We start from the raw sequence: 109,742 nt of genomic DNA, 5'->3' as shown, positions 1-109,742 counted from the left end.
CACCATCACCGAAGCCGATCGCGCCACCTACGCCGCCCCCGACTGGCTGCACGAAAACCCGCGCCGCTACCGCACCGGCGCAGAAAACACAGAAACCCTGCCCGCTCCCGCACGCTGGGAAAACGGCGCAACCCCGGCAGACCTCAAAAGCCTTGCCACCATCGGCTCGGCGGAAACCCTGCGCGAACTGCACACCCTGACCCGCTTCATGGCGGCGAACGGCCTGAACCACCGCCAGGAAAGCCTCAAATACTGGCAACGCCTGCTCACCCCGCTGACCACAGCGGCAATGGTGCTCCTGGCGCTGCCCTTTGCCTTCGGCAGCAACCGCAGCGGCCAGCAGGGCACCCGCCTCGTCACCGGCATCCTGCTCGGCGTTGCGTACTACGTCACAAGCGGCGTCATCGCCAACCTTGCCCTGCTGCTCCACTGGCCGCCGCTGCTCGGCGCCACCCTGCCCATCCTCCTCTTCACCGTGCCCGCGCTTATCGTGCTGACCCGGCAATAACACGCCCCATCCCGACCGCCTATGAAATCTCTCGCCCTCACCGCCCTCACGCTCAGTCTTGCCGCCCATGCCGACCACGTCTGGCTGCACGACGGCGAAGCCATCATCCGCGCCGAAATCGCCGCCGATGACGCCAGCCGCATGCGCGGTCTGATGTACCGTCCCTGGCTGGCGCCGGGAACAGGGATGCTTTTCCTCTTCGACCCGCCGCAGCCTGTTTCCTTCTGGATGAAAAACACCCTGATCCCGCTGGATATCCGCTACTACGATGTGGCGGGCCGCCTCGTCGCTTACCACCTCGCTACGCCTTGCTTAAGCGAACCCTGTACGCACTACCCAGGACGTGGCCGGGTCGCCTACGTCCTTGAAACCCGCGCCCGTTACCGCCTCATCCCGCCGACGCAACCGTTGCGATTGCTCGCCGTCCCACCCGCACGGCGGTAATCCATCCCAAGAACGTTGGCGCGTCTCGCCTACTACCGTGTACGGTCTTCACTGCGCCGCTTTCTCCGCTTGATGCCTAGGATTGGGATAAGCGAGCGGGCTCGTCGCTTTGGTGCATAAAAAATCCCTTCCCCGCTTGCGAGGGAAGGGATTGTTCTTTGTACCCATTGCCCAATCAGAGCAAGCGGCGGCGGAAGTAGGTGATGACGATTTCGGCGATGACGACGACGGCGAAGATGGTCAGCAGGATGACGGCAACGCGGTCCCACTCGAAGAGGTCAATGGCCGAGTTCATGATCATGCCGATACCGCCCGCGCCGACCAGGCCAAGCACCGAGGATTCGCGCACGTTGATGTCCCAGCGCAGCAGCATGATGGACCAGAAGGCGGGTTTGACGGCGGGCCAGTAGCCGTAAAGGATTTGGCTGCTTTGGGTCGCGCCCGCTGCTTTCAGCGCTTCGATAGCACCGCGTGGCACTTCTTCCAGCGCTTCACCGAGCAGTTTGCCGACGAAGCCGACGGAGCGGCAGGCAATGGCGGCGGTACCCGCCAGCGGGCCGGGGCCGAAGACGGCGATGAAGAGCAGCGCCCAGACGAGTGAGTTTACGGAACGGCTGGCGACGAGCATCGTTTTGGCAAGGAAGTTCAGTCCCCGGTTGGGCGTGAGGTTGTGCGCGGCCAGGATGGAGAGCGGCAGGGCGGCGATCAGGGCGAAGATGGTGCCCAGTGTGGCGATGTGGAAGGTTTCCATCAGCGCCGTATGCACTGCGACGCGGTAGTAGGCGTAATCGGGCGGGAACATGCGCCGCACCATGTCGAGCATTTGTTCCGGCGCGTCCCAGAGGAATTCCCAGATGACGTTGATGTTACGCAAAGACAGCAGCACGGCGATGCCGATGCCCAGCCAGAAGGCGGTGCGGGCGAGTTTTTGCCCGAGGGTGTGCCGCTGCCACAGGCGTTCGGCAAGCGCGAGGTTGGGGGTGTTCATTTCAGACATTGAAGATCCGTTTTACCGCGTTGGCGGCCAGTTCGCCGAGGAGGACGACCGCGATGATGGTAAGCAATATGGCGAGGACAAAATCGTATTCGAAGCGCTGGAAGGCGGCGAAGAGGGTGCCGCCGATACCGCCGGCACCGACGATGCCGACCATCGTCGAGTTGCGCAGGTTCGCGTCGAGCTGGTAGGTACAGAAGCCGACGAGGCGCGCCATCACTTGCGGCAGCACGCCGTAGGTGACGACGGAGATGAAGGGTGCACCGGTTGCGCGCACGGCTTCAATCTGCTTCATCGAAATCTCTTCGATGGTTTCCATGAACAGTTTGCCGACAAAGCCAACAGAGGCAACGATCAGCGCAAGGATACCGGCGAGCGGGCCGAAGCCAACCGCCTTGATGAAGATGATGGCGACGATGACCGGGTTGAAGGCGCGGCAGAAGGTAACGACGAAACGCGCCGGCCAAGTCGCCCAGGCGGGCATCAGGTTGCGCGCGCCGAGGATGGCGATAGGCAGGGAGAGCAGCACGCCGAAGAAGGTCGCCAGCACCGCGATTTGCAGGCTTTCCACCAGACCGGTGAGCAGTTGCTGCCAGTCTTTGAAGTTGGGCGGGAACATGCGCGCGAGGAAGCGGCCACCGTTGTCGATACCCTTAATAAAGCGTTCGGCAGAGAAATCGAGCTGTCCCAGCGCGTAGAAGGCGTAAATGGCAAGTGCCAGCGCGAGCAGGCGCGCGCCCCAGGAGGTATGGAAGGGGCGAACGCCGGCAGGCGGCGGTGCGTATGTGGGTTTGGCTGGCGCGTTCATTGCAACCAGTCCTTGCCGCCGTAAATCGTGTTCAGGTCGGCATCGGTCAGGTCGGCGGGAGGGCCGTCGAAGACAACTTTACCGCCCGTCATGCCGACGATGCGGTCGGCGTAGCGGCGCGCCAAATTGACATCGTGAATGTTGACCAGCACCGGAATCTGGTTATCCATGCCCTGCGATTTCAGCAATTCCATGATTTCCACCGAAGTTTTCGGGTCAAGCGAGGAAGTCGGCTCGTCGGCGAGCAGGATTTCCGGACGCTGCATCAGGGCGCGGGCGATGCCGACGCGCTGCCGTTGCCCGCCGGAGAGACTGTCGGCGCGCTGGTTGGCAAAAGCCGCCAGCCCGACAATGTCGAGCAGGCGGTAAGCGTAGGCAATATCTTCAGCGGGGAAGCGGCGCAGCCAGGCGTTGAGCGGCGATACATAGCCCAAGCGGCCGGTGAGCAGGTTTTCCATGACGGACAGGCGTTCAACGAGGTTATATTCCTGAAAGACCATGCCGATGCGCCGCCGTGCTTCGCGCAGCGCGCGCCCTCTTATATGGGAAAGCTCTTCCCCTTTAAAGAGAATCGAGCCGTCGCTGGGTTCGATCAGGCGGTTGATGATGCGGATCAGCGTCGATTTTCCCGTCCCGGAAGGGCCGATAATCGCCGTCAGGCCGCTGCCCGCAAACGTCAGGTCGATGCCTTTCAGTACCGGCGCACCGGGCTTGTAGGCCTTGGTCAGGCCGCTGATTTGCAACACGGTGCTCATAGTTCTACCCGTTTATTCATAATCCCGTCCGTTTAAGGCTTATTTCTTCTTGGCGTTTTCGGCTTCATAGCCACTGCGGTTCAGGCTCTGCCCGGCGGCAATGGCAACCTTGCGCACCAGTTCCCAGTCTTTCTGATAATTGGCGGGGAGGAAGCGGTCGCCACCCAAGCCTTTCGCCATTTCCGGCGGAATGCGGTACTCAAAGAAACACTCTTTGATCTTTTCCACCAGTTTCGGATCCAGATCGTGCGCATAAGCATAGGCATCGGTCGGGAAGAGCTCGCTGGTGTAGAGGACATTGAAATCATCGGCACTGACCACGCCGCGTTCCGTCATGTGTTGCAGCACGTCGCTCGCGACCGGGGCAGCGTCATAGTCGCCTGACTTCACGCCGAGAATGGACTGGTCGTGTTTGCCGGAATAGACCACCTTGTAATCCTTGTCCGGCGTGAGGCCGAGTTCTGAAAACAGGGCGCGCGGCGCAAGATTGCCGGTGTTGGAAGACGGTGAAGTGTGCGCGATGCGCTTGCCTTTCAGGTCGGCCAGCTCTTTGTAAGGGCTGTCTTTGCGCACAATCATCTTGATGGCAGCGCCTTCCGGGCCGTTTTCCGTACCACGGATGGCAAACGGCACGGCACCCGCGATATTGACCGCGAAATTGGTCGGGCCCGTTGAAAATGCAGCGATGTGCAGACGGCCGGAACGCATCGCCTCAATTTCTGCCGAATTTGACTGCACGGCGAAGAACACCGTCTTGCGTCCCACGCATTGCGACAAATGACCCATGAACGGCTGGAAGAGCTTTTCATAAACAGTCGGATCCTCCACCGGCGTGAAAGCAAAAATCAGCGTCTTCGGATCGCGGAATTTCTTCGGATCAGACGGCGGGTCGGCGACCATATCCTTGTCGGCATCGCAATAAATCGCATCGAGATCGCCACGGTGCGGACAGGCGTCTTCTTCTGCCAGCGCGGCGCTGGAAAAAGCCAGCCCTGCGGTCGCTAACAGGCTGAGACGAAACATGGGCAGCACATTTTGCTTGGCATGGAATTGCATCATTAGCTCCAAAAAAGTTGTGGGGATAACCCAAACTTTCAGGATTGCCCGGACAAAAAGTGGCGGCAGGCCCACTTCATGCAAGGCATCTGAAAGGAAGGGGGATGACCGCCTGCAAGACAAACGGTAGCGGTGAAAAGTGTGGATACGATTGGTTGTTATCAACACATTGCAACACTATATGCACATTATAGCCACAAAGAATTGCAGAAAGGAAGGGGAGAATCCACAGAAAAAGCGCGCCAACCTAACGTCTTGCCACAGCCACACGGCAAACACCGCATCAGCCCCGCTTGACCGACATCAAAACCGCCGCGTTATCCCGCTTGGCGAGGCCAGTAATGACGTCGCTTGACGAGGCCAGTAATGACGCCGCTTGACGGCTGATGCCTATCCATACCGATGGCTCGATACAAATGCCCCACCGCCAAACAAAAAAGACACAGCTTACGCTGTGTCTGAATTATCCCTTTGCATCAGGGTCTGTTTTTAAATGGAGATGAAAAATGACTACCGGCGAATGGTTCGTCTTAATCCCTTTGAATCAGGGTCTGTTTTTAAATGCGAAAACGGAGAGTGACATGAAGCAAGTTCTAGAGTCTTAATCCCTTTGAATCAGGGTCTGTTTTTAAACTTAATTATTATCCAATTCATGACTGGAAATACAGTCTTAATCCCTTTGAATCAGGGTCTGTTTTTAAACACCTTTACCCCCTACAACCCGGCGGACATCGATAGTCTTAATCCCTTTGAATCAGGGTCTGTTTTTAAACTCGTAAAACTGTCGCCGTAATGACCGCTTAATCGGTCTTAATCCCTTTGAATCAGGGTCTGTTTTTAAACCGGTGAAATTATGATATTAGAAAACCTTTTTGTCGTCTTAATCCCTTTGAATCAGGGTCTGTTTTTAAACCCATTGAGCAGCTTATAGAGCGTGCCGGCGGGCGTCTTAATCCCTTTGAATCAGGGTCTGTTTTTAAACAGCGGGGTGCTGGATTTTCTTTTCTTATCAATTCTCTGCAAAGCAGCTTTCCAATTTTTTTCTTGTCGCCAAAGCTGTCTCATTTTTTCACCCCTGCCGTATTTTTTATCTTCTGCCGACGCGCCTATGCTACGCCTCTTGTCGGCGGCGTCAATGCGCCATGTCCCGCCCGACGGTCTTGTTGTTGTCGCTGCGGGGGTTACAGACTGGTGATGCAGGTGATGAGCCCCAATACTACGCCCGGCGAGTTGGCAATGGCGATCGGCCAGTCGCGTTGTTTTTTGCAAAGGCCGTACACCACCCACAGGGTGCAGTTAATGGCGGCGCAGAGCGGCTGGATTGGGTTGCCCTTGTGTCCGGCCAGGTTGGCTTGAATTTGAAAGATATAGGAAGTGTACATACAGATGGAAGCGATGGTGGCGACGGTAGCCAAGATACGGATCTGTTTTTCGTTCATATAAGTAGTCCTCAGGTAGTCCTCTAATAGATAGGTGGTAATTTTGGGATGCTCAGTGTAACACTGTGCCCACCCCGTGCAGGCCGCGCCCCGGACGCGTATCATGCCGGCCTTCATTTTCCGATGGCGACGGTCGCCAAGCGGGATAACTTCGCGCTTTGTTGCCGTCCACAATCCAGTTAAAGAACCCATCATGTTTACAGACATCATCAACGGCCTGTTTGCCGACTATGACGAAAGCTTCCACAGTGCACAGGCGGTGACCCCCGAAAGGGTCGCGCAGGTGGAAGCGGCACTCGGCTATCGTCTGCCTGCCAGCTACATCGCCCTCATGACACTGCACAACGGTGGCAGTTTGAACCGCTATATCTACCGCTACCCCGAAGAAGACGGCGGCGAGAGTGAGCTGCTGGTGCGTGGCATCAGCGGTATCGGTTTCGACGGCGATTCCACCCTGTGTGGCGCCTGCGGCAGCCGCTTTTGGGAAGATCCGGACAACTGGGGTTATCCCCCTATCGGCATTTACTTCGCCGAAGAAGACAGCGGACATGGACTGTTCGCGCTGGATTACCGCAACCTCCCTGCGGATGTTGAACCGCCCGTGGTGAACATCTATCACGACAGCATGACCATCACCCGGATCGCCGCCAATTTTGCCGAATTCGTGCGCTGCCTGAGCGGCGATGACGATAACTGACACCTGCTAACCGAGACTCCGCCACCATGACCTACACCGCCCTGCACAACCACAGCGAATATTCCCTCACCGACAGCATCCTGCGCATCGAAGACATCGTCGCTTTCGCCAAAGCGCAGGGGGCGGAGGCCGTCGCGCTCACCGACCGCAACAACCTCTACGGCGCGCTCAAACTCTACAAAAAAGCGCGGGCGGCGGGCATCAAGCCCGTCATCGGCTGCGACCTCACCATTCGGGATGCCGACGGCAGCGACAACCAGCTCGTCCTTCTCGCACAGGATCACGCGGGCTTCATCCACCTTTGCGAACTCGTCAGCGCCGCCTACCAATACGACCAGGACGCGCAGGGCATCGCCGTGCACATCGACCGCCTCACCGCCGGACAATGCAGCGGCCTCATCGCGCTTTCCGGCGGCCTTTCCGGCGACCTCGCCCGCTTCCTGCGCCGCAACGATCTCGCCGCTGCCGAAGCCCGCGCCGCACACTGGCAGCACATCTTCCCTGGCCGTTACTACCTGCAAATCGCCCGCCATGGCGAAGCGGGCGAGGCGGAATACGAAGAACTCTGTCAGACGCTGGCGGGCAAACTCGGCCTCGCAGCGGTTGCGACCAACCTCGCCTGCTTCATGAATGCGGACGACTACGACAACCACGACATCCGCGTCTGCATCAGCGGTGGCTGGCAACGCAGCGACGCCAAACGCCCGCACGACTACAACCGCCGCAACCACCTCAGTACCAACGAAGAAATGGCGGAACGCTTTCATGATGCCCCGGAACTGCTCGCCAACAGCAACGCCATCGCCACCAGATGCAACCTCGAACTTACCCTCGGCAAAAACTACCTGCCCGACTTCCCGCTGCCGCAAGGGGTGGCCATTGAAACCCACCTCATCGAACAGGCAAAAAGCGGCCTTGAAGCGCGGCTCGCAACCCTCTTTCCCGACCCCGCCACGCGCGCGGAAAAACGCCCGCCCTACGACGCCCGCCTTGACATCGAACTCGGCGTCATCAACCAGATGGGCTTCCCCGGCTACTTCCTTATCGTCGCCGACTTCATCCAGTGGGCGAAAGACCAGCATATCCCCGTCGGCCCCGGACGCGGCTCCGGTGCCGGCTCCCTCGTCGCCTACGCCCTGAAAATCACCGACCTCGACCCGCTCGCCTACGACCTCTTCTTCGAACGCTTCCTGAACCCCGAACGCGTCTCCATGCCCGACTTCGACGTGGACTTCTGCATGGAACGCCGCGACGAAGTCATCGAATACGTTTCAAAAAAATACGGCGGAGAGCGCGTCTCGCAAATCGCCACCCACGGCACCATGGCCGCCAAAGCCGTGCTGCGCGACGTGGGGCGCGTCCTCGGCATCCCCTATCCCACCGTGGACCGCCTCGTCGCCACCGTCCCGCCCGTCCTCGGCGTCACCCTGCCTGATGCCCTCGGCCAGAGCGCGAAAAGCAAAGACAAACCCGAACTGCGCTCAGACGCCATGCAGGACATCTACAACACAGACGAAGACATGCGCGAAATCATCGACATCAGCCTCGCCCTCGAAGGCCTGACGCGCAACGTCGGCAAACACGCGGGCGGCGTCGTCATCGCCCCGACCAAACTCACTGACTTCTCGGCGCTCTACAGCGAAAGCGCGGGCGCGGCGATAGCCACCCAATTCGACAAAGATGACATCGAAGCCGTCGGCCTCGTCAAATTCGACTTCCTCGGCCTGCGCACCCTCACCGTCATCGACTGGGCGCTCGATCACATCAACCGCCGCCGCGCCCGCGAAGGCGAGCCACCGCTGGACATCAGCACCCTGCCGCTGGACGACCCCGCCACCTACAAACTGCTGCAATCGACCCACACCACCGCCGTCTTCCAGCTCGAATCCAGCGGCATGAAAGAACTCATCCGCAAACTCAAGCCCGACACCTTCGAAGACATCATCGCCCTCGTCGCCCTCTTCCGCCCCGGCCCGCTCGGCTCCGGCATGGTGGACGACTTCATCAACCGCAAACACGGCCTCGCCGAAGTCGAATACCCGCACCCCGACCTCGAAAGCATCCTGAAAACCACCTACGGCGTGATGGTTTACCAAGAACAAGTCATGCAAGTCGCGCAAAAACTCGCCAACTACAGCCTCGGCGAAGCGGACAACCTGCGCCGCGCGATGGGCAAAAAGAAAGCCGAAGAAATGGCGCGCAACAAAAACATCTTCGTCAGCCGCGCCGTCGAACGCGGCGTGCCGGAAAAACAGGCGACCGACATCTTCGACCTCATGGCCAAATTCGCCGAATACGGCTTCAACAAATCACACAGCGCTGCCTACGCCCTGCTTTCCTACCAGACCGCCTGGCTCAAGACGCACTACCCCGCCGAACTCATGGCAGCCGTGCTCACCTCCGAAATCGAAAAAATCGACAAAATCGTGCGCTTCACCAACGAAGCGCGCGACATGGGCCTCACCGTCATCCCGCCCTGCATCAACCGCTCCCAATACGCCTTCACCGTCAGCGACAAAGGCGAAATCATCTATGGCCTCGGCGGCGTCAAAGGCGTGGGCGAAGCCGCCATCCACATCCTCCTCGAAGAACGCGAAAAACACGGCGACTACACCTCGCTCGAAGACCTCTGCCGCCGCCTCGACCTCAAAAAACTCAACCGCAAAACCCTGGAAACCCTCATCTGCGCCGGCGCCTTCGACAACATCGAACCCAACCGGGGCGCACTCTTTGCCGCCGTCGAACAAGCCATCCGCCTCGCCGAACAGCACCACCGCAACCGTGATCAAGGCCAGGGCGACATGTTCGGCCTCTTCGGCAGCGACGACACCCCGCCCGGCCTCATCCTCAACCCCGCCGAACGCTGGGAACTGCGCGACACCCTCACCGCCGAAAAACAAACCCTCGGCCTCTACCTCAGCGCCCACCCCATTGATGAAGCGCGCGAAACCCTGCTGCAAATCAGCCGGGGCAAAACCATCGCCGCCTTGCAAGAAAACATGGAAAACTGGCAACGCCCGACACGACGCGGCGACGCCATCGAAGTCCTGCTCACCGGCGTCGTCATCGAAGCACGACACATGACCAGCAAAAAAAACGGCAGCCCAATGGCGTTCATCACCCTGGACGACCGCAGCGCCCGCCAGGAAATCGGCGTCTTCGGCGAAGCAGCGGAAAAATACCGCGAGCTCTGCAAAGCGGACAACATCCTCATCATCCGGGGCAAAGCCGACTACAACCCCTACAAAGAAGAATGGCGCATCAACGCCGACGCCATCTACGACTACTACGAAGCGCGCTACAGCCTGCTGCAAAAACTCGACATCCACCTCAACGCCGCCGACGTCAACCGCGACATCTGGCAACAACTCAAAACCGCGCTCGACCCGCTCGCCGGCAAACAGGGCGTGCGCATCAGCATCACCCTGCACGCGGACGACATCCATGCCAAAGGCAGCCTGCACCTGCCCGCGCACTACCGCATCGGCCACGAACAAATGCAGCACCTGAACACCCTGTTGAACCACCCGCCGATGCAGCGGCATTACTGAAACAAGCGCAGGACGAACGCAGGGCGGGCCCAGTGTTTACGCCGCTTGACGCGCGCCCAATCTTGAAATTTGCACGAAAAAGCCCCTCCCCCATTGGGGGAGGGGTTGGGGAGAGGGTTAAAAAAATCCGCGCAGCGACAAAAACCAGTACCTACGCCGCCTGGCGGCCACCCAAACCGCAGGGCGAACCTCAGCCCGCCAAAAGCCCGCGTTTTACCTCACCAACCGGATTAACAAACTACCATGCCTACATTCCACATCCACGCGCAAAACCCTGCTTTTTATATCGCCCTATTGGCTTTGGGCTTATTGACTGCCATAAAATCAGGTACCGTTGCACCGGAAGCGGGCATTTGGACACTGAGGATGCCTAAAAATTATGATGAAATATTGCCTTACTGCCCACCCGAATTACAAAGCATCATTGAGTGTTTTGACGAACTAGATGCCTTATATACACTCGACCCTGTCGCATACGCCAAAACCATAGATCAATTTATTCACGATTTACATCACATCTTGGCGGAATATTCCGAACAATACGGTGTGAACTTAACCATTAGCAGGCAGATATAAATATCAGGATTCAAGCTGTTTTTATATCCAGATAGTCTTTTTAATTATAGGAACGATCATGTTTTCAGATTTGGAATTAGCTGGCCGCGCTCGCAGCCGATATTATCGGCAATAAAAGAACTTTCGCCGGAATTATGGGCAGACCCGTTTCGGGAGAAAGAAACTCTGGGTAAATAAACCGTCTTGTCCTTATTGCCGGAAATCTATCAAAACCATATTTTGAGTATCGCCACCGCACCGACTTTATAAAATTGACTGTCGTCCTCCTGAAATCGTTTGAGCCCAGCAACCACGCCGCTTGACGAGCCCGGCAACCACGTCGCTTGGCGGTCTTTCTTCCGTGCCACTATCAAGAATGCAAAAAGCAGGCTGCGCCTGCTCAATGGGCTAAAGCCCATCCTACGCGAGCCCAATAATGGCGCCGCTTGGCAGGCCCGGTAACCACCCCGCTTGACGCGGGTCCAGTATTGACGCCGCTTGGCGGCGATACAATCCCCCTCCTTTTTCCATCACCACGGAGCCACCATGACCGAAACCTTCCCCGCCTTCTTCGCTGCCGCCCCGACCCTGCGCGTGCATGACCCGCTGGCTGCCTTCCTCGGCGCCTCCCAGGACGGCATCCTCGAATACCACTACGCCGATGCAGTGCGTCTTGCCGGGCATTCCTGCCCCACCGTTGCCGGTGCCTATCTGCTCACCCGGCGCGGCCTGCGCGCCCTCTATGGCGACACATTGCCCGAACGCGGCGGCATTGCTGTGCAGATGCGCGACAGCCGTGATAGCGGCACAACGGGCGTTATCGCTGCCGTCGCTACCCTGCTCACCGGCGCGGCAGCGGAAACCGGCTTTGGCGGCATCGGCCCCGCCGCCCGCTTTACCCGCCGCGACCTGCTGGATTACGACGCGCCCATCCGTGGCCTGATGGCCCTGCGCCGCCTTGATAACGGCGCCAGCGTCGAACTCGAACTCAACGCCGCCGTCGTGCCCTTCCCGGCGGAAATGCAAAGCCTGATGCCGAAAGCCGTCAGCGGGCAGGCAACGCCGGACGAACTCGCCCGCTTCGGCGAACTGTGGCAGGCACGCGTGCGTGTCATGCTGCTTGAGCACGCCGATGATCCCGAACTCCTGCACATCCTCTGAACCTTCGCGCCATCTGCCGTCAGCGCATAAAAAAACGTGCCGGAAATCCGGCACGTTTTTTAGCAAGCATCCGTTCTCAAAACGGCTTCAAACTGGCAAGCAGCACGATGCCAATCAGCGCCAGGCTCGGCACCTCGTTGAACAAGCGGTAGAACGCATGACTGCGGCGGTTTTGTCCGGCGGCAAACGCGCGGTTCATCCGCCCGCAGACGATTTGATAGACAACCAACCCGGCGACCAGCAGCAGCTTCGCGTGCAGCCAGCCCTGTCCTTTCAGAAAGGCCCAGCCGCCCGCCCACAAGAGCAGGCCGCCGAAAACCAGCGTCATCCCCATGCCGATGTGCCCCATGATGTAGAGCTTGCGCTCCATCACGCAGAAGCGCCGCATGGATGCCGCATCCCCCTCGCTCTGCGCCATCGCGTGATACACATAAAGACGCGGCAGATAAAACAACTCCGCGAACCAGCACACCGCGCCGATGATATGCAGCGCTTTCCAGGTCAAATACGCCATAAAAACCTCATGAATGATGATAGTAAAGGCACGCAGTGTAGCGCTGTGCATCGCCATAAAGAAGCCGCGCTACAATACCGCCCATCCCCATAACCACAGCGATCATGCACAACTACCTCCCCCCGAAAACCGCCAAAATCGCCGTCGGCATCTCCGGCGGCGTGGATTCCTCCGTCACTGCCTGCCTGCTCAAAGAAGCGGGCTACGACATCTTCGGCATCATCATGAAAAACTGGGAAGAGACATACAGCAGCGGCTACTGCACCCTCGAAGAAGACCTGGAAGACGCCCACGACATCTGCGAAACCATCGGCATCCCGCTTTACACCGTGAACTTCGTCGCCGAATACCACGAGCGCGTTTTCAAACACTTCCTCGCCGAATACCAGGCGGGGCGCACACCGAACCCGGACGTCCTCTGCAACCGCGAAATCAAATTTGCCGAACTCGCCCATTATGCCGCCACCCACGGCGCTGACTACCTCGCGACAGGGCACTACGCGCGGCGTGGCGAACATGCGGGCGCCCCCGCGCTCTACAAAGGCGTGGACGGCAGCAAAGACCAAAGCTACTTCCTGAGCCAAATCACCCCCGACCAACTCGCACGCGCCATTTTCCCGCTCGGCGGCCTCGCCAAAAGCGAAGTGCGCCGCATCGCCGAACAGGCCGGACTCGTCACCTACGACAAAAAAGACTCCACCGGCATCTGCTTCATCGGTGAACGCCCCTTCCGCGACTTTCTCAGCACCTACCTGCCGACCAAACCCGGCAAAATCATCACCGCGCAAGGTGCATGGATTGGTGAACACATCGGCCTGATGTACTACACCATCGGCCAGCGGCAGGGGCTGGGCATCGGCGGCGTCGCCGGCGCCAGCGAAGAACCGTGGTACGTCCTCGACAAAAACCTTGCCGACAACACCCTCATCGTCGGCCAGGGCGAACACCCGCTGCTCTACCACCAGGCGCTGACCGCCCGCCAACTTTCCTGGCTGAACGAAGCGCCGCAAGAAAACCACATCTACACCGCCAAAACCCGCTACCGCCAGGAAGACCAGCCCTGCCGCATCCAGTGGCGCGGCGGCGACGAAATCCGCGTTGCCTTCGCCCAGCCACAGCGCGCCGTCACCCCCGGCCAATACCTCGTCCTCTACGATGGCGACCGCTGCCTCGGCGGCGGCGTCATCGAAGCCCGCCACCACACCGCAGAAACCCCATGAAGCACACCGACGCCGAAGCCCAGGCCTGGGCACTTGCCGCCCTCTTCCTCGCCATTGACCGCCTGCGCGCCGCTGCCGAACGCGGTGAAGTTGATGACGCTGCCGAACTCACCCTCATCCCCAGCCTGCTGCGCACGAACGCCGCCGACATCGCCGACTACTACGGCGAACCGCATGACCCGCTCACGCGAGGCCGTGACGCCTTCCTGCGCGTCTTTAACGGCAAAAACGACCAACAGGGCCTGCGCTACAGCGCGCAAATCCTGCACGTCGAAAAACGCCTCGCCAAAAATCCCGCCCTGATGGCACTGCTGCAAACCCGCCTGCAAGACGCGCGCCGCCAGGCCGAACACTTCCCGTCGAACCATCCCAACCTCCTAGCCGGTCTCGCTACCACCTATCAGGACACCGCGAGCCAGGCAGCGGGGAAAATCATGGTCATCGGCCGCCCCGAATACCTCCAGCAAACAGAAACCATCAACCGCGTCCGCACCCTGCTCCTCTGCGGCGTCCGCGCCGCCAGCCTGTGGCGCGCCTACGGCGGCAACCGCTGGAACCTCCTCTTCGCGCGGCGCAAACTGGAAGATGCTCTGCGCGGGCTGGCATTCTGACGGCCTGCACACAGCAAAAGCCCCTCCCCATTGGGGAGGGGCTTTTTTTATCCCGTCTGGCGGTTTAATCCAGCCCTTTTTCGTGCAGCCAGTGCGCGATGTGGTCGGCGACTTGTGCGTTATTCAGGTCGCTGAACAGGAAGTGGGTGTTGCCCTTGATGCCGACTTTCGGCAGGTGGACGAGTTCGGCCTTGCCGCCGTGTTTGTTGACCGTATCGACGAACTGCTGCGCCATTTTCATGCGGATATGCCATTGTTCGCCGCCCTGCGTGCCGTCGAGGTGGTCGGGAATGAAGTCGCCAAAGTAGATGACGATGGGGATGCGGGTCAGTTTGGCGAATTGTTCCGGTGGCACGGCGAGCGGGGAAACGTCGCCGAATTTGCTGGTCAGTTTCGGTGGTGCTTCGCCTTCAGGGAAGTAGAAGGCGCCCGGCTCGATGGCGATGATGCCTTGTACCTTGTCGCTTGCCATTGCCGTCGTCCAGCCGATGATGCCGCCTGCCGAATGGGTCACGAACACGCCGCCACCGGTTTTGGCGAAGAGTTGGCTCATGCTGTCTGTAATCACGCCAACGTCGAAGCTGCCGGTGTCCGGCGTCATCATGCGGAAGAATTGTGCTTGCGCCGCCGGGTCTTTGGGGAAGGCGACGCCGTCGTTCATTTTGGGGTAGACGCCGATGCGGAATTGCGCGTACCAGAACTGGTCATCCGGTGTCGCGCTCAGTTCGACGGCGACGGTGCTTTGTCCCGCCTGCCCGCGTCGTGGCTGATCAACGAGATAGACGGGGTAGTGTTTGCGCAGAAAGAGTTCGTTGAAGCCCGCTCTGCCATCCGGCGTGGTCATCCAGCCGCGCGCCGACTGGCCGTAGCCGTGCAGGAAGACAAGCGGCGTTTTTTTGGCGTCGACCGGGATTTGGTAGAAGACGCTGGCGTGGTCGCCGTGCAGGGTCATGCCGCCGGCGGCCACAGCGGCTTTATGCGCGTCCCAGAATGCCCCGCCGCTGCGCTTGGCAATGCTTTCGGGAATCGGGGTGTAGCTGCCCGGCGAGGTTTTGACGGTGCCGCCAATGGCAAAGCTGCCTTGTTCGGCAAGGGTGAGCGGCGCGGCGGTGGCTTGGGTAGCGAAGCCGATAGCGGCAATGGCGGTGAGGAGGGCGGTTTTGGGCTTCATGGTTTTTCCTTGCTTAGAAATTCAGGTTCGGGGCGAGTAAACGCTGCAATTTCTGGTCGTGATGGGCTTTGACTTCCGGCTGGTTGTCGAAAATCATCGTTTTGCCGTTTTCGGGTGTGTAGGCGTCCCATTGCGGCAGGCCTTCACCGTTGGGGTTGCCGGTTTTGGCAAAGTTCGTCCACGCACGGCTCATTTTGTCGGCAAGCGCCTGCGCTGCTTGGCCGCCACCGGTGGCTTGTGCCATTTTTTGGATGTTGTTGAACACAAACGCGATTTCAGAGGTGTGGTAACTCATCGGCACGCCATTGAACACCGGGGTATCCCACGCAAACAGGTAGTTGTATACCGGGGCGCCGCGCTGTTCGGCTTTGATGCGGGCGGTTTTTAATGCAGGGGCACGCAGGAAGCTATCCACATAGAGGGCGTCCGCCTTCAAGCGGTTGGGGTAAGCCGCTTGAAAGGCATTTACGACGGCTTCGGTCTGCTTGCCATATTTGCTTTGCAAACGCTTGTTGACTTCGGCCTCACTCCAGGTGAAGCGGTTGCTTTTTTGTGCGTTTGCCAGATCCAGTTGCAGCGGGAAGCTTTCCCATTCGGCAAAGTTGGAGCCGATGAGCAGCGGTATGTCTTTGGCGATATCGGGATATTTTTCGCCTACCGGTTCTTGCGGAATCAAGCGCCCGTCCAGGCTCGGCGCCCAGGAAAGTCCGTAGCCCCCCGTGCCGCGTACCGGCGTGATTTTTTGTTCTTCGGCGGTTTGTTTCAGGGCTTTGTTGGCCGCATCGTTGATTTGATTCGGGGTAAAGCCGTTCAGTTTGGCGAGACTGTTTTTGTCCACGCCCAGGTTTTTCAGCGTCAGCTCGGTTACGCGCTGCGACGTTTTTTGCGGGGTCAGGGTCATCCCTATTTTTTCCACCGCACCGCTTTGCACCACCGCTTTATGGAACAGACCCTTGGCACTTGGCATGGCCATCAGGGTCAAGACTTTCGCCCCGCCGCCCGATTCGCCGAAGATGGTGACGTTATTCGGGTCGCCGCCGAATTGGTCGATATTGGCTTTTACCCATTCCAGCGCCGCCACCAGGTCTTGCATGCCCACGTTGGTGGAATCTTTGTATGGCCCGCCGTATGCGGATAAATCCAGATAGCCCATCGCGTTCAGGCGGTGATTGACCGATACCACGACCACATCGCCTGTGCGCGCCAGGTTTTCGCCGTCATAGCTGTGCAAGTCGTTGGATGCGCCTGATTGGAAACCGCCGCCGTGAATCCACACCATGACCGCCCGTTTGTCGCCGTCGTTTTTCTTCGGCGCCCAAATGTTCAGGTTCAGGCATTGTTCGCTTTCCGGCATTTCGGGGCCGGCAAAGAAGAAGGAGCGCCCGCCCATCGGCACCTGCGGGCAAACGTCGCCATAGGTCAGGGCCAGTTTTTCGCCCTGCCAGTTCGCCACTTTTTGCGGCGGCATGAAGCGGGCAGCAGTGGCATACGGAATGCCCTTGTAGGTCAGGATGTCGCGGTGGATATAGCCTTGCACCGTGCCGCTTTGGGTTTGCACGACGGCGATGCCGTTGCCGGCCTGTATGGCGTCGGCGTGGGCAAAAGCAGGCAGGGCCAGGGTGATGGCGAGGGTAAGTAGGTGCTTTCTCATAAGCGCTCCTGTCATGGGTAAAGGGTGGAAGCGGCGGGTAGTGCGTGGCAACAGTGGCGGGCCAAGCGCTTTTTCCAGCACGTCGCTGTTTCAGGCAGCCTGGTGAACGTGTCAGGGGGCGGCGAGCCCTGTTTCCATCAGCCATTTTTGCAAGACGCCCTCCAACTGCCCCGGGGCATGGACGACATTCATGGTCAGCGGCAAACCGCTTGTGAAATGGCCGTTGCGGATTTGCTGCGCCAAGGCGTCGCGCATTTTTTCGTCGTGGTCGTAAAAGGTCCAGAACACATAGACGTTTTTGCCTTGGAAATCCAACTGCGACAGCAGGGTCTGCATCGGGTTGGCGATGGTGCGCCCCCACACCGGAATGCCCAGAATCACCTGCTGGTAACGGTCGATATTCGGTATTTTCGTGATAAGTGGCGGCAGGATGCCTTGTTCCTGCTCGGCTTTCGCCACGTCCCACGCTGCCCACATATCGCGGTCGTAGATGGTTTTCGGCTTGATTTCGTAGGTGTCGGCGCCGGTCATTTTGGCCAGCCGTTGGGCGATGCTGTGCACCGTGCCGGTGTGGGAGTAGTAAACAATCAAAGTTTTGCTCATGGTTTTGTGTCCTGTCGGGGCGGGGCGGTCTGCCGCAGCGGCGTTGATGCCGAATGCTGCTGACAACGCTGCAATGCCGCCCGCTGTTATGAGGTTTCTGCGTAATTTGTTCATGTGTGTTCCTTTCCTGTCGTCCGCCAAGAGCGACAGGTTTGTTTACAGGTTCTTGCCGAAAAAGTCCTTCAGCTTGGCGCTGATTTCTTTGACGTATTCCGGTTGCCAGTAGGTCTGGATGTGGCTTGCGCCTTTGACGAGGAAGAGTTCTTTGTTGGCTGTGCCGCTGGCGTTTTTGAAGACTTCTTCGCTCATGTAGAGGCTGTCGGCCTTGTCGCCGGCAATCATCAAGAGCGGCTGGTTAATCAAATCCACATTGGTGTTGACGTCGAAGGTCATCAGGTCTTGCAGGCTGCTCAAGGTGTAGTTGGTCTGCGAGTTCGGGTGGGCGTGCGTCTGCGCGTAATACTCGTAGCCCTCGCGGTACATTTCATAGGGCAGTGCGGCGACTTTTTCCTTGCTCATGCCTGCCGCAAAGGCCGGGGAATACTGCACTTCGCCGCCCGCCACTTCCTGAGCGCGGGCGGCAGCGGCCTGTGCCAGGCGCTCCTGAATGGTGTCGGTTTGTGAGCGCATGAAGCCGTTGCGCCGTGCATCGCCGCTGTTGAACATCGACACGGTCGCCACCGCCTTGAAGCGCTTGTCGCTTTGCGCCGCCTTGATGGTGTAGCCCCCGCCGCCGCAGATGCCGAGCACGCCGAGGCGCTTTGCGTCCACACCCTGGTACTGACTGATGTAGTCGGCAGCGGCGCGGATGTCTTCGATGCGGAACTGTGGTTTGTCGATATAGCGCGGCTTGCCGCCACTCGCGCCCTGATAGGCGGCGTCAAAAGCGATGGTGACGTAGCCTGCCTCCGCCAGTTTTTGTGCGTATAGCCCCGCGACCTGCTCTTTCACGCCGCCGTTGGGGTGGGCAACAACGATGGCGGGGTAGCTTTTTGCCGGGTCGAAGTTGGCGGGCGTATAGACGTTCGCCGCCGCTTCGATGCCGTTGGCTGGGTAATGCACGGTGTGCAGGTTGACCTGGCCCTTGACGTTTTCGCGGATGGCGCCGTCGTAGGTGAGGGTGAAGGGGTTGGCTTTGTAATTAGCGGCCATGGCAGCTCCTGTGGTGGTGAGTAAAACAAGGGAAAGCAGGATGGTGCGTAACTGCACGGGGCAATCCTCAGTAAATGATGCGGGTGTAGGCCATCGCCGCCAGTCGCCAAGCGGTGTCCTGTTGCCCCCAGGTTTCGGTAACAACAAAGGGGTTGGTCACGGTTTCGCCGTTCACCACGGCGGTGAGGCGGATTTTGTTGAGCAGGATGGCGGTCGTGCCGATAAGGCGCACGCTCTGCTCTTCCACGTCCAGCTTTTTGAGCCGAATCAGGCTGCCGATGGCGCCGAGTTCCTGCGTTTTGTCGAGGGTCGCGCCCATGTGGACGAACACGGCGGCATCGTCAATCAGCGGCGCGGCGGCGGCTTTGTCGGCTTGCAACAGGGCGTGCCAGAGGCGGGCGGAGAGGTTGGGGATATCCGGTGGCATAAAGATTCTCCTGAAGGGCGTGGATTAGCGCATCTGTTTTTGCCAAAACGCCAACGCGTCTTTCTCCCAGCCAGCGGCGGATGTGCCGCTGCCGAGGGCGAAACCGTGGCCGAGGCGGGGGTACTCGTGAAATTCGGTGGGCACGCCCATCGCTTTGAGCTGTTCGATACGGCGGCGCATGACGTGTGGTGCGGCAATGCCGTCGTTTGCGCCCACGGCGGCAAAAGTGGCGGGTTCGCCAGCGCGGTTGATATCGCTGTGCCCCGTGTACAGCATGATGACGCTCACGGGTTTGGACGGTTCGCGTTCGCCGAAAGCCTGCGTGCCATAAGAGCCAATGGCTGCCGCCATTCGCGCACCGGCGGACGCCCCCCAGACGGAATAGCCGTTTGGATTGACCTTGAGCGCGGCGGCGTTTTCGCGCACAAACGCTACCGCCCGCGCCATATCCTGCGTGGCCGCCTGCCCGCCCGCGCCGGCACGGTATTTCACTACGAAGGCGTTATAGCCCTGTGCCGCCACGCGCTTGGCGATGGGGAAGCCCTCGTGCAGCGAGCCGACGTAGGCAAAACCGCCGCCCGGCGCAATCATGGCAAAGGGGGCGTTGTCTCTTCCCTTAAACATGAAGATGCCGGTGTGACGTTTGCCCGGGTCGCGGCGTTTGTCGGCTTCGGCATAAATCTCGTAAAACACCGTCTTGCCCCGCGCCCGCTGCGCCGCCATATGGTTGAGCGTTTCGACGATCTCTGCGGGATGAATGTGGCTGTGATACGGCATCAGCTCCGCCACGCGGTTAAGCGGCAGATCGGGCGGCTCGCGGCCGTCGTCCCACGGCAGCAGGCGCTCGGCAAAACCCTGAAAAGCGGGCTGGGCGAGGACATCGCGGATGGTGCTGTCCGTGCTCAGCGGCTGGGCATGGAGCGGCGCCATGACCGCACTGCCGCACAGCAGGGTGGCGAGCAGCATTGAACGATTTTGTTGCATATAACCTCGTAAAAACCGCCGGCAAACGATGTAGGAAAATAGATTCGGCAAGGATAACCACCGCGTTTGTGCGGGTAAACCGCCTATTCGTGCATGAAGCGTTAAGCAGCAGCGGACAATCGTTGGGTAAAAATGTCAGGCGGATGAATACTGGCGGTCGAACTTATACGCCAAACACCCATTCCTTGAACTGGCGCACCATCGCCGGGTCGGTGTGGCTGATGATTTGGCTTTTGCCCACATCCAGCGTGGCGATTTGCGCTTTGTCGTCATCGTCCAAGGTGAAGTCGAAGACGGCAAGGTTTTCCGCCATGCGTGCCGGTTTGGTGGATTTGGCGAGCACGACGATGCCGCGCTCGATCAGCCAGCGGGTGATGACCTGGGCGATGCTTTTGCCGTGTTTCTTGGCGATGGCAGCGAGCACCGGGTTCTCAAAGATGCCGAATTTGCCTTCGGCGAACGGCCCCCACGCTTCGGGGACGATGCCTTCGGCGCGTAGCGTGTCCACTTGTGCTGCCTGCTGGTGGAAGGGGTTGATTTCAATCTGGTCGGCGGCAGGCATGACTTTGTTGAAGATGCCAAGGTCGATGACACGGTCGGCGGTGAAGTTGCTCACGCCGATAGCGCGGATTTTGCCTGCCGCCTGGTATTCTTCCAGCGCGCGCCAGGCGCCGTAGATGTCGTTGAAGGGCTGGTGCAGCAGCATCAGGTTGATGTAGCCGCAGTCAAGGCGCGAGAGCGTGCGGTCAAGCGAGCCTTTGGCGGCTTCATAGCCGTAGTTTTCTACCCAGACTTTGCTGGTGATGAAGATTTCTTCACGCGCCACGCCGCTTTGTTTGACGCCCTGTCCGACTTCGGCCTCGTTCATGTAGGCCTGAGCGGTGTCGATGTGGCGGTAGCCTGCTTTGATCGCCTCCGCCACTGCCTGCGCGGTTTCTGCGGGCGGAATCTGGAAGACGCCGAAACCGAGGACGGGGATTTGTACGCCGTTGTTCAAGGTAAAGGTTTGCATGGTGGTGTTCCCTATAAATGGTCAATTAACGATTCACCATCCGCTGCGAGGCGGCGGTGTAGCGGTGGCCGACGATTTCAATACGGCGCAGGGCATCGTCCAGTTCGCCCAAATCGGCGGCAGTCAGAGCAATGTTTGCGGCGGTAAGGTTTTCTTCCAGGCGGTGCTGCTTGGTCGTGCCGGGAATCGGCACAATCCACGGCTGCTGCGCCAACACCCAGGCCAGCGCAATTTGCGCCTTGGTCGCCCCGTGGCGGCGGGCGACGGCATCCATTACTTCAAGCAGCGCAGCGTTGTGTCGCATGGCATCTTTCTGAAAACGCGGGAGGTTCTTGCGGAAATCATCGTCGGCAAGCGGTGTGTCTGTGGTCATCGCTCCGGTCAGGAAACCCTTGCCGAGCGGGCTGAACGGCACAAAGCCGATGCCCAGTTCACGCAATACGGGGAAAACCGCCGCTTCCGGCTCGCGCCACCACAGCGAATACTCACTTTGCAGGGCGGAAACGGGCTGCACCGCGTGGGCACGGCGGATGGCGTCCGCGCCCGCTTCGGACAGGCCGAAATAGCGCACCTTGCCGGCGGCAATCAGGTCTTTCACCGCACCTGCCACCTCTTCCATCGGCACGGCGGGATCGACGCGGTGTTGGTACAACAGGTCGATGTAGTCGGTATTCATGCGGGCAAGCGACTGCTCAACCACGGCACGGATGCGTTCGGGGCGGCTGTCCAGGCCGTCGGCGACGATGCCGTTTTTGAAACCGAATTTGGTGGCGATGACGACTTCCTCGCGAAACGGCGCCACCGCCTTGCCGAGCAGGCGCTCGTTCGCTTCGCCGTAGGCTTCGGCGGTATCGAAAAACTGTACGCCCAACTCAAAAGCGCGGCGGATCAGGGCGATGCCGTCCGCTTCGGGGATGGCCTTGCCATAGCCGTAAGTCATGTTCATGCAGCCGAGGCCGAGGGCGGAAACAGAGAGGCCTTGCGTGCCGAGGGTTCTGGATTGCATAAGAAATTCCCGGTGGTTAAAAGATAGCGCTAGGATAACGGCCACGTTTGTGCAGATAAACTACCTAAACGCGCACGAACCGTTAAGCAAACGCGGACAATCGCCAGCCGTATCATCACTACGAGAACCCCCATGCGCCACTTCAACGACATCTATCTCTTTCTGCACGTCGCCCGCTGCGGCAGCTTCACCGCAGCCGCGCAACAACTGGGCCTGTCCAAATCCGCCCTCAGCCAAAGCATCGGCAGCCTCGAACAGGCGCTCGGCATCCGCCTCTTTAACCGCAGCACCCGCAGCATTGCCCTCACCGCCGCGGGGGAACGGCTGCTCGCAGCCAGCGCCGCGCCCTTCGCCGCCATCGAAGCGGGGCTGGACCGTCTGCGCGAAGACAGCGATGGCGGCTTGGTGCGCATCAACGCCCCACAACTCGCCTGCGACTGGATACTGCTGCCGAAACTGCAACCGCTACTCGCTGCCACCCCGCACATCCGCGTGGAAATCACGGTGGATAACCGCTTCGTGGATATCGTCGGCGAAGGCTACGACCTCGGCGTGCGCCTTGGCGACGACGTGGCAAAAGACATGGTGGCACTGCGCATCTCGCCACCGCTCACCATGACGCTGGTCGCTTCGCCGCAATATTTGCGGGACAACCCGCCGCCGCAGACGGTGGACGATTTGCAGCATCACCGCCTGATCGGCCTGCGCCTGCGCCACGACGACGGCACGCTGCTGCCGTGGGAACTGACGGTGGACGGCGAGCGGCGGGAATACCGCCCGGCGGCGCAAGTCGTGGTCAACCAGGGCAGAAAGCAGGCGGCGCTGGCGCACCTAGGCATCACCCAGGTCTCGCTGCCGCTGGTCGCGGACGAACTGGCGCATGGCGCACTGGTGGAAGTGCTGCCTGCCTGCGCCGTGCAGTACCCGCCGCTCTACGCCTACTACCCCAACCGCAAAGGCCACGCGTCAGCGCTCTTACAAGTGCTGGCGGCGATCAGGGAAGGATGAACTGGCGAAGCCAAAGCAAAATTTGGCGTAATGGACAAATTTCATGTTCTCCCCTCTATTTCTTGCTGAAATAATCTTTTATAAACCGAAACTTATTCTCCTTTTTCAAGCCCCGGTGACACCGCAAAAGCGGCTTCATTTCGCTGAATTTTTCTTCCAGCAAATTGGTCGTATTCGGGATACCCAAGTTGGGAAAACGCTCGCAGGTAAACAACCATGGCAGATGCCCTTTCAGGCTGTTGTACGCAGCGCGCAGGCGCTTATGCGTGTAGTGTGTGTGGCCTGTTTTCCCGTTCACACTGCGTTCGTTCAGGAAAGCTGCGTACTGCTCCTACCAGCCCTTGAGAGCCTCCCCGAACGCCGCCTGAGTGGTATCCGTCAGGGTCAGCGATAGGGCCCGCAGCGCCTGCGCCGCTGGGCTTTTGGGCTTTCTGCTCAGGTGGCGCACGATGATCTTGATCTGGTGAAACTGGCATATTTGCGCCGGAATGCCCAGGAAGGCTTGCAGCAGTCCGCTTCGTCCATCACAGATAATGCTTTGTATCACGACACCTTTTTCTCGTGATGCAGCGACCGCCTGCATGTAAAGCGCATTGGTTTCCCGCTCGGTTGCTGTCACTGTCAAGGCGCGCTTGCTACAGGCGTCATAGAGGACCATAACGCCCCACTTACGGCCGAAACAGGTGGTGTCCATGACGAGGTTAACAGGCACTTGTGGCAGCACGTCATTGGCTTGCGTGGCTGCTTAGCGAGGTAACGACGGATGGTTTTGATGCTGCATCCGTACCGCCCGGCAAGCTGTGCGGCGGTTTGCTTGCCTTCGCTGTAGCATTGGCTTTTGCCCGCCGCTGAAACGCTTGTGACAGGACACGCATCTGTAGCGTTGTTTGCCATTTTGGTTGCCATCTTTCCTGACCTGTTTTGAGCCGTAAAAAAGGCATTTTTTGTGTTCAAAGGTTTTGACCTCGCGTAAAGCCTTGCAGCGTAAGGGCTACAGCGATTTGTAACACCTTTTTTGTCCATTACACCAACATGAAGACGTTGCAGGCGATGTTTCCAAGTCTGCGGTGGTAATGAGGAACTGCGCAGTTATCCCGCTTGGCGGGGTTTTGTAGCGGTGCCTGTTTTTGGTTGCCTCCATTCCAGGCTTTATCCACGGGGCAGGGTGAGGCTTTGTCGCTGCCGGTTGCACGGGGCTAGGGAGTTGATGACGATGGTGGACGGCGATGATTTTTTCGTCTCTCGCGATAAGCGGTTCTTGGCGGCATGATAGTGTCGGCGGACGAAAAAAATGGCGGGCCGTGCCCGCCATTTTTGTTCAGGTTCAGCCGTGTACCCAGATAAGGCGGAAGAGCAGGATGGCGGCGAGGGTAAGGACGCCGATATTGAGTTCGCGATAGCGGCCGCAGACGAGTTTGATGATGGCGTAGCTGATGAAGCCGAGGGTGATGCCGTCGGCGATGGAGTAGGTCAGCGGGATGGTGAGGAAGGTGATGGCGACGGGCGCGGCTTCGGTGAGGTCGTGCCAGTCAATCTCGCCCACGGTGTACATCATCAGTACGGAGACGTAGAGGATGGCGCCGGCGGTGGCGTAGCTCGGTACCATTTGTGCGAGCGGCGAGAGGAAGGTGGCAAGGAGAAAGAGGATGCCGACGACAACTGCCATCAATCCGGTGCGGCCGCCGGCAGCGACACCTGAGGCGCTTTCGATGAAGCTGGTGGTGTTGGAGGTGCCGAGGATGGCGCCGACGATGGTCGCGCCACTGTCGGCCAGCATCGCTTTTTTCAAGTTCGGGATTTTGCCGTCGCGGGCAAGGCCGCCACGTTCGGTAACGGCAATGAGGGTACCGGCGGTATCGAAGAGGTCCACGAAGAAGAAGGCAAAGATGATGCTGTACATCGCCGGATCCAGCGCGCTACGGAAGTCCATCTGCATGAAGGTCGGCGCAAGCGAGGGCGGGGTGGCGATAAGGCTCGGCGGTAGGGGCTGGTTGTGGAAGAGGACACCGAGGGCGGAGACAATAAGGATGGCGAGCATGACGCTGCCCGGCACGCGGTAATGGACGAAGGCGATGATCAGCAGGAGGCAGAGCGCGGTCATGAGCGGCGCGAAGCTGATGATGCTGCCCATTTTGACGAGGACACCGTCAGCATCAACGATGATGCCCGCACTTTGCAGGGCGATGAAGGTGAGGAATCCGCCGATGCCTGCCGCGATGGCTTTTTTCAATGAATTGGGGATGGCGTTGATGAGCCATTCGCGGATGCGGAACAGGCTGATGAGGATGAAGAGGACGCCGGAGAGGAAGACGCAGGCCAGCGCTGTCTGCCAGCTATGGCCAAGTTGCAGGACAACAGTGTAGGTGAAGAAGGCGTTGAGCCCCATGCCCGGCGCGAGAGCAACGGGCAGGTTGGCAAGAAAGCCCATGATGAAGCAGCCAATGGCGGCGGCGATGCAGGTGGCGACGAAGACAGCGCCGTGATCCATGCCGGTTTTGGCGAGAACATTTGGGTTGACGAAGATGATGTAGGCCATCGTCAGAAAGGTGGTAATGCCGGCGATGGTTTCAGTGCGGGCGGTAGTGCCGTGTGCTTTGAGCTGGAAGAGTTTGTCGAGCATGGGGGTTCCGGTTGTGTGTTTTGGAGACGCGAAGGCGGAAACCGTGTGGTTATCCTGTCTGGCGCCTGGTATGAAAGGGCGGGTATTTTATCGCTGCCGCTCTTGCAGGGTTATGGTTTGTTTGGGTGGCGCGGTTGCGGTGTTTCCGCTGGTTGCCAGGCGGGTCAACCACTCGGTTTGCTGTAGCGGCAGGGGAGGGCAGTACTGCCACCCGTGCGTTCAAGGCGCAGGCAACGGGTGATAATGCGGTGGCGCAGCGGGCGGGTAAGGATGGGGGTGACGAGGACGGCGGTAATGGCCGCGAGCAGCTGCCGGCTTTCGTGCCAGGTCTGTGTGCAGGCAAGTGCCACGAGAAAGACGAGCAGCGGCAAGCCGTAGGTGAGCGCAGCGCTGAGGTTGAGGCCGGTCGAACTCAGGTGCAATTCGGCGCTGTCGCCGCTATGCCAGTTGGCGGTGTTCGCCAGGGTGATCGCCTGTCCGCGTTTGAAACCGCGAAACCACGGGCGACCGCCGCAGCCGTTGCCTTCGGCGCAGCGTTTGCAGTCACGGATGTCGTCCACGGGGACGATTTGTACGGTGGCGGCGTTGACGGCGAGAATGCGGACGCGGATGATGTTGTCGGTCATAGGCGGCGGGTACGGTTATAAAGAATGCCTGCCCACAGCCACAGGCCGAGTTCGAGCAGGAAGGTCCAGTGCAGGATGAAATTCAGCCACCACGGCTGGAAGCGTGCAGTGACGGTGAAAAACGAGTAAGCGCTGTCGTGCCACGGTAGTAGCCAGTAGATGTCGCCGACGATGCTGTCAAGGCAGATATGGACGCAGCCGTTCACGGCGGTGAGCAGCAGGATAGCGGCAGCGGCATTGCGGCGATAGTGGTAGTAACAGAAGGTTATGAGGAGCAGGGTTAGCCAGAGTACGGGCCAGTGCGTCAGGTAGCGGTGGTGATGCACGTGGCCGTGGTCAATGAAATAAAACCAGAGCATATCCACGTCGGGCAGCAGACCGCCGGTGATGCCGATAAGCGACCATTGCCAGGTGGGCATATGTGGCGGTTTGAGGCGGATAAGCAGACGGGCGGTGATGTAACCGGCAGGGGCGTGAGCGGTGAGCATGAACGGGCGAAAGACAGGCAGGATGCGGATTATAATCGCTTGTGCCATAATTCGCCGCTTTGTGTTGTTTGGGGAAAGGGGTATGCCGCGACAAAAAACAGGGCTTTGCCTGACGCTGGCGTCGCTTGTGGCGCTGATTGGGATTTATGCGGCGGCACTGCTGCTTTTCCGCACCGCGAACATATTGCAGATGTTCCTCGGCCTGTTGCTGACGTTGCTACCACTCGTGTACTGGCTGCCGTTTGTCTGGCGGCGGCAGGGCAAGGCCTTTGCAGTGCTGGCGCTCTTCGCCCCGCTGCACCTCTTTTTTGGCGGGGTGATTTGGCTGTGGGGGCAGCCGCTGTGGGGCGCGGTCATTTGCTTTTGCGCGATTTCCCTGCAAGCCGGCACGATTATGCACAACTACGATGGCAGCCGTCGCAAAGTGCGCAAAGTGGTGCAGCAGGCGGGAAAAGTCCGTTGATTTTTAGGAAGACACTACTATAATGCGCGCCTTTCTTATGTAAATTTTTTCATCTAAATCGAGGAAACTAATGCCAAGTGTAAAAGTACGCGACAATGAACCGTTCGATATTGCCCTGCGTCGTTTCAAACGTTCCGTAGAAAAAGCCGGTGTGCTTGCCGAAGTTCGCAGCCGTGAGTTCTATGAAAAACCGACTCAGGAACGCAAACGCAAACTCGCCGCTGCTGTCAAACGCAACGCCCGTCGTCTGAGAAAAGAACGCGGTCGCTTCGAACGCCTCTACTAAGCGTACCCCAGCACCATGAGCATCCGGGAAAACATCAACGCCGCCATCAAGACGGCGATGGTCAACAAGGACAAAGTTACCCTGCAAACGCTGCGCCTGATGAGCGCGGCGTTTAAGCAAATTGAAGTTGATCAGCGCGTTGAGATTACTGATGACATCGCCCTGCGCGAGCTGGTGCGTCAAGTCAAACAGCGTCAGGATGCGGCGAAACAATACCGTGACGCCGCGCGCCTTGATCTTGCTGAGCATGAAGAGGCGGAAATCGTCATCATCCAGCAGTTTCTGCCGCAGGCACTTGGTGAAGATGAAATCCGCGCCACTGTGGACGAAGCACTTGCCGCATCCGGATTGCCGCGCACAATGGCGTCCATGAAACCGCTGATGGCAGAGCTGAAATCCAAACTGGAAGGTCGCGCAGACATGGCTTTTGTCAGCCAGTATTTACGCACATTATTACAATCCTGAGCCGGAGGCCGCCCGGCGGCAGCCGATGGCAAAACGCATCCCCAAACCCTTTATTGACGAACTGGTAGCGCGTACGGATTTACTCGCGCTACTGTCCACGCGGATCACCTTTACCCGCAAATCGGGCAGCAACCATTGGGCTTGCTGCCCGTTTCATCAAGAAAAAACCCCCTCATTCAGCGTCAACCTGCAAAAAGGTTTCTACCACTGCTTTGGTTGCGGCGTGAGCGGCGATGCCATCCGCTTCCTGATGGATTACGACAACCTGCCTTTCCCCGAGGCAGTCGAACAACTGGCTGCATTCAACGGGCTGGATGTCCCTTATCAAGATGATGGGCGCCACCATGATGCGCAGGAAAAAGATCGCTACGATCTCGGTTTGGAATGCCTTGCCGATGCGGCAGCTTTCTTCCACGAAGCCTTTTACAGCGATACTGGCAAAGCGGCACGTGATTACCTGCGCCAGCGGCATCTGAAAAAGCAGACCGTTGATGCCTTCATGCTCGGCTATGCTCCGGCCAACAATGCCCTCTTGACCCACCTTGGCAGCAAATACCCGCAGCAGCTGTTGCAGGATGTCGGCCTGATCGGCAAAAAAGATGACCACTATTACGACTGGTTCCGTGAGCGTGTCATCTTCCCCATCCACAACAGCAAAGGAAAAATCATTGCCTTTGGTGCCCGTGCGATGGGCGATGCCCAGCCGAAATACCTCAACTCGCCGGAAACTACCTGGTTTAACAAACGCTTTGAACTCTACGGGCTGTACCAGGCGATGCAGGCGCGCGAACGCACCCTGCTTGTCACCGAAGGCTATATGGACGTCATCAAACTGTGGCAGCATGGAGTCACCAATGCCGTCGCTGCCCTTGGCACCGCTATTGGCGACAGTCACATTAGCCAGCTGAAAAAACGCGCTGACAAAACCTACTTTTCCTTCGACGGCGACACTGCCGGACAAAAGGCCGCACGTAAAGCGCTGGAAGCCGTCTTCGCCCAGCACGACAAACAGCACGAATGGCGCTTCATGTTCATGCCGGCAGGCGAGGACCCCGATTCGCTGGTGGAAAAATCGGGTGTGCAGGCCTTCCGCCAGCTGATGGATGCCAGCCTGCCCGCTTCCACCTACCTGATGCAAGTGCTGGACGACGGCGCAGGCGTGCAACGCAGCGCCGAAGCACAAGCCGAACTGGCAGGTGAAGCGCAACGCTGGCTCAACCTGTTACCTGCCGGCGACTATCGCGAAATTCTGCGCGACCAGGTGAAGAAACGCTTTGACCTGCCGGTACTTACCCTTGGTAGCACGGTCAAGAGCCCCGCTTACAGCGCACAGCGCGCTATACCCGCCTACCGTGCTACCCGCGAAACCGTCATCACCAAACCCAAAGACAAAGGTATTCGCCTGATGGCGCATCTACTGCTACAACCACAGAGTGCCCTGCCGCTGCGTCGTTGGGAATACCCACCGCAAGACGGCGAACTACAACTCTTCTGGCTGCTGTGCTACACCCTGCAAAGCGATGGTGCAAGCGAGGTGCGCGTCGCTACCTTCCTGCGCGCACACGGTGTCTATGACAGCGTCGCCTCCGCCGCGCAACTGCTTGGCCGTCTCAGCAGCGAACAGCAGCGTGACGAATTTGCCGCCATGCTGGCGAGCATTCGCGACAATCACGCCCGTCAGCAAACGCGCCTTGAAAAATTCACCGTTGCCCACATAAAACAGGGCTGATTTCTACTTCCACAACAACGGGATAAACCATGAGCGAATTTGAGCAAGAACAAGAACACGAAGAATATGACGTCCAGGACGAAGTCAAAGAACTGCTTGCCCGTGGACGCGAACAAGGCTTCCTGACCTACGAAGAAATCCACGAAGCTCTGCCGGAACACGCGCTCGAAGGCGACAAATACGACGAAATGATTGCGCTCATCGTCGAAATGGGTATTGACGTTGTCGAAAGCGCTCAGGAAGACGACAACGTCATTGCCAGTAACGACGAAGAAGAAGTTCCCAGCGCCGCCTCACTCAACGAAGCAGAAATTGGCCGCACCACCGATCCGGTGCGTATGTACATGCGCGAAATGGGTGCCGTTGACCTGCTCACCCGCGAAGGTGAAATCGCTATTGCCAAACGTATCGAAGCGGGGCTTAACACCGTGCAGCAAACCCTGGCCGAATTTCCGCTGGCGATCACTGCCCTGCTCGAAGAATTTGCCAAAACCGAAGCGGGCGAAAGTCGCCTGGGCGACCTCGTCAATGGCTACGGCGATCCCTATGCTGACAAAACCGAAGAAATCCTCGCCGCAGGTACCAGCAACGAAGACAGCGAAGACGATGGCATCAGTAGCGGCAACGATGACGACGAAGACGTGGATGACGACGGCAACCCGCCGGAAGAGGCTACTGGCAACCAGGACACCCTCAATGAAGCGCGGGAAAAACTCGTCGAACTCACCGCCATCCACAAAAAGCTCATGACCGCGCTCAGCAAGGGCAAATCCCTGGATGACAAAAAAATCCAGAAACTGCACGGCGAAATCAAAGAACACATCGCGGCCTTCTCCTTCCCGCAAAAAACCATCGACCTGATGGAAGCGCAGCTCAATATCCCGAACGAAGAAATCCGCGCCGTCGAACGCCGCTTGATGCGCCTCATCATCGAACGCGCCGGCATGCCGCGCAAAACCTTCGTGCAAGAATTCCCGGGCAACGAAACCAACCCCGACTGGATCGTCGCGCAAAGCAAACAGCGGCGCAAATACGCGGAAAAACTCAAACCGCTTATCACCGAAATCCAGGTTGAACAAGAAAAATACCTCGATATTGAAAAGCGCTACCGCATGAGCATCATCCAGCTCAAAGATATCCACAAGCGCCTCTCCATTGGTAAAGCGCAGGCCAAGCGCGCCAAAGAAGAAATGGTCGAAGCGAACCTGCGTCTCGTCATCTCCATTGCGAAAAAATACACCAATCGTGGCCTGCAATTCCTTGACCTCATCCAGGAAGGCAATATCGGCCTGATGAAAGCGGTGGACAAATTCGAATACCGGCGCGGCTTCAAATTCTCGACCTATGCCACCTGGTGGATCCGTCAGGCCATCACCCGTTCCATTGCTGACCAAGCACGCACCATCCGCATCCCGGTGCACATGATCGAAACCATCAATAAATTGAACCGCATCTCGCGTACCTTGGTGCAAAAAAACGGCCGCGACCCCACCCCGGAAGAACTGGCCGAAGCGATGGACATGCCGGAAGAAAAAATCCGCAAAGTGCTGAAAATCGCCAAAGAGCCGATCTCGATGGAAACCCCGATTGGCGACGATGAAGACTCACATCTTGGCGACTTCATCGAAGACTCGAACGTCATGTCGCCGCTCGAAGCCGCAACCACGCGCGGTCTGAGTGAGGCGACCAACGAAGTGCTGGCTTCGCTTACCCCGCGCGAAGAACGCGTACTGCGTATGCGTTTCGGCATTGACATGAACACCGACCATACCCTGGAAGAAGTTGGCCGTCAGTTCGATGTTACTCGCGAACGCATCCGGCAGATCGAAGCCAAAGCACTGCGTAAACTGCGCCACCCGAACCGCTCGGAATTGCTGAAAAGCTTCCTTAATGACTAACCCGAATCCCCGCTCCGGCGGGGATTTTTATGGTTGAATGCTGTGACACCACCTGCTTTAGCCAGAAGCAGGACGTTGCGGCGCTTTAGGAGAAAAAGGGCGTAATGGACAAAACGAGTGCTTTTGAGACTATTTTTTCGCAAAATAATCCTTTATAAACAGAATTTTATTCTCCTTTTTTAGCCCATGATGGCACTTCGAAAGCCGCTTCATATCGCCGAATTTCTCTTCCAGCAAATTGGTCGTGTTCGGGATGCCCGGCTCGGGGAAACACTCGTAGGTAAATAACCATGGCAGATACCGTCTCAGGCTGCTGTACGCGGCGCGCAGGCGCTTATGCGTGTAGCGTGAGTGCCCTGTTTTCTCGTTCACGCTGCGTTCGTTCAAGAAGGCGACGTGCTGCTCGTACCAGCCCTCGAGTGCCGCCGTAAACGCCGCCCGAGTGGTATCCGTTAGGGTTAGTGACAAGGCCCGTAAAGCCTGTGCTGCCGGGCTTTACGGGCTTTCTGGTCAGGTGGCGAACGATGATTTTGATTTGGTGAAATTGGCACATCTGTACGGGTATATCCGGGGAAGCGCCCGGCAAGTCGCTTTTACCGTCACAGATAATGCTTTGTATCACAACACCTTTTCCTCGTAATGTAGCGACTGTCTGCATGTAAAGCGCATTGGTTTCCCGCTCAATTGTCGTCACTGCCAAGGCGCGTTTGCTACGGACGTCGTAGAGGACCATAACGCCCCACTTGCGGCCAAAATAGGTGATATCCACATGAGGTTAGCCGCTGCCACCTGCAGGGTCGCGCAGGTCGCTTGCGTGGCTGCTTTGGCGAGATGACGGCGGATGGTTTTGATGCTGCATCCGTACTGCCCGGCAAGCTGTGTGTCGGTTTGCTTGCCAACGCTGTAAGGCTGCCAGAGGGTGTCGGGGTCAAGCTTGCTGCCGCCGCTGAAACGCTTGTTGCAGGCGGTGCATTTGTAGCGTTGTTTGCCATCACGGGTAGCGTTCTTCTTGATCTGTATTTGAGCCGCAAAAAAGCATTTTTTTGTGTTCAAAGGCTTTCAACTCCTGAAAGCCTTACAGCGTAAGGGCTGCAGCGCTTTTTAGCACCCGTTTTGTCCATTACGCTGATTTTATCCATTATGGTTAAACATCTAAAAAATCGTAACGGCGTTGCGCCGACTTTCCGTACTACCTGTACTGTCTGCGGCGGCGCGCCTTGCTACGCTTTTTTATCTATTCAACTATACCCCATTTGCCATCTGTTTACGCGCGAAAGATTCTGTGCCTATAGTCGTTTCAATAGGCAAGGTGGTGAGGCAAAGACGGTCCGGATAGGTATGGCACGGGTTTTTCTAAAAATCGTGCAGCGATTTTTAGGGGGCCCGGCGAAGCTCGCTGACACCATATCGATTCTACTCGGGACATCTGTAAAAAATCCGCTACCTCGCGGTAGCGGATTTTGGATTGCCGTTCTGGTGACACAGAGATTTCAGTTTACAGGCGGTGCGGCAGTCGGCGCTGTTTCAGCGATGGGTTGCGCATCAGTTCCGGCGGTTGCGGGTTCGGTCATTGCTGGAGTTTCAGTCGCCGGGGTGATTCCTGTGGCTGGTGCAGGTTCGGCGGTAGCTTCTGCTGCCGGGGTTACTTCGGTCACAGGTGCTTTGTTTTCCGCAGTTACTTCTGCTTCGTCTGTGTCATGGCTGAGGGAATAGACGTAGGCGGCGACGACCTTGATTTTGGCGTCTCCCAGCGTGTCTTTCCAAGCGGGCATCACGTTATTGCGCGGATGCAGGATTTGCTGCTCGATGAAGGTTTTGAGAGAGGCGGGGTCGTCGTCTTCGGCGTAGAGCCAGATTTGGTCGGATAGTTTCGGGGCACCAAGGATGGGGTTGCCTTCACCCTGGCCGCCGTGACAGGCAACGCAGCTGGTGTCATACAGGGCTTTGCCTTTTTCGGCGGCAGCACTGTCGTGCGCGTAACCACCCAGGGCGAGAACGTAGTTGGCGACTTCATCCAGTTTGCTTTGGTCTTCGCTGCTCGGTGCCCAGGCGGGGTTGTTCGGATCAATCGCGACCAGTGCACCACCGGGCGGCATGGCACCAGCATGGCCGTTGGTAATGGTGTTGATGATGGCTTCCGGTGTGCCACCCCAGATCCAGTCGTTATCGGTAAGGTTGGGGTAGCTGCCGGCGATGCCGCCGGCGTCACCGGCGTGGCAGACGGCACAGTTCTGCGCAAAGATGCGGCGGCCTGTTGCGAGAGCTTCCGGGTCTTTCGCCAGTTCTTCGGTGCTTTTGCCGGCATAGTGGCGGAAGTAGTCGGCGGATTGGGCGTCAATACTGCGGCTTTCTTGCTGGTATTGACTGATTTGTGTCCAGTTTTTGACGCCTTTGAAGACGCCCGGGTAAAGGATGAGGTAGAGGATGGCGAAGGCGATCATCAAGTAGAAGAGCGACAGCCACCAGCCCGGTAGCGGGTTATTCATTTCTTTAAGGTCACCGTCCCAGGTGTGATCTATGATTTCACCCTCTTTGGCATCACCGCCTGCCTTGATGCGGGTTGTCCAGTAGATAAAGGCGATATAGCCCAGGATGTGCAGGATTGTGACTGCCGCGATGAAGATGCTGACTGTTGTCATGGTTTTTGCCTCTTGTGTTCTTCTTGTTCCGGGTAGCGTGGGGTGATGGGCGCGTCGCCGTCATCTTTCAGTGCCAGTTTTTCTGCGTCCTGGTAAGGCTTATGGCGCTGTGGCAGGTAGAGCAGGATGACCATCAGGATGAAGGAAATGAAGAGGATGACGGTCGTAAGTTTGACCCACGCGATGCTGCCGGCTGTCATGTGCTGTTACCGGTTGTGTTCTTTGAAGGCGACACCGAGTCCTTGCAGGTAGGCCACGAGTGCGTCCATTTCGGTTTTGTCTTTGAGCGCCGCGTCCACACTGTCAACGTCCGCCTGGGTGTAGGGTTCGCCCAGTTTGATTTTGGTGCGGATACTCGCTTTGGTGAGCTCAACGTCTGCCGGACGTTTGTTCAGCCACGGGTAGGCGGGCATATTGGATTCAAGCACGACGCTGCGCGGATCAGTGAGGTGTTTGTGGTGCCAATCATCACCATATCTGCCGCCCACGCGAGCAAGGTCCGGACCGGTGCGCTTGCTGCCCCACATGAAGGGGCGGTCATAGCGGCTTTCTTCAGCAACGGAATAATGACCGTAGCGTTCGGTTTCCCAGCGGAAAGGACGAATCATCTGCGAGTGGCAGCCGTAGCAGCCTTCGCGGACGTAGATATTGAAACCGGCAAGGCGCAGCGGCTCGTAAGGTTTGACGTAGCCTTCTTCGGGATGGAGTTCGTCGTCGAAGAAGAGCGGCACGATTTGCACCAGCCCGCCCCAGATGACGGCGAAGAAGGTAAGGATGCCGAGGATGACGACACTTTTTTCGACGTGTTCATGGCTCATGATGTTCATGTGGTATTCCTTCCTTACGCGGGTTGGGCTTCGAGGGTGGGGACAGGCTGGGTTTTTGCACCGAAGGCAGTTTTCCAGCAGTTGTAGGCCATCAGGCAGACGCCGCTGAGGAAGAAACAGCCACCGAGGAAGCGGACGAAGTAGAAAATGTATTTTTTGCTGAGGATTTCCACGAAAAAGGGATAGGTGAGCGTGCCATCAGGTTGGGTCTCGCGCCACAGGAGGCCCTCCATGATGCCCGCAACCCACAGGGAAGTGACGTAGAGGACGATGCCGATGGTCGCCAGCCAGAAGTGGATGAAGATGAGGCGGGTAGAGTGCATTTCAGTCTTGCCGTAGAGGCGCGGCAGCATGTGGTAGATGGAGCCGATGGTGATCATCGCCACCCAGCCGAGCGCGCCGGAGTGGACGTGGCCGACGGTCCATTCGGTGTAGTGCGACAGCGCATTCACTTCCTTGATGGCCATCATCGGACCTTCAAAGGTGCTCATGCCATAGAAGGACAGGGCAACAAAGAGGAAGCGGATGATCGGGTCGGTAACGAGTTTGTTCCAGGCGCCGGAAAGGGTCATGATGCCGTTAATCATGCCGCCCCAGGAAGGTACCCAGAGGATAACGGAAAAGGCCATGCCCAGCGATTGCGTCCAGTCCGGCAGGGCGGTGTAATGCAGATGGTGTGGGCCGGCCCACATATAAATGGAGATAAGAGCCCAGAAGTGGACGATGGAGAGACGGTAGGAGTAAATCGGGCGTCCCGCCTGTTTCGGCACGAAATAGTACATCATGCCGAGGAAAGCGGCGGTGAGGAAGAAACCGACAGCGTTATGGCCGTACCACCACTGCGCCATGGCATCAACCGCACCGGCATAGACGGGGTAAGAATGCAGCCAGTCAATCGGCAAGGCGAGATTGTTGAAGATGTGCAGCACGGCGACGGCGATGATATAGGAACCGTAGAACCACAGGCCGACGTAGATGTGTTTTTCCTTGCGCTTGCCGATGGTGCAGAAGAAGACGTAGCCGTAGGCAACCCACACAATGGCAAGGAGAATGTCAAGCAGCCAGGGCAGTTCGGCGTATTCCTTGCTTTGCGAGTAGCCGAACATGTAGCTGAGGACGCCAAGTACCAGCACCGCCTGGTAGCCATAGAAGGTGAAAGCGGCAATTTTGTCGGAAATGAGGCGTACGCCGCAGGTGCGCTGCACGATGTAGTAGGAGGTGGCAAAAAGCGCGTTACCACCGAAGGCGAAGATAACGCCGCTGGTGTGCACCGGGCGTAGTCGGCCGTAGGACAGGATGTCGATGCCGCCGAAGAGTGTCGGCCAGCGTAATTGTGCAGCAATGATTACACCTACCAGCATACCGATGATGGCAAAGAGGATTGCCGCCCAGGTAAATTGCCGTACCACACGGTAGTTATAGGTTGTATCCGTAGTCATCAGGATTACCTCATCTCGATTATTCAATTACCAATAATTAGAAATCCGGCAGGCCGGATATTCGATATTAGAATAGCATTCCGGCGCAATATTAACAATCATCCAGACGGATTTTTCTACGCTAACCTGCGGTTATTTAAAGAATAAAGACAGAGGAAGTTCTATTTAGGATTTCTTTTTTATATATGCTGAAATCAAGAATAATGATGATAAATTTAGCATCATTCAATATGCGCTTTTATTGCATATATGGATTCTTTATGCCATTTCGGATAATTCCGTCTTCCTTTCTAGAAGAGTCTTACGCCACCTTTCCGGCAGCAACACCTTGTTACTGGCACCGCCGTCTGCCGGAAGACGTAAAAAAAAGCAGACACCCGGTCTGCCTTTTAAATTAGATCGATACCACCCGGTGGTTCAGTAGCCCCGCTCATGCAGCCAGACGGCAATATCGGCGATTTGCGGCGGGCAGACCTGGTGCTGCATCGGGTAGTCGTGCCACTGCGGCGCGTAGCCTTTGTGTTTCAGTTGTTCGTGCGCGAGTCTGCCGAGGCGGTAGGGGACGACGGGGTCCTGCGTACCGTGCATTTGCAGGATGGGCGGGCAGTGGCCGCAGTCGGCGGCAGGGGTGTTGGCAGCGTCGGCAAGGTAGGTGGAAAGCGCGAGGATGCCACCGCAAGGGTGGCGCAGGCCGTAGTAGAGCGCGATGACACCGCCCTGTGAGAAGCCCGCGTAGAGGATGTGGTCGGCGGGGATGTCTTGCGCCTGTTCTTCAGCAGCAATCGCGGCAATGGCGGCGGTGCTGTCTTTGATGGCGGCGAGGTCTTCGTCGGCGGGGTTGAGGTCGAAATTTTTGATGTCGTACCAGCCGCGCATGTTCATGCCGTTATTGACGGTGATGGGGCGCACGGGGGCATGTGGCAGGATGACGCGCGTGGTCGGGCGCAGTTCGAGCAGCGGGATGACGGGGGCGAAGTCGTTGCCGTCCGCGCCGAGGCCATGCAGCCAGATGATGCTGTGCGTGGCGGTTTTTGCGGCGAGCAGCGTGATTCGGTCCGGGGCCTGTGTCATAATTTTTTTCCTTTTTTCTGGATGTTTAGTGATGCGCAGAGTGTGCTTTTTGGTCATTGTAGCGATTTTGTTTGCGGGCTGCGGGCAGAAGGGCCCGCTTTATTTGCCTGAACAGCAGGAGGCGTCTGATGCGCGCTGAGTTTTTCTCCGGGGTGGACGAGCACGGCTGTGTGGACGGCGTGTCGCTCGCGTCTTTGGCAGACGCCTTCGGCACGCCGCTGTATGTGTACCGCGCGGCGGCGATGCGTGCGGCGTTGCACGCCTATCATGCGCACGGTCTTGAGCGGCAGGTGGCGCTGTATTATGCGGTGAAGGCCAATAGCAATCTGGTCTTGCTGCGGCTGTTTGCTGAAGCGGGCACGGGTTTTGATATTGTCTCCGGCGGCGAGTTGGAACGCGTCCTGCGCGCCGGTGGTGCGCCGTCCAGCGTGGTCTTTTCCGGCGTCGCCAAGTCGGATGCGGAAATCGCGTGCGCGCTCGCGGTCGATATCGGCTGTTTTAATGTGGAATCGCCCGCCGAGTTGCGGCGTCTGGCGGAGCTTGCCGCGTCTGCGGGCGTGGTCGCGCCGGTGGCGCTGCGGGTGAATCCCGATGTGGATGCCGGGACGCATCCGTATATTTCGACCGGACTGCGCGGCAACAAGTTTGGCGTGGCGATTGCGGATGCGCCCGCGCTGTACCGCGAGGCCTTGCAACTGCCGTCGCTGAAAGTGGTCGGTGTCGGCTGTCATATCGGCTCGCAGATTCGCGCGATTGCGCCGTTCCTGGCGGCGATGGATTCGCTGCTGCCGCTGGTGGACGCGCTGCTTGCCGAGGGGGCGCCGCTTGAGCATCTCGATATGGGCGGCGGTCTGGGCATTGCCACGGAGGATGCGCCGGAGGTGCCGTCAGCGGCGGATTTGTCGCGCGCGTTGTTGTCTCGCTTGGGCGATCGGCCGCTGCGGCTGTGTTTGCAGCCGGGGCGCTCACTGGTCGGCAATGCGGGGCTGCTGCTGTCGCGGGTGGTGTTCACCAAAGCGCAGTCGGAGCGGCGCTTTTTGATGCTGGACGCGGCGATGAATGACTATATCCGTCCGGCGCTGTACCAGGTGCGGCCGACGATGCTGAATGTCAGCCGCCCCTACGACGGCGCGGGGCGGATGGATGTGGTCGGGCCGGTGTGCGAGACGGGCGACACTTTCGCACGCGATTTTCCGATGAGCGGCGAACGCGGCGATTTGGTGGCAATTTGCGGCACGGGTGCCTACGGGTTTTCGATGGCGAGTTCTTATAATTCTCGCCCACGTCCGGCAGAGGTGCTGATTGAGGACGGCAAGGCGCGCCTGATTCGCCATCGTGAGTCGCTTGAGGATTTGTGGGCGCAGGAGGTGTTATGACGGTCGCCAAGCGGGGTAAATACTGGGCTCGCCAAGCGGGGTAAATACTGGGTCCGCCAAGCGGGATAAATGCTGGCCCCACCAAGCGGGATAAATACTGGGCTCGCTAAGCAGGATAAATACTGACCCCGCCAAGCGGCGTAAACACTGGGTTCGCCAAGGTAGATACTGGGCTCGTCAAGCGGGATAAATACTGAACCCTTCCCATTAGATAACAGGTTAAGAAGGCTTTTTCATGTCAGGGCAAACGTTATACGACAAGATTTGGCAGGCGCATGTGGTGCGCGAGGACGCGGGGCAGGTGCTGCTGTATATCGACCGGCATCTGGTGCACGAGGTGACCTCGCCGCAGCCGTTCGACGGTCTGCGCAAGGCAAAACGCGCGCCGTGGCGTACCGCGTCGATTCAGGCGGTGCCGGATCATAATGTGCCGACGCTGCACCCGGAACGCGGTATTGCCGACCCTGTCGCCCGCGCGCAGGTGGAAGCGCTGGAAAGGAATTGTGCCGAGTTCGGGGTGCGTCTCTTTGACCGCCTCGACAAGCGGCAGGGGATCGTCCATGTGGTCGGGCCGGAGCAGGGCCTGACCTTGCCTGGTATGACGTTGGTCTGCGGCGATTCGCATACGTCCACGCATGGCGCGTTCGCCGCGCTGGCCTTCGGCATCGGCACGAGCGAGGTGGAACACGTCCTCGCCACGCAATGTCTGCCGCAGAAAAAGACGAAGGCGATGCGTATCCGCATCGAAGGCGAAATGCCCGCCGGCGTGTTCGCCAAAGATTTGATGCTGGCGGTCATCCGCACCATCGGCGTGGCAGGCGGCACGGGCTACACGCTGGAATTTGCCGGCAGTACGGTACGGGCGCTGTCGATGGAAGGGCGGATGACGATGTGCAACATGTCGATTGAGGCGGGTGCGCGCGCCGGGCTGGTTGCGGTCGATAACACGACGGTGGACTTTCTGCGCGGGCGGCCGTTTGCGCCGCAGGGCGCGTTGTGGGATCAGGCGGAAGCGTACTGGCGTACGCTGGTCAGCGACGCCGATGCCGTGTTCGACCGCGAAGTGCTGCTGGATGCGACGGCGATCGCGCCGCAGGTGAGCTGGGGCACGTCGCCGGAAATGGTCATTGATGTCGGCGGTCGTGTGCCGCATCTTGATGACGCGCGCGACGCCAAACAGCGCGATGCCTACGCACGCGCACTGGCCTATATGGGGCTGCGCGAGGGGCAGGCGATTGACGACGTACCGCTGGATGCCGTCTTCATCGGCTCCTGCACCAATGCCCGCATTGAAGATTTGCGCGTTGCGGCGCAGATCGTCGCCGGTAAACGCGTGGCCAGCGGCATTGAAACGGCGCTGGTCGTGCCGGGATCGGGGTTGGTGAAAGCACAAGCGGAAGCGGAAGGGTTAGACCGTATATTCATGGAAGCGGGCTTTGAATGGCGATCGCCCGGCTGCTCAATGTGTCTCGCGATGAACGCCGACCGCCTCAGTGCGGGCAAACGTTGCGCCTCCACCTCGAACCGCAACTTTGAAGGACGGCAGGGACAGGGTGCGCGCACGCATCTGGTCAGCCCGGCGATGGCGGTAGCAGCAGCCGTGACGGGGCATTTTGTTGATGTCAGGGAACTACTATGAAAGCATTCACCACCGAAAACGGCATACTCGCCCCGCTCTACCGCAGCAATATCGACACCGACGCGATCTTGCCGAAGCAATACCTGAAACTCATCACAAAAAGCGGCTTCGGTCAGTACCTCTTTGACGACTGGCGCTACCTGCCTGACCGCGCACCCAACCCCGCCTTCGTGCTGAACGAAACGCGCTACCAGGGCGCAAAATTCCTGCTTGCCGGGGCGAATTTCGGCTGCGGCTCCTCGCGCGAACACGCGGTGTGGGCGCTGGACGAATACGGCTTCCGCGCGGTGATTGCGCCATCATTCGGCGACATCTTTTACAGCAACTGCTTCAAAAACGGCGTCCTACCCGCGCAAGTGGATGAAGTCACCGCCGAAGCGCTGTTTGCCGCAACGCAGGCAGCGGAAACGGTAAGCATCACCGTCGATCTGGAAGCACAGCAGATACACTGCGCCGCGGACAGCTACCCGTTCACCGTGGACAATTTCCGCAAACACGCGCTCTACTACGGGTTAGATGACATCGGCCAGACCCTGCAACACGCCGCCGACATCCGTGCTTTCGAAGAGCGGCACAAACAGCGGTTTCCGTGGTTATACGCGGGGCATTCTGAGGAGAATTGAGGATATATATTATGAAGAACATCTTGTTACTCCCCGGTGACGGCATCGGCCCGGAAATCATAACAGAAGCGGAAAAAGTGCTGCGCCTCCTGCAAGAACGCGCCGGACTAGCCGTGACTCTCGACACCGCCCTGCTCGGCGGCTGCGCGGTGGATGCCACCGGCGAACCGTATCCGCCGGAAACCCGCGCCAAAGCGCGCGCAGCCGATGCCGTGCTGCTCGCCTGCGTCGGCGGGCCGAAATGGGACAACCTGCCGCGTTCGCAGCGGCCGGAAACCGGACTGCTCGCCATCCGTGCCGACCTCGGCCTGTTTGCCAACCTGCGTCCGGCACGGGTACTGGACGCCCTCGTCGAACGTTCCTCGCTCAAAGCCGAGCTCGTGCGCGGGCTGGACATCCTCATCGTGCGCGAACTCACCGGCGGCATCTACTTCGGCCAGCCGCGCGGCCTGGGGCAAAACGACGCCGGCGAACGCGAGGGTTACAACACCCTGCGTTACAGCGAAAGCGAAGTGCGCCGTATCGCCCGCGTCGCCTTCACCGCCGCCCAGGGACGGCAAAAACGCCTCTGTTCCATCGACAAAATGAACGTGCTGGAAAGCTCGCAACTGTGGCGCGACATCGTTACCGAAACCGCCGCCGACTTCCCTGATGTGACCCTCACGCACCTGCTCGTGGATAACGCCGCCATGCAGCTGGTGCGCAACCCGCAACAATTCGACGTCATCGTCACCGGCAACCTTTTCGGCGACATCCTTTCTGACGAAGCCTCGCAACTGACCGGCTCTATCGGCCTCCTGCCCTCCGCCTCCCTGCGCGAAGACGGCGTCGGCCTGTTTGAGCCCGTGCACGGTTCCGCGCCCGATATTGCTGGGAAAGGCATTGCTAACCCGTATGCCATGCTGCTTTCGCTCGCCATGCTCTTGCGCCACAGTCTGTACGACGAAAAACATGCCCGCCTGATTGAGGCAGCTGTAGAAAACAGCATCGCTGCCGGTGTGCGCAGCGCCGATCTTGTTGCAATCGGGCAACAATCTTCCGGCACCGCCGCTATCGGTGATGCCGTGTGTCGCTGTCTTGTGACAGAATTGCCATAGACTGTAGAAAAGATTACTTGCTTGTAAAACTACGGCTGCATATAATCCCAGTGTTGTTTTTATGATACCGCCGTAGTACCCATACGGCCGAAGGAGCACAGTATGAACAGGAAACAAACGCCTGCACGTTTGCGCCATGCCGTTGCATTGGCAGTTGGGTTGGGATGCAGCAGCGTTGCTGCATCCATCGGATTAGGGCCTATCCAAGTCAATTCCAGCATCGGCCAGCCGATGAGCGCCACTATCCGCGTGGACGGCCTGGATGCTGCCACCGCCAAAGGCGCCACCGTACAACTCGCCAGTGCGGCAGCGTACCGCGCGCGCGGCATCGAACTCTTGCCCATCCACCAGAAACTGCGCTTCAGTCTGGTACCATCGGGCAAAGGCTACGTTATCCGCGTCACCAGCACCACAGGCATCCGTGAACCCTTCCTCAACTTCCTGCTGACTATCAACAGCAATGGCAGCACTATCACCCGTGAATACGCTGCCTTCTTCAATCAGGACCCGCTCAATCCGGGCTTGGGTAGCGCCCCAACTTTGGCAGAAGTACCGGAAAGCAAAGGAACGGCGTTGCCTGCAACAAAAACCAAGTGCAAAAAAGGCAAAAGGTGCAAAGAGACTGCACAAGAACCGGAACAAATTGCCGCCGTACAGCCCGTAAAATCCAAACTTGATTTCAGCGCGTCCAACCTGAACAACCGGGAAGTTGCGTCCGTTGAAGACGAAGCTGTCCGTAACGACCGTATTGCTGCGGAAAAAGAAGCTGCTAAAGCCAGGGCGAAAGAACTTGCTGCTCGCAAAGCAAAAGAAAAAGAGCGCCTCGCTCAAAACAGAAAACCGACCCCGCTGCGTGCTGCCAATCCGAACAGCGAAGGTTGGGGCGGGCATGACGTCCTTGCCGGGGGGGCAAAGCAAACCCCGCCGCCAAGCAAGCGAAGCGAAGATGGTCGTTATTCCTACTACTCGGCCGATGTCAAGCCGGGCAGCATCGCGGTTGGCAGCACCTACGGCCCGGTGCGCGATAACGAAACCCTCTTTTCCATTGCCAACGCCGCACGCCCGTCCGAGGACGTATCCATCCAGCAGATGATGCGTGCTATCTACACGCCAACCGGGGTTCCTTTGCCCATAACAACATGGGTAACCTGATGGTTGGCAGTACCTTGGTTATCCCTGATCCAGGTGCGGCAACCGTGCCGGCTCCGGCCAAAGCGGCGCAAAATACCGATATCGCGGCGAACGATAAACCGGCGAAAAAAGAGAAAAAAGCCGGCAGCGCGCCTGGTAAAACAGAAATTGCCAAAGCAGATATTCCGGCCAAGGCGGAAGAGGCCATCGCTGCTGCGACACCTGGCGCAGAAAACAACATTGCCGCGAACGATGTACAAAACCCACCCGTCGCCCTCGTACAGAACGACGCCCCGGCTGAAAGCACGACGCCGCCGGAAAACAACGTACAAATGGATGGCAACCAGCTCACCTTGGATAACAGCGAAACCTTAGTCGCCGACAACAGCAAAGCTGCCGAAAGCCCGGCAGCACCAGCCGCAGAACAAAATCCGGAAGAACAAAGCGCTGCCTTGCCCGTGCTGGCAGAAAAAACTGTCGAAGTGGCTGCTGCCGACGAACCGGCTGCGCCGCCTACTATCCCGGCAATGGAATCTAAACCCGTGGTTGCCGTCGTTGAAGAACAGCCGACCGACAAAGTCTCAACCGGTATGCCGCTGCCGCTCCTGGCCGCCGCCGGTGTGGGTGTGCTTGGCTTGGGAGGCGCTGCCGCCTACTTCATCACCCATCGCCGCCGCCGCGACGACGACAGTATGGAAGAATTCTCGCAAGATGAAATTGACCGCATGGTGTCGGAAATGGAAGCGCGCGAAGGCATCAAGGCTGGACACGATATGGAAGCGGGCGATCCCAAACCGCGTCGCAAAGTCGAACCCGTGGCAGGACATGACCCGGTCGCTGACTTGGAAGGTTTGCAACAGCTGAACAGCCAGCTATCCGAACTGGAAAAGCTAAACGAGCAAATCGGCATTCCGAGATTCGTGGATGATGGCGAACCGCATTCTGCCGAAGAACTACCGGATGACTTCTTCAAAGATCTCCAACTGCCGGGCAACGAAGAAACCGTCTCTGTTGCGGCTGCACCACAACCTGCGGCTGCTGAAGAAGAACACGACTTCTTCAGCGACCTCGAAGCCTTTGCTGCTGAAGAACCGGCACCGGCTCCCACAAGTCACACCGCAACCACAGACGATACCGACTTTGACCTGCCTGATTTTGGCCTGGATGAAGCCCCGGCTGCTGCAACACCCGCTGTCAAACCCAGTTTGGCCAAAGCTGAGCCCGCAGCACGACCAGCCGCCGCTGAAGCAGACGACTTTGATTTCCTCAACTTTGCCGTCGACGAACCGGCTGCCAAGGCAGAATCAGCATCACAACCTGCCGCTGCCACAGATGATGACCTTGACTTCCTCAGCTTCGCTGCTGACGAACCGATAGCCAAAGAAGAACCAGTGTCACAGAACGCTGCCACCAATGATAATGATAGCGACGATTTCGACTTCATCAGCTTTGCCGCTGAAGAACCCGCAGCCAGCGAACCGGTAGCGGCTATCGCTGCACAAGCGGCAGCCGATGATGGCGACGATTTTGATTTCATCAGCTTCGCCGCAGAAGAACCGGCAGCTCCCACCGCAGAAGAAACGACTGCCACGGTCAGCGCCAGCACAGGCGATGATGATCTCGACTTTTTCAACAGCCTCAACCTGGCCGATGATAGCAGCGCGAGCACACCTGCCGCCGCAGCCGAGCCGGAGATTGTCGATGAAGATCACAACGTCCTTGATTTCTTCGGTAGTGACGAAGAACCTGCGCCTGTCGTCGCAGAAGAAGCCCCGGTTGCTGCTGAAAAACCAGCTGTCGTACACACCCACAGCGTCGTCAGCGATGCCGTGGTTGTCACCGCCCCGGTCACTACCGAAAAGGCCGAGAGCGAAGCCCTTGACTTCTTCTCTTTGCAAGACGAACCGGCTGCCCAACCTGCTGCCGCCCAACCGGCATCTGCCACCGCACCGCAAGCAGCACCGGTGCGTCCCGTCGCCGCAACCATCGCTCCGGCTTCATCCGACATTGACATTGAAGCGATGGAAATCAACCTTGACATGGCTACCTCCTTCATCGTTATGGGCAAAGCCGAAAAAGCCCGCTCCTGGCTTGATGAAGTGCTGGTATCCGGCAGCGAAGCGCAAAAAATCCGCGCGCGCAGCATGCTGGAGCAACTCGAAAAAGCTTGAGGGGTACGATGACCACACGCTACGCCGTCGGCGTCGAATACGACGGCACCCATTACGCGGGCTGGCAACGCCAGCCCTTTTTTGCGTCCACCATTCAGGAACATATCGAACGTGCCCTGAGCCAGGTCGCCGCCGAAACCATCACCACTACCTGCGCCGGGCGCACCGACGCCGGTGTGCATGCTACCGCACAAGTGCTGCATTTTGACACCCGAGCCGAACGCAGCCCCTTCGCCTGGCTGGCCGGTACGAACCGCTACCTGCCTACCGACATCCGCCTGCAGTGGATTACCTCTGTTGCTGACGACTTCCATGCGCGTTACAGCGCCACCGCCCGCCATTACCGCTACCTCATCCGTCACCGTGCTCAGCCTAGCGCGCTCTGGGCGCAGCGCTGCCACTGGCACAAAAAGCCACTCGACTCCCTGCTCATGCACCAGGCCGCGCAGCCGCTCGTTGGCGAACACGATTTCAGCGCCTTCCGCGCCGCTGAATGCCAGTCCAAGACCCCGTGGCGCTGCATCCACCGCATTGACATCCGCGAAGCGCACGGCTGGATCGCGGTCGATATCAGCGGCAACGCCTTCCTGCACCACATGGTGCGCAATATCGTCGGCACCCTGCTTGCCGTCGGCGACGGACGGCAAAGTGGCGGCTGGCCCGCCGCCGTTCTCGCTGCCCGTGACCGCAAACAGGCCGGCATCACTGCCCCGGCACAAGGTCTCTACCTCAGCGGCGTCACCTACCCGCCTGCCTATCACTTGCCGCCCACCCCGCACGCCTGGATACCCGATGACTTCCCTTGATCTCATCCCATTGGCCGATGCCGACGCTATCCGCCACCTTGACCGCCTTACCTGCGAGCGCCAGCACATCAGCTCACTGCAACTCATGGAACGCGCCGCCAGCCGCTGCACCGCGCACCTGCTTGCCCACTACCCCGATAACCGCTACTGGACCATCGTCGCTGGCGCGGGAAACAACGGTGGCGACGGCCTCGCCATTGCCCGTCAACTGCACCTGCGTGGCCATTACATCACTGCATACCATCCGCAACACTGCCCGACCAGCCCCGATCACGCCGCAAATGCAGCCCGCCTTGCGCGCCTCATCCCCACATATGACCTCGCCGCTTACACCCCGCCCACACGCGGCATCCAGATTGATTCCCTCTATGGTGTCGGCCTGAACCGCCCGCTTGCTGCGGCCGATGCCGGCCTCATCCGCGCCATGAACCGCGCGGCGGTACCGACCATCGCCATTGACCTGCCTTCCGGTCTGCGCGCCGACAGCAGTAGTCCCGAACCCATCATCCGCGCCGTGCGCACCCTCTGTCTCGGTTGCCCCAAAGCCGCACTGCTCTGGCAAGAAAACGAAGAATACGTCGGCACCCTGGAACTCGTCCCCATTGACCTTGACCGCAATGCCCTCGCCGACACCCCCGTCGCCGCGCGTTGGCTCACTCCCGCCTGGCTGCGTGACCAATACCGCCCCCGCCGTCGCTTTGCGCACAAAGGCGACGCCGGACGCCTGCTTATCGTTGCCGCTAGCCGGGGCATGACCGGCGCCGCCATCATGGCCGCACAAGCCGCACTGCGTGGTGGCTGCGGCCTGCTCACCGCCCATTTGCCCGCCACATGCTGCAGCGCCTACCATGCCGCCGTCCCCGAATCCATGACCGACGCCGACGCGCATCCCGACCACAATACCCGCCTGGAGCGTGACATCCCTGCCGATGCCGTGCTCATCGGCTGCGGCCTCGGCACTCACTCCGACACCGCCGGCTTCATCGCCGACCTCAGCACGCGTTATCACGACCACGCCATCCTCTGGGATGCTGACGCCCTCAACCTTATTGCCCGTGATTCTGTCCTGCAACAACACCTGCCGCCGCGCAGCATCCTTACCCCGCACCCCGGCGAGTTTGCCCGCCTGTACGGCAAAGCGCTCGCCCACGACTGCGAACGCATCCCCGCCGCACAAACCCTCGCTGCCCGCCTCAACGCCGTCATCATCCTCAAAGGCAAATACAGCATCATCAGCGCGCCGGACGGCACCACCGTCATCAACCCGACTGGCAACGCCGGCATGGCCAAAGGCGGTAGCGGCGACGTCCTTGCCGGCCTCACCGCCGCCCTGCTCGCCCAAGGCTATGCGCCTTTTCCCGCTGCCTGCCTGGGCACCTACCTGCACGGCCTCGCCGCCGATCTCGCCCTGGAAACAAGCGCCATCAACAGCCTGACCGCCAGCGACATCATCGCCGCTATTCCCGCCGCCTGGCGCAGTATTGCCGTCGCGTCCGCTTGAGAGCGCCCTACATTTCTGCGAAATCAGGATAAAAACGAATAAACGCCTCGCGGTCGGCGTAGGACATCTGCGTACCGAGGTGGGTAACGGAATCGGTGGCGTAGTGGTTAGCGGCGGTAATGGCTCGTGCCACGTCGCCGGTTTTGACGTACACGGTGGCGAAGTAGCCGATAAAGGCATCGCCGGCGCCGGTCGTGTCTTTGGCGGTGACGTTGACCGGCGGGAAGTGTTGCCCATACTGTCTGCGACCAGCCACAAGGTACCGCGTTTGCCGAGGGTGACGATGACGTTCTCCACCCCCGTATCGCGCAGTGCCGCTGCCGCGTTGCGGATGTCGTCTGCTCTGTCCACCGGCATTCCGGTCAGCAGCGACAGCTCCGTTTCGTTTGGCACCCGGCAGCCGCCTGCACCACGGCGGCAATATCGGCCTGTACCGCCGCCCAGTCACCGTCTTTTGCAAGCCCGATGTTCATCACCATGTTCAGCTCATTGGCGTCGTTCTCCACTGCATCTGCTGCCGCAAAAGCCTTTGCGGCGGATGTGTCTGCTCCCAGCGGGAAGCCGATGATCGTGCAGACCTTGACCGCAGCACCCGCCAGCGCCGTTGTTGCCTGTGGTGCGAGCAGGGTGTGGTCAATATAGTGGGACAGCTTCATGTCCACCTCCATTGTGGACTGATAATGGCGCCACCATAGCACCAAAGACACCGCCAGGCGGCGCACAGGCAAAAACCCGCACGATAAAAATAAAAAAAGTTTACTATCACGGCCCGACATCAATCCAACAACAGGAGAAAACATCATCATGATGCCGACCGCCCCCAACGCTGACCAGCTCCGCGCCAGAATCCGCCTGCTTGCCAACCTGCTTGGCAAAACCATCGAGCGTCAGGCAGGCAGCGACACCCTGCAAACCATCGAATACCTGCGCCAGGGCTACATCGAAGAACGGCAAAACCCCAACCCGGAACGTCGTGCCGCCCTGAAACGCACCATCGCCGCGCTCGATGACGATCGCCTGAAAAACGTCATCCGTGGCTTCAGTCTCTACTTTGCCCTTGCCAACCTCGCCGAAGAAGACCTCCTGCGCCAGGAACGCGCCGTCGCACGAGAAACCGGCAGCCTGTGGGAAGGCTCCTTCCACCACACCCTGCAACAATGCCGCGATAACGACCTCTCCCCGGAACAAGTCGCCGAACTCATCACCCAGCTGCGCTTCATCCCCGTCTTCACCGCGCACCCCACCGAAGCACGGCGGCGCACCACCATGAGTATCCTGCAAAACCTTTACCGCCTCTGTGACCGCCTTGACCACACCGCTGAAAACAGTGCCGCGCGCGAACGCATCCTCAAAGAAGCGGCGGATCTCATCGACCTGCTTTGGGCGTCTGACGAAATCCGCACCCGTAAAACCCTCGTCTATGACGAAATCAACAACGGCCTGCACTACTTCAACGCCAGCCTCTTTCAGGCCATCCCGCAGACCTACCGCAACCTGCGCGAAGCACTGAACCGCATCTACCCCGAACTCAAAAACACCGTGCTGCCGCCGCTCCTGCGCTTTGGCTCATGGATTGGCGGCGACCGCGACGGCAACCCCTTCGTCACCTTTGAAACCACCGAACAGGCCGTGCTGATGCACGCCGACAACGTCCTGCGCTACTACAGCAAACAACTCAAACACTTGCGCAACCGCCTCTTGCACTGCGCCAGCATCACCGCCATAGACCCCGCCGTAAACGCGCGCAACGAACACTACGCCCGCCTTGGCGTTACCGTCTTCGAATACAACCCCGAAGACTACAGCAACGAACCCTACCGCCGCCTGCTCGTGCTGATGCGCGCCAAAATCCAGCACACCAACCGCTACATCCAGAGCATGGGCGCGGATAAAGCCGCCGCCGAGCACGCCTACCACAGCCCGAAAGACTTCCTCGACGACCTCATCCTCATCCGCGACGCGCTCAAACAGCACGATCCCGAACAGGCTGATGGCGACATTCAGGACCTCATCCGCCTCGTGCGCAGCTGCGGCTTCCACATGGCCTCGCTCGACATCCGCCAAGAATCCGTCTATCACACCAACGTCGTCGCCGACATCTTCGCGCATGCGCCCAACCTGCCGGACTACCACAGCCTCGACGAAGCCGCGCGCCTCGACATCCTGAACCGGCTGCTCGCCACCCCCGGCGCGCCGCTCATCTTCGAGAACAACCTCAGCGCCGAGACCCGTGAACAACTCGCGCTGATGCGCACCATCGCCCGCCTGCGCGACCTGGTCGGCCCGCACACCTTCGGCAGCTACATCATCTCCATGACCCACCACGCGAGCCACATCCTCGAAGTCCTCTTCCTGATGCGCTTCGCCGGCCTCTCCGGCCAAGACAGCGAAGGCCGGCCCTACGCCGCACTGCCCATCGCGCCGCTCTTCGAAACCATCGAAGACCTCAAGGCCATTGACAACATCCTGCCCGTCCTCCTTGACAACCCCGGCTACCGCGCCCTGCTCGCCACCCAGGGTGACACCCAGGAAATCATGCTCGGCTACTCCGACAGCAGCAAAGACGGCGGCATCCTCACCAGCGCCTGGCAACTCTACCGCGCCCAGCAAAACATCCTCGCCATCGCGCGCAAATACCACATCAAAACCCGCCTCTTCCATGGACGCGGCGGCTCCGTCAGCCGGGGTGGCGGCTCCACCCACCACGCCATCGCCGCCCAGCCGCCCGGCACCCTGCAAGGTGAAATCAAATTCACTGAACAGGGCGAAGTCCTCTACGCCAAATACGCCAACCCTGAAACCGCCGTGTACGAACTCACCATGGGCATCACCGGCGCACTCAAAGCGAGCAGTACCCGCTTCGCCAAAACCCCGCCCAGACTCGCAGAGTACGAAACCATCATCGAACGCATGGCGGATGCCAGCGAAAAAAGCTACCGCGACCTCACCGACCGCACCGACGGCATCTACCAATTCTTCGTGGACGCCACCCCGGTACGCGAACTGAGCCTGCTCAACATCGGCTCACGCCCGGCCCACCGCCGCAAAGGCACGCCGACCAAAGAAACCATCCGTGCCATCCCGTGGGTCTTTGGCTGGTCGCTGGCGCGCTTCATGCTGCCTGCCTGGTACGGCGTTGGCAGCGCGCTCTCTGCCATCCGCACCGAAGACCGCCCACTGATGGACGAAATGCGCGAACAATGGCCGTTCATTGACGCCTTCATCAGCAACATCGAAATGGCCTTCGCTAAAACCGAACTGGCAACCGCCGAAAACTACAGCCAGCTCTGCCCGGACGACACCTTGCGCGCCACCGTGATGCAGGCCGTCAAAGACGAATACCAAAAAACCCTGGACGGCCTGAACGGTGTGCTCAAGCAGCAGCACCTGCTCGAACACCAGCCGCGCCTTGCCGCCTCCCTGCGCTGGCGTGACCCCTACCTCGACCCGATTAACCACATCCAGATCGAGCTCTTGCGCCGCAGCCGTGCGAAAAACGGCGAAGACGCGGACGTGAACGACCCGCTCATCCGCTCCATCAACGCACTGGCCGCAGGCTTGCGCAACACGGGTTGAAATACTCCACACTCACCAAGAAAAAAGCAGGCGCAAGCCTGCTTTTTCATGCGCCGGACAGAGGGAGCCCAGATTTATGCAGTGCATAGTGATCGTTCTGCTATGGATTGAGAAAGCTCAGCAAGAGCAACAGGGCCCGAATGGCAGGCACGGGGGAGTAGCTGCTCCATGAAGCTGCTCGTTGGCTCGCGTTCGAGGTCGCAGCAGTAATCCGATACGACGGTTGGAACAGGCAAGGCAGGTAATGTGATACGGCGTAGTTGGTCTTGCACAGCAACGGTGATAACGCGGGGTAGGTACGTACCTTCGCGTTCAAGGCAGTTGTCGCGGTAACCAAGCAGTACACCGCTTTCTTACCTTAATTTCTGGGATTAGTATTATCTGCGCTTGAGGGTATTCCCTGATGGTCCGTGAGGGGAAATATTTTGATAAGTACCGGTTTTTACAGATAAAAAAAGCCCCTGATAGGGGCTGATAAGTGGGTGTGGAGGCTGGGGTCGGAATCGAATTTATCAAAAAACACCATAAATCTCATTAGATACGAATTTATATATCCTAGACGGTACTACATAAATTACTACACTTAATCATACGACGTATCGCGCGCGCACGCGCACGTATGGCAATGCACTCCCAAAAGTCTTGGGGGGTGTCGGGAAAAGTGTAATAACTGTAAAAAGTCGAAAAATCGCTTGCAACCATATAAAAACAAAAGGAAATCCCAGAACGTCAAAGTGTAAAAAAAGCGTAATTAAAGTGTAAGCAGATTACACTTTTTTTTGTAATTTGAGCGTCTATTAAAAACAATTACTTACGTCAGATTACACTTTTGATTACAAAAAATTACACTTTTTTGTAATCTCAAATATTCATTGATAACAAAAGGATAACCCCTCATAAAATGGGGCTTTACGGATATTACACTTTTCCCGCAACCCCCCTGCTTCGTTGGAGAAAAATCCAAAAAAAAAAGAGCCATATCGGCTCATTTTCGTCGCATCGTTGCTACTGCGATGCGCGTCGCTTTTCGGTGTGTTTGTTCGCCGCACGCCCCCGCTACGGGCGGCGGCTGACCGGGAAATCGCAAAAATGTGATACCCCCCACGAAGAGGCGGCGGGCGAGGGGCGGAGTTGAGCGCGCAGCGGCGGGTGTAGGTGCTGCTCATGATGGTGGTCGCCGGTAGGTGTGATGCGGTTTTTTAGATGAGAAATCTAACCTAAATGATAATCAAATTTTATGGATGGCTTATTTTTGCGCGCGCGGGAATGCACCTGCGACCGGACGAAAAATAAGAGCGCAAAAGATCCCCACAAATGCGGAATGTGGAAACGAACATACTGACTACACGCGCGGAGCGGCGTAAAGTGACAGGCCTGTCGCCCCCAGTGCGCTGGGCTGTTTTGCTGCCGTCTAATACGGCAAAGGCGCACGCGGGGCGGCAACCAAAGAGAAGACGGCGACGCCGCAGTGGTGGAACACCTCGCCGGATACCAGACCATCAGCGTCAAGACCACTCTCAACCAGACGGCGCGATACGAGGACAACCTCGTTTACAAATTCTGAACAAAAACAACGCCGGGCATCCCCGGCGTTTCCTGTTTTTCGTCCTCATTTGAGGCGACGCAAATCATGATGGTTCGGTTGGGTCGAGCGCCCCGATCTCATAGGCCTCGAAGGCGATGACCGCCTCGCCGAGCCAATCGTTGATTTGCAAAAACCGGTCCTGTAATGGCCTGACCTCATTGCGGGCAAACACCTTTGCCGCGTCTGAAATGCTGCCGAACCCACTACTGTTGGTCGGTACGATGCCAATCAGGTTCGGTGGCACACGGCAGGCGGCGAGTTGGTCGTCGCGCGACACCGCCTTGATGTTGAAAAATTCGTCTTTGGCGGCAACTTCGGAAATCGGCAGCAACTTGATGCCGTCCGGTTTGCCATTGGGCGCGTACAACAGCAAATTGCGGAAATTCCCCGGTCCTTTCGACAATTTCAATTGCTCCTGCAAGGTGTCAATATCCGCCTCATTGATATTTGCATCTGTCAAATACATGATATAGCCTGCGTGCGAGCCATTGCGGTAATAGCGCAGACGGAATTTGGTTGCAGCCTCATTGAGTAATGCCGACTGGATGGCGGGCAACCATTCCGGCACACCGTAAATTTCCTGATTCACATCCGGCTCGAATAAATGAAAAATTGAGCCTTTGGGGAAATCGTGAATGGCGTAGCCGCTGAAAAAATTAAGGTCGCGGATGATAAATCGGTAACGGTTATCGCGGCTGCGGCGAGTAAACTTTGCCGGGGAATGGCGCAAAGCCAATAATTTGCCGCTGCGCGCATACGAGCGCTCAAGATAGGCATTGCCAAACCACAAATAATCCATGATGAGTTTTGAAAATTCCTGTCGTGGCAATAATTCGTGTGGCTGGTAGCAACTGGTGAGGATGTTGGCCTTTGCCTGCAAGGCGCTGCGGATATAGAGCAGTGAATAATAATATTTGGCGTGCGCATCTATAGAATACGGCAATTCGTAATATTCACCATTAAAGGCACATTCAAGATACTGTAACAGCATCGCGCCGGTTACTTCGATTTCCTCGCCCGCCCATTGAAACGAAAACATCCGCTGCTTATCCGTAGACGCGGCTATTTTTTTACCTTTGAACATCAAATACTCCGAAAATTAAAAAATACGGGCAAAACCACGTTTGCCGGAAAAACCCGCCGTCGCAATCTCGCCGAGCGGGTCATTGATAAGCGCGTGCATCGTTGCCCATGCCAAATCCGCATGACCGGTGGTCGCGGTGCGGCTTGCCTTGTAAGTAACCTGCCGCCCGCTGCCTGTCTGCGCTTGGTGGATGGTCAAAAAGGCATGGGCAATATCTGTCCACCCCGCGTCCCATTGCAGACGACCGTGGTGGATGAGCTGCTTCGCTTTCAGCACCATTTCGTTTTTGGCCTCAACGGTGTAAATGATTTTCTTGGCGCGCGGATAAAACTGGCGCACCAAGTCATAAACTGCCTGCCCAATACCGGTGGCATCAATAGCAATATTGGCCACGTTATAAATGCTGCAAAATTCGCGAATCTTTTGCGCTTGCCCGTCAAAATCCAGACCGTTGAAACTCTGCTTATCCACAATGCGGAAAACCCCGCCCTCAACCCGTGGCGGTGCGATAACCACCAAAGAGGCATCATCCTGCGAGCGGCTGGGGTCGTAACCAATCCACACCGGCGCGTCATCGAGCGGGCGCGCGGCGAGCGGGGTGTAGTCCTTCCACAGCGTCCACGCATCAACCATGCAGCGCTGCAATTCCGCCATTTTGAAAATACTGTCCGTGTCATTGACGAATTGGCACATGAGCAAGTTTTCAAACTGCCCCGGCGGGAATTTAATCCGCAGTTTTTCCATCGTTACCCGATCGAAGCCGCTGTTAATGGCGTCCTCAATGGTAATTACTTGGCGGAAATAGCCATCCTCGCATAACCGCCCATCCTTGAGTGTCTTATGCGACACGTCCAAATCAATGTGTTCGGCTTTGGGGCGGCCTTTGTTGAATTCTGCTCCCGTCCATAACGGATAGGCCTCATGAGTAACGGTCGAGGGTGTAGAAAAATAAGTAATACGGCGGTCATCATGAACCGTCATCCCGGAAGCGACGTGTTGGATTTTCTTGAATTGTGGAATCCAGAAATATTCGTCAATGTACAAATCGCCGGAATACGATTGCGCTGTATTGGAGTTGGTACCGAGAAAATACAGGGTGGTGCTGGGCGATAACTTGATATGCTCACCCTTGAGCTGCACCCCTAATACCTCATCAACAAATGCAATAATATTGCTGCGGAAAATATGCGCCTGACTCTTGGACGCAGAAATAAAAATTTGATTTTTGCCCGTTTCCAGCGCGGTCAATAACGCTTCCTGCGCGAAATAATACGTTGCGCCAATTTGGCGGCTTTTGACGTATTGCCGCATCTCATACTGTTTCGAGTGCTCGTACCACGCCATTTGATGCGGATACATCCGCTCCCGAAACGCTCGCTTTAATTCAGCAACCATATCGGCATCAATCTTGCCAGAATTGCCACGCTCCTTCGCCTTTCGCCGTTTCCCCTCATTGCGGTTGCGCACATTGGGATTCAGGTCTGCCTCATTGCCGCCGTCCTGATAACGACCAATCCGTGCCGTCCGTTCGAGGATTTTGGCGAGTTTGTCCATTTCGTTGTAGTCCTTGTCGGATTTGTCATCTTTGGCGACGAGGACGGCGAGGCGCACGTCGATTTGCTCCTCAATACGGCGAGCGATGGGCGCCCTGTCCCACCCTTCGCGGGTTTTCCACGAGCGCACGGTGGTATCGGGGATACCCATTAGACGGGCGATTTCCGCACAAGTAAAACCCCGCCAGAATAAAAGGCGGGCATTTTTTTCAGGGGATAAATCAGGATGAAGCAAAGTAGTCATGCCGCGCATGATGGACAGGCGCGCACGCGGGCAAAAGAGCATTATTTCCACAATCCCGCATTGTGGAAACGCGCCGATTGAGTGCAGGAGCAAAGGCGACAACAATCGTGCCACCGAATCACCTGACCCGGAGAAAAAGTGAAATACCACATTGTCGCCACCGAAGGCGCAACCATTGACGGCCGCCACATCAACGGCGAACAGCTCGAACAAATGGCGAAGAATTACGACCCCGCCAAATACGGCGCGCGCATTTGGCTGGAGCATATCCGTGGCCTGTATGCCGACAGCGCTTTCCCGGCATTGGGCGACGTTACCGCCCTCAAAACCGAAAAAAACAGGGACGGCAAAACCGTCCTGCTCGCCGCGATTAACCCGACCCCCGAACTGGTGAAAATCAATCAGGCGGGGCAAAAGGTTTACACCTCGATTGAAATCAATCCGAGATTTGCCGATACCGGCGAAGCATATCTTGTCGGATTGGCTGTAACCGACAGTCCGGCCAGCACCGGCACCAGCCGCCTTTCCTTCAGCGCCATCCAAAAAGAGCCGGAACATTTGTTTTCCGATTATGTTCAGGCCGATTTGAGCGACGAGGAAAAACCGTCGCCCAGCATCATGGACAAAATCAGGGCGATATTTTCCAAACAGGAAGACGCGGAGAAAGACAACGGCAAACGGTTCGCCGGAATTGAAGAAGCCATTACCACCGTCGCCAATGAATACAGCGCGGGCAAACAAATATTGCAGGGCGAGATTGATGCGCTGCAAAGCCAATTTGCCGGGCTGCAAAAACAATTCGACGAATTAAAACAGGCAATGGATACAACCCCGGCCAATCCGCCCGAACCGGCGCAATTATTTGCTGCCCCGCGTCCCATTGCCAATGGCATGACCGACATCCAAACCGATTGCTAAGGACTACCAATGCACAAGCAAACCCGCGAACATTTCAACAAATTCCTGGACCGCATCGCAGAATTAAACCATGTTGCCGATGCCACACAGAAATTCAACGTCGAACCATCCGTTGAACAAAAATTGCTGGAAAAAATTCAGCAATCCAGCCCATTCCTGTCGCTGATTAACCACATTACCGTTGACCAACAAGAAGGCGAAAAAGTCTTCATTGGCGTCAATAGCACCATCGCCGGGCGTACCGATACCAGCGGTAATGCTGAACGACAAACACGCGACGTCAAAACATTGTCCAATGACAAATACCGTTGCGAGCAAACCAACTTCGATACGCATATTCGCTACAACACCCTCGACAGTTGGCGCCACCGTCCCGAATTTCAGTCATTGCTGCGCTTGGCGACCAGCAAACAGATTGCGCGCGACCGTTTGATGATTGGTTTTAACGGCACATCCGTTGCTGCCGATACTAATCGCACCACCAACCCGAAACTGCAAGATGTCAATATCGGTTGGTTGCAACAATTACGCGCACACAAAGCAAGCGCGGTAATGAATGGCAAAAAAATCGGCAACATTACCGGCCATGACTACAAAAACATTGATGCCGCCGTCTATGACGCCGCGCACGAACTGATTGAGCCGTGGTATCACGACGGCGAGCTGGTTGTCATTGCCGGGCGCAAACTGCTGACCGACAAATACCTGCATTTGATTGGCGACAGCGACAAACCGACCGAACGCCGCGCGCTGGAAAGTTTGATGGTCAGCCAATTGTTCGGCGGGCTGAAAACCATCGCGGTGCCATTCTTCCCGGACGACGCCTTCATGATTACGCCGTTGTCCAACCTTTCCGTCTATACGCAAGCCGGTTCGACCCGCCTGTATTACCTCGACAACCCGAAAAAAGACCGGATTGAGGAATACCGCAGCATGAATGAATGCTACGTCATTGAAGATTACGACGCCTGTTGTCTGGTCGAGGGCATCCTCGTCCCGAAAGCGGATGGCTCTGGATGGGAGTAAGACATGGCAAGCCCTGCACGATTGCACAAACAACGCGAAGAAGCCCGCGCCGCCGCCGAACGTGCCGCCGTGGAAGAAACCCCGGTACGCGGCAGCGCGCATGAACTAGCGCTGGCGCAACTGGCGCAAGACAAGCGGCAACTCAAGGAAATCCAGTCCACCGAGCGCCGCCAAGAACGCAAGGCCGAGCTGATGGCAGAAAACTGGAACGCCTATATCGACGGCGCACTCGCAGCCGACAGCGGCGCACATGACCCAGTCATCAGCCAAATGTTGCCGTGGTGTTTCGACGTCGGCGACATCGAGCGCGCCTTGCGCGTTGGTGATTACCTTGTCCGTCACGACCTGCCCGCCCCGGAGAGTTTTGCCCGCAGCGCCCCCGCCGTGTTCGCCGAAATGGCAGCCGAGGCATGGCTCAAGACCCCGGATGGCGTCATCCCGCCCATCAGCGCGCTGCAACTGGGCGATGTTTTGGAGACCATCAGCGGCCACGACATGGTGGACGAGATACTCGCCAAACTGCACCGCGCCATCGGCGAAGCGTTGTATTCCGAGGGTGACAACGAGCGTGCGCTCGCCCACCTGCGCCGCGCCGTTGAACTCAACCCCAAAGTTGGCGCGAAACCGCTGATTGCCAAACTCGAAAAAGAAATGGCGGAGGCAGACGCGACAGCCCAGCCGCAATAACCCTCTCAACCCAGCCCGCGCGGGGCGCGGCGGCGCAAAGGCTTTCAGTCAGTTTCCCTACCTTTGCCCGCTGCAACCGCGCACCTTTGGGAATCCTGCGCGTGGCAGGGATGGCGGGTTTTCTCCTGTTACCGTCATCAACCACGCACCTTTTCAAAGGATTTTGTCATGAGCGAATTAAATACATTCGGCGAAACGATTAAGGCGGCACGGAAAACCGCAAAGCAATCGTTAAAGGCAATGGCGGCGGAATTAAATATATCCGTGCATCAATTAGCTGGCATCGAAGAAGGCCGCAAAGCTGTATCGCTACCGCTGGCCAAAAAGATTGCCGAATATTTCAAAGCGCTCAATGCGTCGGAGGAATCATGAGCGTCGTTATCCCGCATGGCCCCGGCAATCCGAAACCGAATGAAGACCTGATTGCGCCGCCGGATGATTTTTATCCGCCTTTGTCTGTCGCCGAATGGAAATTGCGGATGCGCGTGGACGATAACGTCAGCCCGGCACGCAGCGCCGAAATCCTGAACTGCGCCACGCTCGACATCACCGACGAGCTGAAACCGTGGCGCGCGAAACAGACCGCCGCCACGCTCGCCGCAGGCCGCGACACCAAGCGCTACCGGCAAGCGGTGTGGCAACTCGCCAAAGCGTATGAGCTGGAGCAATACCGCGACATCGACACCACCGACAGCGGCAGCCGCCGTGCCGATGGCCTCGAAAGCCGCATTGATACTGCGCTGCAACGCTCGCGCGAGGCATTGCGCAGCCTGATGGGACGCGGCCGCGCGACCATCGTCCTGATATGAGGAGCGCCATGAATGCAAACCGCTTACGCACACCAGCACGAAACCCTCGACGACGTCCTCTACCGTATTACCGGCAACACCGCGCCGATAGCGCAAGTTATGGCGGCCAACCCGCACGCCTTGCACTCGCCACGGTTGGCCGAGGGGATGCCCATCCATATTCCGCGCACCCCGGCCGCCAAGCCCGCGCCCACCGTCAAACTTTGGGAATAACCATGCCCGACCCGATTACCAACAGCACCCTCGGTGGCGCGGCGCAACCCGCCCTCGGCGCAGTACTCACCAAAATCCTCATCTACATCATCGGCCCAGTCGCCGCCAGCATCGTCGTCATGACGATGGCGCAGCCGAAAAGCCCACGTGAATGGTTTAGCGCCATCATCAGCACCGTCATGTGCTCAATCGGCCTCGGCAGCTACGTCATCAGCCATTACCTCAACCTGCAACCGCTCGCCGACGAACTAGCCGGGATGCAGGCAGGTGCTATCTATTTTCTGTGCGGCCTGCCCGGCTGGACGGCGGTGCGCGCCATTTTTTACACGTTGGAGCGTTACCAGCAAACCGACATCCTCGCCATCCTCGCAAAACTACGGAGCCATGACCATGACCAAAGCAACCCGCCAAATGACCCAAACCGGCATTAAGTCCCTGCTCGCCCGCGAGGGCAGCCGCAGCAAAATGTATTACGACACGGCAGGTCTGCCGACCATCGGCGTCGGCCACCTGCTCACTCGCTCGGAGATAACCAGCGGCAAAATCTGGATTGACGGCGAGGCCATCCGCTGGCGCGACGGTTTGAGCAACGACCAGATTACCCGCCTCTTTGACCGCGACAATGACCTCGCCGAGGCCGCCGTCAGCGATTTGGTCAAGGTCGAGCTGGCTGACCACCAGTTCGACACACTGGTCAGTTTTGTTTTCAACGTCGGTATCAACGCCTTCCGCAAGTCCACTTTGTTGCGCAAACTCAACGCGGGCGATTACGCCGCCGTACCCGAACAGTTGCACCGCTGGATATACGCCGCAGGCAAACCCGTCCTCCGCCTGCGCCGCGAAGAAGAAGCGCGCCAATGGGAGACACCCTATGCTGTCTAAACCGCTGGCCATCATGAGTGCGGCGGTACTGATTGCCTACAACATCGCCTCGGTCGGCTATGCCTACCGCGCCGGACAGGCGAGCGTGCAACGCCAACAGCTGGAGACCTTTGTCGGCGAGCTGCAAACAGCCATTGACCGCCACAACGTGCAACTGATGCGCTACGACGTACTCGCCGCCGAATTCGCGGCCAACCACGAACGCACTCAATCCCAACTGAAACAAACCGGGGACACCCTCAATGCCTACCTTGCAACGATTGACCGGCAAAAGCCTTGCCTTGAGTCTGGCGCTGTCAGCCTGCTCAACCAGCACATACGTCCCGCCACCCAGCCCGCCGGTATTGCCCCCGCCGCCGGTCGAAGTGAGCGCCCTGCGCCCCTGCGCCGACCTGCCGCTACTCAATGACGGCAGCCTCGGCGACCTCATCGATTGGATCAGCCGTGCCACCACCCAATACCGCGACTGCCAAACCCGCCATGCTTATGCCACCGACTGGATTAACACCACCCGCAGCCAATGGACATCGCCGACAAAGCCGCCGAAATCGAGGAAATGAACCGCGCGCAAGCGCTCGCCGCCCGCCGCCGCATCCCCGCCGCCCCCGGCTGCGCCGAATGCGAAGATTGCGGCGACCCCATCCCGGATGCCCGCCGCCGCGCCTATCCCTCGGCCACACGCTGCACCGAATGCCAAGCCCGCCACGAACGCCATGCAAAAAATCGCTGACCTGCGACAATCCCTGCTCGAAAGCGGCCTGAATATCCAGCCGGAAGACCTCACCGTGCGCGTCAAAACCGGCACGGTGCGCAGTCATTACGAGCATCCCGACCAAGCGACCAACCACAATCTGCGCCTCGAATACAGCGCCGAAGTGCTGATTGTCGAGTACCACGGCTCGCCGGCTGCCGCCTGCTGGATGGTCGCCCAGTGGTTGCACAATGCCCAACCCGGCCACAAACCAGACGCACTCAAATTTGAGGCGGATATTTTGGACGACGAGCGTGCCGACCTGCTGATTACCGTCAGCGGTCTCACCGACAACTACCACGTCCGCAACGCCGCCGACGGTATCCACATGGATGTTTGCACGTCGACCCATATCGACCGCAAGGTGTACCCGTGATAATTACGATGGAGAGCAACTTTGAGGCGCTGGAGCGCTGGATTGCCGTCACGGTCGCCCGCCTCTCGCCTGCCGAACAGCGGCAACTATTACGCCGCATCGGCGAGGACTTGCGCCGCGTCAATGCTCGCCGCATCGGCGCACAGACTACGCCGGACGGCTCAACATGGCTGGAGCGCAAACCACAAGAGCGCCGCCGTGCGCGCAAGGGCAAGATGATGCTCAAGCTGCGCCAGCGCGGCCACCTGCGGCAAAAATTCATCGGCGACGGCGTGCGCGTCGGGTTTTTCGGTCGTGACGGCTATCTGGCCAACGTCCACCATTACGGGAAGTCCCAGCAATTACGCTACGGCATCGCCCAATACCCGCGCCGCGAACTGCTCGGCATCAATGAGGCAGATCAGGCGATGATCCGCGAGAGCCTGCTTCGCCACCTCCACATGATTACCAACCCATGAGTTTTCTTCGCGCCGACATCCCCCGCCAGACCAACAACGTGCTGCGCATCGCCACCGTCGCCGCAATCGACTGGGAGGCGCGGCAATTCCGCGCGCAGACCGGCGACATCACCACCAACTGGCTGCCATTCCCGGCGTGGATATCGCATAACTACCGCCATTGGCTGCCGCTGCGCGAGAGCGCGCAAATCATCCTCACCGTGGACGGCGGCGACTACAACACCGCCACTGTCGTCGGCATGCTGTGGTCGGATGACGTCCCCGCGCCGGACATCCCGGTTGATGACCGTCCGTGGATTGACCGCCTCGAATTTGAGGACGGCACCCGCGTCGAGTACGACAGCAAGCGGCAAAAGCTGCTGATTGACACCCCCGGCGAAATCACCCTACGCGCGAAGGCGGTCAAAATCGAATCCAAAACCCTCACCCACAACGGCACCAACATCGGCGACACCCACACCCACCCCGGCGTCATGCCCGGCGGCGCCAGCACCGGGGCACCACAATGACCACCATCGCGCAAACCATCCACCGCGTGATTGCATACCCCGCTCCCGAACGGACAGCGCCAAAATTCGGGCAAAAATATTTCATGCCGCATTTCGGCTACGGCTATCCGAAAGCCGAAAGCCGCCGCTGGTTTAGCTTGCCGCTGGACTGTCGCAATCTGGAGCACGGTTTGGTTCATCTCACCCCAACGGCGGCAATGGAACACGCAAGAGCGTTATGGGAGCAAAAATAATGCCCATCGAACAACAAGCCGATACCCGCCCCGGCAACGGCGCCTTTGCCGAAACCGACATGAGCCGCGACAACGGCCGATCGGTCGCCGACAAACTGGCCGCCATCCGTCAATCGTTACATGACATCTTCACGACGCCCATCGGTTCGCGCATCCAGCGGCGCGAATACGGCAGCTACCTCTTTGCCCTCATCGACGCGCCGATGAACCCGGCCAACCGCCTGCGCCTTGCCGCTGCGCTGGTCGATGCGGCTACCCGCTGGGAGCCGCGCGTCACGTTGGAGAGCGCGATTATCGAGGTCGGCATGGACGGCAAAACCGTCCTCAACTATCGCGCCCGCCTGCTCGATGACGCCGAATTGCAGGCGCAAGCCATCCTCCAATAACCGACTTAATTTCCACAATCCGCGTTTGTGGAAATCCGCCGCTCGCCCGCATGCAATGCCGTTGCGACAATGCGGGCATGAGCGCAGCAACCCCCGAAATCCCCAACGTCATCGAAGCCCTCGATTACGAAACCATCCTCACCCGCCGCAAGGCGGCATTCGTTGCGCGCTGGCCACAAGACCAGCAACAGGCGTGGCGCGATACCCTCGCCCTCGAATCCTCACCCGTCACCAAACTCCTCGAAGAAAACGCCTACCTCGAACTGCTGTTGCGCGCACGCATCAATGACGCCGCCGCGAGCAACCTGCTCGTCTTCGCTCGCGACCGCGACCTCGACCGCCTCGCCGATTTTTACGGTTTGGAGCGCCGCGCGGACGAGAGCGACGAGGCATTCCGCGCGCGCATCCGCGAGCGTATCCGTGGCGCATCCACCGCTGGCCCCGCCGCGCATTACCGCTGGCACGCCCTCTCTGCCGACCCCGCCATCCGCGACGCCCATGTGGACAGCCCGCGCCCCGGCTTGGTCCGTATCAGCATCACCAGCCACAGCGGCACGGTGGATACCGACCTGCTCGCCCGTACCCGTGATTACCTCAACCGCAACGACATCCGCGTCCTCACCGATACGCTGGACATCCGCGCCGCCACCGTCAAAACCATTGACGTCGCTGCGACGATTTGGCTATTGCCCGACGGCAACGCCGACCTCATCCACACCCTGCCCGATACCTTGCGCACCGCCGTCGGTACCCAGCTCGGTTTGGGTCGCGACCTCACCCGCAGCTGGCTCATCCGCACCCTGCACGCAGACGGCGTGCAACGGGTTGTCCTCACTACCCCGGCGCAAGACGTGGTCATCGCAGCTGACGAGGCGGCAGCCATCGGCGCGGTCAAACTCACCCTCGGCGGACGGGATTACTGATGCGTACCGATCTGTTGCCGCCCAACAGCACCGCGCTCGAACAGGCGCTGGCGCAGATTGGCGCGGGCATCCTTGAGCTGGACGACGATGCCGCCATCCGTGGGCGCAAATTCGACCCGCCCGACAACTGGCTCGATGCGCTCATCTACGAATACGCACTCGGCGAAATCACCCCCTACTTTGACGACAAACGGCGGCTCATCCGCGAGGGCATCCGCTGGAGCCGTTGCCGCGGCACCCCGCAATCGCTGCACCTCGCCTTTGGGTGGGTTGGCCTCGATGCCGACATCATGGAGTCCGGGCCATCTGTCGAGCGCAATGACCCCGGCGCGGCTTATCAGCCGCACCGCCATTTTGCCGAGTACGACCTGCACCCGCACGGCGTCCTCACCCCCGAACAAATCTGCCTGCTGGTCCGCCTTGCCCTGCTGTCGCAGCCGGTGCGCTCCCGCCTGTGGCGGCTGGTGTATGGCTATGACCGGGGCGTCTTCAAACTTGATCACAGCCCGCTCGATTGCGACCTGCTCGATGACGACTCCGGCATCCGCATCGGCCGCACCGAATTGCCCTGCCTGCCTCCGGGCAGCGACCCGAAAATCTCTTTCCGCCAGCGCCATGCCTCCCGCGCCATCCGCGAAGAAAGCGAAGCGTGGGCGGTGGTCATCATCACCGTCGCCAGTCATGCCGTCAGCCGCGAGAGCCACGTCCTCTATCTCGATGACCTGCCGCTGCCCTTTGAGATTTACACCGCACTATCTGCCGCAGGTAACCCGCGTGGCGTCGCGGTGTACTACGGGCAGGTATGGGCAGACCAGCCGTGGCCGCGCAGCAACTGGACCAACACCAACGCCATCATCAGCAACTGTAAGGAGCCCGACTAATGGCCATCCTCACCACCAGCGGGCGCGTCGCGCTCGCCACCGCCATCAAGGCCAGCACCCTGCATCTTGCCTGGGGTCGCGGGCTTGCCGATTGGGATACCAACACCCCGCGCGAGCCACGCAGCGCGCTCTCCCTCACCGACGAAATCGCCCGGCGCAAAGTAAACGCCGTCCACTACTGCAAACCGCAGGACGACGGCGACATCGTCATGCTGGGCGCGCGCTTTGCCCGTAGTGACACGCCGACTGCCAACCTTTACCTACGCACCGAGTTTGATTTTAACGACGGCCTCGGCGAGACCATCCGCGAGCTGGGCGTCTTCGTCAATACGCAAATCCTGCCCAACCGCCCCGCCGGGCAAACCTACTTTTTGCCCGCCGACCTGCAAAGCCCCGGCACGCTGCTCGCCATTGACTACATTACCGCCATCAGGCGCGGCGTCGGCGCACGGCAGACCTTCGATTTTGTCATTACCTTCTGACCACCATGTCCAATATCAATCTTGCCAACTACTACCGCCGCGACACCACGCGCGAAGAACTCATCCTCTACCGCGCCGGGTTGGGGCTGCAATCGCCCGAACTGAACGAAATGCAGGCGATGGCCTTTGACACCATCAAGCGCATTGGCGACCTTATCACCAGCGACGGCGCTGTCCTCTCCGGCGGCGCGGTCGTCATCAACCCCGATACCGGCGCGACCACCTGCGCCGCTGCCGCCATCTACCTGCGCGGCCGCGTACGCGATGTTGCCGAGCGCAAACTCACCATCCCGGTTACGGGCGCGGTGGAAATCGGCGTGTGGTTGACTGAAACCGTTGTTACCGAACTGGAAGACCCGACGCTGCGCGACCCCTGCGAAGGCACGCGCAACTACGACGAGCCGGGGGCGGCACGGCTGCGCGTCAGCGCCGTTTGGGGCTTGTCCACCGACGGCGGCACCGGCAATTTCTACCGCGTCTATGACGTTGAGGACGGCCACCTCAAAATCAAGAGCGCGCCGCCCGACCTTTCCGGCTTCGCCGCCGCCCTTGCCCGCTACGACCGCGACAACAACGGCGGGCATTACGTCATCAACGGGCTGCGGCTGGTTTGGGTGGAGAGCAACGGCAGCGAAGAAACCTACTCATTGCAAGAGGGCAAGGCGCACGTCTATGGTCATGAAATCGAGCTGGCCACCGCCCTGCGCCTGCGCTACCCCTTTGACCCCGACCTGCAACTCATCCAAACCGAGCCGCACCAGTACACCGACAACGGCACGGGGAAAATGCGCATCAACGTTGACCGCGCGCCCATCCACGATGTGCGCAAACTGTCCATCCACCGTGAAAAGACGGCGACCGTGCTGCACGGCAGCTATGCCGGGGTTGCCGATGCCCTGCCCGACCCGGCGGTGATTGAAATCGTCGCCGTCAAACAGGGCGGCACCACCTACAAGCAGACGAAGGATTACGTGCTGAACGCCGGACAAGTGGACTGGTCGCCCGCCGGTGCCGAGCCTGCGCCCGGTAGCAGTTACAGCGTTACCTACCGCCACATCGTGCAGGTCGAGCCGATTGACCTCGACGAACGTGGCTTTACCGTGGAAAACGCCGTCCCCGGCTCATTGGTGCAGGTGGATTACCAAACGCGGCTACCGCGCACCGACACGCTCACCCTTGACCGCAAGGGCAACCTGACCCGCATCAAGGGGATGCCGCGCCGCGCGAACCCGAAAGCGCCGCCCGCGACCACCGGCCAACTGGAGCTGGCACAGATGCACCACACATGGTTCAGGGATGCGCCGACCCGTGTGCGCATTACCGCCATCGTCGCCGTCAGCATGGGGACGTTGCAGGATATGAGAGGCGACATCTTTGACCTCTACGACCTCGTTGCCACCCTCAAGCTGCAAACCAAAGCCATTGCCACCGCCCCGGCGGCGACGCGCGGCGTCTTCGTCGATCCCTTCCTCGATGACGCCATGCGCGACCTCGGCCAAAGCCAAACGGCGGCAATTGTGGACGGCGAGCTGATGCTCCCCATCCGCGCCGACGTCGCACCGTTGTCCGATACCACCGCGCCGCTCACCCTGCCATTCAAAAAAGTCGTATTGGTCGAGCAAACCGCGCGCACCGGCCATATGCGGATTAACCCGTATTCCGCCTTTGACCCGATTCCGGCGACCGTAACCCTGACGCCGCCGGTGGATTACTGGACGCTGACCGAGACCGTCAACGGCGCGGACGTTACCCGCATCATGGGCAGCGGCGGCGCGCGGCGCACCAGCGAAAGCATCGAGCGGCGCACCGTCGGCACACGCAAGGCCGAACACCTGCGCCCCATCAGCATCACCTTCCGCGCCGAAGGATTCCGCCCGGACGAAGAAATCCGCCGGGTCATCTTTGACGGCATCGAACTGGCCGTGGAGGCGGCATAACCATGAGCATCAATGCAGACCACAGCGGTATCGCCCGTGGCAAATTCACCATCCCGGCCAACATCCCGGCAGGCGTCAAAAGCGTCGAAATCATCGGCGAGCGCGGCAGCCGTGGCCTCGCCCAGTTCACCGGGCGCGGCGAAATCACCCTCGAAGAACGCCGCCGCGTCATCACCGTAACCCGTTATGACCCGCTGGCGCAGACCATAACACTCCTCACCGAAGGGCGGCACATCGCCGCCGTCGGCCTGTGGTTTGAGGACATCGGCGACAAGCCCGTTACCGTGCAAATCCGCGAAACGGCCACCGGCCTGCCGACCGGCGCAGTACTGGCCGAGGCGCGTATCACCGCCGCGCAAATCAGGGGCAACGGCGAGGAGACCGTCGTCGATTTTGCGACACCCCTCTACATCGAGGCGCTGCAAGAGTTTGCCATCGTCATCCTCACCGACGACAACAAACACAGCCTCGCCATCGCCGAAGTCGGCCAGTACGACCGCCGCGCGCAGCGCTACGTTACCGAGCAGGGTTACAGCGTTGGCGTGCTGCTGTCATCGTCCAACGCCTCAACATGGACACCGCACAACAACGCCGACCTCGCTTTCCGCCTCTACGCCGCCGAGTTCACCGCGACGGAACACACTACCGAGCTGAAAACGCAAACCGCGCACAACACTTCCGACCTCTACCTGATGGCGGACGTCGAACGCCCCGGCACCGAGACCGATGTCAGCTTCACCTTCACCGCCGATGACCGCCGCTACGCACTGCAAGACAAACAGACCGGGCGGATGGACGTGCGCACCGACGGCGACATGACTGCCAAAGTTACCCTGCGCGGCAGCAAAACCCGCTCGCCGGTGCTGTACCCCGGCGCACTGCTGGCACTTGGCGACTTGCAGGAAACCGCGACCTACATCAGCCGCGCCGTGGTTGCGGGCAGCGGGCAGGCCATTGTTACATTGGAAAGCAACACCCCCAGCGGCAGCGCCCTGACCGTGGAACTCGAAATTGACGGCGCGTGGAAATCCTGCACCCCGGAAAACGGCGAGCCGCTCGGCGACGGCTGGGTGCGCAACGAGTACAAACAGACCATCAGCGGCGGCGACACCGTGCGTTGCCGCATCACCCTCTCCGGCAACATCAGCGCCCGCCCGCGCGCCCGCGCCCTGCGCATGGTTACAACCTAAGGAGCAACAACATGGCCAACGACCAGACTGCCCATTACAAATTCCCCTTGCCGCACCGTGAAAACCTGCTTTCCGAAGACGTTGACCGTCTGCGCGAAAGCCTGACAGCGGCAGACCGCGCCATCTACGAGGCGGCACAAGAGGCAGCCGAGGCCACGGCTGTCGAAACCACCGCACGGGAAAATGCCATTACCGCCGAAGCGCAGGCGCGCGCCGCCGAAAAAGAAAATACCGACGCGCAGCTGAAGAAGTTGCGCACCCTCGCCCTTGCCGGACTATAAAACTATGATGACCCCCGAACAAAAAACCGCCATCGCCGCCAAACTCGGCGTTGACCTTGCCACCCTCGACAGCGACCGCCTGATTGAGCTGTGTCTTTTGCACCGCGCCCAGCCGAAAGCATTGGAGAGCTTCCCGAACACACTTGCTGCCGAAATCAACCGCCGCTTTACCGCCGCTGAAATCACCCGCGACGACGTGCCATACAGCGTCTTGCAGCACTTCGCCAACCAGTTCACCGGCGCTGCGCCGCTCTTCCAACGGTTAATGCAGGAAATGGCAGCATCCATTAACCGCGACATCTGGTTTACCGACAACGCCGAAGCCTTCAAGGCCGCGCTCGCCAACGAAGAAGCTGCCGCCTGGCTCGCAGGACAACCCGACATCCTCAACAAGTGCCTGGGCAACCGTTTGGCGCTGGGCTACATCGCACAAAGTGTGACCGCTGCGACCGCCATCCTTACCCGCGAGGAAGCGCTGGCGCTGTGGAAAAACGCGCCTGCCCTGTGGGACATCTGGCCGCAACACCGCGAAGGCATGGCGGTGCTGGTGAAATCGGCGGAACTTACCCAGTACATCATCGACACACCGGCGGCGCTGGCAGCGGTCGTCGCATCTGACAACGCCATGCAACCATTGATCGCATCGGCTACCGCCCGCCGTGTTTGGGTGGATTCCGAGGTGGCGATGACGGCAGTCGCCGCCAGCCAAACCGCGATGACGGCAGTCGCTGCGTCGCAGACGGCCATGACGGCAGTCGCTGCGTCGCAGACGGCCATGACGGCAGTCGCCGCCAGCCAAACCGCGATGACGGCAGTAGCTTCTGTTACCGCTGCCCTGAAAACCGTGCTAAAAACCAACGATTTCCGCACGGCGCTGATGGCATCCAATACGGTATTTCAGGCGGCGCGCGCCGCTGCCTACCAAACTGTCAGCGCATCCGGCTCCGGCTGGGTCAAACAGCGCTCACAGGCACATGACCACGTTAACCAACTCAACCCGACAGTTGCTGCCCCGTTAGGATTTGTGTTCGCTTGTCTCGGCTATTACAACGCACCCACCGGGTCAGGCAGCATCATGACCCACCCCGGAGGGGGTGAAGCGGCGCGCGCTGCGTCCACAAGAACCCCGACCACTATGGCCAGCGTGGATGGTATCAGCTTCAATGGCGCGACTTTTACCGAAACTGGCGACGGCTACGCTTACGCCGAATTGTGGGCGCCGGCATAAGGAGACCGCACCATGTACTACATACTCAACTCGGCTGGCGAAATCTGCGGCGAATCCCTCGACCTCTTCACCCCCGCCGAAGGCTTGCGCCTGATTGCCAAAGACGATTACCACCCCAACCCGCAGGCAGCGCTTGCCGCTGCCAAAACCGCCAAATTGCACGCAGCCGCCGAGGCCGCGCAGGCATTTATCGAGCGCGTAGCTGGACTCGACGGTGTGCCGCAATTCGAGCGCGACTCATGGGCGGCGCAAGCTTTGGAGGCGCAGGCGTGGGCAGCGGACAAGCAGGCATCCACGCCGATACTGGCAGGCATCGCCCGCGCGCGTGGGGTACCGCTGGACGACCTGCGCGCCAAAGCACTCGCCAAAAGCAACGCCTACACCGCGCTCACCGCCAGCGTCGCTGGACAGCGGCAGGCGTTGGAAGACCAAATCCGCGCCGCCGACACCCTCGCCGCGCTGGATGCCATCGCCGTTGCTTACCGTCCGCCGATGATGCCAATGATGCCCGCCGCACAGGAGGACAAATGAGCGTTTACGTCGCCTTTTACAAGGGCCGCCCGCGCCCCGGCGCATCGCTGCGCGAGCGCGTCAAATACCTCTTTGACGGTGCCATCCGCCTGATTACCCGCTCGCCCTACTCACATTGCGAGCTGGCCATCCCGGACACCACCCGCCCCGGCGTCTATTTCTGTGTGTCGGCATCGGTCCGCGATGGCGGCGTGCGCGGCAAATTCATGGCGTTGCCCGGCGACCGCTGGGACTTATTACCCGCCATCGACCCCGAATACCTGCGCAATCCCGAACATTACGACCGCGCCCTGCGCACCTTGCCCGCCGATACGGTCAGCGACTGGCTGCGCCGCCATCAGGGGCAGCGTTACGACTGGCTCGGCGTCCTGCGCTTTGTTTTCCCGTGGCTACGCCAATCCGAGGCGCGCTGGTTTTGCAGCGAGTTTGTCGCCACCGTCCTCGGCATGGATAACCCCGCCAAACAATCCCCTCAAGATATCTATCAGCACCTTTATGGAGTAAGCACATGAGCACAGAGTATTTACATGGCGTCCGCGTCATCGAAATCAACAACGGCAGCCGCCCGCTGCGTACCGCCTCGACCGCCGTCATTGGCTTGGTCGCCACCGGCGAAGATGCCGACGCGGCTACATTCCCCGAAAACCGCCCCGTCCTCATCAGCAATCTGCCCGACGCCATCGGCAAGGCTGGTACGAAAGGTACGCTCGCTCCGGCGTTGTCTGCCATCTACAAGCAGACCAATGCGCTGACCGTCGTCGTCCGCGTCCCCACCTCAAAAGAGAAAAACGACAACGGCGCTGACCAAGACGCCAAGACCATCGGCGCGTTTGAGAACGGCCGCTACAGCGGCGCGAAGGCGCTGCTCGCTGCCAATGCCGAACTGGGCGTCGTGCCGCGCATCCTCGGCGCGCCGGGGCTGGATAGCCAGGCGGTTACGACCGAGCTGGTGGACATCGCCAAGAAAATACGCGGCTTTGTCTATGCGCGCGCCATCGGCACCACCAAAGAGGAGGCGGTTGCCTACCGCGCCAACTTCAGCGCACGCGAACTCATGTTGATTTGGCCGGATTTCACCGGTTTCGACGAGACGGCGAAGAAAACCAACACCATCCACGCCACCGCCGTCGCCCTCGGCCTGCGCGCCAAACTCGACCACGAGGTCGGTTGGCACAAGACCATCTCCAACATCGCCGTGGACGGCGTGACCGGCCTCACCGTGGATATTGGCTTTGACATCACCTCGACCGCCACGGACGCCAACTACCTCAACAGCAAGGAGGTCAGCACGCTGGTCCGCGAGCAGGGCTTCCGCATTTGGGGCAGCCGCACCTGCTCGGATGACCCGCTGTTTGCCTTTGAATCCTACACCCGCACCGCGCAAGTCATCGCCGAAACGGTGGCACGCGGCCACCTGTGGGCAATCGACAAACCGCTATCGCCCGGCTTGGCCAGCGACATCATTGCGGGCATCAATGCCGAGCTGCGCACACTCACCAGCGGCGGCTATCTGCTCGGCGGTGAGGCTTGGTACGACGACAAAGTCAACAGCAAAGACACCCTCAAAGAGGGCAAGCTCGCCATCAGCTACAACTTCACGCCGGTTCCGCCTCTGGAAAACCTCAACCTGCGGCAATCCATTACCGACATCTACCTCATCGACTTCGCCCGCCGCGTCGAAGCCGCCAACTAAGGAGTCATCATGCTACCCAAGATCATCAAAGACGCCATCCTGTCCGTCGAGGGGCAGGGCTATGCAGGCATCATCGACAACGTCGAGTGGCCGAAAGTCGCCCGCAAAGCCGAAGAATACCGCGCGGGTGGGATGCTCGGCCCGGTAATGCTCGACCTTGGCCAAGAAGCGATGGAGCTGACCTTTGAGGCCAGCGAGCAGACCAGCGAAATGATCGCCGCCTACGGCGCCTGCGGTTTGGCAGGCGTCAAATTCCGCATCAATGCATCGGCCGAAAGCGAAATGAACTGCGACGGCCACGGAATTGAGGCCGTGATGACCGGCCGCATGAAAGAAATCGACTTCGGCAGCTCAAAACCCGGCGAGCTGCAGAAAACGAAGTACACCGTCTCCCTCGCCACCTTCAAATATTCGATTGACGGCCGCACCCTGTTCGATATCGATTTCCCCAACAACATCTACATCGTCAATGGCCGCGACCTGTTGGAAAAGCGCCGCGCCAATCTCAAACAGTAACCCTGACACATAGGAGCAAACCATGAAAGAAAACGAAGCCGTCAAACCGCGCGTCCTCAAACTGAAAACCCCCATCACCCGCGACGACAAACCCGTCCATGAAATCACCCTGCGCGAGCCAAGCGCGGGTGAGCTGCGCGGCATCCGCCTGTTCGATCTGACCCAAGGAGACGCCGAGGCCGTGATTAAACTGCTGCCGCGCATCACCACCCCGGCGCTGACCGCGGCGGAAGCCAACAAGCTCGCCCTGCGCGACTTTGCCCGCGCGATGATTCTGGTCGCCGAAATGTTCGCCCTTGATGACGAAGTCGGCGAGGCAGCGGGAAAGCCATCCCCCGCAGCGTAGAGGACGCATGGGCAGACATCAATATCGTATTCGGCGGCGGTTGGCCGCCGAGCGAACTCGACCGCATGAGCCTCGCCGAGTTGCTGCGCTGGCACGCCGTCGCTATCGAACGTAACCGGCAGGCGCAGCAACAGGCATGAAAAAGCCGCCCAGAAGGGCGGCACAAGCAAGGAAGAACACATGAAAAATTATCTGGTACGGGACGCCTGCCACTCACGCTCGGCCTTGATGCGTTCGCGGCGTGCCTTGGCCTCGGCGCGCCACAACTGGTACGGCTCGACGATTTCCTCAAAGAGGAAATTGCCCAGCCCTTTAAGGAATGCGGCAGAAACCAAAATGACCACCGTCCATACAACGAACGACAAAATAACCTGATCCATGATTGACCTCCCGTGTTTTACCTGTCCCCATCATACAATAACCCACTGAAAAGGTAAATATTTATGGCTGATTTGAATTTGCAGGTGCGTCTGCGTGCGCTTGACGAAATGAGCCGCACATTCCGCAACATCGGCGCGGCCAACAGCCGCCTGATGCGGACATTCGACCAAAACCGCAATGCCCTGCGCCGCCTGAACGACCAGCTGCGCAATGTTGAGGCGTACCGCCGCCAACAAGAGTCCATGCGGCAGACTGCCGACAACATCGAGCGGATGCGCAACCGGATGCAGCGGCTACAGCAACAAATGGGCGGGCTGCGGCACGGGGCGCAACGCTGGCGAGAGCTTGCGAGCCAGTTTGATCGCGCCAGCCGCGATCTGGCGCGGCTGGAAAACGTGCAAAACCGCGAACAGCAACGCCTGCTGCAATTGACGCAGCGCCTACGCGAGGCCGGTATCAACACGCGGCAGCTGGCACAAGAGGAGGCGCGCCTGCGCAACAACGCGAGCCGCACCAACACCGAACTCGAACGGCAGGCGCAACGGCTGCAACGCATTGCCGAGCGACACCAGCGCAACGAGCGCCGCCTGCAAACGGCGGCTAATGCCTCAATGGCCGGTTACGTCGGCATCAACACCGCCCAGCGAGCCGGGCATCTCATCGCCTCGCCGGTGCGCGAATATATGCAACAGGAGCAGGCATCTACCGACCTCAAGGTAACGATGATGCGCGCCGACGGCACATATGGCGCGTTTGAGGAAATCAACAAACAGGCCATCCAGCTCGGCAACGTCCTACCCGGCACCACGCAAGATTTCATCAACCTCGCCCGCGCGTTAAAAGAGCAGGGCGTAAAAGATGAGGTCATGAGCGGCGGCGGCCTGAAAGCGGCTGCGGAAATGGCCGTACTGATGAACATGGGACAGGAGGAAGGTGGCACCTTTGCCGCGCGGATGATTGAGGCGCACGGACTCAACCCGGACGACATCAACAAGGCGGCCGACATGACGCAGCGCGCCTATTTTGCCTTTGGTCTCAAAAAAGAGGATATGGCCGAGGCGATGAAATACTACGCACCGACGGTAAACTCGCTCGGCATCACCGGCGAAGACAACTACAAAAAACTGCTCGCCATTCAGGGCATGGCCGCACGGCAAGGCCTCGAAGGCTCCATGTTTGGCACCAACTTCTCGGCGATGCTGGGACGCTTGGCCAAAGGCCCCGAAATGATCCGCCAAGCCAAAAAAGGCATGAAAGCCGAGGCTGGCAACATCATGAAAAAAGCAGGCATCGACTTCGATTTTTACGACCAAAACGGCAAATTCAAAGGCACCGAAGCCATGATTGCCGAGCTGGAGAAACTGAACACCATCCAGCAGAAATTCGGCGAACAAAGCGCATTGCTGGTCGCCAAAGAGCTGTTTGGCGAAGAAGCAGGCCGCCCTGCAATGATGTTGGCGCAACAAGGGCTGGAAGGTTACCGCGCTGCTTTGGCCGACATGGACAAACAAGCCGACGCCAATGCGCGTATTGCCGAAAAAACCTCAACCCTGTCCGCCGCCTTTGAACAACTGGGTGGCGTCGCCGGGATGCTGTCCGGCATGATTGGCGAAACCCTGCGCGAATCCCTGCTTTGGTTTGCGCAAACCGCGCAAGATTTTTTGGGCGATACACTGCAACCGTGGCTCAAAGAACACAGGACGCTGGTCAAATGGGTCATGATTGGCATCACGGCCTTTGCCGGACTGGCTGCCATCGGCGGAGTGTTATTGCTGGCCTTCGCCGGAATTAATGCCTCGCTGGTCGCCACCAGCAAACTGTTTTTCAGTTTGCGCAGCGGTTTTGTCTGGCTGGCGCAGCTGTTCATGAGCAATCCCATTTTGCTCGCCGTTGCTGCCATCGGTGCGGCGATTTGGCTCGTCTACAAGCACTGGGATGAGATTGTCGGCTGGGCAACCGACCGAATGGAAGCGCTGGCCAACTGGTGGAAAAACTTTTCCTTCACCGGCGCCATCAAAAGCGCCTTTGCAGGCGTACTCCAATTCTTCGCCGATATTGGCCGCATCATTTGGGACAGCGTCAAAGAGACTGCGCACAATGTGCGCGAGGGTTTCCGCGAGATGGGCATACTCGGCGCCGTTCAAGCGGCATTTGAGGGCGTGTTCAACTTCTTCGCCACCCTCGGCGGTTATTTAGCGTCGCTTGTTATCGAGGCGGGCAAAACCATCGTTACTGCGATTTTCGGCTGGGACGTCTATAACGCACTTGTCAGCACATTCAGCAAGGGCATTGAGTGGGTCGTCGGCAAAATTCAATGGATGGTCGAGGAAATAAATGGCGGGATACAGGCCATGAAAGACTTTCTCGGTTTGGGCGAAAAAATAGGAAACAACCCCGCGCAAAAGATTTCCCAAAGCATCGACGCCTATAACAACCTGAAGAAAAACGGCGTCTTTGAGGCAATCAAAAAGAACAACGCGAAGGCGACGGAACCCGCTGCGCCAGTTGCCGCCCGCAACAACCTGTCCTCCAACAGCAACACCACCGTCAATATCAACGTCAGCGGTGGCGGCGACAACAAGGCATTGGCGGCACAAATCGGCAAAGAGGTGCGCGGCGCGTTGGCCAACGAACGACGGCGTCAAGGCAATAACAGCAGCGCCTTTTACGATACTGATGCCGTGCCGGCATAGGAGGCCACCATGCTCATATGTTTGGGAATGTTCGTTTTCGCGGTGCAATCTGCGCCGCTCGATACCATCCAGCGCGCGACGCAATGGCGCTGGCCAGCCAATAATCGTACCGGCGGCGAGCCCGCCTACCAATACGTCGGTCGGGGAGAGGACCAGCTCACCCTCGCAGGCATCCTCGCCCCGGAATACACCGGCGGCCCGGCCAACATAACCATGCTGCGCGAAATGGCCGAACGCGGCGAACCCTACCTGCTGATGCGCGGCACCGGCGAGGTCATGGGCTACTGGCTCATCGACAGCCTCAACGAGACATCCAGCGTCCTCATGCCCGACGGGCAGGCGCTGAAAATCGAATTTACGTTGACGCTCAAACGCTACGACGGCCGCCACACCCCGTTCGGCCGGTTGTCGCCGCTGCTGCAACTCATCACGAGGCTGTTCTGATGACCCCGGTTTACACGCTCATCCTCGAAGGCAAGCCACTCGAACTCTATGGCCGCCTGCTGTCGCTCACCGTCGCCGACAAAAGCGGCATGGAGGTGGACGAGCTGACGATAGACATCGACGACAGCGACGGCATGGTCGAATTGCCCAGCAAGGGCAAAAAAATCACCGCCATATTCGGTTACAAGGGCATGGAGCAAAACCGGGGTGAGTACATCGTCGACGAAATCAGCCATCAAGGGCCGCCGGACGTCATCACCATCCGCGCCCGCTCGGCGGATTTTCGCCAGACGCTGTTGGAGGAGCGCGAAACCAGCTACCACGCCACCACCCTCGGTGACATCATCGGTACCATCGCCAAACGCCACGGACTGATTCCGGCAGTTGCGCCCGACCTCGCCGGTATTGCCATCCCGCATATTGACCAGACCAATGAGAGCGACGCCCACCTTGTAACCCGGCTGGCGCAGGAGCATGACGCCGTCGGCACGGTCAAGGACGGCCGGCTCATATTCACGGTGCGCGCTTCCGGCAAAAACAGCGGCGGCAACGAGCTGCCCACGGCCATCATCGAGCGCCGCGACGGCGACAGCCACAGCTACAACGACGCCGACCGCGACGACCGTGTAACCGGCGTCATAGCCTACTGGCACGACAAAAAGGGCGCCAAACGCAAAAAAGCCGAAGTCGGCAAAGACGGCTACCGCCGCCACCTCAAACACACTTACAACAGCGAGGCGGAGGCGAAGAAGGCAGCCGAGGCGGAAATGAAGCGCATCAAAACCCGCGCCCGCACACTCTCGCTCAATCTTGCGTTCGGCCGCGCAGAGCTATTCGCCGAACAACCGCTCAAAGTCGAGGGATTCAAGCCACAAATCGACGAAATCCGTTGGTTTATCAAGGAAATCACTCACTCATTAGGGGATAACGGCTACACCGTGCAAATCAGCTGCGCGGAGATGAGTGGCCGCTAGCGGAAGGACACCGTCATTTTTGGCACGAAAAAAAGCTACAATAAGACGGATTGTTGCAGTCCAACTTTTTCTACCATGGGTTTTGAAATTCGCTTACCGGAAAATACCATCACCAGCGCAGCCGAACGCTTGCGCATGAATGTTCCTGCATTGGCAGAACGGATAGGTGTGACAGAAAAAAAGGCGGACAAATTTGCCCAAGGAATCATGACCCGAAAGCAGGCGGAAAAGCTGGCAAACCTGCTGGAAATCCCTTTTGGTTTTCTCTACCTCCCGGATCTTCCGCATGCCTCTCGTGGCGCGGAATTTCCGGACTTCCGTACGGCACATGATGCCGTCCCGTTGAATGTGGATTTCTTCGACACATTGGCGGACATTCACCGCAAGTTGGACTGGTATGCAGATTACTTGCAAGAGATGGGCGAGAAGGAGAGATTGCCTTTTGTGGGAAAATTCAATCTGCAAGACAGCATTCAGCCAGTCGTTAACGATATTCGCGGCACATTGGGGAGAGTGGCTCGCAATGGCAGCAAAGAAGAATATCTGCGTAATCTGGTTCATGCTTTTGAACAACAGGGCATATTGGTGTTCAGAAATGGCATCGTCGGAAACGCTACGCGGCGAAAGCTTGATCCACAAATGTTTCGCGGTTTTGCCATAGCCGACCCTTATACACCGGCAATATTCATCAACACTAATGATGCCCATGCCGCCCAATTGTTTACGCTATTGCACGAAGCCGCGCATATATGGCTGGGGAAAAGCGCAGTATCCGCACCAACCATATTGCGTGACAACCGTACTGAAAGATTTTGCAATCAGGCAGCCGCAGAATTTTTATTGCCCAAAGCGGAATTCCTTGAAAATTGGCAAGAGCGTGAAACTTTAGATGTGAATCTTGCTGCATTGGCCAAAGAATTTCGCGTCAGTGAATATGTCGTCGCCATCAAGGCGCTGGAGCAAGATAAAATCAGTGCCGAGACTTTCCGACAATGGCAGCAGAGAAAAAAGCTCCCTCCCCTGAAGAAAGGAACAACGGGAGGGGGCGATTTTTACAAAACCCTTCCGGTGCGCAACAGCCGACGTTTAACCGATATTGTTGCCCGCGCGGCACTGGAGAGACGTATCCTCCTGCGTGATGGCGCCCGGCTGCTGAACACCCGGCCGGAAAACGTCATGACCTATCTGGCCAAAGGATGACGTATGCGCTATTTGTTGGACAGCAATATTTTCATCCAATCCGCCAATCTTGAATACCGGCACCGTTTTTGCGCCAATTTCTGGAAACTGCTTGTTGAACTGCATCATCAAGGTCTTGTTTACAGCATTCAGGCCGTAGAAAAAGAAATCAACAATAAAAAAGACGACCTGTCGGCATGGATAGCACAATTGCCGCAAGGATTTTTCCTCGATGAACTGCAAGCGCAGCTGGAATATGCAAACATTATCGGGTGGTCAGTAGGAGAAGCACAATATACCGATGCGGCGAAAAATGAGTTTGCACAAGGCAACAAAGCAGATGCTTGGCTGGTTGCTCTCGCAAAAAGAGAGGGTATGGGGATCATCACGCATGAAACTTACGATCCAAATATCAAAAAGCGTATCAAAATTCCCAATGCCTGTAGGGCTGCCGGTGTAACTGTCGTACCTTTTTATCCTTTTCTTGCCAGTATTGCCCAAGGTAACTTCGACATCAATCATAATGGCGTTACAGACCACTTGCAGCAATAGCCATTAGATGCATGGCGCAAAAAAAGCTGAAGCAGGCGGTGATAGCTGCCCCACCTACAACACAGCGAAGCCGAAGCAAAGAAAGTCGCCGAGGCAGAAATGAAGCGCATCAAGACCCGCGCCCTCTCGCTAAACCTTGCGTTTGGCCGCGCCGAGCTGTTCGCTGAACAGCCGCTCAAAGTGGAGGGATTCAAACCGCAGATTGACGCGGTGCGGTGGTTTATCAAGGAGATTACGCACACCCTCGGCGACAACGGCTACACCGTGCAAATCAGTTGCGCGGAGATGGAAGGATGAGCCGCATTGCGTGGCATCCGCCCCGCATCTATACTTGTACGACAAACTGTACAGGAGAAACCATGCAAACCATTTCCTTCAGCGACGCCCGCAACAACCTCAAACACGTCCTTGACCGGGTGGCGAACGACCGCGACATTACCCTCATCACCCGCCGCAACGGCGAAGATGCCGTGGTGATGTCGCTCGATACCTACAACAGCCTGACCGAAACCCTGCACCTGCTGAAAACGCCCGCCAACGCCGCCCACCTGCAACGCTCCATTGCCCAGTACCAAAGCGGCCAAGCCGCCCCGCAGGAACTCGCTGATGACTGAACGCCTGCTCGCCTTCACCGATGAGGCTTGGCAGGATTACCTTTACTGGCAGGCACAGGATAAAAAGACCCTGAAGCGCATCAACCTGCTCATCAAAGATGCCCTGCGCACGCCCTTTGCCGGTATCGGCAAACCCGAAGCACTCAAGGCCAATCTGGCAGGATTCTGGTCGCGCCGCATCGACGACAGCAACCGCCTGGTTTACGCCGTGGACGAACGCGCGCTGACCGTCATTTCCTGCCGCTATCATTACGGCAAATGACGATGGATGATGCAAACCTTTGGAGGATTGGCATGACCCGTATCGCTGACCTGCCCACCTTCGACATGGCCGAACAACTCCGCGACGCGGAAGACATCGCGGCTTATCTGCAATTGGCGCTGGATGATGAAGACCCGGCCGAACTGGCGCATGCGCTGGGCATTATTGCCCGCGCGCGCGGCATGACGGAAATCGCGCAAAAAAGCGGCATGAGCCGCGAAGCACTTTACAAGGCATTGCGCCCGGGCAGCGACCCACGCTTTGCCACCATCAGTAAAGTCATGAAAGCGCTGGATATCAAACTGATGGCAACGCCGCAGGCATAATCAGACGCAGACCTCGCCTGTATCCACATCTACTGCTGAAAGAATGCGGTCACGGCGGAAGCTACGAGTTGCATCAACTAAGAAACAACGCCCTTTGACAATCTCATTACCTGCCCGGTTATGGCTGATTTCACGCACATAGACACGGCGCTCGCTAATGTTGCCCCCGCTGTCGCAATATGAAATATCGTAAGTATTGCCCGGCAGAATCATGCCGTAGGGATTGTCGGAAACGGGCGGAGGTGCATTTTGTCTGCGGCGGTCCCGGCTTCTTTGTCGTGGACGTGGTGGAGACGGCAAATCAGCGTCAAGAAACTCACCCAGCAACACCCGCAATTCTTCTGCTTCTTCTTCGTCCAGTTGCCCATCTGCCAGCGTTGCTGCGAGAACAATAGCGATATGCCGCACCCGACTATCCTGCAAACCATCATGTTCGCGCAAATAGCGGTAAAGATATTCAGCTTCCGCCTGCTCAACGACGTTGTCGCTTAACGTCATCCTCACCAATTGGCAAAAATCGGCATAATCCGAGGCGTTCATCCCTGTGGGTTCGGGTGGCGCAGATGATGGCGGAACGCGCCGTCTACGTGCGTTTTGTTGCCACAATACTAACGTTGTCGGGACCCAAGGAAAAATACCCACTATCAGCAATAATGAAACATCTTCCGCTTGACGCGGCGAAGTCGCAAAACCGGCAAAGATAAATAGCGACCACAATATCAGTATTCCTAGAAATATTTTCTTTAGCATTTTTATGTTGGTATTTTGCTGTTTTTTATTTTCTCATTTCTTTCAAATCTATGAACGGCACGATATGCAATTCTTCTACTAAAAAATGCAGCAATAAAGATAAATAATATTGATATAGCAATAGAGTATAATAAAAAGCTTGTTACAACCGTAGGGTTACCTGTTAAATACAAAAAATCATGCCAAAGGATATTAATATAGTTTTTAACATTAAAAACATTTGTTTTTTGATATATTCTATAAAGATAGAATAAAATTACCAAAGTAATTTCAAATAAAAAAATTACTTTCATCCAAACATTGGTTCTATCTGCAAGAATTTTTTTCTTTATGTTTTCTAGTTCAGTTTTACGTGTAATTTCTTCTATTTTTTGCAACCGAGCACGCTGCTCTTTTTTCCATAATAAATCCTCATTCATAAGGTTAAGATAAAGCTCAAACGCTTCTTTTAAATCATCAGGGATATTTGGTGATATATTAAGAACCTGTTCAATTTTATTTATTCTACTATCTTTAATATCGCCAATCTGATTGTATAGATATAATTCAACATCCTCGTCTTTATTTTCCATTTACTTTCCTTGTTTGATGTTCCCAATAATTGAGCCAGTTATGTTGCCAATTTTATTACCACTATTTTTCTCATCATTATTGAGAATTACCCCGTGATTTTCGCCAACGGCAAAATCGCCCTCAAATTTATACTCTTTTTTAATTTCTACGCCCGGCAACGGCACGTTGCCGACCAGCGCGTTATACGCGGCTGTTTTGCGAGCCAAATCGGCAGCGTGCCAAACGGCAAGCAACTCGCTATCTTCGCGCGATAGACGCATAGTGTTCGCTTCGCCGGTTATGACATACATGGCATCGTAGCCGGCCAAGTGTAGGCGTTCGATATATTTACTATCCGGCGAACGTAACCCCTTTTCATAGTTTTTTTGCGATGCGAGAGAGATACCCATTTTCTCTGCAAAAGCGGTTTGAGATAGTCCTGAAGCCTCGACTATTTTTCTTAATCTTTCATGTAGTTGAAGCATCTTTAGCTAATACCTGTTTACAGGCTACGTAAGTAGCCGTATAGTAAGCTCAAAGCTAAGCAAGGCGCTTAGCTACACAAGGCGGAGAGCAACCCTACAGTTTGGCGACTACGGTTGCTCCCCTATTCCCCCAACATAGTCAGGAGGCTTATGGCTTCGCCGCGCTTACGCTTAGGCTTAGCCGTCTGTAATGATACATGAACATCAAACCGCCCGAAACCCGCAAAGACAAACCGGTTCTCGTCCGGCTATCTCAACAAGACCGCCAGCGCCTGCAACGCGCCGCGCGCAAGTTGAAACTACCAATGGCAACCATCGCCTACCAATGCGTTAAGCAATACCTTGACGCCGAGTTTGGCAAAGGTGGCCAGTCATGACCATCAAACCTGTTTGCAGCACCGTCAGCTTGCTGGAAAGCCATTTGTGTGCAATCCCTGTTGCCGCAATCCGTGATGCGCTCTCCCTCGACGATAGCGGCGTCAGCCGTATAAAAACCGGCGACCGCCGCCTTTCTTTCAAAGAGTTCTGCACCTTGATTGCGCTTCCCAGCCCGGCGCAACCACAAGGGCTGGCACTCGCCCCGGCCAAAGCCATCATCATCACCCCCGAACTGTTCCGCGCTCTGCGTGACCTCGCCCGCGATTCGCTCAATATGATGAGCGAGGACGGTGCCGCATGAGACAGCCGCCCATCCGCTACTACCGCGACCCGCACGCGACACGCCTCGATGCTATTCGAGACGTCTGTGAAATCCTCGTCTGCCTCGCCATCATGGCGATGGCTACCGTGATGTTCGCCAAGGCACTCGCCGAGGACGACCCGTTTTACCGCACAGACAGCGACGCGCACTATCAGCGCATCGCCGACCTCTGCCCCAATTTGAGCGGGCAAGACCAAATCGACTGCTACACATGGCTGCGCAAGGGAGGACGTCATGAGTGAGAAACAGCGCCTGCAAAAAACGGGAAAGTTGCATTTCCCCCTGCATTTTTCCTTGCCTGCCTCTTTTACCGAACTCGGCGCAATGATGGATGAACTGCAAGCAGCAATGCTGTCATGTCCGGGAGACTGGCTCTTATGTTTCCACGGGATAAATCTTGATTATGGAGAAGGATACATGGGGATTCATTTTTCATTGTTTCCGCATAACACGCCTAAAGTGGGGGACAAAATTCCTACCATAGAAATGCATATCAGCGACAAAGGTATGAATGTCATCTATCCAGTAGAATACTATGATCAGGTTATTGTGGATATGATGATGGACACTTTTGTTTCCCATGTAAACAAATTACAGGGAAAGATAAAGGCGGCGCGTCATGCGTAAAAAACACTATTTTTTGAGCCATTTCCCTTGTCCCGCCTGTAGCGCGCCGCTGCGCATCCGTGGTAGCCACCATCTGCATGATGCACTCCGTGAACAATATGGTAATTGCACCAACCCGCATTGTGGCGCGAGCTATCTGTTGCGCACCGAGGTGGCCAAACAGTTATCGCCGCCATCATCACTATTTGCGCAAAACGTTAAAGCGATTCCTGTATGTGAAGACGCCAGCAACCAACTCGCCGATATGGCGCGCGAGTATGTATCCCGCCCGTGGCAGAGAGAGTTTTCACGCGACGACAAAATCAACGCCTGCCGTGAATACTTGCAAGGTGTGATTGAGATAGACGACCACCGCGCCGAATTGCTCGCCGCCCACGCTATTGCCGAACAGGAATCTGCTGACGTCGCCGCCAACTGGTCGCTCGCGCTGGATGAGAGTACATCCGTCTGCGTCATCCTCAAAAACGGCGTGCAACGCTACGCCATCTCGCTCAAAGAGTTGGCCGAATTCGCCGAGGCACGCCGCGCCGCGCTGGAAGATGGGCGCGATACCCTGCAAACCCGCCTGCTGTAACGGGAGACGCCCATGTCTGAAATGTCGCCCGAACTGCGCGGGCGGGTGCTACCGCGCATCCTTGCCGATTACGGATTTAAGCCGAGCGCCGACAAGAAATGGTTGAATCAGGGCAAATGCCCTGCCTGCGGCAAAAAAGAGCTATTCACCTCGGCAGAAAACCCGTGGGTATTGCGCTGTGGCCGCGCCAACAAATGCGGTCAGGAATTCAGCGTCCGCGATCTATACCCGGAAGAATTTCGAGATTTTACGAAACGTTTTGAGGCGACCCCGCAAAACCCGACTGCCACCGCCGACGCCTATATGCGCGAGGCACGCGGCTTGAGCGTGATGCGCATGAAAGGCTACTACTCGCAAGAGAAGTGGTGGAGCAATCAGGCGAGTCGGGGAACGGCCACGGTGCGATTTTATCTGCCACACAGCACCTCCTACATGGAGCGCTTTGTGGACCCGGTGGAAGTGGTCAAATCAGACGGCAGCCGCGAAGTGCGCAAGCAAAATTTCGGCGGCCCGCACGCAGGCCTGTGGTGGTGTCCGCCGGATATCGCCCTGCAAGCGGGCGACGAGGTATGGATCACCGAGGGGATCATTGATGCCATCTCCCTCTGGCAAAACGGCGTCAAGGCCGTCGCCATCCTCTCCTGCGGCAATTATCCGGCGCACGCGCTGACGCAAACGCCCGACGGAAAAAACATCCATTGGGTGTGGGCGCTGGACAACGACAAAGCGGGCAAAAACGCCATCCGCAAACACGTTGCCCGGATGCGCAAAGACGGCTACGAGTGCAGCGCGGCTATCGCCCCGGCAAAAAGCAAATGCGACTGGAACGACCTACACCGCCTCGAAAAGCTCAAGGCGGAAGACCTCACCGAATACCGCTACCACGGCGCGCTGCTGATTGCCCCTACAGTTGAGGAAAAGGCGGGGCGGATTTTCGCGCATACCAAAGCGCATAGTTTTGTCATCGACCACAACAATCAAACCTACTGGTGGGAGATTGACCCCAAAGAATTTGAGCGCATGGTCGCAGAGGGCGAATACATAGGAGCAAAATCCGAAGAGGATGCCAACCGCATGGTTGCCGAGAAAGCCGGAAAGGTACGCATGATTTGCAACACCCGCATCGAATTTCTCTACTTCCAATTCAATGAAACTTTGCAGGAAAGTAAATTCTTTGGCCGCGTGCATTTCCCGGATGGGCGCACGCCGATAAACGTCATTTTCTCGAATGGGCAAATCACCACATCGAGCGAATTCAAAAAACAACTCGCCTCGGCGCAAGGGGCATGGTGGCAAGGCGATGCAAAGCATTTGGACTGGATTGGCAGCCGCTGGCTGCGCAATCTGAAAACCGTGGAGGCAATCGACCACCTCGGCTACAGCCGCGAGCATGGTTGCTATATCTATCCCAAAGTGGCGGTTTGCAATGGCCGCATCCATGAAATTAACGACGAGGATTATTTCGACCTGCCGAAAAAGACGATTAAATCGCTATTTCGCGGGGCAAACATGACGCTGGAAACCACCAGCGAACATTATTACAAAGAATGGGCGCAACTGGTATGGCGCGCATTTGGCACCAACGGCATGATTGCCGCCGTGTATTGGTTTGGATCAATGTTTGCCGAGCAAATTCGCCATGTGCAATCGTCATTTCCTTTTTTGGAAATTATCGGCGAACCGGGCAGCGGTAAAACCTCGCTGATTGAATTTATCTGGAAACTCTTTGGCCGCGAAGACTATGAGGGCATCGACCCAAACAAAAACAGCTTGGTCGGCAACCAGCGCAGCATGATGCAATACGGCAATTTGCCGGTGGTCTTTATTGAGGCCGACCGCGCCGAAGGCTCGCACGCCAAACGTTTCGATTGGGATGAGACCAAAGGCTACTACAACGGACGCGGCACACGGGTGCGCGGCCAGCGCAATGCTGGCGTCGAAACTCACGAGCCGCCCTTTCGCGGCACGCTGGTCATCGCGCAAAACGAGCCGGTCAATGCCAGCGACGCGGTGCTAGAACGTATCGTGCAACTGCGCTTTACCAAAGCCGGACACAACGACGACTCCAAAGCGGCGACCGATGAAATGCAGCGCATGAGTGCCGAGCAGTTGAGCTATTTCACGTTGCTCGCCGCTATCCACGAAAAGCAGGTCGTCGATTACGTCATCGAAAAAACCGGCAAATATCAGGAATGGTTGTTAAAGGTGGACGGGATTGACCATGCACGTCTGGCCAAAAATCATGCGCAATTGATAGCGCTCGCCGAAAAATTTGCCGAACTGGTCGAATTGAGCGAAGACCAAAAAAAGCAGACCTGCACTGCCATTAAAGAAGCCTGCATCGCGCGGCAAAGCACCATTGCCGCCGATCATCCAATGGTTGCGGAATTCTGGGAGGCATTCGATTTCCTCGACGACGACTACGACCAATACGGCAACCGCACGCCTGTATTGAATCACAGCCGCGAACCTACCGAAATCGCCGTAAACCTGAATGAGTTTGTTGAAAAAGCGGCCAATGCCAGACAACAAATACCACCGCTGACCGATTTGAAACGCCACCTGAAAACCTCGAAACATCGCAAATTTATCGAATCGAGCCGGGTGGTTTCATCCGCTATCACTTATCGCGCGACGCGCTGCTGGATATTCAAACGATCCCGCGCGGAAATACGAGCCATGCAGGATAAATAACAGGGGGAATAACTCACACCCCATACCCACGAGAGGGAGGACGAGCGGCAAGTGTCCGTAATAACTGCCGCAGCGTTTGCCGAGTTTATACCTCGCCCGGTGAAAACGCCGACTTGCCGCCGTTAGCGGCTACTGGATATAGCAAGAAACAGAAGAAGGAAACTATGGCCAAACTCATCAAAAACTTTTTTGGTTCCGAACTGGTCGTGACCGACGAAACCAACTACATCACACTCGACGAAATCGGAGATGTGGAATGTTGGGATAAACGCCCTGATTATCTTCTGGGTGAATGGCGCGGCGAAGGCAGAGAGGGGAAAGCTGGTTGGCGACCAATAAGCAGACCAGATTTAGGGTTGAACTTCGAAGAACACGACAAATTCAGCGAGTATGTCCGAACGCACTGGTGTTTCCCTATTACAAGCCTGACCGTTGAGCCTTTCCAAGAACCAGATTTCCGTGTGCCACCGGCGCGGCTTATCGAGTGGTATGGCCGGAAAGTGGAGGTGCCCCAATGGGCAGGGTATCTCGCACTGCAACCACAAACCAGGGTGGAAGGCGAAAAAGTTTATCCGCTGGTAGCGTATGAATTAGAACCGGACTGGTTGGACGAGCGTTGGTGCGAAGGAAGGTTGTCGCTGACCGTGGCGTATGTCATCACGCCATCTGTGAAGCCGGGAAACAGTTTGATGACGCTAAGGATGATTTGAAAGAGAGGCGAGATATGAACACGACGACACTCAACCCCGGCAGCGACGAAGCAATCGAACAATGGACGGACAAAAACACAGGCGAGAAGCCGGGACGGTTTCCCGACCCACCGCCGAACCACGACCCGCAAATCTTTAATGACGATATCCCCTTCTAGGAGCCACCCATGACCGACTGGAAATACCCGCAAGAACCCAATAATGACCCCAGAAACGCCAAATATATCGTTTACGACCCGCACGTTGACGAAACCTATTTATGCCCGACAGAAGAGGATGCGCTGGCAATCGCCCAAAATGCGCTGGAAAGCAACTGGCCGGATGAAGATAAAGGTATCTACATTGCCGCCATCACCGTTACCCCCACCCACAAGGCAGTCATTGCGGACGAATGGGAAGAAGACGGCGACGAAGGCCGCGAATACCGCATTGAAAAAATCGGAAGGAAAGCATCATGACAACAGAAACCATACCTGACACCAAACCCGAATACTTCGTATTCAATGCGGGCAACAACGAATACTACAAATTTGCGAGTGAAGAAGAAGCCTTGCGCATGGCGAGGGAAATCCTGCACGACATGCGCGACATAGCCGGAGAAGACACATGGCCACCGGAGGTAGAAGACATCCGCGTCGGCGTCATCACCCACAGAACCGTCATTACTCGCGAATGGGAAGAAGACGGCAACAAGTATTGCGATTTTGGCATACAGAAAATAGCAGAGAATCAACCGTAGACATTACCTTTACGATTGGATAAAAGAGAGGAAATATGAAACTCAAAAACTTCAAACCGCGCCCCATGCGTGAAGAAGCCGATGCGCTACAACAATTCATGGAGGAGCGCCGCCGCATTAACCACAGCCGGACAATACCCACGGAGGGCGCATGAGTATCAACTATGCCGACCTGCCGCGCGAAACCCATTTGACGCTGGCCGATATTGCCACGTCAAAAGCCCGTGGGCGGGTGCGCAAAGGCATCACCACGCTCTCGCCGCAAACCATCCGCCGACTGGAAGCCAAGGGCGAATTCCCCAAATCCCGCAGCTACAGCGGGGCGAAAGGGCGCTACTACATCCTCGGCGAGGTCATGGACTGGATGGAGCGACAAAACGCCAACACTACATGACGGCCGCTTTCAGCCCGTCCAGATAATCGGCCCATTCTTGCAGCATAGTGCGCCGCTGTTCCAAATATTTCGCGTGGTTGTATGTGCCACGCGTTTTATTTTTGTCGGCGTGGCCAAGCTGCGATTCGACCCACAGCGTGTTGTAATCCTGGTCGTGTAGTAGGGTTGAGGCTGTGTGCCGCCAGCCATGCGGCGTTACCCGGTCGCTGTACCCAACCTGAATCAGCACCTTTTTGGCGGCCGCGTCGGAAAGAGGCTTGCCCTTGTGAAGGTTGCAAAACACATACGGCGTCCGCCCCGTAACCTTGCGCAAACTCTCAATCAGCACCCATGCCTGCCGCGAAAAAGGCACGGTATAGACGTTCTTTTTTTTCTCTTTCGGTGGCGGCCGTGTCCATGTGCGCAACTCGACGTCGATTTCGTCCCATCGCATTAGCCGCAGCTCGCTCGGTCGGATGAAAATCAGCGGCTGTACTTGCGACAGCACCCGTGATTGCGGCATCCCCTCATATTCATCAAGCGCAACCAACAACCGGCCGATTGCCGCCGGGTCGGTCAGATGGCGAAAAGGGGTGGATTTGTGTGGAGCCAGCAACAAATGCAGGTCGGCGGCAGGGTTGTATGTGCATCGGTTGGTAATGATCGCGTAGCTGAACACCCGTGACACGGCGGAAAGTAGTTTTTCAACGGTCAAACTCTGCTCCTGCATGGCACGCAACACCTGCAAAATCTGCATCGGCTCAATTTCCGTGACGGGCAAATGCCCGATACGCGGAAACATATACGTTTCCAGACGAGCGATGGTCGAACTTTTGTGTTTTTCGCTCCAACGCTTCATCACCGCCGCCTGCTCAACCCACTGCATGGCCACATCGGCAAAGGTATTGGCATAAGCGGCAGCTTTGCCCGCGCGAAACAGCTTTGACATCATCGTCGGATCTTTGCCGGCGGCGATCATCAATTTTGCTTCATCACGCCGCAACCTTGCCTGTTTCAGGCTGGTTTTTGGGTACGCACCGAACGATACGGCCTGCTGTTTCTGGCTGCCCGGCATCCGGTAAAACAACCGCCAGTATTTGCGGCCATCGGCCGACACCTGCAAACACAGCCCGCCACCATCGAAATACTTTTTGACCTTCAGACCGCCCGCGTCCGCACTGCGGCATTGTGTTTCCGTCAACGCCATTTTGGTACTACACCCCTTTTTACTCCTACAAATGGTACTACAAAAAGCGTGGTGTACGCTGGTATCTGCTGGTAACTCCTGGACGCAAAAACGCCCACAAAACCGTGCCATTTCTGGCGTTTTGGTGTCTTGTGGGCGTTTCTGGTGTTGAATGATGGAGGCTGGGGTCGGAATCGAACCGGCGTCCACGGATTTGCAATCCGCTGCATAACCACTTTGCTACCCAGCCTGAATTAAAAGAGCCTCAATATTGAGGCTCAGAAGGAATTTGGAGCGGGAAACGAGGCTCGAACTCGCGACCCCAACCTTGGCAAGGTTGTGCTCTACCACTGAGCTATTCCCGCGTTGTGGGCGCGCATTATAGTGGGATTCCTTACCGGGTCAAGCAGTGTTTGCATAATTCTTTTAATGCGCTGTTTTTCAATATTTTTATATCATCAGGCATGTGTGCACATAGAGTGATTTCTTATGGCGCATGGCGATACCAATCATCGCTTGTCGTGTCCATGTCAAAGATCTGGCCGAGCAACGGGGTGAGCGGGTTGACGCCGTGGGCACGGGCAGCGGGGATACTGCGTAATACGGGATCATTCCAGCGGTGCAGCGCCATCGGATAGGCACCCCAATGGATGGGCATGAAGCGCGAGGGGGCAAGTTTGGCGGCAACAGCAGCGGTTTCTTCGGGAAAAAGGTGATTGTCCGGCCAGTATTCGCTGTATTGGCCGTTTTCGATGAAGGCAATGTCAATGCGGCCGATGCGGGCGGCAATGGCATCAAAGTGTTGTCCCCGGGCGGAATCGCCGTGGAAGTAGTAGCGTTCGTTATCGTATTCGATGAGATAACCCACCCACAGGCTACGGTTGTGATCGAATATCCCGCGCCCGCTGTAATGACGTGCGGGCAGGGCGGTGTAGCGGATGCCGTTGCGCTCAATACTTTGCCACCAGTCCATCTCGCTGATACGCGCGGCGGGAATGCCCCAGCGTTGCAACTGTACGCCAACACCAAGCGGGACGAGGTAATGTGCGTGGCTGTGTGCCAGGCGTTTGTGTGTGGCACGTTCGAGGTGGTCGTAATGATTGTGCGAGATGAGGACGACATCCAGCGGTGGTAATTCAGCGACGGTCGCGGCAGGCGGCTGGAAGCGTCGCATGGTAAAGGGCACGGGCGAGACGTTGTCGCCAAAAACAGGGTCCGTGATGAGAGTTTGTCCACCAATGCGCATCAGCAGGGTGGAATGGCCAAACCAGATGAAGCGACTTTTTGCAGCAGGGGCGAGGAACGTGGCCCAGTCAGGGCGCAGGCTTGGCAGCGGCGCGGGCGGGTAGGTGTGGCGGCCGTGAATAATCATTTTCCATAAGGCAGCAAGGCCGTGTTGCACCGGGCGTGGCGGTTCGGCAGCGTGGAAGCGGCGGGTATGCGGGTTGTAATGGTCGCTGGCGGGATAGGAGGTCACAGATGGTTCCGGGCTGAAAAAGTACGTTATTGTACGGAGGTTCGTCAGCGACTATTATTTTTATAATCTGAATTTTCAGTGACTTGTATATTTTTTGGAAAAAGTACCGAAAGTGTCTTGATTGGGGTAATAGGAACATTTATTATTATCTCCGACGGAACAGCTAATGCTAACTGTCACATTGCCTCATGATGATTATTGCCCCGCTTTGTTGCGGGGTTTTTTTTTGCCCTGCCGGTAACCGGGGTTTTGCCGTGCGATAAGGGCGTGCTGTTACAATGCACACTGTTTTTTTCTAGTGAGGTTTAGTGTTATGGCGATGAATCCGATGCTTACGATTGCCCGTCGTGCCGCGGAGGAGGCGGGAAAGATACTGCAACTGGGGCAGCGTCAGCTTGATCAGATCCAGATTGAGGAAAAAGGGCGCGGCGATTTGGTCAGTGTGGTCGATCGCCGCGCTGAGGACGTGATTAAAAACGTGTTGCTGGACAAGTATCCGCAACATGATTTTCTTGGCGAAGAATCGGGCGAAACGCGCGCATCAGCTGAAGAAAGTGAATATTGCTGGGTGATTGATCCGCTCGACGGCACAACGAATTATCTGCATGGCCTGCCACAGTTCGCCGTTTCTATCGGTCTGCTCAAGCGTGGCAAACCGGAACTCGGCGTGGTGTACAACCCGGTCAGCGAGGAATGGTTCACCGCTGCCCGTGGCGAAGGCGCACAACTGAATGGTCGTCGCCTGCGGGTCAGCGGTCTGCGTGACGGTGGTCGCGCCATCGCCGCAACCGGTTTCCCCTTCCGCGATCCCGATTTGTTAACGCGCCAGTATGCGCTGCTGGCATCGGTGTTGCAGGAAATCGCCGATGTGCGCCGCCTCGGTTCGGCGGCGCTGGATTTGTGCTTCGTCGCGGCGAACCGTCTCGACGGCTATTTTGAAATGGGCATCAAGCCGTGGGACATCTGTGCCGGGCTGCTCATCGCTCAGGAAGCGGGTGCCATCGTCAGCGATTTCAGCGGCGGGCAGGACATGCTCGAACGCGGAGAAATCGTCGCCGGTAACATCTACCTGCACAAAATCCTGTTGACACGTCTCGCTGCCGCCGCATGATTGCCCACTGGCTGAGCCGCTTCCTGCAACCGCGCTGCATCGGCTGCGGCAGAGCGGCGGTGGTCGGTCTGTGTGATGATTGCGCGGCACGCCTACCGCATCTCGGCATCCATTGCCCCACCTGTGCAAATGGTGTCGCCGACGCCCGTTTTGCCTGCGGAACCTGCCTGCGCCGCCCGCCCGCTTACAGCCACCTGCTGGTGCGCTGGCAGTTCCGTGATGTGGTGCGCAGTACCATCCTGCGCGGCAAGTTTTATGCCGACCGCTGCGCGTTGTGTGTGCTGGAAGACGAAACCCGCCGCCTGTTGCATGCTCATCCTGTGCAAGTTGATGCCGTACTTGCCATGCCGATTGCCAACCGTCGCCTGCACCAGCGCGGTTTTAACCAGACCCTCTTTCCCGCCCGTGCGGCAGCGCGCCTACTCGGCGTGCCGCTTGTTGCCGAAGGCGTCTTCTATAAAGAAGGACGCGCACCGCAGTCGCTGCTGCCCACCCATGCGGCGCGGCGGCGCAACATTCGCGGCGCCTTCACCGTGCGTGGCACACTGCCTGCCCGCCTCCTGCTTGTGGATGACGTCGTGACCTCCGGTGCAACCCTGCATGAAGCGGCGCGGGTCCTGCGGACGGCAGGCGTGCAGGACGTCGTCGCCCTCGCTATCGCCGCTGCTCATCGCGGTACTTCTTAACTCCCAGATTACACGGAACACCATGCAAGAATTTTTCCCCGCTTTCGCTTTTGTCGCAGCCTACTTTATTGCCGGCAGGATCGGTTATAGCGCTCAGGCCATTTACTGGGCGACTGGTGCCGCCATGATCGGCGTGATCCTGCAACTTGCCTGGATGCGCCTGCGCCGCCGCAAGATCGAGAAAAAACACTGGCTGACGGCGCTGCTCATCCTGGTCTTCGGCAGCATTACGCTGGTCGTCAAGAACCCCATGATCATCAAATGGAAAGTCAGTATTACCTACCTCGTTTTCGCTTGCGGCCTGCTGGGCGCGCAATGGCTCGGCAGCATCAACCCTATCCGGGAAATGCTCGGCGGTGCTTTCGATATGCCGGATGTCCTGTGGCGCCGCCTCAACACCGCCTGGGCGCTGTTTTTCGTTTTAATGGCGATACTTAACCTGATTGTGGCCTACAACTTCTCCGAAAGCTTCTGGGTCGGCTTCAAACTGTGGGGCTCGCTGGGCGGAACATTCCTGTTCATGGCTGCGCAAATCTACCTGCTGCGCGGCTATCTCAAACAAGAAGAACCACCGCGCGAATAAAAACGGCAGCGCAGGCGGCAACTCCGCTACCTGCAAGCGCCGGTAGCAGACAAATCCGCTATCATGCGCGCCTTCAACATGACCAACCTGTAAAGCCCATGACAGAAAACACCCCCAACACCGAGGTGAAACGCCACCTCAAAACCCGCCACATCTCGATGATTGCCATCGGCGGCTGCATCGGCACCGGCCTCTTCATGGCCAGTGGCAGCGCCATCCATGATGCCGGCCCCGGTGGTGCGCTGCTCGCTTACGCCGCCATCGGCCTGATGGTCTATTTCCTCATGACCTCGCTTGGTGAAATGGCGACCTACCTGCCCACTTCCGGCTCATTCGCCACTTACGCCTCGCGTTTCGTTGACCCCTCGCTCGGTTTCGCCCTCGGCTGGAACTACTGGTTCAACTGGGTCATCACCGTGGCGGTGGACATCGCCATCGCTGCCATCGTCGTCACCTACTGGGAGCCGCTGCGTTTCCTGCCTGCCTGGGGCTGGAGCCTTGTCTTCTTCGCCCTCATCACCGCGCTCAACCTCTTCTCGGTGAGGGCTTACGGCGAATCCGAATACTGGTTCGCCCTTATCAAAGTCATCACCGTTATCGTCTTCCTCACTATCGGCACCTTGACCATCTTCGGCATTCTCGGCGGCGAATACGTCGGCTTTGCCAACTTCACCAGCGGCGATGCCCCCTTCCTTGGCGACGGCGTGAGCGGCAAATTCCTCGCCATCCTCGGCGTCTTCCTCATTGCCGGCTTCTCCTTCCAGGGTACGGAACTTATCGGCATCACCGCAGGCGAATCCGAAAATCCGGAAAAAAGCATCCCGCGCGCGGTCAAACAAATCTTCTGGCGTATCCTCATCTTTTACATCCTCGCCATCCTCGTCATCGGCCTGCTCATCCCCTACGCCAGCCCGCAATTGCTCGGCGCGGACGTGGACGAAATCGCCAAATCGCCCTTCACCCTCGTCTTCGAGCGGGCGGGACTGGCCTTTGCTGCCGCACTCATGAATGCCGTCATCCTCAGCTCCATCCTCTCGGCAGGCAACTCTGGCATGTACGCCTCAACGCGGATGCTCTACGCCATGGGCAAAGACGGCCTCGCCTGGCCGCTGTTTGCCCGCACCGGCCGCCGCAGCGGCGTGCCGCACAACGCCGTCTTCGCCACCGCCCTCGTCATCCTCGCCATCTTCCTGCTACAACTGGACGACCGCGTCGGCAAGCACATGTACGAATACATCCTCGCCGCATCTGGGCTGACCGGCTTCATTGCCTGGCTTGGCATCGCCATCAGCCACTACCGCTTCCGCCGCGCCTACATCGCACAAGGCAAACCGCTGGACGCGCTCAGCTACCGCGCCAAATGGTTCCCCTTCGGCCCGCTGCTCGCGCTCGGCCTGTGCATCCTTGTCATCATCGGCCAGGACACCGAACTGGTACTAAATGCGCGTCTTGATTGGCAACGCCTGCTCATCACCTACATGGGCATACCAGTCTTCTTCACTTTCTACCTCTACCACAAGCTGCGCTACAAAACGCACAAAATCCCGCTCACCGAGGTGGATTTACGCCGCGACGCCCATTAACAAACACCGACAAAAAACCCCGCCCAAGCGGGGTTTCTCATAACAGCCCCCTGCGGATGCGACAAACACTGCCATCACACCGCTTGACCGGGCCCAGCATTTACGCTGCTTGACGGTGCCAGTAATAACGCCGCTTGACGCCCATAAAGAAAAAACCCCGCTCACACGGGGTCTTTCATCAGCGCAACCGCTTCCTACTCAGCAACAGCACTACCGCACATAGCGCGAGCAGGGAGAAAACAATCGCGTTGCCAAAGCGCGCATAAGGCGTCAGCCCCGCATATGGCTGCACCTCGCCGCTGAGCACCCCACGCTCGAAACGCGGCAGGCGCGCCTTTACCCGCCCCGTCGCATCCAGCAGCACCGTATAGCCGTCGTTCGTTGCCCGCGCCATCTCGCGCCCCATCTCGCGGCAGCGCATCTGGTTCATCTGCAAATGCTGGTCGGCAGCGATGGAGTCCTTGAACCACGCGTCGTTACTGACGTTAATCAAATAATCCGCTGTCGGCAGGGCATGGCGCACATCACGGCCAAAAGCCGCCTCGAAGCAAACCGACACTCCGGCGCGGTGCTTGCCGGTGAAGAGCGGTGTCTGTACCGCATCGCCGCGCGAAAAATTGCTGTACGGAATGTCCACATATTGCTCGAAGATGCTTAACCAGTCGCGCAGCGGGATATATTCGCCGAACGGCAGCAGATGGTGCTTGTAGTAATGCCCCTGCCCGTCGCCGAGCGCCATGACCGCGTTGAAAAAAATATCTTTCGCCAAATCGCCCGCCGGAATGCCCGTGACTAGCGTTTGTCCGCGCTCCTTGAAATAGCGGTCAAGCTGGTCCAAATCCGTGCGCAACTGCTCCTCCATGAAAGCAAACGCCGTCTCCGGCAGCACCACCACGCTCTCCTCACGGTCAATGGCGGCGGCGATATAGTCCTGCAAATGCCGCTCCATCATCCCTGGGGCGAACTTGGTGGACTGCTCAATATTGCCCTGCACTAGGGCGACAGAAAACGGCGCCCCCGTCGGCGCGACAAAAGAAAAAAGACTGCTGGCGCCTGCCGCCGCATAGAGCGCGATAGCCGCCGCTGCCACCCGCCACGAACGCGTGAGCCAGGCGCGGGCGAGCAGCGAAGCGATGAACATCAGTAGCAGCGACAGCACGAACACGCCACCAAGCGGCGCAATGCCGTCCAGCGGCGTATGCAGCGCGGAATAACCCACCGCGAGCCACGGAAAACCGGTCAACACATAAGCGCGCAGCAACTCCGCCGCCACCCAGGCAGGCGGAATCAGCAGCACCCGCCGCCAGCCGCCCGGCGCACTGCAATGCCGCAGCAGCCAGCCGACCGCGAGACCGTAGAGCGACATGAACAACACCAGCAGCACATTGGCGAGAATGGCAAACGGCAACGGCGCATTACCGTAGTAATAGAGGCTGATATAGACCCAATACAGACCGCTGGCGAAGAAACCGAGGGCGAACAGCCAGCCATAAAGCAGCGGACGCTGCCGCGCCGGCTGCTGCCACAGCCAGCAGAGCACGGTGAGCGGCAAGAGTGCCGCCCAGCCAAGCGGAAACGGCGCGAAAGAAAAGGTGAGAAGCAGGCCGGCGAGCGGCGCAAGCAGCAGATACCACATAGGGAAGTCCCGAAGAAGAAAGGCGCGCATTATAAGAGGGCTTTGCGCGGGCGACAGCGGGCTCCGCCAGGCGGCATGGTTACTGATCCCGTCGAGCGGCGTAGTGACTGGGCCCGTCAAGCGTCGTGGTGACTGGCCCCGTCAAGCGGCATGGTTGCTGACCCCGTCGAGCGGCGTGGTGACTGGGCTCGCCAAGCGGCATGGTGACTGGGCCCGTCAAGCGGCATGGTTACTGACCCCGTCGAGCGGCGTGGTGACTGGCCCCGCCAAGCGGCGTGATTACTGGGTTCGCCAAGCGGCGTAACTACGGCCCACCCGCTGGTTGCCCTTGCCCACGATATACAAGGCAGGGGCGTCCCTGCGCCCTAAAATAGGGTCACATCCATCACCGGAAGCCCGACATGAACCCGCAATTCTGGCACGGCATCGCTTTTTCCGCCGACACCATCATCCCTATCCTCGCCATCATCGTCATGGGTTGGGTGATGAAGCGACGCGGCGAGTTGAGCACGGAACTGGTCGCCGGCATGAACCACATCGTCTATCGCTATGCTCTGCCAATGCTGCTGTTTGTCAGCGTCGTCAACAGCGACACTTCGCCGCTCGCCGCCTGGCGCCTCATCGGCGCGGGCTGGCTCGCCATTTTCGCCCTCTATGCCGTCGGCGCCCGCCTGGGGCGGCATCTGCCTGCCGCCGATCGCGGCGTTTTCATCCAGGGCGTTTTTCGCGGCAATATCGGCATCATCGGCCTCTCGCTTACCGCCGGCGTGTACGGCAGCAGCGATACGTTTGCCGCTTCCGCCGTCCTCGTCGGCGCGCTTGCCCTGCAAATGAATATCCTCGCCGTCATCTGCCTGACGCAGGACGAAAACCCCTCGCCGTGGCCGCTGGTGAAAAAGGTGCTGCACAATCCGCTGATCATCGCGCTGCTTCTCGCCATTCTGGTGAAGGCGCTGCACATTCCTGTGCCGAAAATCATCACCAACTTTGCCGGTTACTACAAAAACCTCACCCTGCCGCTGGCCCTGCTCGCCACCGGTGCCAGCTTCGATCTGCGCGGCATTTTTGGCGCGGGGCAAATGGCGCTCTGGGCCAGTGCGGGTCGCTTGCTGCTCTCGCCGCTGGTTTTCCTTGCCTTCGGCCTCGTGTTTGGTCTGCGCGGCGAAGCCCTCGGCATTCTCTATCTCATCGGTGCCACGCCGGCGGCTTCCGCCAGTTACATCATGGCGAAAGCGATGGGCGGCAACGCTACCGCCGCCGCCAATATCATCGCCATCACTACCGCGCTCTCGCTCATGCTGATCGCCCCGGTCATCGCGCTGTTTCCGCTGCTCGGCTGGGCGTGATGAAGCATTGGCGAGATGCGGGGGAGCCCTGTAACCCGCAAAGGGAAAAGACGGTAAGGATTACGAAAAGACCGAGCCGTCGCCGAGCGGAAGATTGCGGGAGGCAAACCCCGTGGTGCGCGCAAAAGAAAAGCAGCCTGATGGCTGCTTTTCTTCATTCGTGCTTGCCCCAGATGCGCGGCAGCAGGTTGTCGCCTTTTAAGCGGTGAACGACCGCCATGCCGATGTGCCCAATGATGAGGACGAGGAAGACCCAGCCCAGCTCGCCATGCCAGTTGTTGCCGAGGTCAATCAGCGTCTGGTTTTGCTGCCCGCGCCCGATTTGCCGCGCAATCGCCAGCGCCGGCACGATAAGCATCAGCGCATAGAGCGCCCAATGTCCCGCTTTGGCGATCCACGCATTGGCGGGGCGCTCTTTTTGCCGCAGCATCCAGATGAAGCGCAGCACGGCCAGCGCCATCAGCACAAAGCCGACCGCCTTATGCGGGCCCATAAGGAATTTCAGTTCGCCGTTCAGGTTCCAGGCGATGGCGGTGGCGAACATAAAGAAGAAACAGGCGGCCATGAGCCAGTGCAGCAGGCGGGTCACGCTGCCGTAGTATTGGGAATTGTCGGTTTTCATAATGTGTCCTTGGATGCCGGATGATGATGGGAATAAAGCGGGGGCGGGTAAAAAACTTGCCCCCGCGCGGGATTGTAACATTGCCGTTAGCCGCGCCAAGCGGCGGCGGATGCGCCCATATGTCCGGATGATTTTCCGGGAGGCGTGTCAACCGGCGCGGATGCCCCAGGCGGCGTACTGCTCGCGGTCGGCGTCGCTGATAGCGCGCAGGACGCGGCAGGGGTTGCCGACGGCGATGACACCGGCGGGAATGTCTTTGGCGACGACACTGCCTGCGCCAATCACGCTGCCCGCCCCGATAGTGACCCCGGGCAGGACGATGACGCCGCTGCACAGCCAGACATCGTCGCCGATGGTGATGGGCTGCGCCTGTTCCCAGGCCGCGCGGCGCAGGTCGGGATGCAGCGGGTGGTTGACCGTGTAGAGGCCGACGTGCGGGGCGAAGAGGACGTTATCGCCGATGTGCACTGAGGCGCAGTCGAGGATGGTGCAGCCGACGTTGCTGTAGAAGTGTTTGCCGATGTGGATGTGCCGTCCGTAATCGCAGTAAAACGGTGCACTGATGTGGATGCCTTCCGGCAGTTCGCCGAGCAGTTCAGTGAGCAGCGCCGCGCGTGCCGCCGTGTCATGCGGCGGGGTTTGCGTGTTATAGCGCCACAGGATGTCGCGGCAGCGCTGACGCATGGCGGCAAGCGCCGCGTCGTAAGGCTGGTGCGGCGCGCCCGCGAGCATCTTTTCGTGTTCGCTCATCAGTATTCGCCAAGCGGTTTGGCGGGGTCGTATTCGCCTTCAACTTCTTTGACGACAGCCTGGCCGCAGAAGCGGCCATGGGCGTCGCCGGTCAGTTGCGGGTTGCCGTAGAGTTCCCAGCCGTTTTGCAGGGCTTCGGTAACGCGGCGGCAGAAGGCGGCGTCATCAGCGCCGGTGAGGAAGCGGTAGATTTTCATGGATGTCTCCTTTGTGGATAGGGAAGCGGATGATGCCGCGTTGGCGGCAGCGGTGCAACGGGCAGGGCAGGGCGCTTATGTTGCGTCGCCGAGATGCTGGGCGCAGCACCAGGCGGACGATCATGCCCATTGCAGGTTGTAACCGCCGAGCCAGCCGGTCACGTCCAGCGCTTCGCCGATGATGAAGAGGCCCGGCTGTTTTTTCACGGCAAAGGTTTTCGGGTCGAGCTCGCGCGTATCCACGCCGCCGCTGCTCACTTCCGCCTTGTTCATGCCTTCGCTGCCGCTGATGGCAACGGCCTGATGTTGCAGGGTGTGCATGATGTCGCGCAGGGCGGCATCGCTGTAAGCATGCAGATCGCAGTTGCCGTGCGCGTCTGCGAGGTGGTCGGCGACGGCTTTCGGCAGGTGTGGACGCAAGGCGTGCGCGAGGTTGTGCTGCGGATGGGCGCGTTTGCGGGTAAGCAGATAGTCGGCGGGCAGGTCGGGCAGGTGGTTGATGAGGATGGGCGCGTCTTTTTGCCGGTAGCTGGAAATTTGCAGCACGGCGGGGCCACTGATGCCGCGATGGGTGTAGAGCAGTTCGTCACGGAAGCTGGGCGCGCCGGTGGTTGTGATGCTGACTTCGTGGCTGACGCCGACGAGGCCGACGGGCGGGGTCGCGAGCGTAAGCGGCACCAGGGCGGGACGGAAGGGGTAGTTGCGGATGCCGTATTGTTTGGCGACGCGCAGGGCGTAGTCGCTGGTACCCAGTTTAGGATAGCTTGGCCCGCCGCAAGCAATGACGAGTTGCGGTGCGCGGAAATCGCCGTGGCTGGTTTCGACGCAGTAGCGGTCGCCGTCGTAGTGCTGGCTGTGGATGGCGATGTGGTGGTGTAGGTGAACGCCACTGGCGGTGAGGCCGTCATGCAGGGCAGTGAGGATGCCGCGTGCGCGTTCGGCGGCGAATATTTGCCCCTGGTGTTTTTCTTCGGCGGTGATGCCGCGTGCGGCGAACCAGTCCAGCACCTGCCACTGGTTGTGGCGGGCAAGCGCGGAGCGGACGAAGGCGGGGTTGTGGCCGTGGTAGGCCCCGGCGCTGAGGTGCAGGTTGGTGTAGTTGCATCGGCCACCGCCGGAGACGCGGATTTTTGCGCCGATGTCGCGATTGTGTTCGAGGAGGCAGACGCGCAGGCCGCGTGCGGCGGCGTGGATGGCGCAGTAGCTGCCGGAAGCGCCGCCGCCGATGATGATGGCGTCGTAGGTGTAGGTCATGAGCGGGTGTGCGGGTAGCGGGAGGGGCGGCAATGATAGCGGAAGCCGCCATACGGGTAGTCCGAACCGCCGCTAGCTGTTTCTCCAGCAATTGCTAGACGGGATACACCGGCAAGCATCAATGTAATCGCCCAAATATATTTAGTCATATTTTTCTAGCACCTTGTCTAACTGATCCAACTGTTCGCGGGATTTAACGCGGGCGCTGTAAGCGTCAATATCAAACGGAAGAAATTCCCTCCCACCACGCCCACTACTATTTATTCTTGTTACGCCTTCAAATGGATAATAAAGGATATTGTCTCTCACTGCCTCTCTAATCGCGTTTGCATATATATCTGCCCGCTCTATACATTTATATTTCACGTATTTTTCTCCCGGAATAATGGGATCGGCATGAGCAAGAATCCCGCCGTATTCCTCTTCTACCTGGCGGAAGAGGGTGGATTCGGGAAGATACGGGTTTTTGTAATACGGATTATTTCTTTCCGCCCATAGCAACTGTATTTCCAGCCATAGGGGCACGGGCAGATGCGTATTGGGATACCAGAAATCCCGGCATGCGTAGTTCATGTTCTGGAATTTTGATTGCACCTCATAATAGACACGACGAGTAAATTCTACCGCATTGCGGCGTGCCAGCTTGTTTCCTCCCCACCAATATAATCTTTCTCCCTTTTTAATAGAAAAGCTATACTCCGCGATCCGAAATGGGACATAATCAGGGTTGCCCAGATTCTGAATATTATCTGCTACCGCTTTATGAATATTCTCAATATATATTCTTGCCCGTTCCACGCATTCTTCTTCTCGCCCTGGTCTTATCGATTCAAGATAAGGTGGCGGCGTTTTATAGGTATCCCATACCTCACGAAATATGGTAGATTTCGGATAATCCGGATTGTCCTGTTCTGCTTGGTCAAACTGCATTAAGAGCCATTCCGGCACGGCGCGATTGGTATCTGGATACAAAGTATCCTTGCATACATATCCTATTTGACGGGTCTTAGAGAAGCTACCATTCATACCGCCATCCCATAGGGTAGCAGCGTATTCTTCAGCAGTTTCTCCAGCGATAGCCAAACGGGATACGCAAGCGAGTATTGATATAATTGTCAAAATACATCTAGTCATGTTTTTCTATAATCCTGGTTATTTGATTTAACTGTTCACGAGATTTAACACGGGTGCTATAGGATTTAATATCAAATGGGATGTACCATGAGGCATTTACTTCACGAAAATCAGAATTATCTTTCACAGCATTCTTAATTGCACATGCATATCTATCTGCCCGCTCTATACATTTATCTTCTTCGCCCGGAATAATGGGATCAGCATGAGCAAGGGTTTGGCCGTATTCCTCTTCTACCTGGCGGAAGAGGGTGGATTCCGGATAATAAGGATTGTTATTTTCTGCCCATAGCAACTGTATTTCCAGCCATAAGGGTATGGTCAGATGCGTATTGGGATACCAAACATCCCGGCATACGTAGTTCATGTTCTGGAATTTTGATTGCACCTCGTAATAGACACGACGTACAAATTCTACTGCACTACGTCGAGCCAGTTTATTCCCGCCCCACCAAGGTAATTGTTCATGGAGTCGTAAATAGAAGGCATAAGAAGCAATGCGAAAAGGGATATAGTCGGGATTGTTAATATTTTTAATATTGTCTGAGACCGCTTTACGAATATTCTCAATATGCAGTCTTGCCCGCTCCGCGCATTCTTCTTCCCGCCCAGGTCTTATCGATTTTCTATAAGATGGGGGCATGTCATAAACATCACTCACCTCACGAAATGTCGTGAATTTTGGATAGTCCGGATTATCCTGCATCGCCTGGTCTAATTGCATCAAGAGCCATTCCGGTACGGCAAGATTAGTGCCTGGATACAAGGTATCCTTACATACATATCCCATTTGATTATATTCAGAGTAGGTAAAGTTTATAATGCCCAGTTCAGAGGCATATTCGCCAATAGTTTCACCAGCAATCGTTAAGCGAGACATACCAGCAAGCATCAATGTAATCGCCCAAATATATTTAGTCATATTTTTCTAGCACCCTGTCTAACTGATCCAACTGTTCGCGGGCTTTAACGCGGGCGCTGTAAGCGTCAATATCAAACGGAAGAAACTCTCTCCCACCACGCCCACTACTATTTATGCTTGTTACGCCTTCAAATGGATAATAAAGGATATTGTCTCTCACCGCTTCTCTAATCGCGCCTGCGTATATATCTGCCCGCTCTATACATTTATATTTCACGTATTTTTCTCCCGGAATAATGGGATCGGCATGAGCAAGAATCCCGCCGTATCTCTCTTCTACCTGGCGGAAGAGGGTAGTTTCGGGAAGATACGGGTTTTTGTAATACGGATTATTTCTTTCCGCCCATAGCAACTGTATTTCCAGCCATAGGGGCACAGGCAGATGCGTATTGGGATACCAGAAATCCCGGCATGCGTAGTTCATGTTCTGGAATTTTGATTGCACCTCGTAATAGACACGACGAGTAAATTCTACCGCATTGCGGCGTGCCAGTTTATTTCCACCCCACCATAATCTTTCGCCACTTTCAATAGCATGACTATACTCCGCGATACGAAATGGGACATAATCAGGGTTACCAAGATTCTGAATATTATCTGCTACTGCTTTATGAATATTCTCAATAAATATTCTTGCCCGTTCTACGCATTCTTCTTCCCGCCCGGGTTTTATCGATTCATGATAAGGTGGCGGCGTTTTATAGGTATCCCATACCTCACGAAATATTGTAGATTCCGGATAATCCGGATTGTCCTGTTCTGCTTGGTCAAACTGCATCAAGAGCCATTCCGGCACGGCGCGATTGGTACCCGGATACAGGGTGTCCTTGCATACATATCCCATTCTCTGAGTCCCAGAGACACTGACACCCCCATCTATTACAGTTATTTTTTCAGTGTCAGCATATTCCTCAGCTGTTTCTCCAGCAGTTGCTATGATAGGTAAGTATGTAAAGATTGACATAATCAGAAACGTGATCTGTTTCATTTCTGTTTCCTGTTTATTTACTGTTAAGAATTAAATTTGTTCTGACGCATAGATTTTTAATTAGCTATTTGCATTTATATAGCTGATTAAAATCTGATTTACGCGAGTCCATCTTTGAGATTAATGCTATTTTGGCTTAGGGCAGATTTCCTTAGGTACAGGTAGTTTTTTATGAAGTTCTCCGTTAATGGTTGGAGCCAAATAATGAAAGGTGACAGATTCGTTACCTTTTTGCGTGGTTACGTTGCCGTTACTCTCAATAATAATGGCTTGATGCACAGTGGGCAGGAAGTGCTCTACGGCATTACCTCTTAGGCGCCACTTATAGGGAATATCATAATGGATTTCACTGTGCGGGATGCTGTCGGGGCAATATTCCTCACGTTTTCCATATACTTGGTCTCCTGATATTCTTGTGCCGTATCTACGATCAAAGTTTTTAAGGCTTCCATCAGCCCATTCGCTTTGTCCATTTTTATACTTTTCCGCATCCCCATGCGGTTTTCCATTGTAATCGACCCAAAGACCAGTACCGCCATAACCGTAACTTTGCACTTCACTAGTTTCTAAATTGCCGAAATTTACCTGTGCAGGCTGCAAATACACATCCGCAATAAAGCCGGCGTCCAGTATCTTATGAACATGTAGCAGAGTGCGTTTAACGAAGATCACGTGCGTGGGGGCAATCACGGTAAAGGTGATGGCCTTTTCTTCGCATTCGGTTCTGGCGATGACGCGGATGGTGCCGGGCTGGTCACCGGCAAAGAAAATCAGTTTCTTTGGCGATTTTTGTTCGTCCACCCACCGCGCAACGCCCTGAAGCTCCCATTCAACCGCTTCATTGGCCATGACGTCTATGCCTTCGCCCACGCCGATGGTGGTGCGTTGCCGGTCGGCCGGTGCTTTTGCCCGCGTTTCATGGGTCAGTATCAGTTTTTCCGGCCCCTCGGCGGGTTGCTTGATGATTTCTACCTGCCGCGTTTGTGCATTGATCCGCGCCAGTTGTTGGTATTTTTCCTGCCACACCTGGATGCCACCGCCTATTTTGCGGATGACGACGCGGTTGCCTTCGTTATCACACAAGGTCAGGCAACTGCGCTCGCGTTGCAGATGCTCCGGTATGTGGGGATCATGCTCGGCGCAAGCGGGTTTGAACAGGCCACTAGCGGCGTCGTAAATCAGCTCGGAGGCGATGTATTGCGGCCAGGATGCTGTAAAAGGAGTAGGGAAATGCTTGCTGGATTGGCCTAACGTATAAAGATAGTATCCACTGCGATTGGGAAACCAGCTGCGGAAGGACTTGGTACCGCTAAACCAAGATTCAATAGCCTCGTGCGGCCAGTCATTCATTTTATCGCTGTGTTTATTGGGAATAATAGATTTAAGTACACGGATCCGTGTCGCATCATCCGTAAAAATTTGCTTTGTGAATATAATCCTATGCAGATATGGCTTGCCGGAATAACCGTCGTATTCACTATATTCTAGGGAAACTATTGTGCAGCGCCCCGCTGGTATGGTCTGCGGCTGGCAAGGTGCCGCCCAACCCTCTGGTGGCACAGCTTTGCCATCCAGGCGAATATTGATAGAGCGCCCGCTGGTGCAATCTTGTAATCCAGTCAGACTATCGACGGTATCTCCCGTTTGCAGTTGCGTATTGGCGTTAATCGTTGCCATTTTATTTTCCTCCATTCCTATGTGTATTTAGCAATCACCCGAATTATCAGGTAATTGTCAGTATAGGACGGAATGCTAAAAGTGACAAAGATGTATCTATTCCATGATTAGCGTCCGCATATATCCCGACATATTGCCAAGAACATTCATACGGACATCCACACGAAGTTCTTGAGATCCGGCTACATTGGCACTGTTGTACCCCATTGGCTGTTCTGAACGTTATGGCATTCACACGGCCCGTAGCGGCGGGAGTCGAGCCCTCTACCACAGAAGCGGCGGAGCGGTTGTTGGTCAGGATAAGTTGGTCAAAGAGCGGTTTGAGGGTGGTTTGCATCAGTCGTCCAACTGCGGGTTGTCGCAGAGGTCGGAAATCAGGCAGGCGGTGCAGCGCGGTTTGCGCGCGATGCAGGTGTAGCGCCCATGCAGGATGAGCCAGTGGTGCGCGTCCAGCAGGTATTCGGGCGGAACGCGCTGCATCAGGCTGTCTTCGACGGCGCGCACGTTTTTGCCCGGCGCGATGCCGGTGCGGTTGGCGACGCGGAAGATGTGGGTATCCACCGCCATCACGGGTTGGCGGTAAGCGGTATTGAGGATGACGTTGGCGGTTTTGCGCCCGACGCCGGGCAGTTTTTCCAGTGCGGCGCGGTCGGCGGGGACTTCGCCGTGGTAGTCGTCGATGAGGATTTGGCAGGTTTTGAGGATGTTCGCCGCTTTGCTGTTGTAGAGGCCGATGGTTTTGATGTATTCCTTCAAGCCGTCTTCGCCGAGGGCAAGGATGGTGGCGGGGGTATTGGCGGCGGGGAAGAGGCGGCGCGTGGCTTTGTTCACGCCTTTGTCGGTCGCTTGTGCCGAGAGGATGACGGCGATGAGCAGTTCAAAGGTGCTGCTGTATTCGAGTTCGGTGGTCGGCTGCGGGTTTTCTGCTTTGAAGCGGCGGAAGCATTCGGCGATAGCAGCGGGGGTCATGGTGTGCTCGTGAGTGGTATGGCGTCAGGCGGGTCAACCGCGCGCTTTTTGCCGCTGCGCCCAAGCGACGGCAGTCATGATGGCAGCGCGGGCTTGCGGGCTGTTTCGCCAGCAGGTGCTGCCGGTGAGGTAGGCGCCGTGGGCGAGGATGTCCTCCACGTCGGCTTCCGCGAGGGCGGGAATGTCATCCAGCCCCATTTGCGCGAGGCGCTGGATGATGGTTTTGCCGATGCCTTTTTCGGCAAGCAGGCTTTTTTCTTGTTCTGGGGTGAAGGGCATCAGGAGACTCCGAAGAAGCGGCGGGTGTTGGCCAGGGTTTGCGCGGCAAGGGCGGCAGGGTCTTCGTCGCGGCAGCGCGCGACTTCGTGCAGGACTGCCGGCAGGTAGCGCGGTTCGTTGACGCGCGGCAGGGGGTTGAGGGTTTTCGGGGTGAGGTAGGGCGCGTCGGTTTCGAGCATGAGGCGGTCAGCGGGGATGTGGCGCACGGTGTCGCGCAGTTCGGCGCCGCGTTCGGGGTCGCAGATCCAGCCGGTGATGCCGATGTAGAGGCCACGCTCTGTCATCGCTTCCATTTGCGCGCGTGTGCCGGTGAAGCAGTGCCAGACGGCGCCGGCGAGTTCGGGCAGGGCGTCGCCGAGGATGGCGGCGAAGTCGGCGTAGGCGGCGCGTTCGTGCAGGAAGACGGGTTTTTGTACGGTTTTGGCGATGGCGAGCTGGTCGGTGAAGCAGCGGCGCTGGTTGTCGCGCCGCGCGAGGTTGCGGTGGTAGTCCAGCCCCATTTCGCCGACGGCAACGCAGCGTGGCTCGCGGGCGAGGGTTTGCAGGAGCAGACGGTGCGCGGGGGCGTGCCAGCCGTCGGCGTGGTGCGGGTGGTAACCGGCGGTGGCGTAGAGTTCGCTATGGCGGTTGGCGAGTTCGAGCGCGGTCTGATTGCTGGCGGCGTCGCTGCCGGTGATGATCTGCGCGATGACGCCTGCCTCTTGCGCTTCGGCAAGGATGCGGTCGAGATGCGGCAAGAGGCGTTTGCTGGTGAGGTTGCAGCCGATGTCGATAAGCTTCACAGGCGGATCAGCAGGTAAACGAAGGCGATGACGCAGAGGATGATGATGGCAAAGGTGCCCCAGTGCTGCGGCGCGTTGCGCGAGCGTTCCATCAGGGCGCGGTAGCCGCCGCTTTTCACCATGCGGTAGGCGTAGTAAAGGACGGCAACGGCGATGACGATCAATCCGACTTTGTTCCAGTCCATGCGGTATTTCCTCTGTAAAATGGGGCTTTTATTGTATCTGATTGGGGGTTCCCATGCCGTTTGTGGACGCTTCGCCCGTAGGGCAGCATTTTATGAATTTTTCCCGGCCTCTTGCGCTGTCGCTGGTCGCGCGCGAGGGTGATTTATTGTCGTTTTTGCTGGTGTACGGCTTCGGCGAGTACCGCTTTACGGCGGATACGGCGTGCCACGATTGTCTGCGCGATATGCAGGCGATGCTGGATACGCTTGCGGGTGGCGGCGATTGCGCCGAGGCGCTGTTTGTCGATGATGCCGGGCAGGTGCGCCTGCTGGTGCAGGGCGAGGGCGATGTGTTGACGTTTGCCTGCTATGCCGATGGCGAGCTGCTGCCGTGGTTACAGGGCGAGGCCGGGCGCAAGGCGTTTACCGCCATACTGCGCACGTTGCTGGCGTGAGGATGACGATGGCAACTTCCTGGCAGCGCGGTATCGCGATTCTCACGGGGATTTATGTGTCCCGGATGTTGGGGCTGTTTATGGTCTTCCCCGTCTTTTCCCTCTACGCCAGCGAGCTTGCCGGCGCGAACAAGACGCTGGTCGGTGTCGCGCTCGGTATTTACGGCCTCAGTCAGGGCTTGCTGCAACTGCCCTGCGGCTGGCTGTCCGACCGTTTCGGGCGCAAGCCGGTCATTGCCGCAGGATTGCTTTTGTTCGTCGCAGGCAGCCTGCTCGCGGCGACGGCGACGACCATCACCATGATGATTGCTGCCCGCGCGGTGCAGGGCATGGGCGCGATTGCCGCCGTTACCCTGGCCTATGCGACCGACATCACCCCCGGCGAAAAACTCGGCAAAGTAATGGCCATCCTCGGCGGCAGCATCGGCATGGCCTTCGTGCTGTCGCTGATTATCGGACCGCTGGTTGCCGCGTGGATTGGCGTCGCCGGACTCTTTTACCTGATCGCGCTGATTGCAGGCCTCGCCCTCGTCGCCAGCCTGCGTCTGCCGCCCGTCGCTACCCGACCGCAAACGGCTGCCACAGGGCGTTACGACAAACGCCAACTGATGCAGGCCGCCGCCGCCATCTTCTTCCTGCACGGCGTTTTCACCGCTACCTTCCTGGTCCTGCCGCCGCTACTGGTGGACGCAGGCATCGGCAAAGCCAACCACTGGTGGCTGTATTTGCCCGCCAACTTCGTCGCCCTCTGCTTCATGCGCGTCAAAGCAACCCCACACCCGCTCAACTTCG

Annotated in this window: 128 protein-coding genes, 2 tRNA genes, 2 pseudogenes and 1 CRISPR repeat array (2 of these 133 cut by a window edge); of the genes and pseudogenes, 80 read left to right on the top strand and 52 right to left on the bottom strand. The window is 57.9% G+C overall.

Going from position 1 to position 109,742, the window contains the following annotated elements; translation table 11 throughout:
• Both lptG and DY250_RS10080 read left to right on the top strand, forming a co-directional pair.
• A protein-coding gene (gene lptG, locus DY250_RS10085) for an LPS export ABC transporter permease LptG (RefSeq protein WP_245951103.1) crosses the window boundary here: on the top strand, positions 1-508 show its final stretch. 548 nt of this gene lie to the left of the window's left edge; 508 of the gene's 1,056 nt are visible here — the last part of the coding sequence; its start codon lies beyond the left edge, outside the window; the stop codon is at positions 506-508.
• A gap of 21 nt (positions 509-529) precedes the next feature.
• Positions 530-952 (top strand): DUF192 domain-containing protein, encoded by a 423-nt coding sequence (locus DY250_RS10080; protein ID WP_115612180.1) that lies wholly within the window; start codon positions 530-532, stop codon positions 950-952.
• A gap of 175 nt (positions 953-1,127) precedes the next feature.
• On the opposite strand, the gene phnE (DY250_RS10075) is transcribed toward DY250_RS10080, so the two are convergent.
• From phnE (DY250_RS10075) to DY250_RS10055, 5 genes are all read right to left on the bottom strand, one after another.
• The gene (gene phnE, locus DY250_RS10075) at positions 1,128-1,949 is read right to left on the bottom strand and encodes a phosphonate ABC transporter, permease protein PhnE (protein ID WP_115612179.1); all 822 of its coding nucleotides are present in this window, start codon (positions 1,947-1,949) and stop codon (positions 1,128-1,130) included.
• Positions 1,942-2,754, bottom strand: coding sequence for a phosphonate ABC transporter, permease protein PhnE (gene phnE / locus DY250_RS10070; RefSeq protein ID WP_115612178.1), 813 nt, complete (start codon positions 2,752-2,754; stop codon positions 1,942-1,944). The genes phnE (DY250_RS10075) and phnE (DY250_RS10070) overlap by 8 nt, the downstream gene beginning before the upstream one ends.
• Positions 2,751-3,509, bottom strand: coding sequence for a phosphonate ABC transporter ATP-binding protein (gene phnC, locus DY250_RS10065; protein ID WP_115612177.1), 759 nt, complete (start codon positions 3,507-3,509; stop codon positions 2,751-2,753). Before phnC ends, phnE (DY250_RS10070) begins: the two co-directional genes overlap by 4 nt.
• A 39-nt stretch (positions 3,510-3,548) precedes the next feature.
• Positions 3,549-4,568, bottom strand: coding sequence for a phosphate/phosphite/phosphonate ABC transporter substrate-binding protein (gene phnD, locus DY250_RS10060; protein ID WP_006984333.1), 1,020 nt, complete (start codon positions 4,566-4,568; stop codon positions 3,549-3,551).
• 523 nt (positions 4,569-5,091) lie between these two features.
• A CRISPR array of direct repeats spans positions 5,092-5,547; the repeat unit is 37 nt; unit sequence AGTCTTAATCCCTTTGAATCAGGGTCTGTTTTTAAAC.
• 199 nt (positions 5,548-5,746) lie between these two features.
• On the bottom strand, positions 5,747-6,004 hold the full coding sequence (locus DY250_RS10055; RefSeq protein ID WP_115612176.1) for a SemiSWEET family transporter: 258 nt from the start codon (positions 6,002-6,004) through the stop codon (positions 5,747-5,749).
• 193 nt (positions 6,005-6,197) lie between these two features.
• On the opposite strand from DY250_RS10055, the gene DY250_RS10050 reads away from it, so the two are divergent.
• The 4 genes from DY250_RS10050 (at position 6,198) to DY250_RS10030 (ending at position 11,968) form a co-directional block, all read left to right on the top strand.
• Positions 6,198-6,701, top strand: a complete 504-nt coding sequence (locus tag DY250_RS10050; protein WP_115612175.1) for an SMI1/KNR4 family protein — start codon at positions 6,198-6,200, stop codon at positions 6,699-6,701.
• A gap of 26 nt (positions 6,702-6,727) precedes the next feature.
• Complete coding sequence (dnaE, locus tag DY250_RS10045) at positions 6,728-10,252, top strand: DNA polymerase III subunit alpha (protein WP_115612174.1); 3,525 nt, start codon at positions 6,728-6,730, stop codon at positions 10,250-10,252.
• Between the two features lie 243 nt (positions 10,253-10,495).
• A complete protein-coding gene (locus DY250_RS10040) occupies positions 10,496-10,828 on the top strand; it encodes a hypothetical protein (RefSeq protein ID WP_115612173.1) in 333 nt (110 codons plus the stop codon).
• 525 nt (positions 10,829-11,353) lie between these two features.
• Entirely contained in the window at positions 11,354-11,968 is a 615-nt protein-coding gene (locus DY250_RS10030; RefSeq protein ID WP_115612171.1) for a hypothetical protein, read from the top strand.
• A 76-nt stretch (positions 11,969-12,044) separates the two neighbouring features.
• On the opposite strand, the gene DY250_RS10025 is transcribed toward DY250_RS10030, so the two are convergent.
• A complete protein-coding gene (locus tag DY250_RS10025) occupies positions 12,045-12,482 on the bottom strand; it encodes a CopD family protein (protein WP_115612825.1) in 438 nt (145 codons plus the stop codon).
• Positions 12,483-12,586: 104 nt separating this feature from the next.
• On the opposite strand from DY250_RS10025, the gene mnmA reads away from it, so the two are divergent.
• Positions 12,587-13,702, top strand: coding sequence for a tRNA 2-thiouridine(34) synthase MnmA (gene mnmA, locus DY250_RS10020; RefSeq protein WP_115612170.1), 1,116 nt, complete (start codon positions 12,587-12,589; stop codon positions 13,700-13,702).
• Positions 13,699-14,313, top strand: coding sequence for a high frequency lysogenization protein HflD (gene hflD, locus DY250_RS10015; protein ID WP_115612169.1), 615 nt, complete (start codon positions 13,699-13,701; stop codon positions 14,311-14,313). Before mnmA ends, hflD begins: the two co-directional genes overlap by 4 nt.
• A 64-nt stretch (positions 14,314-14,377) precedes the next feature.
• Here the strand turns inward: hflD and DY250_RS10010 are convergent, their stop codons facing one another.
• From DY250_RS10010 to DY250_RS09975, 8 genes are all read right to left on the bottom strand, one after another.
• Positions 14,378-15,484, bottom strand: coding sequence for an alpha/beta hydrolase (locus DY250_RS10010; RefSeq protein WP_115612168.1), 1,107 nt, complete (start codon positions 15,482-15,484; stop codon positions 14,378-14,380).
• A 13-nt stretch (positions 15,485-15,497) separates the two neighbouring features.
• Positions 15,498-17,135 carry a carboxylesterase/lipase family protein gene (locus DY250_RS10005; RefSeq protein WP_115612167.1) on the bottom strand — a complete coding sequence of 546 codons (1,638 nt, stop codon included), beginning with the start codon at positions 17,133-17,135 and terminating at the stop codon, positions 15,498-15,500.
• Positions 17,136-17,246: 111 nt separating this feature from the next.
• Positions 17,247-17,852, bottom strand: a complete 606-nt coding sequence (locus DY250_RS10000; RefSeq protein WP_115612166.1) for a flavodoxin — start codon at positions 17,850-17,852, stop codon at positions 17,247-17,249.
• 42 nt (positions 17,853-17,894) lie between these two features.
• A complete protein-coding gene (locus DY250_RS09995) occupies positions 17,895-18,890 on the bottom strand; it encodes an alpha/beta hydrolase (RefSeq protein ID WP_115612165.1) in 996 nt (331 codons plus the stop codon).
• A gap of 67 nt (positions 18,891-18,957) precedes the next feature.
• Positions 18,958-19,317, bottom strand: a complete 360-nt coding sequence (locus DY250_RS09990) for a nuclear transport factor 2 family protein (RefSeq protein ID WP_115612164.1) — start codon at positions 19,315-19,317, stop codon at positions 18,958-18,960.
• Positions 19,318-19,341: 24 nt separating this feature from the next.
• Entirely contained in the window at positions 19,342-20,301 is a 960-nt protein-coding gene (locus tag DY250_RS09985) for an alpha/beta hydrolase (protein WP_115612163.1), read from the bottom strand.
• 163 nt (positions 20,302-20,464) lie between these two features.
• A complete protein-coding gene (locus DY250_RS09980; RefSeq protein ID WP_115612162.1) occupies positions 20,465-21,313 on the bottom strand; it encodes an aldo/keto reductase in 849 nt (282 codons plus the stop codon).
• 25 nt (positions 21,314-21,338) lie between these two features.
• Entirely contained in the window at positions 21,339-22,319 is a 981-nt protein-coding gene (locus DY250_RS09975; RefSeq protein WP_115612161.1) for an aldo/keto reductase, read from the bottom strand.
• 132 nt (positions 22,320-22,451) lie between these two features.
• Here DY250_RS09975 and DY250_RS09970 point away from each other — a divergent pair, with 132 nt between their 5' ends.
• Positions 22,452-23,327, top strand: coding sequence for a LysR family transcriptional regulator (locus DY250_RS09970; RefSeq protein ID WP_115612160.1), 876 nt, complete (start codon positions 22,452-22,454; stop codon positions 23,325-23,327).
• 55 nt (positions 23,328-23,382) lie between these two features.
• Here the strand turns inward: DY250_RS09970 and DY250_RS14350 are convergent, their stop codons facing one another.
• The 6 genes and pseudogenes from DY250_RS14350 to DY250_RS09950 all read right to left on the bottom strand — a co-directional run bounded on the left by DY250_RS14350 (position 23,383) and on the right by DY250_RS09950 (position 27,109).
• Positions 23,383-23,625: a hypothetical protein gene (locus tag DY250_RS14350; RefSeq protein WP_218565579.1), complete on the bottom strand. Its 243-nt coding sequence runs from the start codon at positions 23,623-23,625 to the stop codon at positions 23,383-23,385.
• Between the two features lie 33 nt (positions 23,626-23,658).
• Positions 23,659-24,021, bottom strand: coding sequence for a transposase (locus DY250_RS14345; protein WP_218565578.1), 363 nt, complete (start codon positions 24,019-24,021; stop codon positions 23,659-23,661).
• A gap of 51 nt (positions 24,022-24,072) precedes the next feature.
• Positions 24,073-24,243, bottom strand: a pseudogene (locus tag DY250_RS15145) (IS1/IS1595 family N-terminal zinc-binding domain-containing protein); the annotation flags it as partial.
• 408 nt (positions 24,244-24,651) lie between these two features.
• On the bottom strand, positions 24,652-25,947 hold the full coding sequence (locus tag DY250_RS09960; RefSeq protein WP_115612159.1) for an NCS2 family permease: 1,296 nt from the start codon (positions 25,945-25,947) through the stop codon (positions 24,652-24,654).
• 164 nt (positions 25,948-26,111) lie between these two features.
• Positions 26,112-26,573 (bottom strand): SoxR reducing system RseC family protein, encoded by a 462-nt coding sequence (locus DY250_RS09955; RefSeq protein WP_115612158.1) that lies wholly within the window; start codon positions 26,571-26,573, stop codon positions 26,112-26,114.
• A complete protein-coding gene (locus DY250_RS09950; RefSeq protein WP_115612157.1) occupies positions 26,570-27,109 on the bottom strand; it encodes a metal-dependent hydrolase in 540 nt (179 codons plus the stop codon). Before DY250_RS09950 ends, DY250_RS09955 begins: the two co-directional genes overlap by 4 nt.
• Before the next feature lie 34 nt (positions 27,110-27,143).
• Here DY250_RS09950 and DY250_RS09945 point away from each other — a divergent pair, with 34 nt between their 5' ends.
• The 5 genes from DY250_RS09945 to rpoD all read left to right on the top strand — a co-directional run bounded on the left by DY250_RS09945 (position 27,144) and on the right by rpoD (position 31,902).
• Entirely contained in the window at positions 27,144-27,524 is a 381-nt protein-coding gene (locus DY250_RS09945) for an ABC transporter (RefSeq protein WP_115612156.1), read from the top strand.
• 70 nt (positions 27,525-27,594) lie between these two features.
• Positions 27,595-27,810 (top strand): 30S ribosomal protein S21, encoded by a 216-nt coding sequence (gene rpsU, locus DY250_RS09940; RefSeq protein ID WP_006985443.1) that lies wholly within the window; start codon positions 27,595-27,597, stop codon positions 27,808-27,810.
• 15 nt (positions 27,811-27,825) lie between these two features.
• Positions 27,826-28,275 (top strand): GatB/YqeY domain-containing protein, encoded by a 450-nt coding sequence (locus DY250_RS09935; RefSeq protein WP_006985442.1) that lies wholly within the window; start codon positions 27,826-27,828, stop codon positions 28,273-28,275.
• 25 nt (positions 28,276-28,300) lie between these two features.
• Positions 28,301-30,004, top strand: a complete 1,704-nt coding sequence (gene dnaG / locus DY250_RS09930; RefSeq protein WP_115612155.1) for a DNA primase — start codon at positions 28,301-28,303, stop codon at positions 30,002-30,004.
• Between the two features lie 29 nt (positions 30,005-30,033).
• A complete protein-coding gene (gene rpoD, locus DY250_RS09925; RefSeq protein ID WP_115612154.1) occupies positions 30,034-31,902 on the top strand; it encodes an RNA polymerase sigma factor RpoD in 1,869 nt (622 codons plus the stop codon).
• 129 nt (positions 31,903-32,031) lie between these two features.
• On the opposite strand, the gene DY250_RS14340 is transcribed toward rpoD, so the two are convergent.
• The 7 genes from DY250_RS14340 to DY250_RS09890 all read right to left on the bottom strand — a co-directional run bounded on the left by DY250_RS14340 (position 32,032) and on the right by DY250_RS09890 (position 37,878).
• Complete coding sequence (locus tag DY250_RS14340) at positions 32,032-32,370, bottom strand: hypothetical protein (RefSeq protein WP_245951163.1); 339 nt, start codon at positions 32,368-32,370, stop codon at positions 32,032-32,034.
• A 222-nt stretch (positions 32,371-32,592) separates the two neighbouring features.
• The gene (locus DY250_RS15140; RefSeq protein ID WP_425455469.1) at positions 32,593-32,955 is read right to left on the bottom strand and encodes a transposase-like zinc-binding domain-containing protein; all 363 of its coding nucleotides are present in this window, start codon (positions 32,953-32,955) and stop codon (positions 32,593-32,595) included.
• Between the two features lie 437 nt (positions 32,956-33,392).
• Entirely contained in the window at positions 33,393-34,541 is a 1,149-nt protein-coding gene (gene ccoP, locus DY250_RS09910; protein WP_115612153.1) for a cytochrome-c oxidase, cbb3-type subunit III, read from the bottom strand.
• Entirely contained in the window at positions 34,538-34,741 is a 204-nt protein-coding gene (locus tag DY250_RS09905; RefSeq protein WP_006985434.1) for a cbb3-type cytochrome oxidase subunit 3, read from the bottom strand. The genes ccoP and DY250_RS09905 overlap by 4 nt, the downstream gene beginning before the upstream one ends.
• Before the next feature lie 6 nt (positions 34,742-34,747).
• Positions 34,748-35,359 carry a cytochrome-c oxidase, cbb3-type subunit II gene (gene ccoO, locus DY250_RS09900; RefSeq protein ID WP_040389127.1) on the bottom strand — a complete coding sequence of 204 codons (612 nt, stop codon included), beginning with the start codon at positions 35,357-35,359 and terminating at the stop codon, positions 34,748-34,750.
• A gap of 23 nt (positions 35,360-35,382) precedes the next feature.
• Positions 35,383-36,807, bottom strand: coding sequence for a cytochrome-c oxidase, cbb3-type subunit I (ccoN, locus tag DY250_RS09895; protein WP_115612152.1), 1,425 nt, complete (start codon positions 36,805-36,807; stop codon positions 35,383-35,385).
• Between the two features lie 417 nt (positions 36,808-37,224).
• Complete coding sequence (locus DY250_RS09890; RefSeq protein WP_172542326.1) at positions 37,225-37,878, bottom strand: alpha/beta hydrolase; 654 nt, start codon at positions 37,876-37,878, stop codon at positions 37,225-37,227.
• A 31-nt stretch (positions 37,879-37,909) separates the two neighbouring features.
• Here DY250_RS09890 and lptM point away from each other — a divergent pair, with 31 nt between their 5' ends.
• The 9 genes from lptM (at position 37,910) to DY250_RS09845 (ending at position 48,222) form a co-directional block, all read left to right on the top strand.
• Positions 37,910-38,017, top strand: a complete 108-nt coding sequence (gene lptM / locus DY250_RS15135; protein WP_115612824.1) for an LPS translocon maturation chaperone LptM — start codon at positions 37,910-37,912, stop codon at positions 38,015-38,017.
• Positions 38,007-39,254: a diaminopimelate decarboxylase gene (gene lysA / locus DY250_RS09880; protein ID WP_115612150.1), complete on the top strand. Its 1,248-nt coding sequence runs from the start codon at positions 38,007-38,009 to the stop codon at positions 39,252-39,254. The genes lptM and lysA overlap by 11 nt, the downstream gene beginning before the upstream one ends.
• A 235-nt stretch (positions 39,255-39,489) precedes the next feature.
• Entirely contained in the window at positions 39,490-40,893 is a 1,404-nt protein-coding gene (gene leuC / locus DY250_RS09875) for a 3-isopropylmalate dehydratase large subunit (RefSeq protein ID WP_115612149.1), read from the top strand.
• Positions 40,890-41,516, top strand: coding sequence for a 3-isopropylmalate dehydratase small subunit (gene leuD / locus DY250_RS09870; protein ID WP_115612148.1), 627 nt, complete (start codon positions 40,890-40,892; stop codon positions 41,514-41,516). Before leuC ends, leuD begins: the two co-directional genes overlap by 4 nt.
• An 11-nt stretch (positions 41,517-41,527) precedes the next feature.
• On the top strand, positions 41,528-42,613 hold the full coding sequence (gene leuB, locus DY250_RS09865; protein WP_115612147.1) for a 3-isopropylmalate dehydrogenase: 1,086 nt from the start codon (positions 41,528-41,530) through the stop codon (positions 42,611-42,613).
• 102 nt (positions 42,614-42,715) lie between these two features.
• Complete coding sequence (locus tag DY250_RS09860) at positions 42,716-43,765, top strand: FimV/HubP-related protein (protein ID WP_147293506.1); 1,050 nt, start codon at positions 42,716-42,718, stop codon at positions 43,763-43,765.
• Positions 43,753-45,915 carry a FimV/HubP family polar landmark protein gene (locus DY250_RS09855; RefSeq protein ID WP_115612145.1) on the top strand — a complete coding sequence of 721 codons (2,163 nt, stop codon included), beginning with the start codon at positions 43,753-43,755 and terminating at the stop codon, positions 45,913-45,915. Before DY250_RS09860 ends, DY250_RS09855 begins: the two co-directional genes overlap by 13 nt.
• 8 nt (positions 45,916-45,923) lie before the next feature.
• Positions 45,924-46,721, top strand: a complete 798-nt coding sequence (truA, locus tag DY250_RS09850; protein WP_115612144.1) for a tRNA pseudouridine(38-40) synthase TruA — start codon at positions 45,924-45,926, stop codon at positions 46,719-46,721.
• Positions 46,708-48,222, top strand: coding sequence for an NAD(P)H-hydrate dehydratase (locus DY250_RS09845; RefSeq protein WP_115612143.1), 1,515 nt, complete (start codon positions 46,708-46,710; stop codon positions 48,220-48,222). Before truA ends, DY250_RS09845 begins: the two co-directional genes overlap by 14 nt.
• 7 nt (positions 48,223-48,229) lie before the next feature.
• Here DY250_RS09845 and DY250_RS09840 read toward each other — a convergent pair.
• Together DY250_RS09840 and DY250_RS15130 are read right to left on the bottom strand one after the other, a co-directional pair.
• A pseudogene (locus DY250_RS09840) lies at positions 48,230-48,579 on the bottom strand (PfkB family carbohydrate kinase).
• Between the two features lie 5 nt (positions 48,580-48,584).
• Positions 48,585-49,028, bottom strand: coding sequence for a hypothetical protein (locus DY250_RS15130; protein WP_245951101.1), 444 nt, complete (start codon positions 49,026-49,028; stop codon positions 48,585-48,587).
• On the opposite strand from DY250_RS15130, the gene ppc reads away from it, so the two are divergent.
• Positions 49,027-51,798 carry a phosphoenolpyruvate carboxylase gene (gene ppc / locus DY250_RS09830; protein ID WP_115612142.1) on the top strand — a complete coding sequence of 924 codons (2,772 nt, stop codon included), beginning with the start codon at positions 49,027-49,029 and terminating at the stop codon, positions 51,796-51,798. The two genes, DY250_RS15130 and ppc, sit on opposite strands and share 2 nt — an antisense overlap.
• A 1,628-nt stretch (positions 51,799-53,426) precedes the next feature.
• On the opposite strand, the gene DY250_RS09825 is transcribed toward ppc, so the two are convergent.
• Positions 53,427-54,467, bottom strand: coding sequence for a phage portal protein (locus DY250_RS09825; RefSeq protein WP_115612141.1), 1,041 nt, complete (start codon positions 54,465-54,467; stop codon positions 53,427-53,429).
• Between the two features lie 15 nt (positions 54,468-54,482).
• The gene (locus DY250_RS09820) at positions 54,483-56,453 is read right to left on the bottom strand and encodes a terminase large subunit domain-containing protein (protein WP_245951100.1); all 1,971 of its coding nucleotides are present in this window, start codon (positions 56,451-56,453) and stop codon (positions 54,483-54,485) included.
• On the opposite strand from DY250_RS09820, the gene DY250_RS09815 reads away from it, so the two are divergent.
• From DY250_RS09815 to DY250_RS14945, 29 genes are all read left to right on the top strand, one after another.
• Positions 56,403-57,182 carry a GPO family capsid scaffolding protein gene (locus DY250_RS09815; RefSeq protein ID WP_115612140.1) on the top strand — a complete coding sequence of 260 codons (780 nt, stop codon included), beginning with the start codon at positions 56,403-56,405 and terminating at the stop codon, positions 57,180-57,182. The two genes, DY250_RS09820 and DY250_RS09815, sit on opposite strands and share 51 nt — an antisense overlap.
• Before the next feature lie 9 nt (positions 57,183-57,191).
• Positions 57,192-58,208: a phage major capsid protein, P2 family gene (locus DY250_RS09810; protein WP_115612139.1), complete on the top strand. Its 1,017-nt coding sequence runs from the start codon at positions 57,192-57,194 to the stop codon at positions 58,206-58,208.
• A 3-nt stretch (positions 58,209-58,211) separates the two neighbouring features.
• Entirely contained in the window at positions 58,212-58,895 is a 684-nt protein-coding gene (gpM, locus tag DY250_RS09805) for a phage terminase small subunit (RefSeq protein WP_115612138.1), read from the top strand.
• A 168-nt stretch (positions 58,896-59,063) separates the two neighbouring features.
• Positions 59,064-59,267, top strand: a complete 204-nt coding sequence (locus DY250_RS09800; protein WP_115612137.1) for a helix-turn-helix domain-containing protein — start codon at positions 59,064-59,066, stop codon at positions 59,265-59,267.
• Entirely contained in the window at positions 59,264-59,704 is a 441-nt protein-coding gene (locus DY250_RS09795; protein ID WP_115612136.1) for a head completion/stabilization protein, read from the top strand. Before DY250_RS09800 ends, DY250_RS09795 begins: the two co-directional genes overlap by 4 nt.
• 12 nt (positions 59,705-59,716) lie before the next feature.
• Positions 59,717-59,917, top strand: a complete 201-nt coding sequence (locus tag DY250_RS09790) for a tail protein X (protein WP_115612135.1) — start codon at positions 59,717-59,719, stop codon at positions 59,915-59,917.
• Positions 59,918-59,919: 2 nt separating this feature from the next.
• A complete protein-coding gene (locus tag DY250_RS09785; RefSeq protein ID WP_115612134.1) occupies positions 59,920-60,348 on the top strand; it encodes a hypothetical protein in 429 nt (142 codons plus the stop codon).
• Positions 60,308-60,799, top strand: coding sequence for a lysozyme (locus DY250_RS09780; protein WP_245951099.1), 492 nt, complete (start codon positions 60,308-60,310; stop codon positions 60,797-60,799). The genes DY250_RS09785 and DY250_RS09780 overlap by 41 nt, the downstream gene beginning before the upstream one ends.
• Positions 60,789-61,208: a hypothetical protein gene (locus DY250_RS09775; protein WP_115612133.1), complete on the top strand. Its 420-nt coding sequence runs from the start codon at positions 60,789-60,791 to the stop codon at positions 61,206-61,208. The genes DY250_RS09780 and DY250_RS09775 overlap by 11 nt, the downstream gene beginning before the upstream one ends.
• Complete coding sequence (locus DY250_RS13770; RefSeq protein ID WP_147293505.1) at positions 61,144-61,359, top strand: hypothetical protein; 216 nt, start codon at positions 61,144-61,146, stop codon at positions 61,357-61,359. The genes DY250_RS09775 and DY250_RS13770 overlap by 65 nt, the downstream gene beginning before the upstream one ends.
• A complete protein-coding gene (locus DY250_RS09770; RefSeq protein ID WP_115612132.1) occupies positions 61,320-61,529 on the top strand; it encodes a TraR/DksA C4-type zinc finger protein in 210 nt (69 codons plus the stop codon). The genes DY250_RS13770 and DY250_RS09770 overlap by 40 nt, the downstream gene beginning before the upstream one ends.
• The gene (locus DY250_RS09765) at positions 61,513-61,926 is read left to right on the top strand and encodes a phage tail protein (RefSeq protein ID WP_115612131.1); all 414 of its coding nucleotides are present in this window, start codon (positions 61,513-61,515) and stop codon (positions 61,924-61,926) included. Before DY250_RS09770 ends, DY250_RS09765 begins: the two co-directional genes overlap by 17 nt.
• Positions 61,923-62,384: a phage virion morphogenesis protein gene (locus tag DY250_RS09760; RefSeq protein ID WP_115612130.1), complete on the top strand. Its 462-nt coding sequence runs from the start codon at positions 61,923-61,925 to the stop codon at positions 62,382-62,384. The genes DY250_RS09765 and DY250_RS09760 overlap by 4 nt, the downstream gene beginning before the upstream one ends.
• Entirely contained in the window at positions 62,381-62,893 is a 513-nt protein-coding gene (locus DY250_RS09755; RefSeq protein WP_115612129.1) for a phage baseplate assembly protein V, read from the top strand. Before DY250_RS09760 ends, DY250_RS09755 begins: the two co-directional genes overlap by 4 nt.
• Complete coding sequence (locus DY250_RS09750; protein ID WP_115612128.1) at positions 62,890-63,126, top strand: hypothetical protein; 237 nt, start codon at positions 62,890-62,892, stop codon at positions 63,124-63,126. Before DY250_RS09755 ends, DY250_RS09750 begins: the two co-directional genes overlap by 4 nt.
• Positions 63,126-63,512 (top strand): GPW/gp25 family protein, encoded by a 387-nt coding sequence (locus DY250_RS09745; RefSeq protein WP_115612127.1) that lies wholly within the window; start codon positions 63,126-63,128, stop codon positions 63,510-63,512. The genes DY250_RS09750 and DY250_RS09745 overlap by 1 nt, the downstream gene beginning before the upstream one ends.
• 77 nt (positions 63,513-63,589) lie before the next feature.
• Positions 63,590-64,435 carry a baseplate assembly protein gene (locus DY250_RS09740; protein ID WP_172542321.1) on the top strand — a complete coding sequence of 282 codons (846 nt, stop codon included), beginning with the start codon at positions 63,590-63,592 and terminating at the stop codon, positions 64,433-64,435.
• Entirely contained in the window at positions 64,435-65,316 is an 882-nt protein-coding gene (locus DY250_RS09735) for a phage tail protein (RefSeq protein ID WP_115612125.1), read from the top strand. The genes DY250_RS09740 and DY250_RS09735 overlap by 1 nt, the downstream gene beginning before the upstream one ends.
• Positions 65,316-65,798 carry a hypothetical protein gene (locus tag DY250_RS09730; protein WP_115612124.1) on the top strand — a complete coding sequence of 161 codons (483 nt, stop codon included), beginning with the start codon at positions 65,316-65,318 and terminating at the stop codon, positions 65,796-65,798. The genes DY250_RS09735 and DY250_RS09730 overlap by 1 nt, the downstream gene beginning before the upstream one ends.
• 5 nt (positions 65,799-65,803) lie before the next feature.
• Positions 65,804-67,735, top strand: coding sequence for a DUF4815 domain-containing protein (locus DY250_RS09725; RefSeq protein ID WP_115612123.1), 1,932 nt, complete (start codon positions 65,804-65,806; stop codon positions 67,733-67,735).
• Positions 67,736-67,737: 2 nt separating this feature from the next.
• Positions 67,738-68,925, top strand: coding sequence for a virulence-associated protein (locus DY250_RS09720; protein WP_115612122.1), 1,188 nt, complete (start codon positions 67,738-67,740; stop codon positions 68,923-68,925).
• A gap of 11 nt (positions 68,926-68,936) precedes the next feature.
• Positions 68,937-69,206, top strand: a complete 270-nt coding sequence (locus DY250_RS09715) for a hypothetical protein (protein WP_115612121.1) — start codon at positions 68,937-68,939, stop codon at positions 69,204-69,206.
• Between the two features lie 4 nt (positions 69,207-69,210).
• The gene (locus DY250_RS09710) at positions 69,211-70,434 is read left to right on the top strand and encodes a hypothetical protein (RefSeq protein ID WP_245951098.1); all 1,224 of its coding nucleotides are present in this window, start codon (positions 69,211-69,213) and stop codon (positions 70,432-70,434) included.
• 12 nt (positions 70,435-70,446) lie between these two features.
• Positions 70,447-70,965, top strand: coding sequence for a hypothetical protein (locus DY250_RS09705; RefSeq protein ID WP_115612120.1), 519 nt, complete (start codon positions 70,447-70,449; stop codon positions 70,963-70,965).
• Positions 70,962-71,477: a hypothetical protein gene (locus DY250_RS09700; protein WP_115612119.1), complete on the top strand. Its 516-nt coding sequence runs from the start codon at positions 70,962-70,964 to the stop codon at positions 71,475-71,477. Before DY250_RS09705 ends, DY250_RS09700 begins: the two co-directional genes overlap by 4 nt.
• On the top strand, positions 71,474-72,658 hold the full coding sequence (locus DY250_RS09695; RefSeq protein ID WP_115612118.1) for a phage tail sheath protein: 1,185 nt from the start codon (positions 71,474-71,476) through the stop codon (positions 72,656-72,658). The genes DY250_RS09700 and DY250_RS09695 overlap by 4 nt, the downstream gene beginning before the upstream one ends.
• A gap of 9 nt (positions 72,659-72,667) precedes the next feature.
• Positions 72,668-73,174, top strand: coding sequence for a phage major tail tube protein (locus tag DY250_RS09690; RefSeq protein WP_115612117.1), 507 nt, complete (start codon positions 72,668-72,670; stop codon positions 73,172-73,174).
• 22 nt (positions 73,175-73,196) lie between these two features.
• The gene (locus DY250_RS09685; protein WP_115612116.1) at positions 73,197-73,520 is read left to right on the top strand and encodes a phage tail assembly protein; all 324 of its coding nucleotides are present in this window, start codon (positions 73,197-73,199) and stop codon (positions 73,518-73,520) included.
• Complete coding sequence (locus DY250_RS14945; protein ID WP_115612820.1) at positions 73,505-73,660, top strand: GpE family phage tail protein; 156 nt, start codon at positions 73,505-73,507, stop codon at positions 73,658-73,660. The genes DY250_RS09685 and DY250_RS14945 overlap by 16 nt, the downstream gene beginning before the upstream one ends.
• 48 nt (positions 73,661-73,708) lie before the next feature.
• Here DY250_RS14945 and DY250_RS09675 read toward each other — a convergent pair whose 3' ends face one another.
• A complete protein-coding gene (locus DY250_RS09675; protein ID WP_115612115.1) occupies positions 73,709-73,900 on the bottom strand; it encodes a hypothetical protein in 192 nt (63 codons plus the stop codon).
• Between the two features lie 63 nt (positions 73,901-73,963).
• Here DY250_RS09675 and DY250_RS09670 point away from each other — a divergent pair, with 63 nt between their 5' ends.
• From DY250_RS09670 to DY250_RS09630, 9 genes are all read left to right on the top strand, one after another.
• Entirely contained in the window at positions 73,964-76,594 is a 2,631-nt protein-coding gene (locus DY250_RS09670) for a phage tail tape measure protein (protein ID WP_115612114.1), read from the top strand.
• A gap of 9 nt (positions 76,595-76,603) precedes the next feature.
• Entirely contained in the window at positions 76,604-77,038 is a 435-nt protein-coding gene (locus DY250_RS09665) for a phage tail protein (protein ID WP_115612113.1), read from the top strand.
• Positions 77,038-78,012 (top strand): contractile injection system protein, VgrG/Pvc8 family, encoded by a 975-nt coding sequence (locus DY250_RS09660; protein WP_115612112.1) that lies wholly within the window; start codon positions 77,038-77,040, stop codon positions 78,010-78,012. The genes DY250_RS09665 and DY250_RS09660 overlap by 1 nt, the downstream gene beginning before the upstream one ends.
• Positions 78,013-78,087: 75 nt before the next feature.
• The gene (locus DY250_RS09655; RefSeq protein WP_115612111.1) at positions 78,088-79,212 is read left to right on the top strand and encodes an ImmA/IrrE family metallo-endopeptidase; all 1,125 of its coding nucleotides are present in this window, start codon (positions 78,088-78,090) and stop codon (positions 79,210-79,212) included.
• Between the two features lie 3 nt (positions 79,213-79,215).
• Positions 79,216-79,743 (top strand): DUF4411 family protein, encoded by a 528-nt coding sequence (locus tag DY250_RS09650; RefSeq protein WP_115612110.1) that lies wholly within the window; start codon positions 79,216-79,218, stop codon positions 79,741-79,743.
• 99 nt (positions 79,744-79,842) lie between these two features.
• A complete protein-coding gene (locus DY250_RS09645; protein WP_245951097.1) occupies positions 79,843-80,040 on the top strand; it encodes a hypothetical protein in 198 nt (65 codons plus the stop codon).
• 62 nt (positions 80,041-80,102) lie between these two features.
• Complete coding sequence (locus DY250_RS09640; RefSeq protein ID WP_115612109.1) at positions 80,103-80,357, top strand: type II toxin-antitoxin system Phd/YefM family antitoxin; 255 nt, start codon at positions 80,103-80,105, stop codon at positions 80,355-80,357.
• Positions 80,350-80,619: a Txe/YoeB family addiction module toxin gene (locus DY250_RS09635; RefSeq protein WP_115612108.1), complete on the top strand. Its 270-nt coding sequence runs from the start codon at positions 80,350-80,352 to the stop codon at positions 80,617-80,619. The genes DY250_RS09640 and DY250_RS09635 overlap by 8 nt, the downstream gene beginning before the upstream one ends.
• Positions 80,620-80,651: 32 nt before the next feature.
• Positions 80,652-80,945: an addiction module antidote protein gene (locus tag DY250_RS09630; RefSeq protein ID WP_115612819.1), complete on the top strand. Its 294-nt coding sequence runs from the start codon at positions 80,652-80,654 to the stop codon at positions 80,943-80,945.
• On the opposite strand, the gene DY250_RS13765 is transcribed toward DY250_RS09630, so the two are convergent.
• The 3 genes from DY250_RS13765 to DY250_RS09615 are packed head-to-tail and all read right to left on the bottom strand — an operon-like array spanning position 80,946 to position 82,732.
• Positions 80,946-81,695 carry a hypothetical protein gene (locus tag DY250_RS13765; RefSeq protein ID WP_147293504.1) on the bottom strand — a complete coding sequence of 250 codons (750 nt, stop codon included), beginning with the start codon at positions 81,693-81,695 and terminating at the stop codon, positions 80,946-80,948. It abuts the gene before it with no gap.
• A gap of 2 nt (positions 81,696-81,697) precedes the next feature.
• Entirely contained in the window at positions 81,698-82,267 is a 570-nt protein-coding gene (locus DY250_RS09620) for a hypothetical protein (RefSeq protein WP_115612107.1), read from the bottom strand.
• On the bottom strand, positions 82,268-82,732 hold the full coding sequence (locus DY250_RS09615; protein WP_115612106.1) for a helix-turn-helix domain-containing protein: 465 nt from the start codon (positions 82,730-82,732) through the stop codon (positions 82,268-82,270).
• A gap of 197 nt (positions 82,733-82,929) precedes the next feature.
• Between DY250_RS09615 and DY250_RS09610 the strand changes: the two genes are divergently transcribed.
• The 11 genes from DY250_RS09610 to DY250_RS09565 all read left to right on the top strand — a co-directional run bounded on the left by DY250_RS09610 (position 82,930) and on the right by DY250_RS09565 (position 89,170).
• Positions 82,930-83,109 (top strand): hypothetical protein, encoded by a 180-nt coding sequence (locus DY250_RS09610; RefSeq protein WP_004142400.1) that lies wholly within the window; start codon positions 82,930-82,932, stop codon positions 83,107-83,109.
• A complete protein-coding gene (locus DY250_RS09605; protein ID WP_115612105.1) occupies positions 83,106-83,411 on the top strand; it encodes a hypothetical protein in 306 nt (101 codons plus the stop codon). The genes DY250_RS09610 and DY250_RS09605 overlap by 4 nt, the downstream gene beginning before the upstream one ends.
• Positions 83,408-83,674, top strand: a complete 267-nt coding sequence (locus DY250_RS09600) for an acetyl-CoA carboxylase (RefSeq protein WP_115612104.1) — start codon at positions 83,408-83,410, stop codon at positions 83,672-83,674. Before DY250_RS09605 ends, DY250_RS09600 begins: the two co-directional genes overlap by 4 nt.
• A complete protein-coding gene (locus tag DY250_RS09595) occupies positions 83,667-84,059 on the top strand; it encodes a hypothetical protein (RefSeq protein WP_115612103.1) in 393 nt (130 codons plus the stop codon). The genes DY250_RS09600 and DY250_RS09595 overlap by 8 nt, the downstream gene beginning before the upstream one ends.
• Positions 84,052-84,633 (top strand): ogr/Delta-like zinc finger family protein, encoded by a 582-nt coding sequence (locus DY250_RS09590; protein WP_115612102.1) that lies wholly within the window; start codon positions 84,052-84,054, stop codon positions 84,631-84,633. The genes DY250_RS09595 and DY250_RS09590 overlap by 8 nt, the downstream gene beginning before the upstream one ends.
• A gap of 12 nt (positions 84,634-84,645) precedes the next feature.
• Complete coding sequence (locus DY250_RS09585) at positions 84,646-87,327, top strand: toprim domain-containing protein (RefSeq protein WP_115612101.1); 2,682 nt, start codon at positions 84,646-84,648, stop codon at positions 87,325-87,327.
• A gap of 164 nt (positions 87,328-87,491) precedes the next feature.
• Positions 87,492-88,037, top strand: coding sequence for a hypothetical protein (locus tag DY250_RS09580; protein ID WP_115612100.1), 546 nt, complete (start codon positions 87,492-87,494; stop codon positions 88,035-88,037).
• 14 nt (positions 88,038-88,051) lie between these two features.
• Complete coding sequence (locus DY250_RS14055; protein WP_172542319.1) at positions 88,052-88,195, top strand: hypothetical protein; 144 nt, start codon at positions 88,052-88,054, stop codon at positions 88,193-88,195.
• A 9-nt stretch (positions 88,196-88,204) separates the two neighbouring features.
• A complete protein-coding gene (locus tag DY250_RS09575; RefSeq protein WP_115612099.1) occupies positions 88,205-88,495 on the top strand; it encodes a hypothetical protein in 291 nt (96 codons plus the stop codon).
• A complete protein-coding gene (locus DY250_RS09570) occupies positions 88,492-88,776 on the top strand; it encodes a hypothetical protein (RefSeq protein WP_115612098.1) in 285 nt (94 codons plus the stop codon). The genes DY250_RS09575 and DY250_RS09570 overlap by 4 nt, the downstream gene beginning before the upstream one ends.
• A gap of 151 nt (positions 88,777-88,927) precedes the next feature.
• Positions 88,928-89,170: a helix-turn-helix transcriptional regulator gene (locus DY250_RS09565; RefSeq protein WP_245951096.1), complete on the top strand. Its 243-nt coding sequence runs from the start codon at positions 88,928-88,930 to the stop codon at positions 89,168-89,170.
• Here DY250_RS09565 and DY250_RS09560 read toward each other — a convergent pair.
• From DY250_RS09560 to DY250_RS09545, 4 genes are all read right to left on the bottom strand, one after another.
• On the bottom strand, positions 89,163-90,350 hold the full coding sequence (locus DY250_RS09560; RefSeq protein WP_172542316.1) for a tyrosine-type recombinase/integrase: 1,188 nt from the start codon (positions 90,348-90,350) through the stop codon (positions 89,163-89,165). The genes DY250_RS09565 and DY250_RS09560 overlap by 8 nt on opposite strands.
• Positions 90,351-90,511: 161 nt before the next feature.
• Positions 90,512-90,585, bottom strand: a tRNA-Cys gene (locus tag DY250_RS09555).
• Positions 90,586-90,625: 40 nt separating this feature from the next.
• A tRNA-Gly gene (locus DY250_RS09550) sits at positions 90,626-90,700 on the bottom strand.
• 122 nt (positions 90,701-90,822) lie between these two features.
• Positions 90,823-91,707 (bottom strand): MBL fold metallo-hydrolase, encoded by an 885-nt coding sequence (locus DY250_RS09545; protein ID WP_218565634.1) that lies wholly within the window; start codon positions 91,705-91,707, stop codon positions 90,823-90,825.
• Between the two features lie 418 nt (positions 91,708-92,125).
• Between DY250_RS09545 and DY250_RS09540 the strand changes: the two genes are divergently transcribed.
• The 4 genes from DY250_RS09540 to DY250_RS09525 all read left to right on the top strand — a co-directional run bounded on the left by DY250_RS09540 (position 92,126) and on the right by DY250_RS09525 (position 95,775).
• A complete protein-coding gene (locus tag DY250_RS09540) occupies positions 92,126-92,923 on the top strand; it encodes an inositol monophosphatase family protein (RefSeq protein WP_006985413.1) in 798 nt (265 codons plus the stop codon).
• Positions 92,920-93,609 (top strand): phosphoribosyltransferase family protein, encoded by a 690-nt coding sequence (locus DY250_RS09535; protein WP_115612095.1) that lies wholly within the window; start codon positions 92,920-92,922, stop codon positions 93,607-93,609. Before DY250_RS09540 ends, DY250_RS09535 begins: the two co-directional genes overlap by 4 nt.
• Positions 93,610-93,631: 22 nt before the next feature.
• Positions 93,632-94,192 (top strand): inner membrane-spanning protein YciB, encoded by a 561-nt coding sequence (locus tag DY250_RS09530; protein ID WP_115612094.1) that lies wholly within the window; start codon positions 93,632-93,634, stop codon positions 94,190-94,192.
• A 98-nt stretch (positions 94,193-94,290) separates the two neighbouring features.
• On the top strand, positions 94,291-95,775 hold the full coding sequence (locus DY250_RS09525) for an amino acid permease (protein ID WP_006985410.1): 1,485 nt from the start codon (positions 94,291-94,293) through the stop codon (positions 95,773-95,775).
• A 178-nt stretch (positions 95,776-95,953) separates the two neighbouring features.
• Here the strand turns inward: DY250_RS09525 and lnt are convergent, their stop codons facing one another.
• Entirely contained in the window at positions 95,954-97,411 is a 1,458-nt protein-coding gene (gene lnt / locus DY250_RS09520; protein WP_115612817.1) for an apolipoprotein N-acyltransferase, read from the bottom strand.
• 401 nt (positions 97,412-97,812) lie between these two features.
• Between lnt and DY250_RS09515 the strand changes: the two genes are divergently transcribed.
• Positions 97,813-98,757: an AEC family transporter gene (locus DY250_RS09515; RefSeq protein WP_115612093.1), complete on the top strand. Its 945-nt coding sequence runs from the start codon at positions 97,813-97,815 to the stop codon at positions 98,755-98,757.
• Between the two features lie 154 nt (positions 98,758-98,911).
• Here DY250_RS09515 and DY250_RS09510 read toward each other — a convergent pair whose 3' ends face one another.
• From DY250_RS09510 to DY250_RS09455, 12 genes are all read right to left on the bottom strand, one after another.
• Positions 98,912-99,379 carry a cytochrome b gene (locus DY250_RS09510; protein ID WP_115612092.1) on the bottom strand — a complete coding sequence of 156 codons (468 nt, stop codon included), beginning with the start codon at positions 99,377-99,379 and terminating at the stop codon, positions 98,912-98,914.
• A 147-nt stretch (positions 99,380-99,526) separates the two neighbouring features.
• Complete coding sequence (locus DY250_RS09505) at positions 99,527-100,132, bottom strand: maltose acetyltransferase domain-containing protein (protein ID WP_115612091.1); 606 nt, start codon at positions 100,130-100,132, stop codon at positions 99,527-99,529.
• A complete protein-coding gene (locus DY250_RS09500) occupies positions 100,129-100,326 on the bottom strand; it encodes a DUF1737 domain-containing protein (protein WP_006985404.1) in 198 nt (65 codons plus the stop codon). Before DY250_RS09500 ends, DY250_RS09505 begins: the two co-directional genes overlap by 4 nt.
• Before the next feature lie 120 nt (positions 100,327-100,446).
• Positions 100,447-101,580: a BaiN/RdsA family NAD(P)/FAD-dependent oxidoreductase gene (locus tag DY250_RS09495; RefSeq protein WP_115612090.1), complete on the bottom strand. Its 1,134-nt coding sequence runs from the start codon at positions 101,578-101,580 to the stop codon at positions 100,447-100,449.
• A 141-nt stretch (positions 101,581-101,721) separates the two neighbouring features.
• A complete protein-coding gene (locus tag DY250_RS09490; RefSeq protein ID WP_147293503.1) occupies positions 101,722-102,714 on the bottom strand; it encodes a hypothetical protein in 993 nt (330 codons plus the stop codon).
• Positions 102,707-103,636, bottom strand: coding sequence for a hypothetical protein (locus tag DY250_RS09485; protein ID WP_115612088.1), 930 nt, complete (start codon positions 103,634-103,636; stop codon positions 102,707-102,709). The genes DY250_RS09490 and DY250_RS09485 overlap by 8 nt, the downstream gene beginning before the upstream one ends.
• The gene (locus DY250_RS09480; protein WP_115612087.1) at positions 103,629-104,624 is read right to left on the bottom strand and encodes a hypothetical protein; all 996 of its coding nucleotides are present in this window, start codon (positions 104,622-104,624) and stop codon (positions 103,629-103,631) included. The genes DY250_RS09485 and DY250_RS09480 overlap by 8 nt, the downstream gene beginning before the upstream one ends.
• Positions 104,625-104,750: 126 nt before the next feature.
• Positions 104,751-106,301: a hypothetical protein gene (locus tag DY250_RS09475; RefSeq protein ID WP_115612086.1), complete on the bottom strand. Its 1,551-nt coding sequence runs from the start codon at positions 106,299-106,301 to the stop codon at positions 104,751-104,753.
• A gap of 336 nt (positions 106,302-106,637) precedes the next feature.
• Positions 106,638-107,270 (bottom strand): endonuclease III, encoded by a 633-nt coding sequence (nth, locus tag DY250_RS09470; RefSeq protein ID WP_115612085.1) that lies wholly within the window; start codon positions 107,268-107,270, stop codon positions 106,638-106,640.
• A 33-nt stretch (positions 107,271-107,303) separates the two neighbouring features.
• Complete coding sequence (locus DY250_RS09465; protein ID WP_115612084.1) at positions 107,304-107,549, bottom strand: recombinase RecA; 246 nt, start codon at positions 107,547-107,549, stop codon at positions 107,304-107,306.
• Positions 107,549-108,331: a TatD family hydrolase gene (locus tag DY250_RS09460; protein ID WP_115612083.1), complete on the bottom strand. Its 783-nt coding sequence runs from the start codon at positions 108,329-108,331 to the stop codon at positions 107,549-107,551. The genes DY250_RS09465 and DY250_RS09460 overlap by 1 nt, the downstream gene beginning before the upstream one ends.
• A complete protein-coding gene (locus tag DY250_RS09455) occupies positions 108,328-108,516 on the bottom strand; it encodes a hypothetical protein (protein WP_115612082.1) in 189 nt (62 codons plus the stop codon). Before DY250_RS09455 ends, DY250_RS09460 begins: the two co-directional genes overlap by 4 nt.
• A gap of 92 nt (positions 108,517-108,608) precedes the next feature.
• Here DY250_RS09455 and DY250_RS09450 point away from each other — a divergent pair, with 92 nt between their 5' ends.
• Both DY250_RS09450 and DY250_RS09445 read left to right on the top strand, forming a co-directional pair.
• Positions 108,609-108,950, top strand: a complete 342-nt coding sequence (locus DY250_RS09450; protein ID WP_245951094.1) for a hypothetical protein — start codon at positions 108,609-108,611, stop codon at positions 108,948-108,950.
• 2 nt (positions 108,951-108,952) lie between these two features.
• Positions 108,953-109,742 carry the 5' portion of an MFS transporter gene (locus tag DY250_RS09445; RefSeq protein WP_115612080.1) on the top strand. 362 nt of this gene lie beyond the right edge of the window, so the window shows 790 of its 1,152 coding nt (coding positions 1-790); it begins with the start codon at positions 108,953-108,955; its stop codon lies off the right edge, out of view.

It is taken from the genome of Cardiobacterium valvarum (assembly GCF_900460955.1).
Classification (GTDB): Bacteria; Pseudomonadota; Gammaproteobacteria; order Cardiobacteriales; family Cardiobacteriaceae; genus Cardiobacterium; species Cardiobacterium valvarum.
The sequence above is the reverse complement of the archived record's forward strand: the minus strand, read 5'-3'. Positions and strand labels throughout refer to the sequence as shown.

What these genes read in the sequence shown, in the direction of transcription:
- DY250_RS09570 (WP_115612098.1), top strand. Translation starts at nt 88,492, where the DNA reads ATGACAACAGAAACCATACCTGACACCAAACCCGAATACTTCGTATTC.
- phnC (WP_115612177.1), bottom strand. Translation starts at nt 3,509, where the DNA reads ATGAGCACCGTGTTGCAAATCAGCGGCCTGACCAAGGCCTACAAGCCC.
- DY250_RS09485 (WP_115612088.1), bottom strand. Translation starts at nt 103,636, where the DNA reads ATGACTAAATATATTTGGGCGATTACATTGATGCTTGCTGGTATGTCT.
- leuD (WP_115612148.1), top strand. Translation starts at nt 40,890, where the DNA reads ATGAAAGCATTCACCACCGAAAACGGCATACTCGCCCCGCTCTACCGC.
- nth (WP_115612085.1), bottom strand. Translation starts at nt 107,270, where the DNA reads ATGACCCCCGCTGCTATCGCCGAATGCTTCCGCCGCTTCAAAGCAGAA.
- DY250_RS09975 (WP_115612161.1), bottom strand. Translation starts at nt 22,319, where the DNA reads ATGCAATCCAGAACCCTCGGCACGCAAGGCCTCTCTGTTTCCGCCCTC.
- DY250_RS10055 (WP_115612176.1), bottom strand. Translation starts at nt 6,004, where the DNA reads ATGAACGAAAAACAGATCCGTATCTTGGCTACCGTCGCCACCATCGCT.
- DY250_RS09960 (WP_115612159.1), bottom strand. Translation starts at nt 25,947, where the DNA reads ATGCTCGACAAACTCTTCCAGCTCAAAGCACACGGCACTACCGCCCGC.
- ccoP (WP_115612153.1), bottom strand. Translation starts at nt 34,541, where the DNA reads ATGACAACAGTCAGCATCTTCATCGCGGCAGTCACAATCCTGCACATC.
- DY250_RS14055 (WP_172542319.1), top strand. Translation starts at nt 88,052, where the DNA reads ATGAACACGACGACACTCAACCCCGGCAGCGACGAAGCAATCGAACAA.
- DY250_RS09750 (WP_115612128.1), top strand. Translation starts at nt 62,890, where the DNA reads ATGACCACCATCGCGCAAACCATCCACCGCGTGATTGCATACCCCGCT.
- DY250_RS09465 (WP_115612084.1), bottom strand. Translation starts at nt 107,549, where the DNA reads ATGCCCTTCACCCCAGAACAAGAAAAAAGCCTGCTTGCCGAAAAAGGC.
- DY250_RS10025 (WP_115612825.1), bottom strand. Translation starts at nt 12,482, where the DNA reads ATGGCGTATTTGACCTGGAAAGCGCTGCATATCATCGGCGCGGTGTGC.
- DY250_RS09780 (WP_245951099.1), top strand. Translation starts at nt 60,308, where the DNA reads ATGACCAAAGCAACCCGCCAAATGACCCAAACCGGCATTAAGTCCCTG.
- DY250_RS09745 (WP_115612127.1), top strand. Translation starts at nt 63,126, where the DNA reads ATGCCCATCGAACAACAAGCCGATACCCGCCCCGGCAACGGCGCCTTT.
- DY250_RS10040 (WP_115612173.1), top strand. Translation starts at nt 10,496, where the DNA reads ATGCCTACATTCCACATCCACGCGCAAAACCCTGCTTTTTATATCGCC.
- DY250_RS09635 (WP_115612108.1), top strand. Translation starts at nt 80,350, where the DNA reads ATGACTGAACGCCTGCTCGCCTTCACCGATGAGGCTTGGCAGGATTAC.
- DY250_RS09715 (WP_115612121.1), top strand. Translation starts at nt 68,937, where the DNA reads ATGGCCAACGACCAGACTGCCCATTACAAATTCCCCTTGCCGCACCGT.
- DY250_RS09480 (WP_115612087.1), bottom strand. Translation starts at nt 104,624, where the DNA reads ATGAAACAGATCACGTTTCTGATTATGTCAATCTTTACATACTTACCT.
- DY250_RS09735 (WP_115612125.1), top strand. Translation starts at nt 64,435, where the DNA reads ATGCGTACCGATCTGTTGCCGCCCAACAGCACCGCGCTCGAACAGGCG.
- DY250_RS09790 (WP_115612135.1), top strand. Translation starts at nt 59,717, where the DNA reads ATGCAAACCGCTTACGCACACCAGCACGAAACCCTCGACGACGTCCTC.
- DY250_RS09775 (WP_115612133.1), top strand. Translation starts at nt 60,789, where the DNA reads ATGCTGTCTAAACCGCTGGCCATCATGAGTGCGGCGGTACTGATTGCC.
- DY250_RS09475 (WP_115612086.1), bottom strand. Translation starts at nt 106,301, where the DNA reads ATGGCAACGATTAACGCCAATACGCAACTGCAAACGGGAGATACCGTC.
- lnt (WP_115612817.1), bottom strand. Translation starts at nt 97,411, where the DNA reads ATGTGGTATCTGCTGCTTGCGCCGCTCGCCGGCCTGCTTCTCACCTTT.
- dnaG (WP_115612155.1), top strand. Translation starts at nt 28,301, where the DNA reads ATGGCAAAACGCATCCCCAAACCCTTTATTGACGAACTGGTAGCGCGT.
- DY250_RS09795 (WP_115612136.1), top strand. Translation starts at nt 59,264, where the DNA reads ATGAGCGTCGTTATCCCGCATGGCCCCGGCAATCCGAAACCGAATGAA.
- DY250_RS09495 (WP_115612090.1), bottom strand. Translation starts at nt 101,580, where the DNA reads ATGACCTACACCTACGACGCCATCATCATCGGCGGCGGCGCTTCCGGC.
- DY250_RS09690 (WP_115612117.1), top strand. Translation starts at nt 72,668, where the DNA reads ATGCTACCCAAGATCATCAAAGACGCCATCCTGTCCGTCGAGGGGCAG.
- DY250_RS09705 (WP_115612120.1), top strand. Translation starts at nt 70,447, where the DNA reads ATGTACTACATACTCAACTCGGCTGGCGAAATCTGCGGCGAATCCCTC.
- DY250_RS09685 (WP_115612116.1), top strand. Translation starts at nt 73,197, where the DNA reads ATGAAAGAAAACGAAGCCGTCAAACCGCGCGTCCTCAAACTGAAAACC.
- DY250_RS13765 (WP_147293504.1), bottom strand. Translation starts at nt 81,695, where the DNA reads ATGCTAAAGAAAATATTTCTAGGAATACTGATATTGTGGTCGCTATTT.
- DY250_RS09855 (WP_115612145.1), top strand. Translation starts at nt 43,753, where the DNA reads ATGGGTAACCTGATGGTTGGCAGTACCTTGGTTATCCCTGATCCAGGT.
- DY250_RS09545 (WP_218565634.1), bottom strand. Translation starts at nt 91,707, where the DNA reads ATGATTATTCACGGCCGCCACACCTACCCGCCCGCGCCGCTGCCAAGC.
- DY250_RS09945 (WP_115612156.1), top strand. Translation starts at nt 27,144, where the DNA reads ATGCCGCGACAAAAAACAGGGCTTTGCCTGACGCTGGCGTCGCTTGTG.
- DY250_RS10030 (WP_115612171.1), top strand. Translation starts at nt 11,354, where the DNA reads ATGACCGAAACCTTCCCCGCCTTCTTCGCTGCCGCCCCGACCCTGCGC.
- lptM (WP_115612824.1), top strand. Translation starts at nt 37,910, where the DNA reads ATGCGCAGAGTGTGCTTTTTGGTCATTGTAGCGATTTTGTTTGCGGGC.
- DY250_RS09905 (WP_006985434.1), bottom strand. Translation starts at nt 34,741, where the DNA reads ATGACAGCCGGCAGCATCGCGTGGGTCAAACTTACGACCGTCATCCTC.
- DY250_RS09500 (WP_006985404.1), bottom strand. Translation starts at nt 100,326, where the DNA reads ATGAAAATCTACCGCTTCCTCACCGGCGCTGATGACGCCGCCTTCTGC.
- DY250_RS09615 (WP_115612106.1), bottom strand. Translation starts at nt 82,732, where the DNA reads ATGCTTCAACTACATGAAAGATTAAGAAAAATAGTCGAGGCTTCAGGA.
- DY250_RS09525 (WP_006985410.1), top strand. Translation starts at nt 94,291, where the DNA reads ATGACAGAAAACACCCCCAACACCGAGGTGAAACGCCACCTCAAAACC.
- DY250_RS10005 (WP_115612167.1), bottom strand. Translation starts at nt 17,135, where the DNA reads ATGAGAAAGCACCTACTTACCCTCGCCATCACCCTGGCCCTGCCTGCT.
- DY250_RS09980 (WP_115612162.1), bottom strand. Translation starts at nt 21,313, where the DNA reads ATGCAAACCTTTACCTTGAACAACGGCGTACAAATCCCCGTCCTCGGT.
- DY250_RS10010 (WP_115612168.1), bottom strand. Translation starts at nt 15,484, where the DNA reads ATGAAGCCCAAAACCGCCCTCCTCACCGCCATTGCCGCTATCGGCTTC.
- ccoO (WP_040389127.1), bottom strand. Translation starts at nt 35,359, where the DNA reads ATGAGCCATGAACACGTCGAAAAAAGTGTCGTCATCCTCGGCATCCTT.
- DY250_RS09640 (WP_115612109.1), top strand. Translation starts at nt 80,103, where the DNA reads ATGCAAACCATTTCCTTCAGCGACGCCCGCAACAACCTCAAACACGTC.
- DY250_RS09455 (WP_115612082.1), bottom strand. Translation starts at nt 108,516, where the DNA reads ATGGACTGGAACAAAGTCGGATTGATCGTCATCGCCGTTGCCGTCCTT.
- ccoN (WP_115612152.1), bottom strand. Translation starts at nt 36,807, where the DNA reads ATGACTACGGATACAACCTATAACTACCGTGTGGTACGGCAATTTACC.
- DY250_RS09575 (WP_115612099.1), top strand. Translation starts at nt 88,205, where the DNA reads ATGACCGACTGGAAATACCCGCAAGAACCCAATAATGACCCCAGAAAC.
- DY250_RS09825 (WP_115612141.1), bottom strand. Translation starts at nt 54,467, where the DNA reads ATGTTCAAAGGTAAAAAAATAGCCGCGTCTACGGATAAGCAGCGGATG.
- DY250_RS09950 (WP_115612157.1), bottom strand. Translation starts at nt 27,109, where the DNA reads ATGGCACAAGCGATTATAATCCGCATCCTGCCTGTCTTTCGCCCGTTC.
- DY250_RS09740 (WP_172542321.1), top strand. Translation starts at nt 63,590, where the DNA reads ATGAGCGCAGCAACCCCCGAAATCCCCAACGTCATCGAAGCCCTCGAT.
- DY250_RS09970 (WP_115612160.1), top strand. Translation starts at nt 22,452, where the DNA reads ATGCGCCACTTCAACGACATCTATCTCTTTCTGCACGTCGCCCGCTGC.
- DY250_RS10000 (WP_115612166.1), bottom strand. Translation starts at nt 17,852, where the DNA reads ATGAACAAATTACGCAGAAACCTCATAACAGCGGGCGGCATTGCAGCG.
- DY250_RS09650 (WP_115612110.1), top strand. Translation starts at nt 79,216, where the DNA reads ATGCGCTATTTGTTGGACAGCAATATTTTCATCCAATCCGCCAATCTT.
- DY250_RS09860 (WP_147293506.1), top strand. Translation starts at nt 42,716, where the DNA reads ATGAACAGGAAACAAACGCCTGCACGTTTGCGCCATGCCGTTGCATTG.
- DY250_RS09600 (WP_115612104.1), top strand. Translation starts at nt 83,408, where the DNA reads ATGAGACAGCCGCCCATCCGCTACTACCGCGACCCGCACGCGACACGC.
- DY250_RS09990 (WP_115612164.1), bottom strand. Translation starts at nt 19,317, where the DNA reads ATGCCACCGGATATCCCCAACCTCTCCGCCCGCCTCTGGCACGCCCTG.
- DY250_RS10050 (WP_115612175.1), top strand. Translation starts at nt 6,198, where the DNA reads ATGTTTACAGACATCATCAACGGCCTGTTTGCCGACTATGACGAAAGC.
- DY250_RS09995 (WP_115612165.1), bottom strand. Translation starts at nt 18,890, where the DNA reads ATGGCCGCTAATTACAAAGCCAACCCCTTCACCCTCACCTACGACGGC.
- hflD (WP_115612169.1), top strand. Translation starts at nt 13,699, where the DNA reads ATGAAGCACACCGACGCCGAAGCCCAGGCCTGGGCACTTGCCGCCCTC.
- DY250_RS09985 (WP_115612163.1), bottom strand. Translation starts at nt 20,301, where the DNA reads ATGCAACAAAATCGTTCAATGCTGCTCGCCACCCTGCTGTGCGGCAGT.
- DY250_RS09540 (WP_006985413.1), top strand. Translation starts at nt 92,126, where the DNA reads ATGGCGATGAATCCGATGCTTACGATTGCCCGTCGTGCCGCGGAGGAG.
- DY250_RS09610 (WP_004142400.1), top strand. Translation starts at nt 82,930, where the DNA reads ATGAACATCAAACCGCCCGAAACCCGCAAAGACAAACCGGTTCTCGTC.
- DY250_RS14345 (WP_218565578.1), bottom strand. Translation starts at nt 24,021, where the DNA reads ATGGACACCACCTGTTTCGGCCGTAAGTGGGGCGTTATGGTCCTCTAT.
- DY250_RS09595 (WP_115612103.1), top strand. Translation starts at nt 83,667, where the DNA reads ATGAGTGAGAAACAGCGCCTGCAAAAAACGGGAAAGTTGCATTTCCCC.
- phnD (WP_006984333.1), bottom strand. Translation starts at nt 4,568, where the DNA reads ATGATGCAATTCCATGCCAAGCAAAATGTGCTGCCCATGTTTCGTCTC.
- leuC (WP_115612149.1), top strand. Translation starts at nt 39,490, where the DNA reads ATGTCAGGGCAAACGTTATACGACAAGATTTGGCAGGCGCATGTGGTG.
- leuB (WP_115612147.1), top strand. Translation starts at nt 41,528, where the DNA reads ATGAAGAACATCTTGTTACTCCCCGGTGACGGCATCGGCCCGGAAATC.
- DY250_RS09955 (WP_115612158.1), bottom strand. Translation starts at nt 26,573, where the DNA reads ATGACCGACAACATCATCCGCGTCCGCATTCTCGCCGTCAACGCCGCC.
- DY250_RS09695 (WP_115612118.1), top strand. Translation starts at nt 71,474, where the DNA reads ATGAGCACAGAGTATTTACATGGCGTCCGCGTCATCGAAATCAACAAC.
- DY250_RS15130 (WP_245951101.1), bottom strand. Translation starts at nt 49,028, where the DNA reads ATGATGATGTTTTCTCCTGTTGTTGGATTGATGTCGGGCCGTGATAGT.
- DY250_RS09605 (WP_115612105.1), top strand. Translation starts at nt 83,106, where the DNA reads ATGACCATCAAACCTGTTTGCAGCACCGTCAGCTTGCTGGAAAGCCAT.
- DY250_RS09510 (WP_115612092.1), bottom strand. Translation starts at nt 99,379, where the DNA reads ATGAAAACCGACAATTCCCAATACTACGGCAGCGTGACCCGCCTGCTG.
- gpM (WP_115612138.1), top strand. Translation starts at nt 58,212, where the DNA reads ATGGCAAGCCCTGCACGATTGCACAAACAACGCGAAGAAGCCCGCGCC.
- rpoD (WP_115612154.1), top strand. Translation starts at nt 30,034, where the DNA reads ATGAGCGAATTTGAGCAAGAACAAGAACACGAAGAATATGACGTCCAG.
- lysA (WP_115612150.1), top strand. Translation starts at nt 38,007, where the DNA reads ATGCGCGCTGAGTTTTTCTCCGGGGTGGACGAGCACGGCTGTGTGGAC.
- DY250_RS09580 (WP_115612100.1), top strand. Translation starts at nt 87,492, where the DNA reads ATGGCCAAACTCATCAAAAACTTTTTTGGTTCCGAACTGGTCGTGACC.
- phnE (WP_115612179.1), bottom strand. Translation starts at nt 1,949, where the DNA reads ATGTCTGAAATGAACACCCCCAACCTCGCGCTTGCCGAACGCCTGTGG.
- DY250_RS09590 (WP_115612102.1), top strand. Translation starts at nt 84,052, where the DNA reads ATGCGTAAAAAACACTATTTTTTGAGCCATTTCCCTTGTCCCGCCTGT.
- DY250_RS09675 (WP_115612115.1), bottom strand. Translation starts at nt 73,900, where the DNA reads ATGGATCAGGTTATTTTGTCGTTCGTTGTATGGACGGTGGTCATTTTG.
- DY250_RS09660 (WP_115612112.1), top strand. Translation starts at nt 77,038, where the DNA reads ATGACCCCGGTTTACACGCTCATCCTCGAAGGCAAGCCACTCGAACTC.
- truA (WP_115612144.1), top strand. Translation starts at nt 45,924, where the DNA reads ATGACCACACGCTACGCCGTCGGCGTCGAATACGACGGCACCCATTAC.
- DY250_RS09645 (WP_245951097.1), top strand. Translation starts at nt 79,843, where the DNA reads ATGAAGCGCATCAAGACCCGCGCCCTCTCGCTAAACCTTGCGTTTGGC.
- DY250_RS09890 (WP_172542326.1), bottom strand. Translation starts at nt 37,878, where the DNA reads ATGACACAGGCCCCGGACCGAATCACGCTGCTCGCCGCAAAAACCGCC.
- dnaE (WP_115612174.1), top strand. Translation starts at nt 6,728, where the DNA reads ATGACCTACACCGCCCTGCACAACCACAGCGAATATTCCCTCACCGAC.
- DY250_RS10080 (WP_115612180.1), top strand. Translation starts at nt 530, where the DNA reads ATGAAATCTCTCGCCCTCACCGCCCTCACGCTCAGTCTTGCCGCCCAT.
- DY250_RS09490 (WP_147293503.1), bottom strand. Translation starts at nt 102,714, where the DNA reads ATGACTAGATGTATTTTGACAATTATATCAATACTCGCTTGCGTATCC.
- DY250_RS09700 (WP_115612119.1), top strand. Translation starts at nt 70,962, where the DNA reads ATGAGCGTTTACGTCGCCTTTTACAAGGGCCGCCCGCGCCCCGGCGCA.
- DY250_RS09655 (WP_115612111.1), top strand. Translation starts at nt 78,088, where the DNA reads ATGGGTTTTGAAATTCGCTTACCGGAAAATACCATCACCAGCGCAGCC.
- DY250_RS09670 (WP_115612114.1), top strand. Translation starts at nt 73,964, where the DNA reads ATGGCTGATTTGAATTTGCAGGTGCGTCTGCGTGCGCTTGACGAAATG.
- mnmA (WP_115612170.1), top strand. Translation starts at nt 12,587, where the DNA reads ATGCACAACTACCTCCCCCCGAAAACCGCCAAAATCGCCGTCGGCATC.
- DY250_RS09630 (WP_115612819.1), top strand. Translation starts at nt 80,652, where the DNA reads ATGACCCGTATCGCTGACCTGCCCACCTTCGACATGGCCGAACAACTC.
- DY250_RS09755 (WP_115612129.1), top strand. Translation starts at nt 62,381, where the DNA reads ATGAGTTTTCTTCGCGCCGACATCCCCCGCCAGACCAACAACGTGCTG.
- DY250_RS09730 (WP_115612124.1), top strand. Translation starts at nt 65,316, where the DNA reads ATGGCCATCCTCACCACCAGCGGGCGCGTCGCGCTCGCCACCGCCATC.
- phnE (WP_115612178.1), bottom strand. Translation starts at nt 2,754, where the DNA reads ATGAACGCGCCAGCCAAACCCACATACGCACCGCCGCCTGCCGGCGTT.
- DY250_RS09935 (WP_006985442.1), top strand. Translation starts at nt 27,826, where the DNA reads ATGAGCATCCGGGAAAACATCAACGCCGCCATCAAGACGGCGATGGTC.
- DY250_RS09725 (WP_115612123.1), top strand. Translation starts at nt 65,804, where the DNA reads ATGTCCAATATCAATCTTGCCAACTACTACCGCCGCGACACCACGCGC.
- DY250_RS09450 (WP_245951094.1), top strand. Translation starts at nt 108,609, where the DNA reads ATGAATTTTTCCCGGCCTCTTGCGCTGTCGCTGGTCGCGCGCGAGGGT.
- DY250_RS09720 (WP_115612122.1), top strand. Translation starts at nt 67,738, where the DNA reads ATGAGCATCAATGCAGACCACAGCGGTATCGCCCGTGGCAAATTCACC.
- DY250_RS09785 (WP_115612134.1), top strand. Translation starts at nt 59,920, where the DNA reads ATGCCCGACCCGATTACCAACAGCACCCTCGGTGGCGCGGCGCAACCC.
- DY250_RS09515 (WP_115612093.1), top strand. Translation starts at nt 97,813, where the DNA reads ATGAACCCGCAATTCTGGCACGGCATCGCTTTTTCCGCCGACACCATC.
- DY250_RS09535 (WP_115612095.1), top strand. Translation starts at nt 92,920, where the DNA reads ATGATTGCCCACTGGCTGAGCCGCTTCCTGCAACCGCGCTGCATCGGC.
- DY250_RS09665 (WP_115612113.1), top strand. Translation starts at nt 76,604, where the DNA reads ATGCTCATATGTTTGGGAATGTTCGTTTTCGCGGTGCAATCTGCGCCG.
- DY250_RS09585 (WP_115612101.1), top strand. Translation starts at nt 84,646, where the DNA reads ATGTCTGAAATGTCGCCCGAACTGCGCGGGCGGGTGCTACCGCGCATC.
- DY250_RS09800 (WP_115612137.1), top strand. Translation starts at nt 59,064, where the DNA reads ATGAGCGAATTAAATACATTCGGCGAAACGATTAAGGCGGCACGGAAA.
- DY250_RS09765 (WP_115612131.1), top strand. Translation starts at nt 61,513, where the DNA reads ATGCAAAAAATCGCTGACCTGCGACAATCCCTGCTCGAAAGCGGCCTG.
- ppc (WP_115612142.1), top strand. Translation starts at nt 49,027, where the DNA reads ATGATGCCGACCGCCCCCAACGCTGACCAGCTCCGCGCCAGAATCCGC.
- DY250_RS09530 (WP_115612094.1), top strand. Translation starts at nt 93,632, where the DNA reads ATGCAAGAATTTTTCCCCGCTTTCGCTTTTGTCGCAGCCTACTTTATT.
- DY250_RS09620 (WP_115612107.1), bottom strand. Translation starts at nt 82,267, where the DNA reads ATGGAAAATAAAGACGAGGATGTTGAATTATATCTATACAATCAGATT.
- DY250_RS09810 (WP_115612139.1), top strand. Translation starts at nt 57,192, where the DNA reads ATGCACAAGCAAACCCGCGAACATTTCAACAAATTCCTGGACCGCATC.
- DY250_RS09565 (WP_245951096.1), top strand. Translation starts at nt 88,928, where the DNA reads ATGAGTATCAACTATGCCGACCTGCCGCGCGAAACCCATTTGACGCTG.
- DY250_RS09710 (WP_245951098.1), top strand. Translation starts at nt 69,211, where the DNA reads ATGATGACCCCCGAACAAAAAACCGCCATCGCCGCCAAACTCGGCGTT.
- DY250_RS09845 (WP_115612143.1), top strand. Translation starts at nt 46,708, where the DNA reads ATGACTTCCCTTGATCTCATCCCATTGGCCGATGCCGACGCTATCCGC.
- rpsU (WP_006985443.1), top strand. Translation starts at nt 27,595, where the DNA reads ATGCCAAGTGTAAAAGTACGCGACAATGAACCGTTCGATATTGCCCTG.
- DY250_RS09770 (WP_115612132.1), top strand. Translation starts at nt 61,320, where the DNA reads ATGGACATCGCCGACAAAGCCGCCGAAATCGAGGAAATGAACCGCGCG.